We start from the raw sequence: 98260 nt of genomic DNA on the forward strand, positions 1-98260 counted from the left end.
TTAAATTCCCGCACGACCATAACGATGCTGACTGATGCGGCTGCAAGGTCTGCAATCGGTGCAGTGTACATCACGCCGTCAATGCCGAAGAGATACGGAAAAATCAGCAGCAGCGGAAGCAGGAAAATAATCTGTCTCGTCAGCGAAAGAAAAATACCCTTCTTCGGTGCTCCGATTGAGGTAAAGAAGTTTGAGCTGACCGGCTGGATACCGTTCAGGAATGTGAAAAACAGGAAAATACGGAAGTACCGCTCTGCAAAATGCAGGTACTCTTCTGAACCGGAACCAAAAATGCCGATAATCTGGCGCGGAAAGAGCTGGAAGCAGAGGAAGGCGACGATGGAAATGGCAGTCGCCGCAAAAACTGCTTTTTTATAAGCGTCCTTCACGCGGTCATATTTCTGTGCACCGAAGTTGAAGCTGACAATCGGCTGAAGTCCCTGGGAAATGCCGATGACAAAGGAGAAGAACAGCATATTCACCTTTGAAATAATACCGGCGCATGCAAGCGGAATGTCGCTTCCATAGACGGAATTGGAGCCGTAGTAGGTCAGTGTGTTGTTCATAACGATCTGAACAACCATCATTGCCACCTGATTGAATGCCGGAGTTGCACCAAGCGCAGCGATCCGTGCCCAGCAGGCCATGTTCGGTTTCAGATCGGAAAGAGAGAGCGGCAGTGTCTTAAAACCGCGCAGATAGAAGACAACAAGCGCGAACGATAAAATCTGTCCGGTGATCGTGGCGAGCGCTGCACCTGCCATGCCCATGTGGAAAACGAAGATGAACAGCGGGTCGAGAATCGTGTTGACGATCGCGCCGACCAGGTTACACAGCATGGAAAATTTCGGGCTGCCATCCGCGCGGATCAGGTTGGAGCCGCCGATTGTGACGATCAGAAACGGGAAGCCGATGGAGGTGATTCGAGTGTAAGTACAGGCATAATCAATGACATCCGGTGTCGCACCAAAGAGAAGCATCATCGGGCGCAGAAAAAGCTGAACGGCAACGCAGAGAATCACACCGAGGATTGCCAGCATGGAGATGGCACTTCCAACATAAGATTTCGCGTGCTCCGGCTCTCGTCTGCCCATGCAGAGATTGAAGTTTGCAGCACCGCCGATGCCGCAGAGCAGACCGATGGATGTGCAGACCATACTGAGCGGAAACGCTACGTTGGTCGCTGCGTTTCCAAGTACGCCGATGCTGTGACCGATAAAGAGCTGGTCTACCATGTTATAGAGGGCGCTGACGAGCATCGCGATGACGCTCGGAATCGCAAAACGCCGCAAAAGAGAGCTGACCGGTTCCGAGCCGAGAGGATTTTCGGAAGGTTTCATAGAGGGTATCTCCTTTCAAATGGAATAAAAATTCATCGTTTGTATCGGGTGAACATTCCCGGAAAAACTCCGAGACTATATAGTATACCATAGAAAGAAAACAGAAAACAAGAGGGTGACCGCTATTTTCAGGAAGTGTAACAGAATCGTAGCAGAACTCTCTGCATTTTTAAAAAAGGGATTGACAAAAATGAAATATTAACCTATATTGAAACAAGGTTAACAATTCAAAAGCAGAAAGAATTGGATACAAGAACCTGCGAGGAGGATTTACATTCATGAAAAAATCAAAACTTACAACAAAACAGATTGTACTGACCGGCATGATGACGGCAGTGCTTGCGGTACTGTCCATTGTGACGATTCCGCTTCCGACCGGCGTTCCGGTGACGCTGCAGACCTTTGCAATGGCATTTTGCGGCTACGTGCTTGGCTGGAAATTGGGAGGTGCATCGTCCGCTCTTTATCTGATCCTCGGCGCGATCGGCGTTCCGGTTTATGCCGGCATGAGCGGTGGATTCGGCGCTCTTCTCGGACCGGCCGGCGGCTTTATTTTCGGATTTATTCCGATGGCAATGCTCTGCGGTGCCGGAATTAAAAAAGGCTTCCCGGGCAAACCATTCGTTCTTGGAATCGCAGGTCTTGCGGTATGTCACGCATTCGGTGTGGTACAGTTTTCTATTGTAACAGGAAACACGATCCCGGCTTCCTTCCTGGCAGTTTCCGTTCCGTACATCGTAAAAGATGTGATTTCCGTTGTAGTAGCTGAAATTCTCGGTGTAGCCGTTCGAAAAGCACTGTCAGCAGCTCATGTAATGAACTACGGAACCGCAGCATAATCACAGAGCGTTTCTGAAAAACCAAAAGATAAAAACAAGAGACAGGCATCCTGACAATCTGCCAGGTGTCTGTCTTTTTCTGTTTTGTCAAGCGGATATTCGCAATCCGCTTCGCTACTTGCCTGATTCGGTTAAAGTATTCCGCAGCAGCAGCGGTTATTTGAAAACGTGCAAAATGCATTTCATACAGTTTCAAAATTTTAATGAATTCCTAAGAAAGAGGCAAGAAGGCGTTAAGGGAGATATGGTAGGATAGAAAGCAGGAAAGAACAACAAAGGGGTTTGAAACCATGAGAAAAAGAACACGAAAACACCGGGGAACAGCGGGAAAAATGGTTGGAGGTTTTCTGGCATTTTTCTGCCTGATCCTGCTGACGGCCGGAATGTTCTGGGCAATCCAGGGATATGTTTCCTATCAGAAGGCAGTGAAGGAAAAGCCGCTCGCGCAGGCGGTAGAGGAAATCAGAAGCGAAGCACAGTGGGTTCCCCTGAAACAGGTGCCGGAGCTGTACAAAAAAGCGGTGCTTGCTGTCGAGGATCACCGGTATTACACACATCACGGGATAGACTGGATCAGCATGGCGCGCGCGGTTGTACATGATATCCGCGTGATGAAACCGGAGCAGGGAGGCAGTACTATCACACAGCAACTGGTAAAAAACATGTATTACGATCAGAATAAGACACTTGCCAGAAAAGCGGCAGAGGCGTGGACGGCACTCTATGTGGAACGGCAGCTCTCGAAAGAAGAAATTCTGGAATTGTACATCAATACCATCTATTTCGGGGATGGCTACTATGGACTGAAAGAAGCATCGCTTGGCTACTTCGGGAAAGAACCGCAGGAGCTGACCGACAGCGAAGCCATTCTCCTCGCCGGAATCCCGAATGCACCGTCCGCCTACGCACCGTCGCGCCACGCGGATCTGGCGCTGCAGCGGGAAAAGCAGGTGCTGGCGGCAATGGTAAAATATGGATACCTGGAACAAAGTGAGACGGACAGCCTGCTGTGGGATGCGGCAGCCGATCCGGTTCTGGCACGATAGAAAGAAAAGTGAGGAAAAAAGAATGGGAAAACTGATCAGACTGGGGGCAACAGCGCTGTCCATGATTGGAATTTTGGTGATGATTCTCTGTGTGCAGGCGGCGATTTTATTTGTGAGGCTGTGCATCCGAAGAAAGCAGAAAAAAATTGAGCTGAAATAAGAGAAGGAAAAATGTGAGCAGAATTGCTGGAAGAAAAACGGTGATTCTGCTCGCGTTTTTTTTCAGTGAGCAATCCGATTGCGTTTCCGCCGGGAAAAAGGTATAATGAAAAACAGGCAAAAAAATGGTAAAACAGACAGCTTTTGAGGAAAAATAAATGGAACAGAAAGACAGCGCAGAACGGATTTTAAAACAGATTCCCTATGAGATCGTGTATTCCGCCCGTAAAACGCTCGCCGTCCAGGTCAAAGCGGATGGAAGCGTGGTGGTGCGCGCACCGAAACGGATGGCAAAATACAAAATCGAAGCATTCTTAAAAGAAAAACAGGATTGGATTTACACACACCGGGAAAAAGCGTTGGCGGCCGCAGAGCAGAAAGCAGCGAACCGTCTGACGGAAGCAGAACGAAAAGCGGCGGTTAAACGTGCGGCGCAGATGCTGGCGGAAAAGACGGCACATTTTGCAAAAGAGATGGGCGTAACGTATGGCAGAATCACAATTCGTGAGCAGAAAACCCGCTGGGGCAGCTGCAGCAGCGCCGGAAACCTGAACTACAACTGGAAGCTGGTGCTGATGCCGGAGCACGTGATGGATTACGTCGTTATCCACGAGCTGGCGCACCGGAAAGAGATGAACCATTCCGCGCGGTTTTACGCGGTGGTGGCACAGCAGATGCCCGATTACAAAGTGTGGCAGAGCTGGCTGAAGGAGCATGGAAGAGAGTACTGAAAAAGAGAGGCAAAACAAATGATACTGACCGAAGAAAAAACATATATCATCAATGTGACGGAAGTCGATACCGACGCAGAGCTCGGTTTAAATAAGAAAGATATTATGATCAAATACACAAACCTGGAGCTGCTGCACGCGGTTCTTGCAAGCACGATGCCGTATGGCCGTCTGTCGGCGCGCTACCGCGGAAAACGGAAGGCGGAGCTGCAGTCACGGATTGCGATGGTGGAGAGTGTGCTCGAAACACGCGGCGACCAGCTGGCAAAAGCGGAGCAGATTATGTATCTCGACACGGCGGAGCGCAGTGCAATCTGTCATTATCTCGGCATCATCTACACGCGGCTGATTGCGCAGAAGCTGTACGGAATTGACTGTATGGTACCGCTGAACCTGATCGAGCAGCCGGGGGAGAAAAAATTTGTAAAATACAACGGTGCATACCGCCAGGATCTGATCGGATACGGAAAGCAGAACGCATGGAGCGTCTGGGAGCCGGTCGGCAGGAGCGAGAACAGCCAGGCGGCCTTTGGAAACGGATGCCGGGCGGCGTCGGAGATCGAGAAGATCAATGAAAATCCGCTGGCGAAGAGCGCGGCGTGCATGACGTATTACGAGAGAGGCTATCTGAATGCCGTTGTAAAAGAGCCGGAGCGGACCGGGGACGGGACACTTTGGTTTCCAGAGGAGAATTATTTCAAAGCATATTATCAGCCGTTTTTCGAGCTGTTTGCGGACGAACAGCCGGGTGAGCTGTACGGAAGCAGCGGCGGCTTTGAACTGGAGCTGACTCTGCCGTGGACGGAGGAAGGAAAACGCGGCTTCCGCCATCTGCAGATCGGAACGGATCAGGTGACGATTGCATTGATGCGGGAAGGGAAGTACGATCAGATCTTAAAGCGGATGGAAAACGTTTTGGATTTATCAAAAGAGTGCAGATTCTGCGGGGAAGACGGCATCTGGGTAGGCGCAGAGTAAAGGTCATCGGAAGTGCCGAAGCTGCCGGGGATGATGGTACACAGATTCTGTGTGGGAAAAGCGAAAAAGAAAGGACAAGAGCAATGGCAAAAGAAATGGAAACTCTAAAGGACGAAGGGCTGCAGGGGAATGAAACGATAGAGGAAGCAATTCTGGGACTGCAAAAGGAGCCGACGCCGGAACTGCTGGCACATGTGCTGACGGTAATCCGCCGCAGAATGAAAGAGGGCGGACAGGCGATTCTTTCCGTGGAACCGCCATCCGGCGACGATCAGATCCGGATCGGAACGGTAAAGAGCGCAGACGGAAAAGTCTGGTGGGCCGCGTTTACGAGCTTTGATGAGGAATTAAAGGGGAGCAGCAGCGTGAAATCTACGTTTCTCGTGAGTCTGGAACAGCTGATCCACATGGCATCCGAAACAAAGGAGATCAGCGGTGTGATTTTCAATCCGTGGAACCGCACGATCATGCTGGATCATACGCTGCTTTCGATCATCATCGGGGAAGAGAATGCGGGGCACTGAATTGCCGAAAGGAAAAAAGCAAGCACAGAAAGACTCCGAGGGTACATTATTATTTTAAGGAGGTTTTACATCATGGAGGGTTTTCAGGTAACAGAAATCGGGGAAAAAATTTACTGTATTTTGGACGCAGGAAATTCATCGTTCTATGTAGTAGAAGGTGAAGAAAAAGCGGCTGTCATTGATACCGGCATTACGGCAGGCACAAAGATTCTGCCGGTGATCCGTGAGCTGACGGACAAGCCGCTTCTGCTGGTCATCACGCATGCGCATCCGGATCACATGTATCACATGGATGAGTTTGATGAGGTGTACATGTGCCACGATGAAAAGAAGATGGATCCAGAGACGCTTGTGATGCTGACAGCGGGAAAATTAAAACCGTGGGAGGAGATTCATGACATCCGTACCGATTCCGTGATTCCGCTCGGCGGCACAGAGCTGGCCGTCTGTCAGACACCGGGCCATACGCCGGGCAGCGTTGTTGTGCTGGAGACGAAACAGAATTACCTGTTCACCGGAGATGCGATCGGAAGCGGCTGCGGTGTCTGGATGCAGGTGCCGGGCGGAACGAGCCTGGAAGAGTATTACGATGGTCTGGTTGGTCTGATGGCGTGGCTGGTGAAAAAGGGCGGCCGCATGAAATTCTTCGGCGGTCATCACACGCAGGTGTTTGAATCGACGGCGCATCCGGTTTACAATCCGCTCAGCCTCGGCGTTCTCGCAGATCTCATCGACCTTGTGGATCAGGTGATCCACGGCGAAAACCTGGGACGGCCAAGCAATGCGAAGCCGTTTTCGAAAGAACAGGTCCGCTACGCGTCGTACGGCCGCGCAGAAATGCAGTACTGTGCATCGCGGATTCACCGAAAATAAGCGCGTGAAATCTTAAAACTTCCATAAGAAGAAAGGTTTTTGCCCGCGGCGGCTTGACAAAATAAAAAAACGCGATTATGATAAATGCAGTTTCTATTCCAACAGAAAAAGAAAAGGTTATGAGGAAGAGGAGTACATGGCAGGCCCCAAAAGAGAGGACGGTTCACCGGCTGAAAGGCTGTCCGGGAAGGTGGTCATGGAAGGTAGCTTCTGAACCGGAGAGCTGAAAAGCACAGAAGATGTGATGATTAGGTTCTCACGCATGAGTCACGTTACAGACTCCGAAACGAGATACAAATTAAGGTGGTACCGCGGAATTTTCGCCCTTTGCATGCATGTTATGTGTATGTGAAGGGCGTTTTTGATTTAAGACAAGCCTCTGCGGGAATAAATACCACAATACACCAAACATAAAAGGAGGATCTCATGAGCAAAGAACTCGCAAAGACCTACGATCCGAAAGGACTCGAGGACAGACTGTATCAGAAATGGCTGGATAAAGGATATTTCCACGCCACTGTAAACCCGAACAAAAAACCGTTTACCATTATGATGCCGCCTCCGAACGTAACCGGACAGCTTCACATGGGCCATGCACTCGACAACACCATGCAGGATATTCTCTGCCGTTTCAAACGGATGGAGGGATATGAAGTCCTCTGGCAGCCGGGAACCGACCATGCGGCGATTGCAACCGAGGTAAAGGTTACCAATATGCTCAAAGAGCAGGGCATCGACAAAGATGAAATCGGACGCGAAAAATTCCTGGAGCACTGCTGGGAGTGGAAGAAAGAATACGGCGGACGCATCAACAGCCAGTTAAGAAAGATCGGCTCCTCCGCAGACTGGGAGAGAGAACGCTTCACCATGGACGAGGGATGCTCCAAAGCCGTAGAAGAAGTATTCTGCCGTCTGTATGAAAAAGGATGGATCTACAAAGGAAGCCGCATCATCAACTGGTGCCCGGTATGCCAGACTTCCATCTCCGATGCAGAGGTTGAATATCAGGAGCAGGCAGGCCACTTCTGGCACATCAACTACCCGGTAGTTGGAGAAGAAGGCCGCTTCGTAGAAATCGCAACGACCCGTCCGGAGACTCTGCTCGGCGATACTGCCGTAGCTGTCAATCCGGAGGATGAAAGATACACCGATATTGTAGGAAAAATGCTGAAACTGCCGCTGACCGACCGTGAAATCCCGGTTATCGCAGATGCTTACGTAGACAAAGAGTTCGGAACCGGATGCGTAAAAATCACACCGGCACACGACCCGAACGATTTTGAGGTAGGAAAACGCCACAACCTCGAAGAGATCAACATCTTAAACGATGACGGAACCATGAACAACAAGTGCGGCAAATACGCCGGCATGGACCGCTACGAGGCAAGAAAAGCCATGGTAGAGGATCTCGAGAAGCTTGGCCTTCTTGTAAAAGTAGTGGATCACGTTCACAACGTAGGAACCCACGACAGATGTAAGACAACCGTAGAGCCGATGATTAAACCGCAGTGGTTTGTAAAAATGGCGGATATGGCTGCCGCTGCCAGCGAAGCAGAGAAGAACGGGAAAGTAAACTTCATCCCGGATCGTTTCAGCAAGATTTATCAGAACTGGCTGAACAATATCCACGACTGGTGTATTTCCCGTCAGCTCTGGTGGGGTCATCGTATCCCGGCCTATACCTGTGATGACTGTGGCGAGATCACGGTTGTAAGAGGTGGAATGCCGGAAAAATGCCCGAAATGCGGCAGCACCCATCTCATCCAGGACCCGGATACCCTGGACACCTGGTTCAGTTCTGCGCTGTGGCCGTTCTCCACGTTAGGATGGCCGGAGAAAACACCGGAATTTGATTATTTTTATCCGACAGATGTACTCGTAACCGGATACGACATCATCTTCTTCTGGGTTATCCGTATGGTATTCTCCGCACTGGAGCAGACTAAACAGGTTCCGTTCCACCACGTACTGATCCACGGACTCGTTCGTGATTCCCAGGGACGCAAGATGAGTAAATCCCTCGGAAACGGTATCGATCCGCTCGAAGTCATTGACAAATACGGTGCAGATGCTCTCCGTCTGACTTTGATGACCGGTAATGCACCTGGAAACGATATGCGTTTCTACTGGGAGCGTGTAGAAGCCAGCCGTAACTTCGCAAACAAAGTATGGAACGCTTCCCGTTTCATCATGATGAACCTGGAAAAAGCAGAGGTTCCGTCCAAGATGCCAAAAGACAAACTGACACTGGCAGACAAATGGATTCTCTCCAAAGTCAATACCCTGGCAACCGAAGTAACGGACAACATGGACCGCTACGAGCTCGGTATCGCCGTACAGAAGGTTTACGACTTTATCTGGGAGGAATTCTGCGACTGGTACATCGAGATGGTAAAACCGCGTCTGTACAGCGAGACCGACGAGACGAAGGGCGCTGCACTGTGGACCTTAAAAACCGTTCTTGGCAATGCATTAAAGCTGCTGCATCCGTTTATGCCGTTCATCACAGAGGAAATCTACTGCACACTGAATCCGGACGAGGATTCCATCATGATCGCCGCATGGCCGAAAGAGACCGAAGACTTTGCATACGCAGAGGATGAGGCAGCCGTTGAGATGATGAAAGAGGCGGTAAGAAGCATCCGTGGTGTCCGCACCAGTATGAACGTACCGCCGTCAAAGAAAGCAAGCGTATTCGTTGTAACGGAAGATGCTGCTGTACAGGAAACCTTCAAAAACGGTGCTGTATTCTTCGGAACTCTGGCAGGAGCAAGCGAAGTTCACGTACAGGCAGACAAAGCCGGCATCGCAGACGATGCGGTATCCGCAGTGATCCCGCAGGCAACGATCTACATTCCGTTTGCCGAGCTGGTTGACCTGGAAAAAGAGATCGCCCGCCTTACGAAAGAGGAAGAGCGTCTGACAAAAGAGATCGCACGTTCCAACGGCATGCTTGGCAACCCGAACTTTATCAACAAAGCTCCGGAAGCAAAAGTTCAGGCAGAGAAAGAAAAACTGGCGAACTATCAGCAGATGATGGAGCAGGTTCAGACAAGATTGGAGCAGCTGAAAAAATAAATGAAAAAAGGAAAAAAACTGCATGGAAACAAGGAAACCGTAGTGAAAGTCTGCAACTGGCTCTCTTTGCCGCTGCAGGCCCTGGGATGCTGTATTCTGTATCTGGTGATTGAAGCATTTTCCCGCCATTCGCTGGCATCTGCATGGAGCTACATGGTGGAAAGCCCATGGGTCTTTTTGTACAATGCATTTTTGATCTTCACTACTTTTATGGTAGTTTATCTGTTCCGCAGACGTGTGCTGGTACGGCTGGTGATGAGCTGTTTCTGGCTGCTGCTCGGCATCATTAACGGTGTGATTCTGGCAAACCGCGTCACGCCGTTTACCGGACCGGACTTGCGGAATTTAAGCGACGGCGCAAAGGTCGTGACGAAGTATCTGTCGAAAGGTACCATGATCCTCGTCGTAGCAGCCCTTGTGGCATTATTGGCATTTTTTGTATGGGTCTGGATCAAAGGACCGAAATTTCAGGGGAAAATCCGCTGGTATCTGAATGTGCCGTTGATTGCTCTGGTAATTGTACTCTTTACGGGAGCAACAAATCTGGCGCTTGCAAAGCGTGTGCTTTCCAGCTATTTCGTCAACATCGCATTTGCCTACCAGGATTACGGCTATCCGTACTGTCTGGCAGTCACCCTGTTTGATACGGGAATTTCAGAGCCGAACGGCTATTCCGAACAGCTCGTGAAACAGATTGAGACGAGTGAAGGCGAACAAAAAGAGGATGATACGGTAAAACCGAATATTATCTTTTTGCAGCTGGAGTCCTTTTTCGATCCGGAGCTGGTTAATTTCCTCAACATTTCCGAGGATCCGATCCCGTATTACCGGCAGCTGATGAAGGATTATTCTTCCGGTTATCTCCGCGTGCCGGTGGTGGGAGCCGGAACAGCAAACACAGAGTTTGAAACTATTTCCGGCATGAGCCTCCGGTATTTCGGAGCGGGTGAGTATCCGTACAAATCGGTGCTTTCAGAGGAGACGTGTGAGAGTGCGCCGTATGTTTTAAAGAATCTTGGCTATGCGACCCATGCGATCCACAACAATGAAGCAAACTTCTATTCCAGAAGAAGTGTATTCTCACGTCTTGGTTTTGATACCTTTACCTCGGAGGAATATATGCCGGATATCTCGGATGTGACGGCGACAGGATGGGTAAAAGACCATATTCTGACAAAAGAGATCATAAAAACGCTCGATGCGACAGACGAACCGGATTATATCTATACGATTTCGGTACAGGGCCACGGTGATTATCCGACAGAGCCGGTGCTTGACGATCCGGAGATTACAGTGACAGGCGCGGAAGACCGGGAAAAAAATAATTACTCCTGGGAATATTATGTAAATCAGATTCATGAGATGGACAAATTTGTCAAAGAGCTGACGACAAAGCTTGCGGATTATCCGGAGCCGGTGGTACTTGTGATGTACGGGGACCATCTGCCAACGATGGGACTGAAAGTAGAAGATCTGGAGAACCGCTATCTGTATCAGACCGAATACGTGATCTGGGATAATATGGGACTGAAAAGAAAACAGGAAAACATTGCTTCCTACCAGATTGCAGCAGAGGTTATGAACCGTGTGGGAATTCATGACGGAACCATTTTCCGGTATCATCAGACGAGACGGAATACGAAGAATTATCAGGTGGATCTCGAGGTGCTGCAGTATGATATGCTGTATGGAAAACGGTACGTTTACGGAGAAGACGGAGAGACACCGTATGAGCGTGTGAAGCTGCAGATGGGTGCTTTGCCGGTAACACTGGAACGAATCGAAAAATCCGGAGAAGATACCTGGTATTTTTACGGAGAAAACTTTACGGCATCGAGCCGTGTGGAAGTCAACGAGGAGATACAGGATACCGTTTATGTCAGCCCGTCGATTCTGATGGTGCATAGTCTGACCCTGGAAGACGGTGATCAGATTACAATCGCGCAGCAGAGCAACAGCTCGACGAAGAAGGTGCTGACAAGGACAGAGCCGATGATGTATGAAGAGCCAAAAACGGTATCTACACCGACACCGACGCCGAACCCGGACAGCACGAAAACAGATGTGACGCAGGAAAATGCCAATACGAGCACTGCGCCGCAGGATGAACTGACGGCAGCGCCGTCCGGTGCGCCGGAGGGCGAAGGCGACAAGATTGAGCCGTCAAAAACAGAAAACAGCGATAAACCGGCCGAAGACGGCGGTCTGCAGAATTAAAAAGAGTGTCCGAAAGATCATACAGTGGGGCGGATTTTGACGTCCCACTGTATCTTTTTACGGGGAAAGTCGAAAAGTCGGGACAAAATTTTGAAAATTGCTATGGACATATCCGGTCACTCGATTATAATGATACTAGGGTTTGAAAGCAGCCCTAAAATACTGAAGAATGGTGAAATAAAGTGAATTATACAGAAGCAGTTGATTATATCGAAACAATACCGAAATTTACGGTGAAGCATCCGCCGGAACATACGAGGGAGCTTCTTTCGCGCCTTGGGAATCCGCAGGAAGGGATCAAAATTATCCATGTGGCGGGCACGAACGGAAAGGGAAGCGTCTGCGCGTACTTGAATGCGATGCTGCTTGCAGGCGGCAAAAAGACAGGACTTTTTACCTCCCCGCACCTTGTATGCATCAACGAGCGGTTCCAGATCAACGGGGAAGATGTGTCGGATGAGCAGTTTCTCGACGCATTTCTCAAAGTGGAAAAAGCAGCCAAAGAATACGAGGCGGAGGGCGAAGGCCATCCGAGCTATTTTGAGACGCTGTTCCTGATGGGAATGCTGATTTTCAAAGAAGCCGGCGTGGAATACCTGGTCATGGAGACCGGCCTTGGCGGACGGCTGGATGCGACAAATGTGGTCGAAAAGCCGCTGGCATGCATCATCACGTCCATCAGCCGCGACCACACCGAGTATCTCGGCGACACCCTCGAGGCGATTGCGGGAGAGAAAGCCGGCATCATCAAAGCCGGTGTCCCGGTAATCTACGACGCCAGCCAGCCAGGTCCGGCTTCTGTCATTGCTGCAAAGGCGAAAGAGATGGGAAGCCCGGCATGGCCGATGGAGCCGTCGTTCTATGAGATGAAAACACAGAGCCGCGAGGGCATCACCTTTACCTTTGCATACCCAGGCGGCGAAAAAGCAGAGCTTGCGATTCCGTACGTGGCAAAATACCAGATGATGAATGCAAGCCTTGCGTTCTACACGATGCATATTCTGCAGGACGTGCACGACATTCCTAAGAACGTGCTTGCGGAAGGCCTTTCGAAGATCAAATGGCCGTGCCGTATGGAAATGGCTGCGCCGGGCGTCATCATCGACGGCGCGCACAACGAGGACGGCATTGCACAGTTTGTCAGCACGGCAGGCTATTTTGCGAAAGAAAACGAGATCACGATTCTGTTCACGGCAGTTGCAGACAAGCACTATCATGAGATGATCGGTGAAATCTGCGAGGGCATCCATCCGTCCCATGTTGTTGCAACGCAGATCGACGGAAGCCGCGTCGTACCGGCGGAAGTGCTTGCAGAGGACTTCAGAAAAGCAGGATGCACGGATGTCTGCGCGGAACCGGAGATCGGGGCAGCGTATGAGAAGGCACTGGGCAAAAAGGGCAGCGGCATGCTGTTCTGCGTGGGTTCTCTGTATCTGGCGGGCGAACTGAAAGCATATCTTGCAAAGCGGAATGGTTAGTGAATACAGGAAGGAATTTTTTGTTTATGTTAAATTACGAAGAAGAACTGAAGAAGTTTAAACCGTGTCTCGATGTGGATGAGGTGGAGGATGCGATTTACAGCCGTGATCTGACGGATGTGATCGACATTTTGAAAGAAATGATGAAAAACGACAAGCCGGAACAGGAAAACGAGACAGAAGCGGAAAAGGAAGAGTAAGGTGCCGGAATGAACTGTATGAATTGTAAATCGGTTGTGGACGTCGGAATGGAGATCTGTCCCAACTGTGGTTTTAACCTGAGAGTACAGAGAAAATGTTTTTCTCTTTCGAATATGTACTACAATCTGGGCCTCGACAAGGCGGAGATCCGGGATCTTTCCGGAGCGATCGATATGCTGCGGCGGAGCCTGAAGTTTAACAAATACAATATCCATGCGCGGAACTTGTTAGGCCTTGTCTATTTTGAGACGGGTGAAGCGGTTGCGGCGTTAAGTGAGTGGATCATCAGCAAGAATATTATGCCGGAGAATAATGTGGCGACGGAGTATATTGCGACGCTGCAGGCGGAGCAGGCGAAGCTGGATATGATCAATCAGACGATCAAGAAATACAACAGTGCGCTGAAATGCTGCCGCGAGAACAATGAGGATGTGGCTGCGATCCAGCTGCGCAAGATTCTGAACCAGAATCCGAAGCTGATCAAGGGATATCATCTGCTGGCGCTGATTTATATTCACAAGGGTGAGTATGAGAAAGCGCGGAAGATTCTGAAAAAGGCGGCGAAAATTGACAAGACGAACTCGACGACGCTTCGTTTCCTGAAGGAGGTTGATTTCCAGACGGGTACGCAGACGTCGCTGGAGCCGCGGCGGTTCGGCCGCAGGGAGCGCACGGAGGAGCAGCGCGAGGACGAGCGTGAGCGTGTGGTAAGCGGGGATACGGTGATTATTCCGCCGACGTTCCGCGAGACGTCTACAGCGGCAACGATGCTGAATATCGGTATTGGGCTGGTGCTTGGCGCACTGGTTGTGTGGTTCCTGATCGGGCCTGCGAATACGCAGCGAATTAACCGGCAGGCGGACGAGAAGGTTGTGGAATACAGCGGCAAGATGGCGAGCCAGGAGGCCCAGCTGAACCAGCTCCAGAGCCAGGTGGATTCTCTGAACGAAACGACGGCTTCTGCGCAGCAGCAGATCCAGACGGCACAGGATACGGCGGCTTCCTACGAGAACCTTTTAAAGGCTGTGGAAGCGCAGCAGCAGGGCAACACGAGCAACGCAACAAACGCACTGACCGAGGTCAACCCGGAGGTGCTTTCTGTGGACGCAAAGGCTGTGTATGACACTATTTACAAGAGCATGCAGTCGTCTATGTTCCAGGAGCTTTCGCAGTCGGGTGTGAATGCATTTGACGATGCGAATTACACTGAGGCGATTGATAAGCTTTCGAAGGCTAAGAATATCAACGACAGTGACTATACGGTGCTTAACTATCTGGCGCATGCGTATCGGCTGAGTGGGGATACCGATAATGCGATTTCGGTGTTCCAGGAGATCATCGATAAGTTCCCGGGAACCCAGAAGGCTACTAAGGCCGAGCAGCAGATTGAGGCGCTGGGGGGGACTGTGAAGACGGAGGAATAGTGAGGACGGATGCCCACGGGGCAGAATGCCGCAGGAGATGCGGCGCTGTTTCGTCGGGCTGATACCACTGACTACGCGGAGGTTGCGTGGGACGAAGGGCAAAAAAGTATAAAAGTGAGAAGATAAAACACAAAAGATGAAATTCGCTTTACGGCGAAAAATCTTTTGTGTTTTTTATTTTATGACAGGAAAGAGGGAGGATAGGAAATGGATAATCGTGTTTGGGTGAAGGATGCGGTGATGACGATTCGGCTTCCGGAAGAGGTGGATCATTTTGTGGCTGACCGGCTTCGGGAGGAGGCGGGGGAGATTTTGGTGGAGAGGAATGTGAGGGAGGTGGTGTTTGATTTTCGGAAGACGGTGTTTATGGACAGTTCGGGGATTGGACTGGTGATGGGGAGGTTTCGGGAGATGGAGCTGATTGGCGGGAAGGTGAGAGCGGTGCATGTGGGAGAGCGGATGCGGAGGATTCTGGTGATGTCGGGGGTGACGCGGGTGATTGAGGTGGAAGAGGAGAAGACGTGGAAGTAGGTTTTGGACGGGGAGTGGGCAGAAAGGGGAATGGGATGATGCGAGAAAGGATGAAAACAGAAGAGAAGATGCGGTGGAATACGATGACGCTGGAATTTGAGAGCCGTCCCTGCAATGAGAGTTTTGCGCGGGTGTCTGCGGCGGCGTTTCTGGCGCAGCTGAATCCGACGGTGGAGGAAGTGGCGGATGTCAAGACGGCGATTTCGGAGGCGGTTACGAATGCGATGATTCACGGATACCGGCAGGAAAAAGGGAAAATTCAGATGAAGTGTGTGCTGGATCTGGAGGAGAAGGTGTTTCAGGTGACGGTAAAAGATACCGGCGTCGGGATCGAAAATGTGGAGAAGGCGATGGAGCCGATGTTTACGACCTGCCCGGAGCTGGAGCGGTCGGGGATGGGGTTTTCGTTTATGGAGGCGTTTATGGATGAGCTGGAAGTAAGGTCGCATCCGGGATGGGGGACGGAAGTGGTGATGAAACGGAAAATCGGTGTGCATCCGGAAATGTAAGGGCCGGATCGGAAGTCATAGGAGTCAGAATGCATGGAACATACGCTTGCCCTGATCGAAAAGGCACACGAAGGGGATAAAGCGGCAAGGGATACACTGGCAGAGGAAAATATGGGACTGGTCTGGAGCATGGTGAGGCGGTTTGCAAACCGCGGGGTGGAGATGGAGGATCTGTGCCAGATCGGGAGCATTGGGCTGTTGAAGGCGATTGATAAATTTGATCCTTCGTTTGAAGTCTGTTTTTCGACGTATGCGGTTCCGATGATTGCGGGGGAGATCCGGCGGTTTCTGCGGTCGGAAGGGATGGTGAAGGTGAGCCGCCCGATCCGGGAACTGGCGTGGAAAGCGTATGCGGTGCGGGAGCGGCTGGAGCGGGAGAACGGGCGCGATCCGACGCTGGCGGAGATAGCGGGGGAGCTTGATGTTACCGTGGAAGAAATCGTGGAGGCGATGGAGTCCGGCGCGGAGGTGGAATCGCTGCAGAAGACCATCTATCAGGGGGAAAACCACGATATTTCTCTGATGGACCGCATTCCGGAAAAAGAGAACGGGCAGGAAAAGCTGCTGAACCGGATTTTCTTGGAAGAGCTGTTGGGACGACTGCCCGCGAAGGAGCGGCAGCTCATCTACATGCGCTATTTTCAGGACATGACGCAGGCGCAGATCGCCGGAAAACTGGGGATTTCGCAGGTGCAGGTGTCGCGGATGGAAAAGAAGATTCTGCGGCAGATGCGGATGGAAAAGGTCTGACAAAAATACAAATCCGGCGGAAGGGCGCTTTTCCTGGGAAAGGCAGAGAAAAGTGCCTGAAACCCGGGCGGATAAAGGAAGAAAAGAAAGGCGAAGCGGGGAAAGGCGGCAGAAAGTTTAAAAATATTCACTGGAATATCGGAGGAAGGTGTGCTACAATGAGCGAAATACGAAGAAAGGCAGGTGGAAGAACATGGATTATCTGACAGAAAATGTGGCGGTCAATCTGAAACGGATCCGGCAGTCGAAAGGGATGAGTCTCGACCAGGTCTCAGAGCAGACCGGGGTCAGCAAGAGTATGCTCTCGCAGATCGAAAAGGGAACGGCGAACCCGTCGCTTGGCGTGCTCGGGAAGATTACGAGCGGCCTGCGGATTGAATTTCAGGAGCTGATTGCAACGCCGCTGGTGGATAGTTATCTTGTGACACCGGAGAATCTGGTTCCGACGAAAGAGCTGGAGGGGCAGTACACTGTGTGGACGTTCTTTCCGTATGAGGACACGCGGCTTGTGGAAATCTACCGCATCGACATCGAACCGGGCGGAACGTATGTGAGCGGCGGCCACGGAGAGAAAACAAGAGAGTACCTGGTGGTGACAGACGGCGTGATGACCGTGGAGTGCAATGGAAAAGAGCATGAGATCCACTTGAAGCAGGCATTCCGTTTCGAGACAGACCAGACCCACATCTACCGCAACAGAGGGACGGAGAAGACGAGCTGCATGTGTTTCTTTCTCGACTATCACTAAAAGCCGCAGAATAACAGGCTTTCTTTTTTTGAATGAACTGTTCAATATAATGGACAGAAGTCCACTGGAACATCAGAATAAAAAACAACGGATATGAAAAAAAATACGGTGGAAGACGAAAAAACATCAAAAAAGAATAGAAAAAGCGGGTGTTAAAGAAAAAACAAAAATAAAAAACTTTTTAAAAAAAGTAATTGACAAATATAGGGAGTGGTGCTATTGTATGGTTGTACAAAATAATAAACGAAAAACAAAGCAAAGACGCTTACCAACGAGTAGTCTTTGCTTTTTTGTTTTTTATTTAAAAAATCTTTTCAACGCTATGGGAGGATAACACTATGAGATTAAAAGACACAGGATTAACGGTTCAGGACATCAAAGACAAAGTAAACAAGTACATGATCGAGACCTACGAGCGTTTCGATTTCCTTGCAGAAACCGCAGAGGGGATGTACATGTACGACGAAAACGGAACGCCGTATCTTGACTTTTACGCAGGCATCGCCGTAAACAACGCCGGAAACAGAAACCCGAAAGTTGTTGCTGCAGCAAAAGAGCAGCTCGACGATATCATGCATACCTTCAACTATCCATACACCATCCCGCAGGCACTGCTTGCTGAGAAAGTCTGCGAGACCATCGGCATGGACAAGATTTTCTATCAGAACTCCGGTACCGAGGCGAACGAGGCCATGATCAAAATGGCAAGAAAGTACGGCATCGAGAAATACGGCCCGAACCGTTACCACATCGTAACCGCAAAGATGGGCTTCCATGGAAGAACCTTCGGTGCCATGTCTGCAACCGGTCAGCCGGGCAACGGATGCCAGGTTGGATTCGGACCGATGACCTACGGATTCTCCTACGCACCGTACAATGATCTGCAGGCCTTCAAAGATGCATGTACCGAAAACACCATCGCCATCATGGTTGAGCCGGTACAGGGCGAAGGCGGTGTTCATCCGGCAACGAAAGAGTTCATGCAGGGACTCCGGAAGTTCTGTGATGAGAACGACATGCTGCTTCTGATCGATGAAGTACAGACCGGCTGGTGCAGAACCGGTGCGGTAATGTCTTACATGAACTACGGCATCAAACCGGATATCGTATCCATGGCAAAAGGTCTTGGCGGCGGAATGCCGATTGGCGCAATCTGCGCAACAGCTGAAGTAGCAAAAGCCTTTACCCCGGGATCTCACGGAACTACCTTCGGCGGCCATCCAGTCAGCTGTGCAGCAGCACTGGCAGAAGTCAACGAACTGATCGACCGCGACCTTGCCGGAAATGCAAAGAAAGTCGGTGATTACTTCACAGAAAAATTAGCAAAACTGCCGCATGTCAAAGAAGTCAGACATCAGGGACTGCTGGTCGGCGTAGAGTTTGATGATACCATCAGCGGCGTAGAAGTCAAACATGGCTGCCTTGACCGCCATCTGCTGATCACCGCCATCGGAGCGCACATCATTCGTCTGATCCCTCCGCTTATCGTAACCGAGGAGGACTGCGACAAGGCAGTTGCTATCATCGAAGAAACCGTAAAAGCTCTGGAAAAATAAAGAATTCTTATAGAAACAAAGAAAATCTCATAGCGTGAAAAGAACAGGACAAGGACGTCAAAAAGCAAAGAACCATGCTTCGCCCCTGTCCTGTTTTTCTTTTCATTCTGTGAATCGGAAACAACAGGTAAAACAGAGAAATTAAATGTGAGAGGAAAACGGTATGGGACATCTGGTTATCACAATCGGCTGCGAGTACGGAGCCAAAGGAAATGCCATCGGCAGGAAAATTGCGGAGGATCTCGGAATTAAGTTCTACGATCGCGATCTGGTGGATCAGATTATTGAAGAAGTCGGAATTCCGAAAGACATCATGAACCGTGTAGAAGAGGGCGGTACGATTGCCGGAAAAGGAGCCGAGGGCGATGTCCGTGGATCCTTCTCCAAATATGCGGACCTGACCGAGCGTGCGATTCATGTACAGAAGCAGATCATCCGGAAACTGGCAGAAAAAGAGGCCTGCGTCATCATCGGACGATCCGCGGATTACATCTTAAAGGACAGCAAAGATATCAAGCTCCTCCGGGCTTTTATCTATGCACCGGATGAGATCCGCATTCAGAATATCATGAAGAGCCACAGCCTTTCCGAGAGCGATGCAAAAATTCTGCTGCTCGAGAAGGACAAACGGTATCACAAGCGTCATCTGGCGCTGACCGGCAGCAACCGCGGAGACCGGCACAACCGAGACATTCTGATCAACAGTGCATTCCTTGGTGTGGAGGGCACAGCGGAATATCTCGAGGAACTGATTCAGAAGAAATACGGAAGCGGGGAGGAATAAGCCATGGAACAGAAAAAATCAGAATTTGACAAAGTATTAGGTGCATGGGATATTCTCGTCATCGCTTTCGGAGCCATGATCGGCTGGGGCTGGGTCGTATCCTCAGGAAGCTGGATTCAGAAGGGCGGCGTTGTCGGAGCTTCAATTGCGTTTGCGATCGGCGGTGTCATGATCTTCTTCATCGGACTGACTTACGCAGAACTGACTGCAGCGATGCCGCAGTGCGGCGGCGAGCACGTCTTCAGCTACAAGGCGATGGGCCCGAACGGTTCGTTCATCTGTACCTGGGCGATTATTTTAGGATATGTCAGTGTTACGTGTTTCGAGGCGTGCGCCTTCCCAACCATCATCACGTATCTGTGGCCGGGATTCCTGAAAGGCTATATGTACAGCGTGGCAGGATTTGATATCTATGCTTCCTGGGTAGCCGTAGCCGTTATTGTAGCGTTCCTCATCACACTGATCAATGTGCTGGGCGCAAAAACAGCAGCCGTTCTGCAGACGGTCCTTACCTGTATCATCGGCGGCGCTGGTATCCTTCTGATTGTGGCATCCGTGATCAACGGAGATTCCAGCAATCTGCAGGGACAGATGTTCGTCGGCGAGAGCACCGGAACGATGTTCCAGAACATCATCAAAGTTGCTGTTGTTACCCCGTTCTTCTTCATCGGCTTTGACGTTATCCCGCAGGCAGCAGAGGAAATCAACGTTCCGTTAAAGAAAATCGGTAAAATGATGATTCTCTCCGTTGTACTCGCTGTTGTTTTCTATTCCTGTGTTATCCTGGCTGTCGGCTATGTGCTGAACCCGTCCGAAATCCTGAGCTCGGAAGCAGGAACTGGACTTGTCACAGCAGATGCGATGGCGAAAGCGTTCGGTACAGCGGTTATGGCAAAAGTCATCATCGTCGGCGGTATGTGCGGTATCATCACATCCTGGAACTCCTTTATGATCGGCGGTTCCCGTGCCCTGTACTCTATGGCTGAATCCTACATGATTCCGCCGATGTTCGCAAAGCTTCATCCGCAGCACAAAACTCCGATCAACGCCCTGTTCCTGATCGGCGCGCTGACTATGCTGGCTCCGTTTGCAGGACGAGGCATGATGGTGTGGATCTGTGATGCAGGTAACTTTGGATGCTGTCTTACCTACTGTATGGTATCTCTTTCCTTCCTGATCCTGCGGAAGAAAGAGCCGGATATGCCGCGTCCGTACCGTGTTCCGGCATACAAATTTGTTGGAACGATGGCAGTTCTGATGTCCGGATGCATGGTGCTTGTTTACTGCATTCCTGGTTCCGGCGGAACGCTGGTATGGCAGGAGTGGCTGATGGTAGGCGGCTGGAGCCTCCTCGGTGTTGTATTCTTTGCAGTCTGCAAGTTCAAATATAAAGAGAAGTTCGGCAGCCTGATCGAGCTGATCTCCGACGAGGAAGCAGCGTCCCTGATGCCGGAGGCAGACGATGCGGAACTCGACGTTGTTATCGATGCAGCAATCGACCGTGTTCTTGCCAAAATGGCTGGCTGAAGCTGAGATAGGATAAAACAAAGCGTGTCGGAAAGAAAAATTTTCGGCACGCTTTCTGAAAGAAAGGGGAAAAATAAGATGAATCCATTCGAATTTTCGATTCCACAGAATATTATTGTCGGAGCAGGAACGCTTGCCAAACTGCCGGAGTGTGCCAAGAAGATGGGCGGAACCCATGCGATGATTCTTTCCGGTCCTACCCTGAAAAAAATGGGCGTTGTGGACAAAGCAGCGGACAGCCTGAAAGCGGCAGGCATCGCAGCCGATATTTTCACAGATATTGAGGCGAATCCGTCTGTGACGACAGTAGAAAAAGCAACCGAGAGCTATCTTGCTTCCGGCGCAGACTTTCTCGTAGCACTCGGCGGCGGTTCTCCGATGGATGTAGCAAAGGCCGTCGGTGTGACGGCAAAATACGGCGGAAGCATCACGGAATACGAAGGCGCACACAAAGTGTCGGGAAAAATTGTCCCGCTGATTGCCATTCCGACGACTGCGGGAACCGGCTCCGAGGTGACCGCATTTTCCGTGATCACCGACCACAGCAGAGATTACAAGCTGACCGTATTTAGCTATGAACTTCTTCCAGAGTACGCGATTCTCGATCCGGAACTTTTAACTTCCGCTCCGGCATCCGTTGCGGCAGCGTGCGGTATTGATGCTTTTATCCATGCGGAGGAGGCTTATATTTCTACAGCTGCATCTCCGTTCTCCGATGCCATGGCAGAAAAAGCGATGGAATTGATCGGTAAAAATATCCGCCGTTTCGTGGCGCGCAGAACCGATCTCGAAGCCGCAGAGGCGATGCTGACCGGTTCGCTGTTCGCGGGTATTGCATTTTCCTACGCAAGACTTGGAAATGTCCATGCAATGAGTCATCCTGTGAGCGCCTTCTTCGATGTGCCGCACGGCGTGGCAAATGCCGTTCTACTTCCGGTCATCGCAGAGTACAATGCACTGGCAGACCATGGAAGATATTTGAAGATCTACAACTACATCAGCGAAATCCCGGCATACGCCGATGAATTTGAGCCGATGATGCTGGTCGGCGCGATCCGCGAGCTGACCGCAGCCATCGGAATCCCGGCCAGCCTGACCGATGCGATCCGCCAGGCGGCAAAGGGAAAAGAAGTGACAGCAGAGGAGATCGAGAGCAAAATCGTGCCGATGGCGGTAGATGCGATGAAGAGCGGAAACATCGCCGTCAACCCGAGAGCGTCCCGTCAGCAGGACATCGAGGCGCTGTACCGGAAAGCACTGTAAGAGACAAGCTAATTTATAGAAGAAACCGTAAAGGGCGATGCTGTGAAAAGTATGTACAGCATCGTCCTTTTTCTGCTTGTATTCCGAAAATATGTGCTGTAAAATAAATTTATCGTGCTGTTCTCACAAAACAGAGCAGCGAGGGGTGGATTTTTTTATTAAATCTTACTATTGGAGGAAGCAAAACATGGAAAATAATGTATTGCAGCAATTAAAAGAAAATATCGCAAAGGTCATGATCGGAAACGAGCGCACGATCGAGCTTGTCCTGACCTGCCTTGTTGCCAAAGGTCATATCCTGCTCGAGGATGTCCCGGGGACAGGAAAAACGGTCATGGCGAAATCCCTTGCGAAATCCGTCGAGGCAGAGTTCGGCCGCATCCAGTTCACACCGGACTTACTGCCGTCCGATGTCACCGGTCTCAATTATTTTGATGCCAAAAGCGGAGAGTTTGTCTTCTCGAAAGGCCCTGCCTTCTGCAACATTCTGCTTGCCGATGAGATCAACCGTGCAACGCCGAAGACGCAGAGCAGCCTTCTCGAGTGCATGGCTGAGCGCCAGATCACCGTGGACGGTGTGACACGGCCGCTCGAGGAGCCGTTCCTCGTCATCGCCACGCAGAACCCGCTCGAGACGCTCGGAACCTTCCCGCTGCCGGAGGCGCAGATGGACCGTTTTTTAATGAAACTTTCGATGGAAGCATTAAGCCCGGCGGAAGAGACGCAGATGATCGCCCGTTTCCTGACCGAGGAGCCGCTCGCCGAGCTGTCGTCTGTCTGCCAAAAAGAAGAAATCCGTACCCTGCAGGAGGCGTGTAAAGAAGTCTACCTGCATCCGGAACTGGTACAGTATCTCGTCCGCATCGTACAGGAGACGAGAGTCAACAGCAAAATTGCAAGCGGTGTGAGCCCGCGTGGAACACTCGCATTTTTACGTGCCGTACAGGGCCACGCGCTGGTGCAGGGACGAAACTACGTTGTGCCGGAGGACTTCAAGACCGTGGCTGTTCCGGTACTCGCACACCGTCTCACCATGCAGATCGGCGCAGACGACGGAAGAGCCGCAGAATCGGTGATCGAGGAAATTTTAAACCGCATCGATCTGCCGACCGAAAACTGGTCAGGAAGGTAACGGACTATGCTTCTTTTATTACTATTTGGAATGGCGCTCGCCTGGTTTCTGCAGAAAAAGCTGTACCAGAAAAACTGGCAGAAAAATCTGAAAATCCAGGTCAGCTTCCAGGATTCCGCGATCTATGAGGGCGAGGAGAGTACGTTAAAAGAGGTCGTCGTAAACGACAAACTGCTGCCGATTCCGGCACTCGAGCTTGGCATTTCGATGAGCCGCAATCTGGAATTCGACCGCGAGGCAAAAGCAAACGCGAGCATCACCGACCAGAGCTACAAACGCGATGTCTTTTCGTTCCTGTTTCATCAGCAGATCACGAGAACACTGTCGTTTCAGGCGAAAAAACGAGGATTCTACGAGATCACCGGTGCGCATGCCGTAGCGTACGATCTTTTTTTCCGGGAGGGTCTTTACAGCGATTACCCGCAGCAGACACAGATGTACGTTTACCCGCGCCAGGTCGATACTGCACGGATTCAGATGATCTGCCGTGCCGTGTCGGGCATGGTTCTGTCACGGAATCGCCTGTACGAGGACCCGTTTGAATTTTCCGGTATCCGCGATTACCGGAAAGAAGATCCGATGAACCGCATCAACTGGAAATCGTCGGCACGGATGGGAGATCTGATGGTCAACCAGTTTGACGCGACGACGAGCGTGGAAGTTACGGTGCTTCTCGATATCGAGGACGCCAACATTCTGCGTGAGGAAGCGCAGGTCGAGGAGAGCATCCGCATCACGTCTTCGCTTGCGGCGCGGATGGTGAAAAACAAGATGAATCTGTGGGTGAAGAGCAATGCGAAAGATGAGGAGACCGGCGAGGAGCTGCGTGTCCATCTGGCAGCGGGCGCCGGAAAAACAGCGGAGCTGAACCGGAAACTGGCGTGCGTGCAGCTTGGGGGCAATCTCACAGGCAGCGCGGAGTTTCTGCACAAAGAGGCGGAAAAAGAGCTCACCGGCCACACCTACGTTGTCGTATCCAAAAACAGAACCGATGAGGTCCGTGAGGCGCTTCATCTGCTCTCCGGTGCGCAGAACCAGGTGCTGTGGGTGATTCCGTATCTGCCGGGCGAAGAAGTTCCGTCAGAGCAGAACCGTGCGTACACCGCAATCGGCTGGGAGGTGAAACCATGGAAATAAAAAAGACACCGGTACAGATCCCGCTGACCTGGCTTCATGTCTGGCTTTTATTCGCCGGCATCTATGGCTTTGCCGCCGGTTTTCTGGAGCTGACGGGAAGGGAGGCGCTGTATTTCTGCGCCATATCCTTATTGCTGCTGATTCCGGCCGCTGCAAGCTGGATTCTGATCCGGAAAACGAAAGCACTCTGGCAGTTTCTGCTTGGCGGAATTGCGGTCTGCGCGGTGACGTATCTGGCAGCGAAATTTTTCTGTTCCCTGTTCAGTGTGCAGGCGGCAGCGGTAATTGAAGCGGCTGCGGCGGCAAACGATGGAAAAAACAAGTTTGAGAACGGTATTTCTCCTGCATTTCTGGAGAGCCTTTCCGGCGTGATGACGGGTCTTATGGCCGCTGTGATTTTCCTGATCCGCGGCTATGTCAGAATCCGCAAAGGCCAGTTAAAGAAAGCAGCGCAGGAACTGCCGGCCGGCTCAATGCCGCTGGCGGATATGGAAGCGTGGGAGATCCCGACGCTCCTCGATGAGCCAAAGCCCCTTCATTTTCTCTGGTTTATGATACAGTATGTGATCGGTGTGCTGATGAAAATGCCGTTCTACTGGCATCTGATCTACTGGTTTTTCTTTGCAGATGTATTCCTGTGCTTCTTCTGCCAGTACCTCGACGGCATGCACGGGTTCATCCGTGACCATCAGAAAATCGCCAATCTCCCGGTGGAGACGATGCAGCGGACGGGAAAACTGATCCTGAAAATTGCAGTACTCCTTCTGGTACTGTTCGTGCTCCCATCGGCGCTCTACGGAAAGGATCCGATTGCGGAGGCGATCGCAGGATATGAGCCGAAAGAGCTGGAAAGCGATCTTACGATCGAAACACCGGAGGCCGAGGCGCCGCAGGGCATGGAGCAGGCCGATCTGTCCGATATGCTGGGGGACAAAGAGTACAAACCGATGCCGCAGTGGATCCAGAATCTTTTTACGGCGGTCATGTATCTTGTGATGGTTGCCGTCGGAATCGCGGTTCTGCGGGCGATTTACCAGAGCGTAAAAAATGCGGGAAAAGCCTTCTCAGAGGATGAGGAGGACGAAGTTCTCTTCCTGCATCAGGGAAACGACGAACGGGAAAATTTGCCGTGGCGGCGGGAAAAGAAAGAGGGCTATCTCTCCCCGAATATGCGTATCCGCCGGCAGTATAAAAAAACGATCAAAAAAGCCGGAAAATACCAGCCGACCGGAGCCGAAACCCCGGCGGAGCTGGAAGAGAGAAACGAGCTTTCCGGCGACAGCATGAGACGGCTGCACGACGGCTATGAAAAAGCCCGTTACAGCCGCGAGGGCTGCACAAAAGAAGAGGCGGAAGCGCTGCGGAACTGATTTAAAACCAGTTCCCGGCAGCGGTCCACAGCCAATAGAGAAAGCCGAGCAGCCAGCTTGCAAAGACACCGTACAGAATGACAGGTCCGGCGATGGTGAAAATTTTCGCACCGATGCCGAAGACCTGTCCTTCTTTTTTATATTCAATCGCAGGAGCTGCAACCGAGTTGGCAAAGCCGGTGATCGGGACGAGCGCACCGCAGCCGGCAAAGGTGACGATTTTCTGATAGATGTTGAGGCCGGTTAAAATCACACTGCTAAGGATCAGAATCAGCGAGCACCAGGAGCCGGCGTCATCTTTGCTGAGTGAGAACTGCGTTTTGCCGATATGGAGCAGAATCTGCCCCACGACACAGATCAGACCGCCGACGATAAAGGCTTTTGCCATATTGCAGAAGAGATTCTGCTTTGGCGTCACCTCTTTGACAAACTGTTCGTATTCTTTTTTTGCCCGTTCACTTTTTAAACTCTGCATCACATCTTACCTCCAGTTCTTATTGAAATCCACTTGCAAAATAATAGAGAGAGCCCGCGATTTTCCCTGCCGCCATGCAGAGAATTACAAACGGCAGTCCGCGCGTCAGTCCGATCCGGCGGCAGAGGATCGAAAACAGGTTGACGACTTCGCCGAGCGCGATGATCCAGCTTCCCAGATAAATGCCCGCAAAAAGCCAGAACACACCGGCCGTCCAGGAGGGCAGGGAAAACGAGAAGGTGCCAAGCGAGAAAAGATCGCCGAACAGCGCCCCGGCCATACAGCAGCATTCGTAAAAACGCAGGCTCCCTGCTGTCTTTGTGATGCCGGCGTACCGTGTCACGATGCCAAGGCCGATCACAAGCGCGACAAGGCCGCTCGCGATGAAAAAGCCAAGGCTAAGACCGGCTGTGATCAGCAGGATCTCTGGCAGGATTCGCATGAAAAGCCTCCTTTCCTTTACCGGAGCGGTCGTTCTGTTCGATAATGGTCGTATCGATATCATCCTCGTAGACCCGCATTTCCACCTCGAGCGGCGTCGGGTCCTGCGTGAATTTCCGCCGTCCGAAATGGTTGAAATAGAGCACGACGCCAAGGCCGATGCCGATGGAATATGAAATTTCCAGCACCGAAAATCCGGGCGTCATCTGCGGGAGAAAACGGGTGTAAACATCCAAAAACAGCTCGCGGACGCCGATGTCGGTGTGGAAGGTCATAATGGAAAACGCAGTTCCGATAAACGTAAGGATGCCGACCAGAATCGTTTTGCACCAGCTGATCCAGGTGTTTTTCTGACGCGGATCCTCGTACGTTAAAATAAAATTCGGCTCGCCGATGTGGGTGACATCGACATGCTCCTCGGCCTCCGTGACGAGGCGGACGAGGGTGGAGGCGGAGCAGACGTAGCGCCCGTATCCGTCATCGGGAAGATGCGCCACGCGGCGGACCTGATTGCGGGCGAGGACAGCGCCGTCTGAACAGGAAAGCTGCGCCACATCGCCGAGCGTCACGACGGGACTGGTGATTTTGATATTCCGCTCCGTCTGAAGATACAGCATTTCACTCATGAAAAACATTCCTCTAAAAGTTTCTGAAACAGGATTTTTGTGCTACAGCGTACAGAGTTCCCTAAAACAGGAAAATCATGCGTAAGAATGGAAAAAACGGAAATACTGAAGGTCAGAAATGGTAAGACGCAAAATAAGAAAACGGAGGAATTTGCCGATGAGACAGATGACAGGAAAGCAGAGCATCTCGTTTGCCAAAGCCGTCTATATCGAGGGCAGCGCGGCGATTGTAGGAGAAAAGGAAAAGGATGGACCGCTGGGCGAATACTTTTCGCACACGCTTTCGGACCCGATGTGCGGGCAGGAGAGCTGGGAGGAGGGCGAGAGTGAACTGCAGCTTGCCACCGCGAAGCTGGCAATGCAGAAAGCCAATGTGAGGCCAGAGCAGATCCGCATGATTTTTGCGGGCGATCTTCTGGCACAGTCAATCGCATCATCGTTCGGCCTGGTGGATCTGAACTGCCCGCTCTACGGCCTGTTCGGTGCCTGCTCGACGATGGGAGAGGCGCTTTCGCTTGGCGCGATGGCAGTCGCAGGAGGATACGGTGACCGGGTGCTGGCGGTGACATCGAGCCATTTTGGAACGGCGGAGAAGGAGTTCCGTTTTCCGCTCGCCTACGGAAACCAGCGCCCGCCGTCCGCGAGCTGGACGGTGACGGGAAGCGGCGCGTGTGTGCTTGGAAAAACGAAGAGCAGAGTGAAAATCACGGGCGCTACGACGGGAAAAATCATTGATTACGGGCTGAAAGACAACCAGAACATGGGCGCCTGCATGGCCCCCGCTGCGTGCGATACGATTGCACAGAACCTCGTCGATTTCAACCGGGAACCGGCCGATTACGACCGCATTGTGACGGGAGATCTCGGCGTTGTGGGGCGGGAAATTCTGCTGGAGCTGCTGAAGAAAAAAGGATACGATATCTCGGAACAGCACAGTGACTGCGGCATGCTGATCTTCGATCCGGCAAAACAGGACACCGGTGCGGGCGGAAGCGGCTGCGGCTGTGCGGCATCGGTGCTGGCGGAGTATCTGCTGCCGAAGCTGGAAAACGGAGAGTGGAAGAGGATTCTGTTTGTACCGACTGGTGCGCTGATGTCGAAGGTCAGCTTTCAGGAGGGCAGCAGCGTGCCTGGTATTGCACAGGCGGTTGTAATCGAGAGGGAGGAGGATGTGTAAAATGGGAACGTTCATGGAATATTTCAATGCCTTCTGGGTCGGCGGCCTCATTTGTGCCCTGTGCCAGATTCTGCTCGACCGCACGAAAATGCTGCCGGGAAGAATTATGGTAACGCTTGTGTGCACGGGCGCGGTGTTGAGCTTTCTGGGACTCTACGATCCATTTGCAGAATACGCCGGGGCAGGCGCGTCGGTGCCGCTGCTCGGGTTCGGGCATCTTTTGTTTCAGGGAGTAAAAGATGCCGTAAAAGAAAGCGGATTTTTAGGATTGTTCCAGGGCGGATTAAAGGCGGGGGCTGTCGGAACATCAGCGGCGTTGATTTTCGCGTATCTTGCAAGCTGGATTTTCCAGCCGAAGATGAAAAAATAGCAGGTGAAAAATTGCGCAGAAGCAGGCGGACTGATATAATAAAGAAAAATGCCGCAGAAAAAAGCAGAATCGCAGCGGCAGGACGAATACAGAAAAAAGCGGGTGTTTTGCGGAAAAAACATCAAAACACCCGCGACAGGAAGAAAGGAAGTCTGCAATGAAGACAAGAGAAGAAGCGCTATCCTATGGCCTTTCCTTCCCGGACACATATCAGGAAGCACCGTTCCACGATGACAACTGGCAGCTCATCCGCGTGAAAGGAAGCAAAAAGGCATTTCTGTGGGTCTATGAAAAGGACGGAATCATTCAGCTGAATGTAAAAGCAAACCCGGAATGGCGGGACTACTGGCGCGATGCATTCGCGTCAGTTATCCCGGGATATCATCAGAACAAAGAACATTGGAACACGATTCTCCTCGACGGAACCGTACCCGATGACGCTGTGCGTACCATGATCGCCGAGAGCTACGACATCATCACGGACAGCCCGACCAAAAGAATCTATGAGGCGGTAAAGCAGATTCCGCGCGGAAAAGTGGCGACATACGGCCAGATAGCAGCGCTTGCAGGCGAGCCGAAGATGGCGCGTGCCGTGGGAAACGCCTTACATAAAAACACAGATCCGGAGCACATTCCATGCTACCGTGTGGTAAACTCCAAAGGCGAACTGGCCGCGGAATTTGTCTTCGGCGGCGCCGGGAAACAGGCGGATATGCTGGAGGCAGACGGCATTGTGCTGGAAAACGGCCGCGTCAATTTAAAGAAGTACGGCATCAACGTGGAAGAGATGCTGGCACAGCGGGAGCTGGAGCAAAACTGAAAAAACAGGATGCACAAAACAGCGAAAGACCGGAACGGCAGAGGAAAATGTCCGTTTCGGTCTTTCATTATGTTTGGCTTATAAAATTAGAAAATACAATTATTTCGCATTGAATACATACTTATCCATACGGTCAAATGCCTCTTTCACAAGCATATGCGGCAGTGCCAGATTCAGGCGGATCGCATACGGTCTGTGGAACGGCCGTCCGTCCTGCCAGATCACGCCGACAGCAACACCGGCTTTCAGCAGTGTATCCATATCGGTATCATGCTCCTTGCACCACTCCTCGCAGTCGAGGTACAGCATGTACGTTCCTTCTGGTTTGGAAAGCTTCACGCCCTTGAAATGCTCGAGAATGTAGTTGTACGCATAATCCGCATTCGATTTCAGCACTTCGCGCAGTTCATCCACCCACTGGTATCCCTCCGGACGGTAAGCGCCGATCAGCGCATGAACAGAGAGTACGTTCGGAGAATTGTAGTGAGAAAGGGACGAAGCCTTCTCCACACGGTCGCGCAGCATGCGGTTGTAGATGATGTGGTAGGAGCCTACAAGGCCAGCCAGGTTAAAGGTCTTGGACGGTGCATAAAGTGCGATGGTGCGCTCGCGTGCATCCTTCGAAACGGACTGCGTTGGGATATGTTTGAAGCCCGGCAGTGTCAGGTCAGACCAGATCTCATCGGAGATGACAACGCATTCATTTGCTTTGTAAATTTCCATCGCCTTTTCAATTTCCTCGCGCTCCCAGACACGGCCTGTCGGGTTGTGCGGAGAGCAGAAAATCGCGAAATGAATGTTATGTTCTTTTAACTTGCGGTCCATATCGGCGTAGTCCATACGCCATACGCCGTTCTCATCCTGAACAAGATCGGAGAGAACGATATTGCGTCCGCAGTTCTCAAGAACACCGGTAAAACCGATGTATGTCGGGGAATGCAGAAGAATGGATTCGCCCGGGGATGTAAAAGCGGTAGCAGCCGAAGCAACACAGCCGAGCACGCCGTTCTCATAGCCGATCGCCTCACGCGGCAGATCTTCCACACCGTTGCGCTCTTTCTGCCAGCGGATGATGCTGTCAAAATATGCATCCGGCAGATTAAAGTAGCCAAAATGCGGTTCGTTGACTCTCGCGTGAATTGCTTCCTGAATGGTCGGAAGAGACGGGAAGTTCATGTCGGCCACCCACATCGGGATGCGGGAGAAGCCCTCTTTGACTTCCGCACCCGGAATCGGGATCTGATCGACAGCGATCGAATCGTGGCCGCTGCGGTTCATCAGAGATGTAAAATCGTATTTCATTGGTAAAAACCCTCCTTTGTGTTTGCTGTGCTCTCGAAGTAAAACCAAAAGCACATGGAAAACCGGATGCAGCTTCCTTTCCTCGCTGAAAGAAAAACCTGCAGCCGGCTGAATACAAATATTATAACACGGAGGGGAATTTTCGTAAACAAAAGAATGCTTTATTCGGCACCATTTATTCCGCGCCGATCCAGTTATCGCGGTTGATTGCTTCCGTGTGGCTGGTGCTTTCGTTCATGATTTTCTGCAGATCCGGCCGGTTATAGTTGACAATGCCCTTTCCGAGATATTCATGGCTGCCGCGCCGGAAGACGCTGACGACATCGCCTTTCTTAAAATCGCCTTCGACTGCCACGATGCCTTTGGGAAGCAGGCTCTTTGCCTGAACAGCAAGTGCTTCTGCGGCACCCTCATCGACGTAGAGGTTGCCCGCACTCGGCGCATAGAATGCCATCCACTGCAGACGCGTTTTCATGTTGTGGCCGCTGGCGGTAAAGTACGTTCCTTTTGCGGTTCCTTTCACCGCACGCACAATGTTGTTTTCCTCCGCCGAGGAGCAGATCAGAACCGGCACACCGGCTCTTGTGGCAAGCGAAGCGGCGGAGAGCTTCGTTGTCATGCCTCCCGTTCCGTTGCCCGATCCCGCACCGCCTGCCGCAGCAGTGAGCTCCGGCGTGATCTCATTTACCACGTCGATATGGCGCGCATTCGGGTCACTCTTTGGATTGGCAGTGTAGAGCCCGTCGATATCGGTCAGCAGAATCAGAAGCGATGCATGCAGCATCGCAGCCACCTGGGCGGAGAGCGTGTCGTTGTCGCCGACCTTCAGCTCCTCAATCGCGATCGTATCGTTCTCATTGATGATCGGAATCGCACCGCGCCCGAGCAGGACGGAGAGGGAGCCGAAGATGTTTTTATAGCGGCGGCGGTCCTCAAAGTCACTGCGGTTCAAAAGAATCTGCGCACACGGAATCTGGTACGCCATCAGATTTTTCGTGTATTCCTCCATCAGAAGGCCCTGGCCGACAGCAGCGGCAGCCTGTTTATCGGCAATTTTCGTCGGCCGTTTTTTAAAGCCGAGACGGGAAAAGCCTGCGGCGATCGCACCGGAGGAAACGAGAATCACATGGTGGCCTGCCGTCTGCAGCGCGGCAAGCTGGGTCGTAATGTTCCGTATTTTTTCAGCATCCATGGTTCCGTCTGAGAGTGTCAGGGAGCTGGTGCCGACTTTCACAACTATCGTCTGTTTTTCCATCATGAAAACCTCAAATGTAAGAAATGATAAGAAACGTTGTTTACGGGTGACAAAACATCAATTACAGACACTTTAACACAGTACTGTGTGAGAGTCAAGAAGATGCGGAATGGTCGTTACATTTTTCGTGAAAGATCTGCAAAAAGATAGAAATTTGTTGCTGGAATTCTGAAAAAGTATGGTAGAATAGAAAACGAGAAAAAGGTGTGTGCAGAAATACATTTTTCCTGAAAAACAAAAGAAGCGGAAAGAAGTCCGGCACACGACGGAGGGAGTCAAAGATGGAGGAAAAAACAGAAGAAAGAGGCAGAGGCTGCATGACAACGCTGTGCTACATCGAAAAGGATGACAGCTATCTGATGATGCACCGCACGGTGAAAAAGAACGATGTCAACAAGGACAAGTGGATCGGCGTCGGCGGCCATGCGGAACTTGGCGAAAGCCCGGAGGAATGCCTGCTGCGTGGAGTAAAAGAGGAAACCGGCTACACGCTGACGAGCTGGCGTTTCCGCGGTCTCGTTACCTTTGTGACAGAGGCAGAAAACAGCAAAACGGTGGAGTACATGGAGTATATGTGTCTCTACACGGCAGACGGATTCACGGGAGAACCGACTGCATGTGATGAGGGCGAACTCGCCTGGGTGAAAAAAGAGGACGTCCTGCACCTGAATCTGTGGGAGGGAGACAAAATCTTTTTCCGCCTTCTGAATGAAGACGAGCCGTTTTTCTCCCTGAAGCTGCGGTATGTGGGCGACACGCTCGCAGAAGCGGTGCTGAACGGAAAACAGATGGAACTTTTTGAGGAGCGCTCAGGCGACGGCACGCCGACCGGAACCATCGTAGAACGCGGCGTGGCGCACAGTGAGGGACGGTGTCACGGAACGGCACATATCTGGATTGCACGGGCGAATGAGAAGAGCGGCTGTGAGGTACTGCTGCAGAAAAGGAGTGCCTGGAAAGATTCGAATCCGGGCTGCTACGATATTTCAAGCGCCGGCCATCTTTCGGCGGGCGATACATATTTGGAAGGGGCTCTGCGGGAAATCGGCGAGGAGCTCGGCATCCACGCAGAGGCAGAGGAGCTGAGGGATCTTGGCCTGCTGGAAAAAGTATCACACGGTGTTTTTTACGGAAAACCGTTCCACGATCATGAGGTCAGCGCCGTGTATCTTTACACGAAGCCGGTCGAGGCGGAAAAACTGCATCTACAGGAGTCGGAAGTAGAAGCAGTCCGCTGGATGGATCTCAAAGAGTGCCAGAAGGCGGTAAGAGAAGGAAGCATTCCCAACTGTATTGATATCCGGGAACTGGAAATGATTGAAAAAGCGTGGTTCGCCGGAGAAAAAACAAAAAATGAGGAGTAAGAGAAGATGAAAGAAAATGGATTCATCAACGAGAAGCTGACCCCGAAGCACGAGGAAGAAGAGGCAGCAGCCACCGCTGAAAAATAAAAAGAAATGCATGAAAAAAGTCACCGGTTCGAAATAGAACATGGTGACTTTTTTTGATATCGCGTAAATGAAATTTGTTTTTTTATTTCGCTGCTGCCTTTACCTGGCTAAACAGTCCGGATTTCTGAAGAGCCGGACGCAGTGCCATGTAGATGACAACGGAAGCGATGGTGGAAAGTACGGCGTTGATGGAAGTTGCCGCTACGTTCCAGCTTAAGGTAACCTCTGCTGCCGGTTTTCCAAGAAGAACCAGTTTGTAGAAGTAACCGATGAGCGGATCGAAGATCACATTGAACAGAAGTCCGCCGATGGCTGCAAGCAGTGCCCATTTGAAGATCTGTTTCTGATCGGTCTGTTCGTTGATTTTACCGATTTTGTGTGCGATCAGTCCTGCGATGAGGCCGATGCAGAATTTTAAGATGAAGGTCTTTGGTGCGTATACCACATAGACCGGATCGAGAAGATCTCCGATGGTCATGCCGATCGCACCGCCGATTCCGCCGTAAACACCGCCGAGAATCAGTGCACCGAGCACACAGACAGCGTTTCCGAAATGGATTGAGGTGGCATCTCCGCCTGGCAGCCAGATTTTGAACTGCAGGAAGGTGAAGACAACGTAGGAAAGGGCTGCAAAGACACCTGTCATTGCGATTTTCCAGACTTTTTCATTTTTCATAACAACTCACTCCTTTGGTATCTGGAACTTTCGTTCCTTGATTGCACCCTATTATAGGGAGTGGTGGCATGAAGAAAAAGTTCCAATTCCGGATTTTTTGACCAGACCAGTTATTTCCGGTACGATTTCATTTTTTCGTGTTCTTCTTTTAATTCTCTGTAGAGTTGCAGCGAATTCCACGCCTGGTTCTGCGTTGTGACGATGGCTTTGAGGGCGATCGGCGGCACTTTTTTCCGGCGCATTTCGGTGAGAAAAAGATCGAGTTTCCGCTCGGAAAAGCCGGCCATGACCATCATTGGTTCATCAAATCCGGCGCCGTCATAGGCTTCGGGGGATTCTGCAAATGCTTTATTTCCGGCAAGAAATCCGATCGACTGGAGATACTGTTCCGGTTCCACAATGCGCACGCGGATACCGAGCTTTAAGAGAACCGGCTTTAAAAGCACAGCTGTTTTCGTTCCTTTGATCTGATATAAGAGTACGGTTTCCATGAGAAAAATCCTTTCCACGGGCAGATTTCCGGATCAAATGCGCGGATGCCCAGAACTATGATATAAGAAATGTTTTGGAAAAACAATACTTTTATGGTATCATAGGAACGTACAATTCAGAACACGATAAATTTTGAGATAAAAGAGAAAGGAAACCAATAAAATGTGGATAGCAGATGGATGGAAAGATTATGAAGTGCTGGATACGTCCGGCGGAGAAAAACTGGAGCGGTGGGGAGATTACCTTCTGGTAAGACCAGACCCGCAGGTCATCTGGAACACGAAAAAAGAAAATCCGGGCTGGAAAAAGAAAAACGGTCATTATCACAGAAGCAGCAAGGGCGGCGGAGAATGGGAGTTTTTCCATCTGCCGGAGCAGTGGGAGATCAACTATAAAGACCTGACCTTCCGCCTGAAACCGTTCAGCTTCAAACACACCGGCCTTTTCCCGGAGCAGGCAACGAACTGGGACTGGTTCGGCGATCTGATCCGCCGTGCCAACCGCCCGATTAAAGTGCTGAACCTGTTCGCCTACACGGGAGGCGCAACGCTCGCAGCGGCCGCAGCAGGCGCAAGCGTCACACATGTCGATGCATCCAAAGGCATGGTCAACTGGGCAAAAGAGAACGCTGCCGTGTCCGGCCTTTCGGACAAGCCGATCCGCTGGCTTGTGGATGACTGCACCAAATTTGTCGAGCGCGAGATCCGCAGAGGCAACCACTACGACGCGATCATCATGGACCCGCCGTCCTACGGAAGAGGACCAAAGGGCGAGATCTGGAAAATCGAGGAGTCGATTCATCCGTTCATCAGGCTCTGCACGCAGCTCTTAAGCGATGACCCGCTGTTCTTCCTTGTGAATTCTTACACGACAGGACTTGCACCGGCTGTCCTGACGTACATGATTTCCCTGGAATTAAAACAGTACAAAGGCCACGTAGAAGCACAGGAAATCGGCCTTCCGGTCAAGTCGACCGGCCTTGTTCTGCCGTGCGGTGCATCGGGAAGATGGCAGTCTGACAACGTTTAAAACATCTTTTGGCAGCGGACGTATGTCCGTCATACGAAAAACATTTGGCTGAAATTGCAGGAAATGAAGTATAAAACTGCAAAAAGTGGGATAAAATGCTGAAAAGTGTATAAAACATGCAAGTTCTCCTTGACAGAAACTCATGATCTGGTAAAATGGTCTTTAGTTGAGCAAGAAACCTGAAAAACGGGTAAGGAAAGTACAAGGGAGGACGTTTCATGAAACCGTATATCGAATGGACCAAAGAAGAATTAGTTGCCGAGAAAGCCAGACTGGAGCAGGAATTTGCAGAGGTAAAAGCAAAAGGCCTCAATCTGAATATTTCCAGAGGAAAACCTGCAGCAGCCCAGTTAGATCTCACGGAAGGAATGCTTACCGTTCTCTCGAAAAATGAAGACACCTTCGCAGAAGATGGAACCGACTGCCGGAACTACGGTGTACTGACCGGTATTCCGGAAGCAAGAAAACTGATCGGAGATATTTGTGAGGTTCCGGCGAAAAACGTCATCGTTTACGGAAACGCCAGCCTTACCATTATGTTTGATACCGTAGCACGTTCGTTCCTGAAGGGCGTTGCAGGCTGCACTCCGTGGAACAAGCTGGACAAAGTAAAATTCCTCTGTCCGGTACCGGGCTATGACCGTCACTTCGGTGTAACCGAGTACTTCGGCGTTGAGATGATCAATGTTCCGATGACGCCGGAAGGACCGGACATGGACATGGTAGAAAAACTCGTTGCAGAAGATGACGCCATCAAGGGAATCTGGTGTGTACCGAAATACTCCAACCCGCAGGGCTACACCTACTCCGATGAGACCGTCAGAAGATTTGCAAACCTGAAACCGGCAGCCAAAGACTTCCGTATTTTCTGGGATAATGCATACATTATCCATCACCTGTATGATGACAGACAGGATCACCTGCTGAACATCATCGAGGAGTGCGAGAAAGCCGGAAATCCGGATATGGTCTATGAGTTCGTATCCACTTCGAAAGTAAGCTATCCGGGAGCCGGAATTGCAGCTCTCATTTCTTCTGAGGCAAACCTCAAAGAGGCACAGGAGTACATGAACTTCCAGATCATCGGTCATGATAAACTGAATCAGCTGCGCCATGTAAAATTCTTCCAGAACCTGGACGGCGTGATGAATCAGATGAAAAAGCATGCTGAGATCTTAAGACCGAAATTCGAGGCAATTCTGCAGGTAATGGATCAGGAGCTGAGCGGCCTTGGCATCGCTTCCTGGACAAAACCGAACGGTGGATACTTCATCTCCTTCGATGCGATGGAGGGATGCGCAAAGAAGATCGTTGCAAAGGCAAAAGAGGCCGGTCTTACCATGACAGGCGCGGGCGCAACGTATCCATATCACAACGATCCGCAGGATTCCAACATCCGTATTGCACCGTCCTTCCCGACACCGGAAGAGCTGGAAATCGCAGGTCAGGTATTCGTGCTGAGTGTCAAACTGGTCAGCGTGGATAAGATTCTGGAAAGCAAATAACAGATAAGTAAAAATACAAAAGCCGGATTCTCCCGGGGGACACAGTTTTTGTGAACTCTGGTGTGGGAGTTCCGGCTTTTTTCTATCAGAAAGTTAAAAAGAAATTTTCTATGGGACAGAAAGGAAAAACATGAAAAAGAAAGTAATAGGAATTGCCGCAGGAATCATACTCCTTGCGGCCGCAGGCGGTTACGCGGGCGTGGGGCATTACTATGCATCCCACTTTTTCCCGAAAACCGCGATCAACGGACTGAACTGCGCAGGGCTGACCGCAGAGCAGGTCAAAGAGGAAATTCAGAAGCACATTGTGGATTATACACTCAGCATTACCGAGCGCGGTGGAAAAACAGAGACATTAAGCGGCACGGAGATCGGCCTCACGTATGTGGACGACCACGCGGTGGAAAAACTGCTGGAGTCCCAGAATACTCTTGCATGGCCTGCATTCTATTGGAAAGAGAAAGAAAACCAGGTGGCGGCGGACTCTGTCTATGACAAAGAAATGGTGCAGGAAAAACTGCAGACGATGGAAGGGTTTCAGGAAGAACAGCAGGAAGCGCCGACGGATGCGTATCTGACGGATGACGGAACCTCGTACGTCATTGTGCCGGAAACAGAGGGCGAGCAGGTGGACTATGAGAAGGCGGAGCAGGCTGTCATCGAGGCGCTGGATGCCGGAGCGGCGAGCGTGGATCTGGAAGAAAAAGATGTTTACCGGAAACCGGACATTACGCAGGATGATGAAGCACTGAATGGGAAAATGGCGGAACTGAACCACCTGACAGCGGCGCGGATCACGTATGCAATCGGTGAAAACAGCTATGCCATAGACCGGGCGACCTTACAGAGCTGGCTCGTACAGGGGGAGGATGGAACCTACACGATTTCGCAGGACGAAGCGGCAGCTTTTGTGCGCCATATGGCGTATGAGACGGACACCTTCGGGCTGGCGCATACCTTCAAAACGAGTCTTGGCGCGACCATTAACCTGAATGCGGGCGGCGATTACGGCTGGTGCATCGACAAGGAGGAGACGACGCAGGCACTTCTGCAGGCGATCGAGGACGAAACACAGGGAAATCTCGACCCGGTTTACCTCTATACGGCCAATGACCGCTCGGCCAATGATATCGGAAATACATACGTCGAGGTGTGCATTTCCCAGCAGAAAATGTGGTGCTACAAGGATGGCGTTCTGGTGACGGAAACACCGGTCACAACGGGCAATCATGCGACGGGCTATGACACTCCGGCAGGCAGTGTCTGGGCGGTGGATGCGAAAAAAAGTGACTGTGATTTCAAGCTCTATCCGAGCCATGTCATGTTCTGGCTTCCGTTTAACGGCGACGTCGGAATCCACGATGCGAGCTGGCGTACCGAGTACGGCGGGGACATCTATCTGACGAACGGATCCCACGGATGTGTGAATACCCCATACACAGAAGCAGAAAAAGTGTTCAATGCTATTGAAATTGGTGACCCGGTTATCGTATACTATAGCCTGGATGATGTAACCGGGCCGCAGCCTACACAGAAAAACAGCCTGTAGGAAAAACGCTTAAGCATCACAGCAGAAGCACATCAAATAAAGGAGATTTTGATAGATGAAAATAGTAGTATTAGCTGGAGGAACCAGCACGGAACGTTCGGTATCCATTACATCGGGAACTATGGTCTGCAAGGCACTCCGCGAGAAAAACCATCAGGCAGTTCTGGTAGACGTTTTCTGCGGTATCGATGTGAAGGGGAACCTGGAAGATGTATTTGCAGAGGAGGCGTACGATATAGACAAAGCAGCAGAATATATGCACAGCTTTGATGCAGGATTAAACGAAATGATCGAATCCCGCCGCAGATTTTTCGGACCGAACGTACTGGAACTCTGCGAGGCAGCGGATGTTGTTTTCCTTGCCCTGCATGGCGCAAACGGAGAGGACGGAAAGGTACAGGCTACGTTCGATCTGCTCGGCATTCCGTATACCGGAACGGGCTATTTAAGCAGCGCCCTCGCAATGGACAAATCCATCACAAAACAGTTCTTCCGTGCACACCATGTGCCGACCCCGAACGGCGTGACCCTGAAAAAAGGCCAGGAGAGCGAGCCTTTGTCCGGCTTTGGCCTGGAGCTTCCGGTTGTCGTAAAACCGTGCTGCGGCGGTTCCAGTGTCGGTGTCTATATTGCACACACGAACGAAGAATACTGGCAGGCTATGAAGGATGCTTTCTCCTACGAACCGGAGGTTGTCGTTGAGGAGTATATCGAGGGAAGAGAGTTCTCCGTTGGCGTGGTAGACGGAAAGGCTTACCCGATCATCGAGATTGCACCGATCGAAGGCTTCTATGATTACACGAACAAATACAAAGCCGGAGCTACTGTTGATACCTGCCCGGCCGTACTGACGGAGGAGCAGACGAAAGAAATGCAGAAGCACGCAGAGGACGGCGCTGCCGCTCTCGGTATCGAAAACTACTGCCGTCTCGACTTTATGATGCGCAAGGACGGAAGAATGTACTGCCTCGAGGCAAACACCCTTCCGGGCATGACCCCGACCAGCCTTCTGCCGCAGGAGGCACAGGTACTCGGCATTTCCTATCCGGAACTCTGCGAGCTGCTGATCCAGCTTTCTCTCAGAAAAAGAGGTAACAACGCATGAAAAATATGACACTTGCGCACATCACAGAGGTGTGCGGCGGAATCTACTTCGGATCGGAAGAAAAGAAAACAGCGGAAGTCACGGATATCGTGACGGACAGCCGGAAAGCGGGAGAGGGAAGCCTCTTCGTTGCAATTCCGGGTGAGCGTGTGGACGGCCATAAATTTATCCCGAACGTGGCTTCCCAGGGCGCACTTGCTGTCATTTCCGAGCAGAAACTTGAAACACCGCCATGCCCGTATATCCTCGTGAAGGATTCCATGGAGGCCATTAAAGCAATGGCAGAATACTATATGCAGCAGCTCAATATTCCGGTTGTCGGCATTACGGGAAGCGTTGGAAAGACCAGTACGAAAGAGACGATCGCGTCGGTGCTGGCGCAGAAATACCGTGTGCTGAAAACGGATGCGAACTTCAACAATGAGCTGGGCTTGTCGCTCACTGTTTTCCGTCTGCGTGAGGAAGATGAGATGGCGGTTCTCGAGATGGGAATCGACGATTTCGGCCAGATGCACCGTCTGGCGAAGATCGCACGCCCGGAGACCGCAGTCATTACGAATATCGGCTGGTGCCATCTGGAAAATCTGAAGACGCGAGACGGTATTTTACAGGCAAAAACCGAGATCTTTGATCATCTGCGTGAGAACGGGCACATTATCATCAATGGGGACGATGATAAGCTGTCTACTGTTGGAACGGTTCACGGCATCAAGCCGGTTCATTTCGGATTGGATGAAAAAAACGAATATTATGCCGATGAGATCGAGAGCCAGGGCTTCCGCGGCATTTCCTGCCGGATTCATACCCCGCATGGGAGCTTTTCTGCACTGATTCCGATTCCGGGACGCCATATGGTTTACAATGCGCTGGCCGGAACCGCAGTCGGATGCATGTACGGGCTGACGCTGGAGCAGATCAAACAGGGAATCGAGACACTGCAGTCGGTGAGCGGAAGATTCCACATCATCGAGACAGGAAAATACACCGTTGTCGATGACTGCTACAACGCAAACCCGGTTTCGATGAAGGCATCTCTCGATGTTCTGAAAGAGGCGAAGGGAAGAAAAGTGGCTGTACTCGGCGATATGGGCGAGCTTGGAACCGATGAGGCAGCACTTCACGCCGAAGTCGGCACACACGCCGGAACCTGCGGCATTGACGCCCTCTACTGTGCGGGACCGCTCTGCGAGCATCTTGCAAAAGCGGCAAAAGAGGCTGATTCGAAGCTTGAGGTACGCCACTTTGCAGAGCGCGAGAGCCTGATGGCAGAACTGCCGAAGCTCTTACAGGACGGCGATCAGATTCTGGTAAAGGCATCGCATTTTATGGAATATGGAAAGATTGTGGAGATGCTTGAAACAGCACAGAAATTATGATAAAATTTTAAACTGGAAAGTACCCATGACAGGGTGGTAGCCTCCCGAGCTAATGAATACATAGGAAGGGAGGTGGCGTAAATGACAGCATACGAAATTATTATGGTTTTTCTGGGAATCTTAGCTTTACTGATTTCCTTCGGAGGCTTCATCATTGCGTTGCTTACCTTTCTCGATAAGAGAAATAAGCGAAAATAAAAATGCCTACCCCGTCGGCAAACGGGATAGGCGGTGTTCGTAAGAACATTTAACCCTTTTCTCGAGAGCATCCACTTTGGAGTGGGTGCTTTCTTTTTATATATTTATTATATCGCAGGGGTCTGGCATTTTCAAGCATTTTCTTTCAATTGTTCTAATAGAATGTTTTTCGTATAATTTCCAATCTCTTTTTTCTCTTCCTTCGTAAGCTCGCCCGGAATGATCGGCTTGCCGTACGTTACGGTAACGTGGGTACCGCGGATCTTCGGGAAATGTGCTTCCAGAATTTCTCTGGATCCGGAAATCGAAAGCGGAATGATCGGGCAGCCGGTTTTCGTTGCCATCTTGAATGAACCGTTGTGGAACTCGCCGAGCTCCAGCTCGCTCTCCGTCTTGCCGCGGGTACCCTCCGGGAAGATACAGATGGAAGTGCCGCTCTTGATCTCCTCACATCCGGAGAGAATCATCTGCAGACCCTGCTTGATGTCGGAACGGTCGAGAAACAGGCAGTGGATGAGTTCCATCCAGTTCTTTAACAGCGGAATGCGTGAAAGTTCTTTTTTGGCGACAAATCCGCAGGAACCCGGAACCGTTGTATAGGTTACAAGGATATCGAAATAGCTGCGGTGATTGCCGATGTATAGAACAGCCCGGTCCTTCGGAATATTTTCCTGACCTTTTACGGTGATCTTCGTGCCGGAAAAAAACAGAATTACGCGAAAAATCCAGCGGATCAGGGAGCGGCTTACCTTGTCACAGACCTCCGGCTTTTTCTTCCGGATCAGAAGCAGAACAAGAAGCACCGGGATCGACAGAATCAGATACAGAAAAGCGGTCAGAATGACCAGAATAAAACGAATCATGAATCTTTTTCTCCTCTTGGTAAAAATAGTGATATTCAATTATTGCGTACTTTTCAGTATACGTCATATATGGGGCGGGTTGCAATAACTTTCGTCTTTTTCGGAAAAAGATTTTGCGTCATAGAAGACTGTGGCCCGTCATACAATGGATAGAAAGAGCGGGAAGCGGCGTTTGGAATGATGAAGAAAAAGAGACGGGGAAGAGTTCTTCTGGCGGCGGTGATCCTGATGCTCCTAGCATCGTGCCGGATCACAGATGTGAGCGAGGGCGAGCGGAAAGAACTGTCGTATGCGATTGTAAAGCCGGGCGATTTTCCGCCGGAAATCGATCAGATTTTGCGTAAGAAAAAAGAATCCGCGTTCCAGATGGCGTACGAGAGCGGGGACGATCTCTACATACTGCGCGGCTACGGAAAGCAGAAAAGCGGAGGCTTTTCCATACAGATCGAAGAAGTATCGAAATCGGAAAACGCCGTTTTCGTGCGGACAAAACTCGTCGGACCTGCCGCAAAGGAGGAGCAGAAAGGCGCCGCCTCCTGCCCTTACGTCGTGCTGAAAACGAAAGCGGCGGCGGGAATCTCAGTCGTATTTGAGGATTAGAGTGGGAGGAGCCTTATGGATTTTGTAAAAAAGATTCTGCATCAGATCAGCAGAAAAAGCGAAGCGGTGTCACAGATTACGTTTGACGAGGACTACAATGTGCCGGACGCAAGGCCCGATGTGGGGCGGATGATTCAGAAAAAAGGCGAGGTGACGATCGGGGATGTGCAGATTTCGGAAGGAAAAGCGCGTGTATTCGGCGGCCTCACCTTTCATCTGCTGTACGTCTCCGACGGCGAACGGCGCCGGATCTGCCAGCTCTCCGGCGAGCTTCCGATCGACGAGACGATCCATCTCGATGGTCTGACAGGGGGCGACAAGGTCTGCATCACCTGGGAAGTGGAAGATCTGAACCTGCATCTCATCAACTCGCGGAAGCTGGGCGTGCGCGCGATCGTCACGCTGCACGCGTGGATCGAGGAACTGTGCGACCTTGCCGTGCCGATGGAAATCCGCGGGGAGAGCGACGTCGCGGTGAAGCGGAAAGAATACCGCGTGGTTGAGCTTGCAGTGCAGAAAAAAGATGTGCTGCGTGTCAAAAAGGAGCTTACGATTCCGTCCGGCAAGCCGGAATTGCACGAGATTCTCTGGCAGGATCTGGAAGTGCGCGGTCTCGATCTCCGCTCTGAAGAGGGGCGGGTCAGTGCGCAGGGAGAACTCTTTGTCTTCTGTCTGTACAGCGACGGCGAGGAGGATCACCCGCTGCAGTGGGTGGAGCAGGCGCTCCCGTTCCAGGCAGAAGTGGAATGCCAGGGCTGCATCTCCGAGATGATCCCGCGGATCGAAAGCACACTCGGCCAGACCACACTCGAAATCCAGCCCGATTCCGACGGCGAGGAGCGGGTCCTGCAGGCGGAGGCCGTACTCGAACTTGACATCTGTCTGTATCAGGAAGAAACCGTATCACTTCTGCAGGACGTTTACCATCCGCACCGAGAATGCATTCCAAAAGTGCAGGAGGAGACTTTGGAGAGCCTTCTGATCCGCAATTCCTCCAAATGCCGCCTGACCGACAAACTGCAGATGCGCGTGCCGAAAAATAAAATTCTGCAGATCTGCCACAGCGACGGCAAAATCAAGATCGACGAGGAAAGAAACGTAGAAAACGGCATCGAAGTAACCGGTGTGGTGGAACTCAGGGCGCTCTACGTGGTCAGTGACGACGAAATGCCGTTCTACGCCGCCGAAACCGCCCTCCCTTTCCGCCACACCATCGAAGTCCCGGGAATCGGACCGGACTGCCGCTACGAACTCCAGTCCTCCATTGACCAGCTCTCCACAACCATGCCGGACAGCAGCGACATCGAAGCCAAAGTCGTACTGAACCTGAACGCCCTCGTCTTCCGCCGCAGAAAAGAGATGGTAATGCAGTACGTCGAAGAAAAAGACCGAGATCCGGAAGAACTGCAGAGCCTCCCGGGCATCACCTGCTACTTCGTCAAGCCGGGGGATACCCTGTGGGATATCGCAAAGAAATTCTATACGACGACAGATAAGATCAGGGAATTAAATGAACTGAAAACCGAAACACTCACACCGATGCAGCAGCTATTAGTGGAGCGGGTATAGCGGAAAAGACAGCCTACTGCCTTAAGAATGGAGTCAATCCATCAGGCAGCAGGCTGTCTTTTTGCGAGTTCCATGCCGATCTGCATTGCAGAAAGAACAGGTACACTTTTGTGCCGGGAAGAAAAGCAGGAATTACAACCTTGCTTCTCAAAGAAATCAACAATAACGGAAAGAAACTGTCCTTTACTTATGACGCAGTAGGAAATATTGTTACGATTTCCGAGAATGGTGTTCAGAAAGTAAAATATATGTATAATGCTTTGAGTGAACTGACCCGTGTGGATTCTGCATGGGAAAATAAGAGTATTACGTATACCTACGATGCCGGAATGAATATGACGTCCAGAAAAGAGTATTCCTATACAACGGGAACACTGGGCAATGCGGTAAAGACAGATCTGCTTACCTACCGTGCTTCAGGATGGAAAGATCAGCTTATTTCCTATAATGGCAGCAGCATTTCCTATGATGCGGTCGGCAACATTACAGCTTATCAGGGAAGAACACTGACCTGGTACAGAGGAAGCCTGCTGCAGAGTCTGACCTTAAACGGAAAGAAAGCAGTTTACCATTACGACAGCGAAGGACACAGAGTCCAGTGGAAAGACCTGAACGGAATCAGCCATAAGAACTACTGGTGCGGAAACAAACTGATGGGAACGAAGTATGGAGATGTACTGGTTCAGTTTGTTTACGGTGCGGATAAATCCCCGCTGATGCTGAAAAAGGGAGAAAAAGAGTATTATTACTTGTACAACAGCCAGAATGATGTCATAGGACTGATTGACAGCGATGGAAAACAGGTAGTAAACTATTCTTACGATGCATGGGGAAAACAGACTGGTCTGACCGATATCAGCGGAGAAAATATCGGAAAACTAAACCCATTCCGTTATCGTGCTTACTGCTACGATGACGATACCAAACTCTATGTCACCGCCAGCCGTTATTATGATCCGGAATTGTGCAGATTCCTTTGTGCGGACAACTTTGATGCTGTAAAAGCGAAAATGTTTAGCATGAATGGAAAGAACCTTTATGTGTACTGTTGCAACAATCCGGTGAATGCGGTAGATGATGATGGTGATTTTGGAATTTTAATGCTGGCATTCCCAGGAATCGATCCCAGAAAAGTAGCATGGAATATCTTAAAAGATGTATTTGTATATGCGGTACAGTGCGGAATGGCGAATGAGAAAGTAACCTTAGAAGGAATTGCAGAGGTGGCCATAGAAAGTGCAATCAGTAGTGTTTTGGGAGATAGCCAAGGAATTATCTTTTCAGTAGTAGTAAGTGGTTTGAAAGGAGGATATTTAGAGTATCAGGAATCAGGAGATATGGCAAGAGCAATGGGGGCAGGATTTTACGATGCTATAATGACCTTGTTAGAACCTAAAACGTATAACGCATATGTAAAAAATGAAACTATTGAGAATGCATTGGGTGCTTTTACAGACTTTTTTCAGTCTCCATTACTGAGCTATCCCAAAAGCGGTGTTTTGGATGGAGTGTTTGGAAAACCCAAGAAACAGGCAAATAAAAATGGATCAACACTTAAGAAAAACAGCAACATCAACTTTAGTACAAAAAAAGTTGGGGGGAAAAAGAAGAACTGGCAGAGTAATAAGCCTGCAATTTCCAGAAAAATGCAAAATATAGGACTTCCAGCGCTTAGATAGAAAAGTTTTAAGATGCCTTTGCGCGAAGAAAAATAGTTTTGTACAAAGGCAAAGCGTAAGAAATAACGAGGAGAAGATTGTATGAAAGTAGTATGGGGAAAATTTGGTACCGGCGTAGACCTGATTGTGTGTGCTATTAGTAGTTATTGGTGGGTGAGCCTGTGGGTAAATGAAAAAGATGCGTTCCACGCCTATTCATTAAAAACAAGTATCATAGTGTTTCTAGGAATAATGTTCTTTTTAAGCATAGCAGCTTATGGAACTGTGACATTTCTACTAAAACGAATTTATATTTATGAATGGGGAATAATGTTATCTTTTTGGGGCTATGAAAAAAAGATAGAATGGGAAGATTTTACTGTGATACAAAGATACAATGATCATTTTTTCTTCAACATATCGAAACAGAAAGATGACAGTTTGTTCTGGTGTACCTATCACCCATTTACCAGTATCATGATATTCGACAAGTTCCGCGGACCGGGCTGGGGAATCATACCGCTCAGCGCCGACGAATTTTGTGAACTCCTCACTTCATACGGTGTCAAGTATACGGAAAGTAAATAACATACAAAAAGAGTGGAAGTGGCCGTAAGATCCACGAATTACCAGCCACTTCCCTTTTTATATGCAAATTTAGAAAAAGAAAGAAGGAAATGCCAATGAAATCAATTTATCGCACGATCCTTGCCGTAGCAGGCAGCTTCCTTGCGGCACAGTTTGGAGGCTGGGATGCTGCGCTGGAAACGCTGGTCTGCTTCATGGCAATTGACTGGATCACAGGAGGTGTTCTGCTTCCTGTTGTTTTTAAAAAGAGTCCGAAATCTGAAAACGGAACGTTGGAGAGCCGTGCGGGATGGAAAGGGCTTTGCAGAAAAGGGATGATGCTGTTCTTTGTGCTGGTCGCGGAAAAACTGGATCAGCTCACACAGACGAATTACCTGCGGGATGCCGTCTGCATTGGATTTATTTTAAATGAAGCGGTTTCGATCTTGGAAAATGCAGGGCTGATGGGTGTGAAAATCCCTGAGGTTCTGCGGTCAAGGATTGATGTGCTGAGAAAGGAGGAGCAGAGTAAATGAGGGTTGACAGAAGCTATTGTAGCAACCAGAATACATGGTCGGAAAATCATCCGCAGTGTATTGTGGTACACAATACAGACAATTTTGCCGCCGGAGCCGATGCCCGCGCGCATGCAAGAGCGCAGTACCAGGGAAATTTTCAGATTATGTCGGCGCATTATTACGTAGATGACGGGGAGATCGCTTATCAGGCTGCGCCGCACAGCAGAGGATGCTGGCATGTCGGGAGAAATTATGGAAGTAAAAATCTATTCGGCAGATATGGAAACCGGAACAGCATCGCGGTTGAGATGTGCGTGCAGAAAGGATATGATTACGAAACCGCATTTTTACATACGGTGGAGCTGGTGAAAAACCTGATGAACGAGACGGGGATTCCATCAGATGCAGTTTACCGGCATTACGACATCTGCAGCAAAAACTGCCCGTCCCAGATTCAGAAGCGGGGAGACTGGGAGCGGTTCCAGCGTCTGATTCGGGAAACAGAAGACGGCAGTGAGAAAAGTGAATACAATCCCGGCATCTACCGTGTAACAGACCCGGCGCTCAACATCCGCACAGGTCCCGGAGTAGAATACCCGGTGGTGGGAGTCATCAAAGACCAGGGAAGCTATACGATCACAGAAATCAGAAACAAAAGCTGGGGCAGACTGCTGTCGGGAGCGGGATGGATCAACTGCCATAAAGCATATTGTTTTTACGGGGGAAGAGTATAAAATCCCATCTTTGCAAAACGATGTCATCGGACGGATTGACAGCGATGGAAAGCAGGGAGTAAACTATTCTTACGATGCAGGGGGAGAACTGGTAAATACCATGGATACAAGTGGTGCGAATATTGCACAGTCGAAAGAAATAACGAGGAGAAAATTGTATGAAAGTAATATGGGGAAAATTTGGTACAGGTGTAGATTTGATTCTGTGTGTTATTATTAATTACTATGTGGTGAGTATATGGGTAAATGGAAAAGATGAGTTCCATGCATATTCATTAAAAACAAGTATTATATTTCTAATAGAGGTAATGCTCGTTTTAAATATGGGGAAAACAGACCGGTCTGACCGATACCAGCGGAGAAAATATCGGAAAGCTCAATCCATTCCGCTATCGTGCTTACTGCTACGATGACGACACCAAGCTCTATGTCACCGCCAGCCGCTATTACGATCTGGAATTGTGCAGATTCCTTTGCGCAGACAACTTTGATGTTGTAAAAGCGGAAATGTTCAAAAAGTTAAATTAGTAGGTGGCAAATATGAAGGCAGGATATCGTAAATTTTATAAATATTTTAGTATATTGGTATTTATGGGCTGCGGATACCTTATGCTGAATTTTTGGGAAGAGGGAAAAGGTCAAATTAGTTCTTATAACATGCAAGATAAAGCACTTATGATATTGTGGTTTATGATTTATACTTTTGGTACGGCTGCTGGAATTATAAATACTTTAACCAGTATTTACATTTATGAATGGGGAATGCAGATCTCATTTTTGAAATATAAGAAAAAAATCGAATGGGAAGAATTTTCTGTTATACGAAGATATCATAATCATTTTTTCTTCAATATGTCAAAACAAAAAGATGCAGGTCCGTATTGGGCAATGTTTCATCCCTTTACCAGTTTTGTAATATTCGATAATTCGCGAAATCGTTCTGTTCATACCATGCCGCTTAACGCCGACGAATTTTGTGAACTGCTCACTTCATATGGTGTTCAGTACACGGAAAGAAAATAAAGATCGAAGGAATTAAAGAGAAAATATGAGAGCAGGATATCGTAAGTTTTTTATGTTTGCACAAGTTGCTACATTAATAGGCATCGGGTATCTTATGACAAGATTTTGGGAAGATGCAAAAAAACAATGTGAATTATATAATTTGCCTCAAAAGCTTTGGGTAATATTTGGAATAATGTTTATTTGTGGGATAGTGTCATGGGGAAGTGTAGATGCTTTAACACGTATTTACATCCATAAGTGGGGAATGGAACTTGCCTTTTTGGGATATAAGAAAAAAATTGTATGGGAGGATTTTTCCGTTATACAAAGATATAAAAATCATTTTTTCTTTAACGTATCAAAACAAAAAGATAGTGGTCTGTTTTTTTCAACATATCATCCATTTACTAGCTTTGTGATATTTGATAAGTCACAATTTAGTTGTGTCCGTACTATGCCAATCAGTGCCGACGAATTTTGTGATCTCCTCACTTCATACGGTGTCAAGTATAAGGAAAATAAAGCATGAGAAGAGTGGAAGTGATCGGATTTCTGTTGTTTTTACGGGGGAAAGAGAGTAGTATAATACATGTATAATTACAGCTTTGGAGGAAAAACAGTTGCTTGACTGGATCAATGTTTTTAAAGTAAACCGGAAAATTAAATCCCGTCTCTGGCCGTGGATTAAGATTATTTTGAGTATTATTCTTTTCTTTGCGGTATTTTACGGAGATATCTATGTTCACATTTTGGATAAAACAAAGACGGGGCGAATCGTGGAAGCGCTGATTCTGGTTGTGTTTTCGTTTCTGGACTATCTGATCTGCTTTATTTCTGTAGCCGAAATGGACTGCCTGAAGGACAGGCGGTATGCGGCGGCGAAAGAGAGTGGTGAATTTTATACGGTTTCTGAAATAGAAAGTTCCCTGTTCAACTATGTGCCGCGTACCTATACAATTTATTACCGGAGAGGAAGCAGAAGACTTACTTTCGGTGTGCGCACAAGAACGACAGGAAATCCGCTGGAAATGGGCGGCAGAGAATATTTCATAGGACCGACAGGAAAGCGCGAGCAGATTGTGAAAGACCTCGATACGCTGATGAAAGAAGTAAAAAAATACGCAAGATTTGACAAAGTCCTGGTACAGACAATCAATGGAGAACCGGTAAAGAGATAATGCCGGTTCTTCTTGCTTTTACGTAAAAATGCAGGTAAGATAAAAACAGCATAAGTGTAATACACATGCGTAAAAACTCATCAACGGAGAAGGTATGAAAATGGAGGAAACAAAAGATGAATTATCTGAAGGAACGGGATGGTGACCTGTTCTCCAATGCGGATCTGAAACAGCTGATTGTGCCGCTTCTGATTGAACAGCTTCTTGCCATCGCAGTCGGCATGGCGGATTCAATTATGGTATCCAGTGTCGGCGAGGCGGCGGTGTCGAGTGTGTCGCTGATTGATACGATCTTTATTCTGCTGATCAACATGTTCACCGCGATTGCAACCGGCGGAGCCGTCGTGTGCGGCCAGTATATCGGAAAGAAGCGGCCGCATAAAGCATGTGAGGCAGCTGACCAGCTTCTGCTGGTGACAACGGCGCTGTCAGTTGTGATCATGGCGGCGGTCTATCTTTTAAAGCCGTTTATTCTACATGTTGTGTTTGGAAACATTACGGCAGAGGTAGAAAGAAACTGCAATATTTATCTGATGATCGTAGCGGCTTCCATTCCGTTTCTGGCGGTTTACAACGGTTGTGCGGCCATTTTCCGCGCGCAGGGTGATTCGAAAACGCCGATGAAAATATCCATCGTCATGAACCTGATCAATATTTCGGGAAATGCGCTTCTGGTCTATGCGCTGAAATTCGGCGTGGACGGCGTTGCGATTCCAACGCTGCTTTCACGTATGTATGCAGCTGTGGCAGCATTTGTTCTCGTACATAATAAGCGGTATCTGGTGCGGTGCTCTTATCCGGTGAAAGTAAAACCGGATTTCCATATGCTGAAAAAAATCCTTGGCATCGGCATTCCGAACGGCCTCGAGAACAGTATGTTCCAGCTCGGCAAAATTATGGTCTTAAGTATGATCACACAGTTCGGAACAGCGTCGATCGCGGCAAATGCGGTGTCCAACACGATTGCTGTCTTCCAGACACTGCCCGGTATGGCGATCGGAAATGCAGTGCTGACCGTAAGCGCACAGTGCGCGGGAGCGGGAGACTATGAGCAGGTAAAATACTATGCGAAAAAGCTGCACATCATCATTTATGGCCTGATGATCGTCTGCTGTCTCGGTGTCATCGCGGCACTTCCGGCGGTGCTTCACGTTTACAGTCTGTCTGCGGAGGCAACAGCCATGACGGAAGATATCATCGTTTACCACGGCATCTGCTGTATGATAATCTGGCCAATTGCCTTCAATCTGCCGAATGTACTCCGCGCGTCCAATGATGTGGCATTTTGCATGATTCTCTCGATTCTTTCCATGTGGATCTGCAGAATCGGCATGAGCTATGTGCTCGGTGTGCGTATGGGATTCGGCGTCTTCGGTGTCTGGGTCGCCATGACGATGGACTGGGTTGTTCGTGCCATTTTCTTTGTCCTTCGCTATCGAAGCGGGAAGTGGCAGCATCAGACGTGATGAAAAATACGGAATGTTTTGGGGAGAGAGAAAGAAAAAACGATACATCTGGAGGAAGTTATTATTATGAAAAACGCAAAGAAACTGATTCCCGGAGCGGCGATTGCGCTGGTGATTGCCGCTGCGGCGAAATTCCTGGAAAGCCTGGAGGAGAGCGCCGGACTGCACTTTATCGGGGCATCGGTCATCGCCATGTTTATCGGTATGATTGTGAATGCCTTTTACAAGCCGAACAGCGTGACAGCGCCGGGAATTAAATTTACATCGAAGAAGATCCTGAAATTTGCGATTATTCTGCTCGGTGCGAGCCTGAATATCCGCACGGTGCTGACGGTCGGAAGATTTTCCCTGACGGTTATGGTATTTACCCTGGCAACGTGCTTTGGCCTCGGCGCACTGATCGGAAAAGCACTTGGACTGAACTGGAAGACGAGCAGCCTCATCAACGCCGGCACGGGTATCTGCGGCGGTTCCGCGATCGCGGCAATCGCGCCGGTCATCGAGGCAACCGATATGGACATTGCCTATGGCCTCTCCGCAACGTTTTTATTTGATACGGTCATGATTGTCGTATTCCCGATCCTCGGTCACTGGATGGGCCTTTCAGATGCCGCGTTTGGCCTCTGGGCCGGAACTGCGGTCAACGATACCTCAAGCGTCGTTGCCACCGGTTACGCATTCAGCGAGGCTGCCGGTGATTTCGCAACCATGGTAAAACTGACACGGACCCTCGCCATCATTCCGGCTGTTCTGGCATTCGCCGCCATCAACGTACATCTGAAACGGAAGGCGCAGGCAGCAGAAGGAACCGCCGTAAAGGTAAGCATCAAATCCATTTTTCCATGGTTTATCTTAGGTTTTCTCGCCATGTCAGCACTGACCTCCTTAGGTCTTATCCCGGCAGGCACAGCAGCCGCATTAAAAACCATCAGCAAATTTCTGATGGTGGCCGCCCTTGCGGCCATCGGCCTGAACACCGATTTCAAATCCCTCTGCCGCTCCGGCGCAAAGCCGATGCTGCACGGATTCATCATTTCGCTGCTGGTAGTCCTGGTAGCGATTGCAGTCGAATTTGCGATCGGCATTGCGCCGCATGGGGTACTGTAAAGAAACAGAGAATTAAAAATCCAGGCATCCGTATAGGATGCCTGGATTTTTTGATTCAAAACGGGTTTGTCGTTTCCTTCAAAAACGTTTTCAAAACCTGCAGCACCCCGTTCTCCCAGTACGGCGGGCAGGTGTGTTTTGCTGAGGCGATGACTTCCGCTCGGGCGTTGGAGACGGCGTAGCTTTCGCCAGCGTTCTGAAGCATCTCGATGTCGTTCAGGTTGTCGCCGAAGCAGCAGACTTCGTCTGGGGTAAGGCCAAAGTAGTTCATCAGAAATGAGAGACCGGTCCATTTGCTGACGCCGCGGGCGTTGCAGTCCAACCATTCCTTACCGGCGACAGCGAGTTTTGCCTGATGATTCCACGCCGGGATGAAATTTGGGGAGCAAAGCTCTTCACAGGAGGTTGGATGGTAGATTGTGAATTTGATAATGTCCTCGTTTTCTACCTTCGATAGATCCGGTACTTCGCGGACATCGAAGCCGTAGGAGTCGCGGAGCCAGTGAAACATGCGGCTTCCGGCATCTTCGGCGAGGCAGTAGTCCGGGGTGGCGGCAAAGCAGTCGCAGGACGGAAGTTCGTCGTGTACCATGCGGCACATGGATTTCCAGAGTGCCGTTTCCATCGGATATGTTTTCAGAATCTTTTCCGGTGTGCGCACGACAGTTCCGCCATCGGAGATGTAGAGCAGGCGGTCCTTGATCGGAGCGAAAAGCTTCTGTTCACTGGAAAACTGGCGGCCGGAACAGACAACAAAATGGATGCCCTGGTCGACAAGCCTGGAAACAACAGTCATATATTCCGGGTCGATCAGAAGTGTGCCGTCTTTGACGAGCGTTCCATCGACATCGGTTGCAATCAACTTTATCATAATAGAAAATCTCCTTATCTTGTCACAGAAAAAATTCAAACTATAGCAAGACCAGAAAATAACGCAAAAAAGGCAGTGCTGCAGGGCGCGAATTACAAGGAACGGATTTGAAGGCGTACCGGGGTACGACGAAAATCCGTGACGCAGTAATTCACGTTCTGCAGTGCTGAATTTTTTGCATTATTTTCTGGGATTGCTATAAACATGATTATATCGTGAATTGCTTCGGGGTGCAAGCCGGAACCGGAGGAACGCAAAACTCCACGTTGACGAAACGCAGAAATAAGGCGTAAAATAAAGAAAAATATATATCCACAGGGGGATTTTTATTATGGCATTTATTCAGGTAAGCTTCATGTCAAAAACTTTAATGCGCACCGTACCGCTGCAGGTTATTCTGCCGGTCGACAAATTTACCTTTGGGCAGCCGGAGCGCGAGGAAAAACCGTTTAAAACGCTGTATTTGCTGCATGGCATTTTTGGGAATGAGACAGACTGGGTTCATGGAACCAGAATCCAAAGATGGGCAGAGGAGAAAAACCTTGCCGTTGTCATGCCGGCCGGCGAGAATGCGTTTTATGTGGATCAGCCGTCCATCGGTGCCATGCACGGACAGTTTATCGGAGAAGAACTGGTTGAGATTACAAGAAAAATGTTTCCGCTGTCCAGAAAAAGAGAAGACACCTTTATCGGAGGCCTTTCCATGGGTGGTTTTGGCGCACTCAGAAATGGCCTGAAATATCACGATACCTTCGGGGCTGTGATCTGCCTGTCCGGTGCACTTCATGTGCTGGAAAATCCGGAAGAGAGCAGAGCGGACAGCTTTGCACATGAAGAAGGTTATTTCGGAAATCTGGTCGAAGCAGCAAAGAGTGACAAAAACCCGGCTGTTCTTATCGAGCAGTTAAAGGAAGCACGGAAAAAAGATCCGTCTGTCAATGTGCCGACCGTATTCCAGGCGTGCGGAACAGAGGACGGACTTCTGGAAGTAAACCGTCTCTACCATAAACGGATGGAAGAGAGCGGCATGGACATTGTCTACTATGAGAGCAAGGGTGGCCATGAATGGGATTTCTGGGATGAGTGGATCAAAAAGGCACTGGACTGGCTGCCACTTGAGGAAAAGACGGAAGGTCTGAACAGCGGAAACGTAAATGTTTAAAGGAAAAAGGGAGACAGGCAATGCCAGAAACGAGAAATGACGAATTGTACCGTGCGTTAAAACACAACGGTTACCCGGACGACTTCTGCCGGGAAATTGCATACCGCCAGATGAACACCGATTTTACCGCCACGCGGATGCTCGGCTATCTCTACCGCGTCACAAGCCCGCGCGCCGAGGACGTTGTCGATGAGATGCTGGCTATCCTGAGTGACCGCAAAGCATGGATTGAGAAAAAACAGTCTGAGGAAGCCCAGGCGGCAATCAGCAGAATGTATCGGGAAGGCCTGTAACCTGGGCGGGCGTTTATGCAGAAAAAGCAGAAGGAACGGGCTTGCATTCTTTTCCGGTTTCTGCTACAATCAGTGCAGTGAAAAAGCGACGAAAAGAAACAGTAGCGACAGAGCGCATTCAGAGAGAAAGCGGCAGGTGAAAGCTTTTTGCAGAATCTATCGTGAACCGGTCTTGGAGCTGTGCACCGAAGAGAAGAAAATCCATCAGGGAAAATTTATTTCGTAGGCTGCACCGGGATCTCCCGTTACAGAGAAGGTACAGAGAGCAGAGATCACGCGTATTACAAAATACAAAAATCGTGGGGTACAAATGCTCTGTGTCAGAGTGCAGGAGTTTTCCTGAATTTAGGTGGTACCGCGGATAAAAAAATTCGCCCTAAACTGCAGCTTGCGGTTTAGGGCTTTTTTCTGTTTGAAAATGAAGCATCGCATTCTCGTTACTTCAGTGATGAGTTAGATGCGTAAAATGTTGACTAAAAGCTTAAAATCGGACAGGCTGGAATGTTCTCGCGTCTGGAAGACTTCAGATGTTGAAAACCCAAAGAATAAGGAGGAAATCAGAAAATGAAACTTGAAAAATTAGTAGGAGAGCGCTTCAAAGAAAGACCTGCTGACTGTGTCATCGACAGCCATGCTATTATGGTAAAAGGCGGATACATCAAATATATGGCAAACGGAATCTATTCTTCCTATCTGCCGCTGCGCCGCATTGTGCGCAAAATCGAGCAGATCCTGCGCGAGGAAATGGACAAAATCGACGGCCAGGAAGTGCAGTTCCCGGTTGTCATGCCGGCTTCTCTGTGGGATGAGTCCGGCCGTTACGATAGCATCGGCGATGAACTGCTGCGTTTCACCGACCGCAACAATGCCAAAATGGTACTCGGCATGACCCACGAGGAGGCAGCCGTACACCTTGTACGCGAGTATGCACAGAGCTACACCAAATATCCGTTTATGATCTATCAGATCCAGACAAAATTCCGTGATGAGGCCCGTCCGAGAGCCGGACTGATCCGTGTGCGTGAGTTTACGATGAAGGATGCTTACTCCTTCCATACCAGCCAGGAAGATCTGGAGCAGTATTACGAGAAATGCCACGCAGCATACGAGCGCATCTTCGAGCGTGTCGGCGTGCCGGAGGTGGTATCTGTCAAATCCGATTCCGGTATGATGGGCGGAAATATCTCCCACGAGTTCATGCTTCTGACTCCGGTCGGAGAGGATTCCATCGTTCTGTGTGATTCCTGCGATTACAGAGCCAACATGGAAGCAGCTGAGAACATTTCCGACATCGCAAGAGACGCAGAATCCGCTGCACTCGAAAAGGTTTACACACCGAACGTCCACACCATTGAAGACGTCTGCAATTTCTTCGGAGACGAGACAAAGAACTCCTGCAAAGCCGTTGTTTATCAGCAGAATGTTGATGATAAATACGTTGTCCTTTTCATCCGCGGTGATCTCGAAGTCAACGAGACGAAGCTGGTCAACTTCCTCGGCGAGCAGGTTCACGCAGCCGTGATCACCGAAGAATGCGGACTGAACGCAGGCTATATCGGACCGGTGAACCTGAAGGTGAACGGAGATGCCGTTGTTCTCTATGATAAATCCCTCGAGGGAAGAAACAACCTTTCCTGCGGAGCCAACGAGGCAGAGCATCATTACAAAGGACTCGACATGGAGCGCGACGTTCCGAATGCCGAGTATCACGATTTTGCAAAAATCCAGGAGGGCGGCATCTGCCCGAAATGCGGCAAAAAGACCGTGAAGATCTCCAGAGGTATCGAGGTCGGAAATATCTTCCAGCTTGGAACCAAATATACAAAATCCATGAATATGACCTATGTCGATGCAAACGGCGAGAGCAAGACCCCGATCATGGGATGCTACGGTATCGGTGTCGGCCGTCTGGCAGCATCGGTCTGCGAGGCACATCACGATGAGTACGGCCCGATCTGGCCGAAAGCTATCGCTCCGTGGCAGGTACACCTCTGTGCGGTCCGCGTCGATGACGAGGAAGTAAGAGCATACGCGGACAAGCTGTACGAGGATCTGCAGAACGCAGGCATCGAAGTGATCTACGACGACAGAAGCGTCAGAGCCGGCGTAATGTTTGCCGATGCCGACCTGCTCGGTATTCCGCTTCGCATCATCGTAAGCCCGAAAAATATGAAACAGGGCGTTGTCGAGGTTGCATCCCGCGATAAGACTCTGAAAACACAGATTCCGCTGGAAAATGTGATGGAAGAGATTAAACAGTATCTGTAATGATTCAGAACCATGCGAAAGGGAAGAAAAATCGCGATGGGGTTCGGAAGAAGTTCGACAGGAGAAAACACGATATGGAACTCTGGGATATCTATGATGAAAACAAACAGCCGACCGGCCGCACGATGAAGCGGAATGACTGGCATATGAAGCCGGACGAGTTTCACCTGACGGTGCTCGGCGTAATCGCAAGACCGGACGGAACCTTCCTTATCACAAAACGTGTCATGACGAAAGCCTGGGCACCGGGCTGGTGGGAGGTTTCCGGCGGCGCGGCACAGGCAGGAGAGAGCTCCTGGGAGGCCGTGCGCCGTGAGGTCAGAGAGGAAACCGGACTCGATGTGAGCAAGGCTGACGGCGGTTATCTCTTTACCTACCGGCGCATCAACCCGGATGAGGGAGACAATTACTTTGTCGATGTCTATCGCTTCGTGATGGATGTCAAAGACGAAGATCTCCATCTTCAGGAGGAAGAAACAGACGGCTACCGTTTTGCTACGCCGGACGAAATCAAAGAGTACGCCGCAGAAGGTAAATTCCTGCATTACGACAGCATCCGCCAGGCATTTGAACTGTAACAGAAAAATAAGATAAGAAAAACGCGTTCCCGCCGGAAACCACAGGGGTTTCCGAAAACGGGAACGCGTTTTCTTAGCCTTAGAGCGTGTCTGAAAAAGGCTTTTCGCAAGCAGTTTATTGCAGTTAATTGCGATTGAATACTTCGCGGTTGAGCGCCTTTTCCTGATGGCTGACAATCGTTGTGCAGACAGCATCGCCTGTGATGTTGACGGCGGTACGCAGCATATCGAGAATACGGTCGATACCCATGATAAGAGCGATACCCTCCGTTGGCAGTCCGACGGAATTCAGTACCATAGCCAGGGTAACAAGCCCGACGCTTGGGATACCGGCGGTACCGATGGAAGCCAGTGTTGCGGTAACAACAACCGTTGCGAGGTTTGCCGGAGTCAGATGAATACCGTATGCCTCTGCGATGAAGATGACAGCGACACCCTGCATAATGGAGGTACCATCCATGTTGATGGTTGCGCCGAGCGGAATGGTGAACGAAGAGATCTGTTTCGAGACACCCATTTTTTTGTTCAGTGTATCAATCGACATCGGGATTGTTGCGTTGGAGGTTGCGGTGGAAAATGCAAATCCCATAACCGGAAGGAATTTCTTCACGAATTTAATCGGATTCAGCCGTGTGAATACGAACAGAAGAACCTGATAAATGACGAAGCACTGCAGTGCCAGCGCCAGTGTTACATTTCCCATGTATTTCAGCATCGGTGCGAACGCAGAAAAGCCGACCGTTGCAAAGGTACGTGCAATCAGACAGAAAACGCCGACCGGGGCCACCTTCATGACCGTCATGGTCATTTCCATCATGACATCGTTAAACTGGCTGATAAAGTTGGAAACGACCGAAGCGCGGTTTCCGAGCTTTGCCAGCATTACGCCGACAAACAGGGCGAATACGATGATGGGAAGCATATCGCCGTTTGCCATGGAACCAATCGGGTTCTTCGGGATGATGTTGAGCAGTGTATCCACCAGGCTGACGCTGGAATCTGCTGCTGTCGAGGACAGGTCGGCTTTCTGAACCGCACTCATGTTAAGTCCGAGCCCCGGGTGAATGAGCAGGGCGGTTCCAAGTGCGATGCAGACGGCAAGTGCTGTGGTAACAAGGTAAAAGCCGATCGTTTTTACGCCGACCTTTCCGAGGGTTTTGCTGTCTCCGATGGACATACTTCCGCAGACGAGGGAGCAGAAGACAAGCGGTACGACAAGCATCTGCATCAGGCGGATAAAGCCCTGTCCGATGACATAAAGCACACCTTCTACGATGACGGTGTCCTTGATATAGCTGGACGGGATCCAATAGTGAATCACCACGCCGAGCAGCGCACCGGCCAGCAGGGCAATAAAAATCTGGGTGGAAAGCCCGAGCTTCTTTTTTGACTTTTCCGTTGTTTCTTTTCTGTTTCGGACCATTATTCGATTCCTCCGGTTTCTTCGAGATATTCTTTCAGTGCCGTTTTCCAGTCGAGCGGCTCAGGAATACCGGTCAGGCGGAGCATCATGTTGTCCAGAACAGAATAGGTCGGGCGGACATCATCGCGTGCGACAACCGGGTAGAGATCAAGGTCACCGGTTTTTCCGGTATACTCGAGGATGGTTCTTGCAAACTCATAGCGGCTGCAGCTTCCGGGGCAGACAACGTGGTACAGACCATACTCCTCGCTGTCGATAAAGTGGCAGATCACGCGTGCAAGCTCAAAAGCACTGGTCGGAGCCGCATACTGGTTATTTGGAACCTCCATCGTGCCGCCCTTTGCCGCATTGCGGAGTACTTCATCCACAAAATCGCGGCCGATCCCGTAAATCCAGGAGCTTCGGATGATGACAAAGCGGTTCAAAAGCTGTGTCAGGATTTTCTCTCCGGCCTCTTTTGATTTTCCGTAGATCGTACGCGGATGCACGGTATCAAACTCGTTGTACGGGATGCGGGATTCCTTGTCGAAAACGTCATCCGTTGAGATCTGAATAACCTTTGCGTCGATATCATTGGCGGCAAGCGCTACGTTGCGCACACCGATGGCATTGACACGATAGGCTTCGTCGATGTTTTTTTCACACTCGGCAACGTCGGTCATACCGGCGCAGTTGATGATAACGTCGGGACGGTTGACATAAACAAACTGTGTGACTTCATCGATTTTGGTAATATCAACCTCGTGAATATCCGTTGGAAGAAGCTGATATTCCACACCCTCCAGCAGTTCCAGAAGGGCAGTACCGATGTGGCCTTCGGCACCTGTAATCCATATTTTTTTCATAGGTTCTCTCCTGTCCTTGATTTATATACAGAAAAACTGTAATTGTATTTATTTTACCTGTGGACTTTACAGAAGTCAATAAATTATGGAAAGTCTCTGTGCAGAACCGGAAAAAAGTGGTATCATTTCTGTATATGTCTGCGGTGTAAGACTGCATATCTGCTACAAAAGAAGGAGGAGTATTTTTGAAAAAGAACAAATATGAAATCGACATGTGCAACGGCACGATTATGGACAAGCTGATTTCCTTTTCGCTGCCGCTGATGGTGTCCGGCATTCTGCAGCTGATGTTCAACGCGGTGGATATCATCGTCGTCGGACGGTTCAGCGGAAGCCAGGCGCTTGCGGCTGTCGGATCGACAACGGCACTCATCAACGTGTTCATCAATCTGTTTATGGGAATCTCGCTCGGTGCGAATGTGCTTGCGGCGCGGTATTATGCAGCGGGGCGCGACCGGGAGATGTCGGAAACGGTACATACATCGATCATGCTGGCGCTGATCAGCGGCGTTGTGATGGCGTTTGTGGGCGTATTTTTTGCAAAAGGCGCGCTGGAGCTGATGGATACACCGGCGGATGTCATTGATCAGTCGGCATTGTATATGAGAATTTACTTTATGGGAATGCCGTTTTTCATGCTGTACAACTACGGTGCGGCGATTCTGCGTGCCGTCGGCGACACGAAGCGGCCGCTGTATTTCCTGATTGTATCGGGTGTGATCAACGCTGGTCTGAATATGTTCCTCGTGATCGTGTTCAGTCTCGGCGTGGCAGGTGTGGCGATTGCAACGGTGGTTTCGCAGGCGATCTCCTGCGTGCTGGTTCTGCGGTGCCTCTATAAGAGCGAGGGAAGTTATCAGCTCCGGTTCTCGAAGCTGTGCATGAAAAAGGATTACATCATCCCGATTTTCCAGGTCGGCATCCCGGCGGGTATTCAGAGTACCGTTATCAACTTCTCGAACGTGCTGCTGCAGTCATCCGTCAATTCCTTCGGTTCGATTGCAATGGCAGGCTACACGGCGTCCAACAATGTGCTGGGATTTTTATACACCTCAGTCAACTCCGTCACCCAGGCGTGCATGAGCTTCACAAGCCAGAACTACGGTGTCGGAAAATACAAACGAATGGATAAGGTGCTGATCGACTGCCTGATTCTCTCCAGCGGCATCGCACTGGTGATGGGTGGCGGCGCGTATCTGTTCGGTACGGAAATCCTGCAGATTTACACCGGGGACCCGGAGGTTATCCGCTGCGGTATGGAAATTCTGTCGATCACGACGGTTCCGTATTTCCTCTGCGGCATCATGGACCTCTTCCCGGGAGCCCTGCGCGGTATGGGATGCTCGGCGGTGCCGATGATTCTGTCCGTCATCGGAACGGTCGGAACGCGAATCGTGTGGATCTTCGGCATTTTCCCGCAGCACCGCTCGCTGTATGTGCTGTTCATTTCGTATCCGGGATCGTGGATCATCACGATTATCATGCAGGTGATCTGCTATCTGATTGTGCGGAAGAAAGTCCACAGCCGGGCAGCAGCCGTATAAAAAGAGAAAAAAGACAAAAAGCCAGAAAAACCGCGGATAAATCCATTTTTAGGTGGAATTATCCGCGGTTGTGTGATAAGATGGCCGTATGCGAAGAGGCAGGTAGAAGATACAGGGACACCTGCCTCTTACTCTGTGAAAAAGGAGAGAAGAGAGAACATATGAAAAAGTTTTATGCATGGTATCAGAAGCATATTACAGGTGCGATCTTTACCGGACTGATTCTCGGTATCTTAACCGGACTTCTTCTGGCGGACCGCTTTACGCCGATTCTGACCGTAACCGGCGTCATCGGCGGCATCTACATGAACGCCTTGAATATGATGATTTTCCCGATGGTATTCTGCTCAATTGTCATGGGCATCTGCAGCATCGGAAATGCAAAAACGACAGGTAAGATCACCGGCTACTCGATGATTTTCTTCCTGTGCACCACCGCGATTGCAAGTGCAGTCGGCATTATCATTCCAAGACTGATCCGCCTCGGAAAGGGAGTCCATTTTGAGATGGCAACTTCCGATATCCAGGCGACCGAGATGACCAGCATCCTCGACACGATCAAAAACCTGATCCCGTCCAACCCGGTGAAAGCATTTGCGGAGGGCAACATGCTCCAGGTACTCGTGTTCGCTGTCGTTGTCGGCTTTACGCTGATTGCGGTCGGAGAGAAGGGACAGCCGCTCTTAAACGTGATCGACTCCCTGAATGAGGTCTGTTTAAAAGTCATCAGCACTGTTATGTACTTCACCCCGATCGGTGTCTTCTGTACGATCGTGCCGGTTGTCGAGGCAAACGGAACCAAAACCATCGTTTCCCTGGCAACCCAGCTCATCATTCTGTATGTGGCATTCTATGGATTTGCGATCGTCGTCTACGGCGGCGCTGTAAAACTCATCGGAAAGACGAGTCCGGTCAAGTTCTTTAAGGCGATCATGCCGGCAGCCCTGAATGCATTCGGAACATGTTCCAGTTCCGCGACGATCCCAATCAGCAAGCGCTGTGTCGAGAAAGAACTCGGCGTTTCGAACCAGATCAGCAGTATCGCAATCCCGCTCGGTGCCACCGTCAACATGGATGCGGTATCGATCCTGATGTCGTTTATGATCATGTTCTTCGCAAATGCCTGCGGCATCAACGTCAGCATTTCGATGATGGTGATCATTCTGCTTGCCAACGTCCTGCTTTCTGTCGGAACACCGGGTATCCCGGGCGGCGCGATCGCATCATTCGCGGCACTCGCCACGATGGCAGGCCTTCCGGCCGGCGTCATGGGTGTTTACATCAGTATCAACACACTGTGTGACATGGGTGCCACATGCGTCAACGTCATCGGCGATATGGCAGGCTGCGTTGTGCTGCAGGAGAAAATTAAACTGGAAGAAAACTAAAAAATGTTACATAGAAAAAGAGGGATTCCTTTCACGGGAGTCCCTCTTTTGCAATGCGTAAAATAAATTAAATATAGTCCGAAACATATGGAATATGGTGGAAGAGCAGGTCGTCCAGGCATTCCACAGTCTGCGGCGTTGTTTCGATGCGCGCCATCTCATACAGCTTGGAAGCCGTCTTGTAGCCGAGCAGCAGTGTCGTGAGCGATGCGATCGTCATTTTCATCACATGGTCCGGCTCGCGGTCGGTCGGCACACAGTGTCCTTTTTCAAAGAAGAATGTGAAGCTGTCATTGTTCCACGGAAGCAGCTCATCCTCGATCTCAAAACGGATACACACATCCGGCTCGTCCGGGTCGCAGGCGTAATGTTCCATAAACTGCACGACATCGATGATACGCCCCATCGAGTACGGGCGAATCGTTTCTTTGATATCGCTGTCCTCAAGCTCGAACGCGATGGGTTCACTGTAGTAGTTATTTCCTTTGACCTCATCGATCATGGAATCGTGTGCATGAATATACTCCCAGAGTCCCAGCTGCGCCTCACGGTTCAGATAGATCATCTCTTTGATATGCATGATATCGGAGCTGATCAGATAGACCATGTAGCCGTACGGCACATCATCAGCGGAATAGTAGATCGCAACGACGGTATCATCCTCATCCCAGCGGAAATATTCTTCCCACGCCAGATTGTTGCGGTAGAGGCAGCCGTGCGTCTTCGAAGCAAATTTGGTATGTAGTTCCTTAAAATCCTTGTCATCCCATGCCACGCGGCGCACATAGCCAGGGGCTTTGAGTTTCCGCGGCACCTGCGTGTCCTTGATGGTGTACGTCATCTTATTGGAAATGATTTCCCATCCGAGATTCCGGTAGAGCGGAATAGAGTAGGGATAGAGAAGCGCAAAGGAACGGTGGTTTTCCCGCATGCGCGTGAGACTCCGGATCATCAGCTTTTTCATGATGCCCTGGCCGGTGTATTCCGGGTAGGTGCAGACGCTGGTGACAAAACCGACGGGATAGCGGACACCGTAGATATTCATGTCCAGCGGATAAACCGCGAACTGTGATACCAGATCCTCCTCGCAGAAACAGCCGAGCACATCGGCACGGACGAGAACCGGGAATTTGGACTGCTTGATTTCATCGTCTTTCCATCCGCTTTCGGAAAGCTCCTGCTCTGTAACCTGAAAGGCGTAGCGCAGAAGTGCATTGTACTGCTCTGCGTCGTCGATGGTCAGCGGGCGGAAGGTTAAGTTCGAATCTTTCGTTTGAATCATGGATTACTCCCTCATTTTATTGTGAATCAAAGTATAGTGAATCAGATACTTTATTTTTTCGTAAATATTCTATCATAAGAAATGGAATTTGTGCAGTTAAAAATAAAGCCCATTCCGCAAATTTGGTAAAAAGATCAAAATAGTGTTAGAAATCGGATAAAAACTTCAAGAAACAGACAAAAAAATCTAATAAAATGAAAAACATACAGGGATAGTCTGCGCGAAAAAGTAGACATACGATTTCCAGGGTGACTGCGTTGAGATCGACGTGTTCAATCCGGAGACAAGAAAATATGTCTGGGACGTATGCAAGAAGAACTACTACGATTACGGCATCAATGCTTTCTGGCTGGATAACTCCGAGCCGGATTACGGTGTTTACGATTTCGATCATTACCGCTATATTGAAGGACCGGCGCTCTCCTGCAGCAACATCTATCCGCAGTTATACAGCCGTGTCTTCCATGATAAGAAGAAAAAACCGACCGCGTAAAACCGGTCGGTTTTTTTGAATAAATTTCCATTACAGGACGGTTTTTGTACACTTTTTTCTTGACGAAACGGGAAACAATCGTTACACTATTATGTATAACTGTAATTAAAATGGGAAAATGTAGCAAAACGCGGAAGCACACAAAGGGGTAATGAAGTTTTGTGTGTACCGGGGAGAAGAGAGGGAAACAGATGAATCAGACCGAATTGCCGGAATGTGAAAAAATAAATAAGAAAGAGCCTTCTAAGGATGTTCAGATGACACAGAAACAGGCAGAACGTCTGGTGGAACATCTGAAGAATATTTTCATGTATGTGCGGGTTCTCCGTCCGGATGAGATCGGAGATTTTATTATCGATGAAGAGAATGGCAAGCTGTGTGAATGCTACGCAGTATGGAACAAAGCGATGCCGTGCCTTAACTGTATTTCCGAAAAAGCCCTGCGGGAGAAATCGCAGAAATCAAAACTGGAATGCATTGCGTCGAATGTGTATCAGGTCATTGCAAGATACGTGGAGATCGAAGGAGAACCATGCGTGATCGAGATGATCAACCGTCTCGACGATGAAACACTGATGGACTCCGAAGGACGCCAGAATCTGGTAAGCAAGCTGAACAGCTACAGCGAAGAGCTGTATCGTGACGCGCTGACCGGAGTATTCAACCGCCGCTACTTCGAAGACCAGATCCGGGACGCCAGCTTTTGCTGCGGCGTAGCCATGATCGATCTCGATGATTTCAAATTATACAACGATACATACGGCCACAATGCCGGAGATATGGCGCTTGACACCATTGTAAAGACCGTCAACCGCTGCACCCGACGTACCGACCGTCTGATCCGCTTAGGAGGAGACGAATTTCTGCTGGTTCTGCCGGAGATGGATGAGGAAAACTTTGTACAGAAATTAAAACAGATTCAGTCACAGATCCATGAGGCACAGGTGCCGGGCTACTCGAAGATGCGTCTTTCCGTCAGCGTAGGAGGTGTTCTGACAAGAGATGAGACGATCGGCGAAGCTGCGATGCGTGCCGACCAGCTGATGTATCTTGCGAAACAACGGAAAAACATGGTTGTCACCGAGAAAGACCAGATCCTGGGTTGTCAGGACGATGTTGTCCGTCAGGAAAACCGCAGAGAAAAACAGCGCATCCTGATCGTGGATGATTCCGAGATGAACCGTATCATCCTCTCGGAGATTCTGCAGGATGAATACGATATCATCGAGGCTTCCACCGGCGAAGAGTGCCTGCGTCTGCTGGAAGAATACGGAACAGGCCTTGCGCTGATCCTTCTGGATATCGTCATGCCGGGCATGGACGGTTTCGGAGTGCTTGACTACATGAACCGCAACCACTGGATCGAAGAGGTTCCGGTCATCATGATATCGAGCGAGGATTCCACCGCATTTGTGCGCCGTGCGTATGAGCAGGGCGTATCCGATTATATCAGTCGTCCGTTTGATGCAAAAGTTGTTTACCAGCGTGTCTTCAACACGATCAAATTATATGCAAAACAGCGCCGTCTCGTGACGCTCGTCACCGAGCAGATTTACGAAAAAGAGAAAAACAATCAGATGATGATCAGTATCCTGAGCCATATCATGGAATTCCGGAATGGCGAGAGCGGACTTCATGTCCACCACATCAACGTTCTGACCAGTATGCTCCTCGAGCGTCTGGTACAGAAGACAGACCGCTACCACTTAAGCTGGTCCGATCAGCTGATGATCACAACGGCATCCGCGCTGCACGATATCGGAAAGCTGGGCATTGACGAGAACATTTTAAATAAGCCGGGAAGGCTGACGAAAGAAGAGTTCGAGGAGATGAAGAAACATACCCTGATCGGAGCGTCCATGCTGAAGAGCCTGGAACTGTATCAGGACGAGAAGCTGGTACAGATTGCGTACCAGATCTGTCGCTGGCATCATGAGCGGTACGACGGAAAGGGTTACCCGGACGGCTTAAAAGGTGAGGAGATCCCGATTGCAGCCCAGGTTGTATCGATTGCCGATGTTTACGATGCGCTGACAAGCGAGCGTGTCTACAAACCGGCATACACGCACGAGAAAGCCATCGAGATGATCCTGAACGGCGAGTGCGGTACCTTCAGCCCGCTGATGCTCGAGTGTCTGCTCGATATCAAAGATGCCATCTGCGAGGAGCTGAACACCATATCCGAAGAAAAACAGACTTCGATTCAGATTGAAAAGCTGAAAAAGAATCTGAAATCGGGGGGGGGGCAGAGCTGAGTTTTCTGAACTCTGATGAAAAGTTATCCACAGAAGATGCCCGGGAGAACAGGTATCATGCGGATTCGAAAGACGATCTTAAATAAAAATATACCAAAACCCATGGATTTCTGAAAAGATTCCATGGGCTTTTCGCACTTTTGTGCAAATTTTTGTTGTGATTCCGGAGGACAACTGCTATAATAACAGAAAATGTCAAAAAATACGACAAAAATACCGGAAGAGGGCTGTGCGAACAAGTACACACAAGTCTGGAAAGGATAAATATCATGAATCAGTTGGAAGTATTACGAGAGAGCCTTGGACAGTGCGATGAGATTATTCTGGATGCACTGCTGATGAGAAACCGTATTGTCGAGGACATTATGGTATATAAAGAAGCAAATAACGTGCCGATTCTCCAGCCGGAGCAGGAAGCAAAACAGAAGGAATGGCTGGAACGCCGGATGCAGGAAAAACGCCATAAAAACGAAGTGGCGGATGTTTTCGAGAGCATCACAAGAAACAGTAAAAAGATTCAGGCAAGAAAGCTGTTCAATTATAATATTGTACTGATTGGCTTCATGGGAGCCGGAAAGAGTACCATTTCCGATTATCTCAAAACCGTGTTTGCCATGGATATCATCGAGATGGATCAGATCATCGCAGAGCGTGCCGGTATGAGCATCTCCGATATTTTTGAGACTTACGGCGAACAGTATTTCCGTGACTGCGAGACGAATCTTCTGATTGAAATGCAGTCGAGAACAAACGTTGTCATTTCGTGCGGCGGCGGAACTCCGATGCGTGAGTGCAACGTTGCGGAGATGAAAAAGAACGGCCGCGTTGTTCTTCTGACTGCAAAGCCGGAGACGATTTTAGACCGTGTCAAAGACAGCCACGACAGACCGCTGATCGAGAACAACAAAACCGTTCCGTTTATCGCAGATCTGATGAGCAAGCGCCGTGAGAAATATGAGGCCGCAGCCGACATTATCATCGAGACGGACGGAAAGAGCGAGCTGGAGATCTGTGAGGAGCTGATCCACAGCCTGCGGCAGATGGATGCAAAAGCGGAATAAAAGAGAAAAAGCAAAGAAAAAGAAGAAGCAAGAAAAAGCAAGAAAAAGAAAGAAAAAGAAGAAGGAGAATGCTGTGTGCGACGGCAGCCTCCTTCTTTTCCTTTTGATACCGAATTGTTGCGCACTTAAAAAATACAAAATGTGTAGGAAAAAAGATTGACAAAAAAGATATTTTTCGATATTCTGATAAAAGTTGGGCTAAAATCACGTGAAAAGATTGAAAAAACAAGGTATTATTTCGTGCTATTGTCCGAATAAGAGAAAAAATTCAGGATAATTATATGAAAAACAATGGCCCGTGTGCAGACATAGCCGGATCAGCCGGGGAGGGTCTGCGGAAAACAAAGGAGGAACACCAATGAGAAAAAGAAACAAAGTCGTTTCTCTGCTTTTGGCAGGATGCATGGCAGCCGGTCTTCTGGCCGGATGCGGAAGCAGCGGAGAGGCACAGGTAGCAACTGCTGACAATGCTACAGCGGCATCAACCAGTACTGGAGCAGCGGATTCAGCAGCACCGGAGACTGCAGGTGAAGTGGACGGACAGATCAATCTTCGCGCGGTATCCTTTGGAAACAATTTCGATGTGCAGGATATGGGATGGCGCTGGATGATGGCGGAGTGCTATGAAGGACTGATGCGTGACGTGGCAGATGAAAACGGAGACCGTTTCGAGTATGCCGGTGCAGAATCCATGGACGTATCCGATGACGGACTGGTTTATACCTTCCATCTGAGAAAGGATGCAAAATGGTCCGACGGACAGCCGGTTACCGCAGCAGATTATGAGTACGGCTGGAAACGTCTGTTAAATCCGGAATACGGATATTCCTATTCTTTCTTCCTGTTCAACGTAGTAGGAGCAGAGGAGTATTATAACGGACAGGGTTCTGCCGATGAGATCGGAATCAAAGCAGTTGACGATTACACCTTCGAGGTTACCTTAAAGGTAGCGGATCCGACCTTCCAGTCCAAGCTGGTAGCAACTCCGCTTTACCCGACCCGTCAGGATGTCGCAGAGGCAGCCGGAGACCAGTGGGGAAAAGACTGGACAAAATGTGTCTACAACGGACCGTTTGCCATGACAAACCTGGTAGAAGATAACTCCATGACATGGGTGAAGAATGACCAGTACTGGGATAAGGACAACGTAAAACTGAATCAGGTAAACTGGTACTGTGTAGCAGAGAACGCAACAGCAGCAACCATGTTCGATAACGGACAGCTGGACGTTTTCGATGCAGCAGGCGATTACATTGCAAAATATGACAAAGAAGTAGAAGCAGGCAATATGCAGACCATGACCACCGAGTACCCGGGAACTATGGTTCTGTGCTACGAGCAGTCTGAGGGCGGAAAATCCGGTCTGATGAAAAACGTAAACATCCGCAAGGCAATTTCCTACTCCATCAACCGTGAGGAGATGGTATCAGCTGTTTACGGAAGATACACCGCAGCTTACGGCTTCGTTTCCCCGGCGATCACGCTCGACGGAACTTCCTACCGCAAGCAGGCGTCGGAGACCATGAAAGAGGAATATGAGCAGTATGCAGGAGATGCAGACAAGTTAAAAGCACTGTTCCAGAAAGGCCTTGATGAGCTTGGTATCACCGACAAACCGGAAGACATCACCATTACACTGCTGTCCCAGGGTTCTGCTACCGAGAATCAGCTCGAGAGAGAGTACCTGCAGCAGTCCATTTCCCAGAATCTGGGCGTAAAGGTAGAGCTGAACACCGTTGGCGATTACCAGATGTTTGCAAACGAGCGCGATAACAAGAACTACGATATCTTTGTAGGCGGATGGTTCAGCGATTACAACGATCCGCTGGATTTCCTGAACGTCATGAAGACAGGCGTTTATGATTCCTACGGCCTCTATAGCAACAGCGAGTACGACAGCCTGATCGATTCTCTGACCGGAGAGAACGACAACGCAAAACGCCTTGAGATTTACCAGAAGCTGGAAGATCTGCTGGTTGCACAGGATTGTGGTGTTGCACCGCTGTACTACTCTGATAAACATTACTATTATCAGAACTGGGTAAAAGATTTCTACACATCCTCCTTCGGCGCAAGCCAGGAGCTTTACAGAGCATCTGTACAGAAATAAAAAAGCAGCAAAACAGAAGAAATGAGGGAAGAAGGGCTTATGAAACAATAGGCTCTTCTTTCGCTATCATAATAAAAATTCCGGTCGGAAAAGACCGGACAGGGAGAGGATTTTTATGCCAAAATATTTACTGCGCCGTTTTGCAGAAATGCTGATCACACTGTTTCTGATTGCAACGGCCACGTTTTTCCTTCTGGAAGCGGTTCCGGGAGATCCGCTGACGGAGCGTGCGAGCAAGCTCTCGCCGACCGTAAAGGAAAACCTCTATAAGCGCTACGGCCTCGACAAGCCGATGATGGAGCGCTATGTGATCACAATGAAGGGAATCTGCAAGGGAGAGTTCGGGGAATCTGTTGTCTATGCGGGACAGACGGTACAGAAGCTGATTCATGACCGTCTTCCGGTATCCGCCCGCCTTGGTATCCAGCAGGTGCTGGTCGGTATCACGATCGGTCTGCTGCTTGGAATTCTTGCGGCAATGAGGAGGGGAAGCTTCTGGGACTATATGGTGATCGCCCTGTCGGTCCTCTTGATTTCCATTCCGAACCTGATCTTTGGTCTGATGCTTCAGAAAATTTTCGCAGGTAACCTGAAGGTTCTGCCGACGATCGGCTGGCCTGCGGGAAAGGATCTGTGGTTCGGAGGATGGGAATACACGATTCTTCCGACCCTGACAGGATGCTTTTCTTATATTGCAACGTATGCGCGTCTGCTGAAAACCTCGATGCTCGATGTGATCAATCAGGATTACGTGCTGACTGCTGAATCGAAGGGCTTAAGCCGCGGACAGATTATCCGCCGCCATATCCTTCGGAACTCGTTTATCCCGGTTATCACACAGCTTCCGATGTCGGTTGCCATGTGTATCACAGGCTCCTTCTTCATCGAGAGCATCTTTTCCATCCCGGGAATCGGACAGTATTATGTGACGGCGGTCAATAACCAGGATCTTTCCATTATCATGGGAGAGACGGTTATTATCGCAGCACTTTACATCGGTGTTCTCTTTATCACGGACCTGCTGTACGTGGTCGTTGACCCGAGAATCAGTCTGACAGGAAAGAGCAGATAAGGAGGATATTATGGCAGCATTAACACCGGAAAAATTTAAAGTAATAGGATACACCGAGGAAGATGCGAACCGGATTGACCGCCCGACCATTTCCTACTGGCAGGACGCCTGGAGACGGCTCCGCAAAAATCCGATCGCAATGGGATCTCTTGTTGTGCTCGGCATTCTGCTTGTCATGGTCATCATCGGACCGCATATCAAAGGATATGATTATGTATCCATGAATATCGCCGAGAAAAACCAGGGCGTATCGTCAAAATACTGGTTTGGAACCGACAACCTGGGACGTGACCTCTTCTCAAGAGTCTGGGTCGGCGCGCGGGCATCACTGATCATCGCGATCGTTGCAACGGCAATCAAACTCATCATCGGAACGGTATATGGCGCGCTGATGGCACATTTCGGCGGCTGGGTCGATGAGGTTCTGATGCGGATCATCGAGGTTATCAACTCGATTCCGTCTCTGCTTCTTACGATTCTGATCATGATGATTCTTGGAAATAACCTGTTTGCACTTCTGGTCGCGCTTAGTGTCACCGCATGGTGTAACACGGCACGTCAGGTGCGCGGTATGATCAAACAGCTCCGTGAGACGGAATACGTTTACGCGGCGGAGGTGCTCGGTGCAAAACCGCTCCGCATCATCTTAAAACACTATGTACCGAATATGCTGGGTATCCTGATTCTGGATACGGCGACGGCAATCCCGATGTTTATTTTTACGGAGGCAGGTCTTAGCTTCCTCGGCATCGGCCTCAAGGCACCATCGATCAGCCTTGGTGTCCTGATTTCGATGGGACAGCAGAACATGGATTTCTATCCGTCACAGCTTCTGTTCCCATGTCTCGTGCTCTGTATCATCGTTATGGCATTCAACCTTCTGGGAGACGGCCTGCGCGATGCCCTGGATCCGAGACTTCGCCAGTAATAAGTGGGAGATAACGATATGAACGAACAAAACAATCCGATTCTGGAAGTAAAAAACTTAAGAGTCTCTTATCACACCTATGCCGGTGAAGTAAAGGCAGTCCGCGGTGTACAGTTTTCTCTCGAGAAAGGTCAGGCGCTCGCAATTGTGGGCGAATCCGGCTGCGGAAAATCTGTAACGGCGAAATCCATCATGGGCCTCATCAAGGCCCCGCAGGGTGAGATTAAAGAGAACAGTGAAATTCTCTATCATGGAGAGAATATTCTGAAATACAACAAAAAACAGTGGCAGCATTACAAAGGCGGCGAGTGTGCAATCATTTTCCAGGATGCGCTGGCTTCCTTAAATCCGACGATGCGTGTCGGAAAACAGATTATGGAAAATCTGATGGGCCATAAAAACATGACAAAACAGGAAGCGGCAAAGGAGGCTGTCGAGATGCTGCGCATGGTCGGCATCCCGGAGCCGGAAAAACGTGTCAGACAGTATCCGCACGAATTTTCCGGCGGTATGCGTCAGCGTGTTATGATCGCGATTGCATTTGCCTGTGATCCGAAAATTCTGATCTGTGACGAGCCGACGACCGCGCTCGATGTGACAATTCAGGGACAGATTCTCGATATTATCAAAAATCTGCAAAAGAAAAATCAGACGTCCGTCATCATGATCACACATGATCTCGGTGTTGTGGCAAATATCGCACAGAAGATTGCTGTTATGTATTCCGGTATTATCGTGGAAAGCGGAACGTGTGAGGATATTTTCTATCGTCCGCGTCACCCGTATACCTGGGCGCTGATCCGTTCCGTACCGCGTCTGGATCTGAAAAACAAGCAGGAACTCGCGACAATTCCGGGAACTCCGCCGGATCTTTTAAACCCGCCGGTCGGATGTCCGTTCTGCACGCGGTGCAGCTACTGTATGCCGATCTGTAAGGAAGAGATGCCGGAGGCAACGGAATTCGGCGGCGAGCATAAGGCTGCCTGCTGGCTCCATCACCCGATGGCACCAAAAGTAGAAATGCCAGATCTGGAAGGAGGAGAACTGTAATGGAAAATAACGAAAAAGAAGTGCTTTTTTCCGTTTCCCATCTGAAAAAATATTTTCAGGTCGGAAACCATGCGACCTTAAAGGCCGTGGATGATGTCTCCTTCGAAATTTACAAGGGTGAGACACTTGGAATGGTTGGCGAGTCCGGATGTGGAAAGACAACGTGCGGCCGTACCTGCATCGGCCTGTATGACAAGACCGACGGACAGGTGCTCTACAAGGGAACCGATGTCCATGCATTAAACGGAAAAGAGCGGTTTGCCTTCAAAAAACAGGTGCAGATGGTCTTCCAGGATCCGTATGGATCGCTCGACCCGCGTATGACCGTTGCCGACATCATCGGCGAGGGCATCGACATTCACCATCTGGCAAAGAATAAGAAAGAGCGCCAGGAGATGATCTACAAATATCTGGAGCTGGTCGGACTGAACCGCGAGCATGCGAACCGTTTTGTGCACGAGTTTTCCGGCGGACAGCGCCAGCGAATCGGTATCGCGCGTGCGCTTGCCGTGCAGCCGGAATTCATCGTTCTCGATGAGCCGATCTCCGCACTCGACGTTTCGATTCAGGCGCAGATCGTCAACCTGCTTGTGGACTTACAGAAGAAGATGGGTCTGACCTATCTTTTCGTTGCGCATGATCTGTCGATGGTTAAACATATTTCCGACCGTGTGGCGGTTCTGTATCTGGGAACGCTCGTCGAGCTGACGACATCCGAGGAGCTGTACGCCAACCCGCGCCACCCGTACACACAGGCACTGCTCTCCGCGATTCCGATTCCGGACCCGAAAGTAGAGGCAGAGCGCGACCGCAAAAAAATCCGCCTCGAAGGCGAGGTGCCGAGCCCGATCAACACGAAGCCGGGCTGCAAATTCCAGGGAAGATGCAAGTACGCAAAAGACATCTGCCGACAGCAGATGCCGGAATTAAAAGACGTGGGCAACAATCACTTTGTGGCATGTCATTTCTGCGATGCGTTAGAAGAAAATAAGGAATTATAAAACATGGAAAAGATAAAGAACATCTGCCGTGATCTCGGCAAAGCATTTACAATCGGCCTGCTCTCCGGCGGCGCTGCGGCAGCTGTGCTGCTGCTGGGAGGATTCCTCTTTGGGGGATTCACGTTCCGCGCTGCCCTTGAGGCGGCGAAAGACGGCCTGCTGCTGATCGCGGCCCTCGGCATGTTCGTGATCGCCGGAATGCTGATGGTAAAAGGCAAAAACCCGGAGAAATTCACGCAGAAGGAAAAATGGCGCGTCCACTTTGCCGTGCTCGGATATAAGAGTGTGTTCGCAGTTCTCTGCGTTTCCTGGGTGCTGTGGGCGGCAGCGGCGGATTATCTTTTGTATCGGATGTGAAAATAGTTTCTATAAATAAAAAGAGAATTTTGCAGACTGTAAAAATGAGGTCCGGCAAAATTCTCTTTTTTCGTTTAGTCGTTATTCGTCTTCGAGACGGGAGATAACCATCTCCATGGATTTCTGATATTCTTCATCCGAAGAATTGTAGAACAGCATCAGATCGAGGCAGCTGCTCATTTTCTTCAGTGCTTCCGGGATGGAGTAGTCGATCGTTTTCACATATTCATCCCAGTGCTCCAGCTTCCACGTATCGCGCACGGAGTTGCGGTCGATCATGCGCTGGTGGCAGATCTCCGGTTTTGTGACAACCCAGATCACAACAAGCTTTGCCCCATGGTCAGCGAGCTTTTTGGAGAAGTTTTTCAGGAACTTCTCATCATGCACTTCGCGTGTGAATGGTGCGTTGATCAGCACAATATCGTCATACTCGAGTGCTTCCAGTCCGAAATTGACCGTTACTTCATATTCATAATCGCGGATATTCTCCTCGAAGAAATCAGAACTGCGGTTGATTTCCTGTCCGCCCGCTTTGAAAACGCGGTTCGACAGCGGAATGACTGTGTCCTTGTCGAGATAAACAACGTGTTTCAGCTCCTTGGCGAGCTGTTTTGAAATGTATGTCTTTCCGCACGCCGGCGGCGAGGTTACGAGGATCATCTTTTTCATCGTTTGTATGTCTTCCTTTCCAGTTGAATCAAAAAAAATCACTCCTAGCATTATAGAAAATTTGGGAAAAAATTGCAAGAGAAAAGACGGTTGTGCCAGAGAAAAAATTGTCTTATAATAAAATAAGATTTTTATGCCATCACGGAGAAAATAAATGGAGGAAAGACAATGAGCAGAGCAAATACACGAGTTGTGAAAATCGGCGACCGGGTCATCGGAGGCGGAAATCCGATTCTGATCCAGTCCATGACGAATACCAAAACAGAAGATGTGGAGGCAACCGTAAAGCAGATCCAGGCGCTCACGGAAGCCGGATGTGACATTATCCGATGCGCCGTCCCGACCATGGAGGCAGCCAGGGCGCTGTCCGAGATCAAAAAGCAGATCTCGATTCCGCTTGTAGCAGATATTCATTTTGACTATCGATTGGCGATCGCCGCGATCGAAAACGGAGCCGATAAAATCCGCATCAACCCGGGCAACATCGGCAGCCGCGACCGGATCCAGGCGGTTGTAGATGCAGCAAAAGAACGCCAGATTCCGATCCGCGTCGGCGTCAACAGCGGTTCACTCGAAAAAGAGCTGGTGGAAAAATACAACGGCGTAACGGCAGAGGGCCTGGTGGAGAGCGCGCTCGACAAAGTGCGGATCATTGAGGAGATGGGCTATGACAATCTCGTCATCAGTATCAAATCGTCTGATGTGATGATGTGTGCAAAAGCGCATGAGCTGATCACGAACCAGACGGATCATCCGCTTCATGTCGGCATTACGGAGGCAGGAACGCTGTATTCCGGCAACATCAAATCGGCAGTGGGGCTCGGTATTATTTTATATCAGGGCATCGGAGATACGATCCGTGTTTCCCTGACCGGCGATCCGCTCGAGGAAATCAAATCCGCAAAACGGATCTTAAAGACCCTGGGACTTCGAAAAGGCGGCATTGAGGTCGTATCGTGTCCGACCTGCGGACGGACCCAGATTGACCTGATCGGACTGGCAAACCAGGTGGAAACACTGGTGCAGGGCTACGATCTTGATATCAAGGTTGCCGTCATGGGCTGCGTGGTCAACGGACCGGGCGAGGCAAAAGAGGCGGATCTTGGTGTTGCAGGCGGAAAAGGCGTCGGCATTTTAATTAAAAAAGGTGAAATCGTGAAAAAAGTACCGGAGAGCGAGCTGCTGTCCGTCTTAAAGGACGAGCTGGATCACTGGGGCAAGTAAAAAAGAAAGCAGGAATAGGAATGGAAAAACAGTTTCAGGAAGTATTTCCGGATTTGAGAATCGAAGGGGGCATGGCAGAGCTTCTCGATACCGTGGAGGTTTCGCGGGTATCGATCAATAAGAAAAAAGATCTGCTGCGGATCTATGTGGTCAGCCATCAGTGGATTCACAAAAAATATATTTATCAGCTGGAGCGCCAGATCGAGGAGCAGCTCTTTTCCAACGTGCCGCTGCGCGTGAAGATTATTGAGCGGTTCTATCTGTCGCGCCAGTATACGCCGGAAAACTTTCTGGAGGTGTACCGTCCGAGTATCCTGCTCGAGCTGAAAAACCACAGTGTCTTTCTGAATCATCTGTTTTCGACTGCCGAGATTACCTTCCCGGAGACGAACAAAATGCACCTGGTGCTCGTGGATTCCGTTGTGGCAAAGGAGCGCGAGGAGGAGCTGGTCCACATTCTCGAGAAAATCTTCTGTGAGCGGTGCGGCTTCGACCTGATCGTGGAAACCGAGATGAGAAAGCCGGAGGGCGAGAGCCGCGCCATGAGAAATTCCGAGCTCCGCATCCGGGAGGAAGTGCGCCACGTTCTGGCGCATACCCATTACGGTGAGATGCTCGGCGAAAAAGAGCAGAACCGGATGGAAGAGCAGGCGGAAGCAGCAGGCGAACAGCCAAAAGCAGCCGCAGCAGCCAAGGGCGGCGAGGCGAAAAAAGAAAAAGCAGCAGACGGCGGAAGGGGAAAAGGTTTTTCCGGCGGCGGACGCGGTTCCTTCAAGAAAGGCAAGGGCAGTTTCAGCCGGAATGCGGACAATCAGCCGCGCAAATCCTCCAATCCGGATGTGCTGTACGGAAGAGATTTCGAGGATGAGAGCGTGGAGATTCTGAAAATCGGCGATGAGATCGGTGATGTTGTCATCCGAGGAAGAGTCCAGAGTGTGGATATGCGCGAGATCCGGAATGAGCGTACGATTTTCATGTTCACGATCACCGACTTTACGGATACCATCGGCGTCAAGATTTTCGTCCAGAACGCGGAAGTGCCGGAATTAAAGGATGCGATCAAAAAAGGCGCGTTCATTAAAGTAAAAGGAAAAACGACGGTTGATGCATTTGACCACGATCTGACGGTTATGTCTGTCTGGGGCATCAAGAAGATCACCGATTTCCGTACCGGCCGTCAGGATACGAGTCCGGTGAAGCGTGTGGAGCTGCACTGTCATACAAAGATGAGCGATATGGACGGTGTCACCGATGCTGCCCGTCTGGTACAGCGTGCCTACGAGTGGGGCCATCCGGCGATCGCGATCACTGACCACGGCGTGGTGCAGTCCTTCCCGGAGGCAAACCATGCGATCGAGGCGATCGACGGCGCTTACCGGAAAAAATACCAGGCAGAGCACCCGGATGCGACAAAAGATGAGCTGAAAAAAGTTTCGGCTCCGTTCAAGGTCATCTACGGCATGGAGGCTTATCTCGTCGACGACTTGAAAGATATCGTTGTCAACAGCAAAGGACAGGACATCCACGGAAGCTACGTTGTGTTTGATATCGAGACGACGGGATTTTCCCCGGTTGTCAACAAAATCATTGAGATCGGTGCCGTCCGTGTGGAAAACGGAGCGATTGTCGATAAGTTTTCCACCTTCGTCAACCCGAAAGTCCCGATCCCGTTCCGGATTGAGAACCTGACCGGCATCAACGACAACATGGTTCTTGACGCGCCGGACATCGAAACGGTGCTGCCGAAATTCCTGGAGTTCAGTGAGGGAGCCGTTATGGTTGCCCACAATGCTTCGTTCGATATGAGCTTTATCGAGCACAACTGCGTCCTGCAGGGGATCGAGCGGGAATTTACAACGGCGGACACCGTCGCCATGGCGCGTTTCCTGCTGCCGGGCCTGAACCGTTTCAAGCTGGATACCGTTGCGAAGGCGGTCGGCGTATCGTTGGAAAACCATCACCGTGCGGTGGACGATGCCGGCTGTACGGCGGAAATTTTCGTGAAATTCGTAAAAATGCTGGAGGAGCGCAATATTCTGACTCTGGATGACCTGAATGCGCAGGGAAAAGTATCGGAGGAGGCTGTGCGCAAGCTTCCATCGTACCATGCGATCATTCTGGCAAAGAACGAGACGGGACGTGTCAATCTGTACCGCCTCGTGTCGGAATCCCACCTGAAATACTACAACCGCCGGCCGAAGCTGCCAAAGAGCGTCTACCTGAAATATCAGGACGGTCTGATGATCGGATCTGCCTGCGAGGCGGGCGAACTCTACCAGGCAATCCTGCGCGGTGAACCGGATGCGGCGATTGCGCGTCTCGTGGACTTCTACGATTATCTGGAAATCCAGCCGATCGGCAACAACGCGTTCATGATCAAAAAAGAGGACGTTTCTGCCGTAGAGAGCGAGGAGGATTTAAAGGAGATCAACAGGCGCATTGTTAAACTCGGCGAGCAGTTCCATAAGCCTGTTGTGGCAACGTGCGACGTCCACTTCATGGATCCGCAGGACGAGATCTACCGCCGCATCATCATGACCGGAAAAGGTTTTGACGACGCGGATGAGCAGGCACCGCTGTTCCTGCGCACTACCGAGGAGATGCTTGAAGAGTTTTCGTATCTCGGAAGTGAGAAAGCGGAGGAGGTCGTCATCACCAATCCGCGCAAAATCTCCGACCTTGTCGAGAAAATCTCCCCGATCCGTGCCGGAAAATTTCCGCCGGTCATCGAGGATTCCGACAAGACACTGCGGAGAATCTGTTACGACCGCGCGCATGAAATCTACGGCGAGGAGCTGCCGGAGATCGTTTCCGCGCGCCTCGAACGGGAGCTGAACTCCATTATTTCCAACGGATATGCCGTTATGTACATCATCGCACAGAAACTAGTGTGGAAGTCGAACGAGGACGGCTACCTCGTAGGATCGCGTGGTTCCGTCGGTTCCTCGTTCGTTGCGACGATGGCGGGAATCACGGAGGTAAACCCGTTGAGCCCGCATTACTACTGCGAGTCGTGTCATTACAGCGAGTTCGATTCGCCGCGCGTCAAAGAGTATGTCGGCCGCGCCGGATGCGATATGCCGGACGCCGTCTGCCCGAACTGCGGCAAGCCGCTGAAAAAAGCGGGATTTGATATCCCGTTCGAGACGTTCCTTGGATTCAAGGGAAATAAAGAGCCGGATATCGACCTGAACTTCTCCGGTGATTACCAGAGTAAGGCGCACAAATACACAGAGGTTATTTTCGGCGCCGGTCAGACGTTCCGTGCGGGAACCATCGGTACGCTGGCGGATAAAACAGCGTTCGGTTACGTGAAGAACTATTACGAAGAGCGCGGCCAGCACAAACGGAACTGCGAGATCGACCGGATCGTGGAAGGATGCACCGGCATCCGCCGTACCACCGGCCAGCACCCGGGCGGTATCATCGTTCTGCCGTTCGGTGAGGATATCAACTCCTTCACCCCGGTGCAGCATCCGGCGAACGATATGACAACCGACATCATTACGACCCATTTCGATTACCACTCCATTGATGCCAACCTCTTAAAGCTCGACATTCTCGGACACGATGATCCGACCATGATCCGTATGCTCGAGGATATCACGCACCTTGATGCGCAGACGATTCCGCTCGATAACCCGGAGGTCATGTCGCTGTTCAAGAGCACCGAGGCGCTCGGCATCAAGCCGGAGGACATCGGCGGCTGCCCGCTTGGATGTCTTGGCGTGCCGGAGTTCGGTACCGATTTCGTTATCCAGATGCTTCTGGACACGAAGCCGCAGTCGTTCTCTGACCTGATCCGTATCTCCGGTCTGTCGCACGGAACCGACGTATGGCTCGGCAATGCGCAGACATTGATCGAGGAGGGCAAGGCGACGATTTCCACCGCCATCTGTACCCGGGACGATATCATGATCTACCTGATCGACAAGGGACTCGAAAGTGAGCTTTCCTTTACGATCATGGAGAGTGTGCGAAAAGGAAAGGGCTTAAAACCGGAGTGGGAAGAGGAGATGAAGGCACATGACGTGCCGGACTGGTACATCTGGTCATGTAAAAAGATCAAGTACATGTTCCCGAAAGCCCACGCGGCGGCGTACGTCATGATGGCGTACCGCATCGCTTACTATAAAATTTTCTATCCGCTGGCGTACTATGCGGCGTACTTCTCCATTCGTGCGTCCGCATTTTCCTACGAGCTCATGTGCATGGGACGCGACCGGCTGGAATATTATATGAAAGATTACGAAAAACGGAAAGACACGCTGACTCAGAAGGAGCAGGCAACCGTCAAGGATATGAAGATTGTCCAGGAAATGTACGCCCGCGGCTTCGATTTCGTGCCGGTGGACCTCTATAAGGCACAGGCGCACCGCTTCCAGGTCTACGATGACAAACATCTGATGCCGGCGCTCGACTCGATCGAGGGTCTGGGCGACAAGGCGGCCGACGCCGTTGTCCTTGCGGCACGAAACGGAAAATTCCTCTCGAAAGATGATTTCCGCGACCGCACCAAGGTCAGCAAGACGATTATCGACTTTATGGCGGACCTCGGTGTCTTCGGAGATCTGCCCGAAAGCAACCAGTTTTCGCTGTTCGACTATTAAAAGGAGCGTCCCCTTTCCGTTGCAATCCCGTGCGTCTTGGGGTATAATCAGACGTTGTGGAAAAGAACGAAAACGATTTAGATAAAATAAGGTGAAAAACATTGAGAAGAAGATTGGAACAACTGCTGAACGGCAGATTTGAATATGAGGTTCCCCATCTGCTGCTGTCCGAGACGGAGGTGGCCCTGACGCTGGACGAGGGGCAGAATTTCCGCGGAGAGCTGAATATCGGAGCGGAAGACGGGAGAAGAGTAAAAGGAATTGTGACCACAGATCATCAGAGAATCGTTCTGGCGAAAAATCAGTTCCAGGGAACGGCGAGTACGATTGAGTACGGCGTGGATACCAGCGGATTAAAAGCAGGCGATGAAATCTGTGGAAACATCACCGTCAGCAGCAATCTGGAGGAACGCTGCGTGCGGGTACACGTCTCGATTGCAGGAAAGACAATGAACATTTCCGGACAGGAGATTCATTCCCTGGCAGATTTTGTGCATCTGGCAAGCCATGATTTCGGCGCAGCGTACCGCTTCTTTGTAAAAAAAGAGTTTGCACGTCTTCTTCAGAAAGAGGCACCGGAGCAGATGGCACTTTATCAGGGACTGTCCCACAAGCCGGTGACATTTCAGCACCTGGAGGAATTTCTGGTTGCCCTCGGTCAGAAAGAGCCGGTGATGCTTTCGGCGGAACAGCCGGAGAAAACTGTGCTTACCGTGGACCAGCCGCGCAAGGAAACACTGTATCTGTATAAAAATACCTGGGGCTACGTCCGCATGGAAATCGAGGTGCAGGGAGACTTTCTGGAAGTGGAAAAGAAAGTCGTCACTTCAGAAGATTTCATCGGAAGCGTCTACGGTGTGGAATACATTATCCATCAGGAGAAAATCGGAAACGGCCGCCATTACGGCAGAATTACGGTGCGTCAGGGAAAACAGGAGCTTCGCTTTGAACTGGAAGTGACAAACAGCGAAAAACATGTGACCAGCAGGAAAAATACGGAGCGCGACCGTCAGATAACTGCCATCGCGCGCGGCTATCTCGATCTGGCAGTCCATAAACGCGACTACCGTACCTGGTATCAGGACACCTGGGAGGCCATCGAGCAGTTCGAAAAAGCCGGCGGAGACATGGCGTGGGTGACGCTGGGAAAAGCATGGCTGTACGAGAGCCATGAGGAAACCGGAAAAGCAAGAGAAACGCTTTCTTACGTAAAAGAGCATCAGGAACTGCTGGACACCGCGGAGAAAAAAGGAGCGTACCTGTATCTGGCATGGAAGCTGAAAATGGAAGTGGGCCATACCGAGCTGGTATCACGCCTTGGAACACTGATGCGGCAGGAGAGTGCAAGCTATTTTCTGTTAAAGCTTGCCATTGATGCCGACGATTCCTGGCAGCAGTCGCTGACCCGTCAGCTCTACGCGATGGAACTTTGCTATGAGTGCGGGTGCAAGAGCCCGCTTCTGTATCTGGATGCGGCACAGCTCTATCTCCGCCAGGAGGGACAGCTCCGCCGGATTTCGCCGTTCACCGTTCAGGTGCTGAAATTTGCGCAGAAAGAAGGCATTTTAAGCGGGGAACTGTTAAAACGGGCCGCTTATCTTACAGAGACGATGAAAACGTTCGATGAGAATGTCTATCAGATTCTGACTGCGGGCTATGAGCGTTTTCCATCCGATGAAGTGCTCGAAGCCATCTGCAAACTGGTGATGAAGGGCCGCCCGGTGCGGAAGGAATATTTCCCGTGGTATGCAAAAGCCGTGGAGCGGAACATCCGCATCACGCGCCTGTACGAGTACTATATCGAAACGATGGATGCGTCGTTCGACGAGGTCCTTCCGCAGGTCATCCGGATGTATTTCTCCTACAGCAACACACTGGCAGGCCAGAAGAAAGCGCTGATTTACGCCAACGTGATCAAAAACCGCGAAAAAGACCGCCATACATTCCAGAGCTACCGCCCGGCGATGGAGGTTTTCACGGCAAGACAGATCCAGAAAGGCCGCATGAACCGCGAATACGCCGCACTGTACCGGACTTTTCTGAAAAAACCGGAAGATCCCGACAGCGCAAAAGCGATCGCAAATGTGCTGTTTACCCATCATGTAACGTGTGAAAATCCGAAAATTACGCGTGTGATCGTCTGCCATCCGGCGATGGCGGGCGAAACATCCTATCCGATGACGGAACGGGGTGCTTATATCCGTCTGTACGGCAAAAAAGCGCGGATTCTTCTCGAAGATGAGCAGCGCAGAAGATATGCGGTGACAGAAACCTGCCGCGTAGAGCCATTGTTTATGGATAAAGAGCTTGCCCGTGCCTGCGGCGGTTTTGCCATTGAAAATCCGGGTCTGCTGCTACACCTGTGCGGGGAGCAGGAAGAGGAGATGCAGCTTACCGCAGAAAATCTTGCCTGGTATCAGCAGGCAGCGCGCACGAGCGCATTTTCCAGTGCTTACCGGAAAACAGTGCGTCAGAAATTGCTGGAATATTATCTTGCCCATCCGGATGAGCGCGAGACCGAGGCAGCTGTTGCAGAGCTGGAGGATAGCGCTTATGCAAAGGTGGACCGTATTTCTACGATTGAGCTTCTGGTGCGCTATGGCCGTTACAGCCGCGCCTTTGCCCTGACAGATCGTTACGGCTACGAGAAGATTCCGGTGTCGTGTCTCTTCCGTCTGGCGCATGCGATGATTCTGGAAAAAGAGTTTACAGAGGACGAGGAGCTTCTCTATCTGGCATCCTACGTGGTAAAACAGGGCATCTACGATGAAATTGTATTGTGCTACCTGAGAGATTATTTCACCGGTTCTATTGAGGATATGTGCAGTTTATGGGATAAAATCCGCGGCTTCCAGATGGAAAGCGACAAGCTGGAGGAGCGCATTCTGACATGGTCCGTCTTTGTGCGCAGCCACCCGAAGTGGGAGCAGGAAATGCTGGAGAGCTACATCCGCCAGAGCGGAAAAGAGCAAGTCATTCTGGCATACCTGACGTATCTTGCGATCGGCTATTTTATGGACGGAAAACCGCTTTCGGATCAGATGTTTGACTACTTGGACCGCGCTTGGAAGCAGGGCTGGGAGCTGGACGAGATCTGCCGTCTTGCGATGCTGAAACATCTTTCCACGAAGCCGCAGCTTTCTGAGGAGGAAGAAAAAGAGGCGCATACCCTGCTTCTGGCGTTTACGAAACAGGGACTCCGCTTTGCCTTCTACAAGGATCTGCCGGAGCACCTGACCGAAGGCTTCCAGATCGGCGACCGCATGTTCATCGAGGAGCGCCAGAGAGCGGAGGCAAAGGTGACGATTCATTACCGGACAAACGCCGAAGAAACATGGAAGAGCGAACCGATGCGCAATATGTATCAGGGCATTTTTGTGAAAGAGTTTCTGCTGTTCTACGGCGAGAAAATGGAGTATTACCTGACCTTTACGAACCGTCAGGGTGAGGGAAAAACAGAGGTGAAAACCGTCTCCATGACCGGCGAACCAAAAGTAGGAAAGACGCGGTACCAGCTTCTGAATCAGATGAAAGCAGCGCGCGCGGCAGGAGATTCGGAAAAAGCAGAAGAAGCATTCCAAAAGTATTTGCAGCAGGAGGCTCTGGTTCGGAACTGTTTTGCACTTGTGGAGGAAAAGAAGCAGCAGGAGGATACGACATGGAACAGAAAAATTTGATTTTAGGATTTGATTTTGGAGAGAAATATTCCCAGTTCTGCTGCTATGACAGGGGAACCCATACGGCTGTCTCCATCCCGGTAAAAGAAGGAGAAGAGGCGGTGGAATTTCCGACCGCCATTGCCAAAAAACGGAATGAGGAAACGTGGAAAACAGGACCGGATGCAGAAAAATCTGCTCACGCGGAAAACGGCATCTGGCTGGACAATCTGTACGAGATCTGCATGGGATCCCGCATCTGCCAGATCGAAAACCGGGATTACACGCCGGGAGAAGTCCTTGGCACGTTCCTTCGCGAAGCACTGAAGATGATCGGCATCGAGCGTCCGGACCAGCAGATCCAGGCGATGATGATCACCACGGGCCATCTGACCCGTCCATTTGTGGAAAATGTGCGTGAAGCATACAAGATAATCGGACTGCCGCGCGGCAGAGCCTACCTGCAGGAGCATGACGAGAGCTTTTACTGCCATGTGCTGAACCAGAAGCCGGAGCTCTGGAGCCGTAAAGTCGGTCTGTTTTTCCTGAAAGATGAGGAAGCATCGTTTTCTGAACTTTCCATCAGCCGTAAAACGAAGCCGGCAACTGTGACCGTAAAACGGGGGCCAAAAGCCGCACTTTCGATCGAGCCGATGGAGCGCGACCGCGATTTCTGCCATCTGATGGGAGAAGCGATGGGGAATGAAATTTATTCCAGCGTATTTCTGGTGAGCGAGGAGTTCGACCTTGCCTGGGCCGACAACTCTCTGCGTCAGTTAAAGAAAAACCAGAGAAGAATCTTTGGCGGAACGAACCTGTTTGCACAGGGCGCCTGCTTTTCCGCGCGCGAAAAAGTGGAGGAGCGCCGCTTAAAGGGCTATCTCTTCCTCGGAAATGACCTCGTGCGCTACAACATCGGCATGGAGATGACGATCAATGGTTCTCCGGCATACTATGCGCTGATTGCAGCCGGTGTGAACTGGTATGAAGCAGAAAAAGAATGTGAGCTGATCCTCGACGGAACGGAGGAGCTGGAATTTGTTGTAAGCTCCATGGAAAGCGGAAAACGAAACCGCTATACCATGAAGCTGGACGGGCTGCCCAAACGGCCGCCGAAGACAACACGGATCCGTCTGCGTCTGGAGTATGATTCTCCGGTTACGTGTCAGATCACCGCAGAGGATTTGGGTTTTGGCGATATGTTCCCGGCAAGCCACAAAACCTGGCACGAGACGATGGGGGAGGTGTAAACGATGAGCGGTTATATTTTATGTCAGGTCAAACGGGCGAAAAATCCGTATTATATTTCCAACATCAGCACAAATATTTATTCCATCGAGGAACTGTGCTATTACCTGTACCACAACATCTATCTGCTGGACGAGACCATCATTAACGAGCAGCTGCTGGTGTGGATGAAAGAAGAACTCCACTTAAGAAGACTGTACCAGCGTCTCTACGTCCTTCTGGAGGAGAAAAAGAACATCGGTGAGTTTATCCTGCCGATCTTCAAGGAGATCAATTATCTTTCCCACGATCAGTTCCGTGAGATGAATGAGCGCCTGAAACGGTTCGAGGAGCAGCCGGAGATTGTGCGGAAAAAAATCAAGGGAGATTACCTTGTCGACCACGAAAAATATATCAATGCGATCCAGGTTTACCAGGAAACGCTGAAAGATACCGAGGAAAACGAAACCAACATGGGAAGCCAGTTCACCGGAAGTATTTACAACAACATGGGCTGTGCCTACGCAAGTCTGTTCCAGATGAATGAAGCACTTACGTGCTTTCAGAAAGCAAATGAAGAGCTGCACACGAAAGCATCGTTAAAGAGCTGGCTGTTTGCGGTCTACATGAGCAAAGGACAGGACGCCTATGAGCAGATGTGCACCGAGCGGAAAGTGGATGCCGAGACGAAACGGGAGATGGACCGCCAGATCACCGAGGCAATGCAGGTCGAGCTCCCGCGCGATCTGGACGAAGCTCTTGCGGCGTGGACACGGGAATATCATAAAAATACCGGACTTTGAACAAAAAGAACAAAAAAATTACTTGACAGAAAAAAAGAATGGAACTATAATACAGCCCATAAGAAAAAAATAAATACTTCGAAACCGATGAAGTGGAGATAACGTTGGAAGCGCACTCACAGAGAGCCCGGGCAGGTGGAAGCCGGACAGAAAGCGGATCAGCAAATGGACCACGGAGGGTACAGGGAAAAGCGGGAAACCGTCTGAGTATTCTGTAACGTGCAGGCATACGTTAGTTGCCAGGAATATGATCGTATTCTGCAGAGCGTGTGAGCAATCGCAAAACAAGGTGGCACCACGAGTATAAAAATATACCCGCCCTTGGCAAAGAACAAAGTGATTCTTTGCCGGGGGCGGTTTTTTGTATATCAGAAATTGGTTCTGAGGACCAGTGTTGATGACAGCCTTTGCAGACACAAGGAGAGGAGATAACAAGATGAAACAGATGACGTTAGAAGAAATTTCAAAAGCAGCCGCATCGGGAGCTTTTCGGAAAATCCCGGTAAGCAGAGAAATTTATTCGGATATCCGTACACCAGTAGAAACACTGAAAGTCCTGCAGGGCGTCAGCAGCCACTGCTACATGCTCGAAAGCGTGGAGGATAAAAAACAGTGGGGAAGATACACCTTTCTCGGCTACGATCCGTCGCTGGAACTCACCTGTGTCAACGGAAACCTGACAATCACCGCCGATGCGGCAGAGATGAAAAAAGTAGAAGATATTCCGGAAAGCCGCAAAGAACAGCTTCCGACCGGACAGATCCGGCTGACCGCAAAGACAGCCCATCCGGGAGCCGTCATCAAAACCCTGATTGAGAAAAATAAAAGTCCGAAGATCGCGACACTGCCGACCTTCACCGGCGGCCTCGTCGGATACTTCTCTTACGATTACATCAAGTACAGCGAGCCGACCTTAAAGCTGGACGCAGAAGATCAGGAACATTTCAAAGATGTTGACCTGATGCTGTTCGATAAGGTCATCGCCTATGATAATTACCGTCAGAAAATCGTACTGATGATTAATATCGAAACCGAAAATCTCGAAGAAAATTACGAAAAAGCCATACAGGAACTCGAAAAAATGGAAGAGCTGATCCGCTTCGGAAAACCGGCCGAGACGAAAGCCGGCCACCTGAAATCCGAGTTCCGCCCGCTCTTCGATGAGAAAGCGTACTGTGAGAAAGTCGAGCAGGTCAAACATTATATCCACGAGGGAGACCTCTTCCAGCTCGTTCTCTCCAACCGGCTTGAAGTTGATTTTGAGGGAAGCCTCCTCGATACGTACCGCGTCCTCCGCACGACGAACCCGTCGCCGTACATGTTCTACTTCTCGAGTGATGATGTCGAGATCGCCGGTGCATCCCCGGAAACTCTCGTAAAAGTCGAGGACGGAGAGGTCCGGACCTTCCCGCTTGCCGGAACGCGGCCGAGAGGAAAGAGCTATGAAGAAGACAAGCGGCTGGAAAAAGAACTCCTCGCCGATGAAAAAGAGCGTGCCGAGCACAACATGCTGGTTGATCTGGGAAGAAACGATCTTGGAAAGATCTGTGATTTCGGAACCGTGGAAGTAGAAAAATACATGTCAATCGAACGTTACTCCCACGTCATGCACATCGGTTCCACTGTAAAAGGACAGCTTCGGAAAGACAAGACCGCAGTCGATGCCATCGATTCCGTTCTCCCGGCCGGAACCCTCTCCGGTGCACCAAAGCTCCGTGCCTGCCAGATCATCAACGAGCTGGAAAACAACAAGCGCGGCATTTACGGCGGTGCGATCGGCTATCTGGATTTCACCGGAAATATGGACACCTGCATTGCAATCCGGCTTGCGTTTAAGAAAAACGGAAAAGTGTTCGTCCGCTCCGGCGCCGGCATTGTAGCCGACAGCGTACCGGAAAAAGAGCATCAGGAATGCATCAACAAAGCAAAGGCCGTGATGGTCGCACTTGCGGAGGCAGAAGGAGGAAGCAACTTATGATACTGCTGGTAGATAATTATGACAGTTTTTCCTATAACCTGTATCAGCTCGCCGGTTCGATCAATCCGGACATGAAGGTCATCCGGAACGACGAGATGACGATCGACGAAATCTGCGCACTGGCACCGGCATCCATCATTTTATCTCCCGGACCGGGCCGTCCGGAGCAGGCAGGCCGATGCATGGAGATTGTAGAAAAATTAGGCGGCGAGATCCCGATCCTCGGTGTCTGCCTCGGCCATCAGGCAATCTGTGCCGCGTACGGCGCGACCGTCACCTATGCGAAACAGCTGATGCATGGCAAACAGTCCGAGACAACGCTGGATCTTACCTCGGAATTATTCCAGGGGCTGCCGGAAACCGTTCCGGTTGCAAGATACCATTCCCTCGCAGCTGATGAAGCGACACTGCCGGAAACCTTAAAGGTAACGGCAAGAACTGCAGACGGCGAGGTCATGGCAGTCGAGGACAGTGAGAAAAAGATCTACGGAGTCCAGTTTCATCCGGAATCCATTCTGACCCCGCAGGGCAGACAGATGGTAGAAAACTTCTTAAAAATTACAAGATAGATCACAGGACAGCAAAGAAAGAGAGGAACAGAATATGATTCGGGAAGCGATTGTAAAACTGGTAAATAAAGAGAACTTAACCTACGAGATGGCAGAGGGCGCCATGGATGAAATCATGGAAGGAAAAGCCGATCCGATCCAGATCAGCGCATTTTTAACTGCCATGACGATGAAAGGCGAGACAATCGAAGAGATCACCGCATGTGCCAACGGCATGAGAAAGCACGGTGTTCACATGGAACATGACAAGGATGTTCTGGAAATCGTCGGAACCGGCGGAGATAGATCCAATTCCTTCAACATCTCCACAACAGCATCCCTTGTGATCTCTGCAGGCGGCGTCGCAGTTGCAAAACACGGAAACCGCGCCGCATCGAGCAAATCCGGCGCAGCCGACTGTCTCGAAGCGCTCGGCGTCAAAATCGACCTGGAACCGGAGAAAAACAAAGAAGTTCTGGAAAAACTTGGAATCTGTTTCCTGTTCGCACAGAAATACCACATGTCCATGAAATACGTGGCACCGGTCCGCAAGATGCTCGGCATCCGGACCATTTTCAACATCCTCGGACCGCTGACCAACCCGGCAGCAGCCACGATGCAGGTGATGGGTGTCTACGAGGAAGCACTTGTCCGCCCGATGGCAGAAGTTCTCTTCAATCTTGGTGTCAAACGCGGCATGGTTGTCTACGGCCAGGACTGCCTCGATGAAATTTCCTTAAGCGCACCGACAAGCGTCTGCGAGATCAAGGACGGAACGTTTGAGGAATACGTCATCACACCGGAAGAGTTCGGCATGACCCGCTGCACCAAAGAAGAACTGGTCGGCGGAACTCCGCAGGAGAATGCTGAAATTACGAAAGAAATTCTTGCAGGAAAGAAAGGCCCGGCAAGAGACGCTGTTGTCCTGAATGCCGCCGCAGCCCTTCATGCAGTAAAAGAAATCCCGATGCAGGATGCTGTAAAACTGGCAGAGGAGCTGATCGACAGCGGAAAAGCACAGAAAAAACTCGAAGAGTTTGTGTCACTCACCAACAAATTGGCAGAAAAGGAATAAACATATGATACTGGAAACGATTGCAAAAGCCACAAGAAAACGTGTCGCTGCAGAAAAAGAGAAGTGTTCTCTTGCAGAAATGAAAGAAAAGGCAACGGCGATGAACCCGGACACCGGATTCCCGTTTGAACAGGCGCTGAAAAAGCCGGGCATGTCCTTTATCTGCGAGGTAAAAAAAGCCTCCCCATCGAAGGGCATCATCGCAGAAGATTTCCCCTATCTGGAGATCGCAAAGGAATATGAAGCGGCCGGTGCCTCCGCCATTTCCTGCCTGACCGAGCCGGAATACTTCAAAGGCGACAAGCGTTACTTAAAAAAAATTGCAGAAACCGTATCCATCCCGGTTCTGCGGAAAGATTTTACCGTGGATCCCTATATGATCTACGAGGCAAAGGTGCTCGGAGCCACCGCTGTCCTTCTGATCTGTGCGCTGCTGCCGGAGGAAACCTTAAAAGAATATCTGGAAACAGCGCATTCCCTCGGCCTTTCCGCTCTTGTGGAAGCCCACGATGAGGCGGAGGTTGCACAGGCCATGCGCGCCGGAGCAAGGATCATCGGCGTCAACAACCGCAACTTAAAAGATTTCACGGTCGATATCCACAACAGTGAGCGGCTGCGGGAGCTTGTCCCGGAAAACATTGTTTTCGTATCCGAGAGCGGCATCAAAACGCCGGAGGATGTCGGAAGACTGTATCAGAATAAAACCGATGCCGTTCTGATCGGCGAAACGCTGATGCGGAGCAGCAACAAAAGAGCAGAGCTTGAAAAACTCTCTTCAATGTGTTAAAGTGGTAACGTAAGTGCGCAAAACAAAACAGAGCGCACGGGGAGTCAAACGTTATGGAAGAACAGACCAGAATCAAAATCTGCGGGCTCACACGGCTGGAAGACATCGATGCGGTGAATGAACTGAAGCCCGAATATGTCGGCTTTGTCTTTGCAAAAAGCCGCAGACAGATTACAAAAGAACATGCCGTGACGCTGCGGCGCTATCTGGATCCCGAAATCCAGGCGGTCGGCGTCTTTGTGAACGAGCTTCCGGCGATTGTCGCAGGATACCTCGAAGAGGGCGTCATCGATCTGGCACAGCTCCACGGAAATGAGAGTGAAGAATATATCCATTCGCTCCGGTTCCGCACCGGCGGGGAACTGATCAAGGCATTTTCCATCAAAACCAGGGAGGACGTCGAAAAGGCGAAAAAAAGCAGCGCCGATTACATCCTTCTCGACCACGGAAAAGGCGGTACCGGCGAATCGTTCGACTGGTCACTGATCAGAAACATGGACCGCCCGTATTTCCTTGCGGGAGGCCTGAACGCCGAAAATGTGGAACAGGCGATTTTACAGACACATCCCTTCGCCGTCGACATCAGCAGCGGTGTCGAGACAGACGGCGTAAAGGATCCGAAAAAAATCACAGAATGCATAAGGAGGATAAGACATGTCTGACGGAAGATTTGGTATTCACGGAGGCCAGTACATACCGGAAACTCTGATGAATGAAATTATCAATTTGGAAAAACAGTACAATTATTATAAAAACGATCCGGAGTTCTGCCAGGAGCTCGATGACCTGCTGAAAAATTACGCGGGCCGCCCGTCCCTTCTCTACTACGCAGAGAAAATGACAAAGGATCTCGGCGGAGCAAAAATTTACCTCAAACGAGAGGATCTGAACCACACCGGAGCCCACAAAATCAACAACGTGCTCGGACAGTGCCTCCTCGCAAAAAGAATGGGAAAAACCCGTGTCATCGCAGAGACCGGAGCCGGCCAGCACGGTGTGGCAACCGCAACGGCAGCAGCACTGATGGGACTTGAGTGTGAGATCTTCATGGGAAAAGAAGACACCGACCGTCAGGCCCTCAATGTATACCGGATGGAGCTTCTCGGTGCAAAAGTAAATGCCGTTACTACCGGAACTATGACCTTAAAAGATGCCGTCAATGAGGCGATGCGCGAGTGGGTATCACGTGTCGATGACACCCACTACGTTCTCGGTTCCGTTATGGGCCCGCATCCGTTCCCGACCATCGTCCGCGATTTCCAGGCTGTCATCAGCAAAGAGGCAAGAGAGCAGATCCTCGAAAAAGAAGGAAAACTCCCGAAAGCCGTCATGGCATGCGTCGGCGGCGGAAGCAATGCGATGGGTATGTTCTATAACTTCATCAATGACAAAAATGTCCGCCTGATTGGATGCGAGGCAGCAGGACGCGGCGTCAACACCGCAGAGACTGCAGCAACCATTGCAACCGGAACACTCGGCGTCTTCCACGGTATGAAATCCTACTTCTGCCAGGATAAATACGGTCAGATCGCACCGGTTTACTCGATTTCTGCAGGCCTTGACTACCCGGGCATTGGACCGGAGCATGCATATCTGCATGACATCGGCCGCGCCGAATACGTTCCGGTAACGGACGATGAGGCAGTAGAAGCTTTTGAATACCTCGCAAGAACCGAGGGTATCATCTGTGCGATCGAGAGTGCCCATGCAGTAGCCCATGCGATGAAGATCGCAAAAGAATTTGATCCGGAAGACTCCATCATCATCTGCCTGTCCGGACGCGGAGACAAAGACGTAGCAGCCATTGCAAGATACAGAGGGAGGGACCTTCATGAGTAAAGTAACAGAAGCATTTTCAAACGGCAAAGCATTCATTCCGTTTCTGACAGCCGGAGACCCGAACATTGAAAAAACAGAGAATTATATTCTGGAGCTCGAAAAAGCAGGCGCAGACCTGATCGAGATCGGAATCCCGTTCTCGGATCCGATTGCCGAGGGCGTTGTCATCCAGGAGGCAGACCTCCGTTCCTTAAAAGCCGGAACTACCACCGATAAAATTTTCGATATGGTAGCCTCCGTGCGCAAAAAAACAGACATTCCGCTGGTGTTTATGACCTACTTAAACCCGGTGTTCCATTACGGATACGAGCCGTTCTTTACAAAATGCGAGGAAGTCGGCATCAATGGCATCATCATCCCGGATATGCCGTATGAGGAAAAAGGCGAATTAAACGATATTGCGCGCAGCCATCAGGTAGATGTCATTTCCCTGATTGCGCCGACGTCTGAGCAGCGCATCCAGAAAATTGCCGCAGACGCCGAAGGTTTTATCTACCTCGTATCGTCTCTGGGCGTTACCGGTGTCAGAAGCGAGATCAAGACAGACCTCGATTCCATGATCGCCGCAATCCGCAAAGTAACCGATATTCCGGTAGCCGTAGGCTTCGGCATCAACACGACCGATCAGGCGGCCAACATTGCAAAAATTGCGGACGGTGTCATCGTCGGAAGCGCTATCGTCAAAATGATTGCGAAGTACGGCACTCATGCGGAGCAGCACATCTATACGTATGTCCGCATGATGAAGGAAGCTGTCATGACAGCAAATAAATAAAACCCGCGTCATTGCGTGTTTGAAAAAACTGTGTTAAGATGAGAGCGTGTCTGAAACAAACCGTTTTGGACACGCTTTTTCAACGTAAAATACCTGACCGGCTTTCGAAAAAGCCGGATAGAATATGGAGGAAAAACGTGTTAGATGTATGTTTACTGGGAACAGGCGGTATGATGCCTCTGCCAGGCAGACGCCTGACCGCCCTGATGACCCGATACAACGGAAGCAGCCTTCTGATCGACTGCGGCGAGGGAACCCAGGTTGCCATCAAGGAAAAAGGCTGGACCTTTAAGCCGATTGATGCCATCTGCTTCACCCATTACCACGCAGACCACATCAGCGGCCTTCCAGGACTTCTCCTGACGATGGGAAACACTGACCGGAGAGAACCGCTGACCATGATCGGCCCAAAAGGCCTGGAGCGCGTCGTCAATTCGCTGCGCGTCATCTGCCCGGAGCTGCCGTTCCCGATTGTATTTCACGAGGTGACAGCGCCGGAGGAAGTGATCGAGATGAACGGCTACAAAATCACAGCCTTCCGCGTGCAGCACAATATCACCTGCTACGGCTATTCGCTGGAAATCTCCCGCAAGGGAAAATTCGATGTGGAGCGCGCTAAAGCACAGGAAATTCCGATTAAATGCTGGAATCCGCTGCAGAAAGGCGAGACTGTCACCCTGGATGGAAAGACGTATACGCCGGACATGGTCCTCGGCCCTGCCAGAAAGGGACTGAAGGTGACCTACTGCACCGATACCCGCCCGATTCCGTCGATCTCCGAACATGCGAAAGGCTCCGACCTTTTCATCTGCGAGGGAATGTACGGCGAGCCGGAAAAACAGGCAAAAGCAAAAGAATTTAAGCATATGACCTTCTACGAGGCGGCAAAACTGGCAAAAGATGCCGAGGTTGCCGAAATGTGGCTGACCCACTTTTCCCCGTCGCTCGTCGGCCCGCAGCGGTACATGGATGAGGTACAGAAGATTTTCCCGGCCGCAGAGCTTGGAAAAGACGGAAGATCAGTAGAACTGTTATTTGAAGAGGAAACGAAAAATGAGTGAAAAAGATACCCTGATTCTTGCAATTGAGAGCTCCTGCGATGAAACCGCAGCCTCCGTCGTGAAAAACGGAAGATGTGTGCTGTCTAACATTATTTCATCCCAGATCGCCATCCATACCCTGTATGGCGGTGTTGTGCCGGAAATTGCATCCAGAAAACATATCGAAAAAATCAACCAGGTTGTAGAAGCGGCCTTAAAAGAAGCCGATGTCACTCTGGATGATATCGATGCGATCGGTGTTACGTACGGCCCTGGTCTTGTCGGCGCACTTCTCGTCGGCGTGGCAGAGGCAAAAGCGATCGCCTATGCAAAAAAGAAACCGCTGGTCGGCGTTCACCATATTGAAGGCCACGTCTCGGCGAACTATATCGAACACCCGGATCTGGAGCCGCCGTTCCTGTGTGAAATCATCTCCGGAGGCCATACCCATCTTGTCATTGTAAAAGATTACGGTTCTTTCGAAATCCTCGGAAGAACGAGAGACGACGCAGCCGGAGAAGCCTTCGACAAGGTAGCCCGTGCCATCGGACTCGGCTATCCGGGCGGACCGAAGATCGACAAGCTGGCAAAAGAAGGAAACCCGCACGCCATCGACTTCCCGCGTGCCCACATGGAGGATGCGCCGTATGACTTCAGCTTCAGCGGCGTAAAATCTGCCGTTTTAAACCATCTGAACAAATGCCGGATGACAGGCGAACCAATTGTCGAAGCAGACATCGCTGCGTCCTTCCAGCAGGCCGTTGTGGACGTTCTGGTGGATAATGCCATCCGTGCGGCCAAAGATTACCATATGGACCGTCTGGCGATCGCCGGCGGCGTTGCATCGAACGGGGCACTCCGCGCGGCGATGGAAGCAGCATGTGAAAAAGAGGGCATCCGCTTTTACCGTCCGTCCCCGATCTTCTGTACCGACAATGCGGCCATGATCGGTGTGGCAGCTTACTACGAGTACCAGAAGGGAACCCGCCACGGCTGGGACCTGAATGCCGTACCGAACCTGAAGCTTGGAGAACGATAAGAAAAAGAAACTTCCGCAGCAGAACGGAGAAGAGAGATCTGCTGCGGAGTTTTTGCATTTGTAGAAAACGGAGGAAAAGATGAGCGAGAAGAAAGAAAAATACACTGTGGTTGTCCTGGCAGCCGGAAAGGGAACCCGGATGGGCGGAAGCGTAGCAAAACAGTTTCTGGAAATCGGAGGAAAACCAGTCGTGGTTTACGCGCTGGAGGTTTTTGAACATTCGCCGGAGATTGACCAGATCATTCTTGTGACAGGTGCGGATAAAATAGAATACTGTCAGAAAGAGATTATCGAAAAATATGGAATTAAGAAAACTGTTTCCGTATGCGCAGGCGGAAGGGAACGGTATGAATCTGTCTGGAAAGCATTGCAGACGCTGAAAAGCCTGGAAAGCGAACAGGAGCAGAAGACCGATTACGTTCTGATTCACGATGGCGCCCGCCCGTTTTTAAACCAGGAAATGCTGGAACGTCTCTGCGCATGTGTAAAAGAAGAAAAAGCCTGTGTCCTTGGCATGCCGGTCAAGGATACCATCAAGCTTACCGATGAAAACGGAAAAATCAGGGAAAGCCCGCGAAGAGATCTCGTATGGCAGGCACAGACCCCGCAGGCCTTTGCAGCAGAGCTTCTGTTTCCGGCATTCGAAAAACTGATGCAGCATTCCACAGAAGGAATCACCGACGATGCCATGGTTGTGGAGCAGGAGATGGGAATCGCATCAGTGATGGTAAAAGGCGGCTATGAAAATATAAAAATCACAACACCGGAGGATCTGCTCGTTGCAGAGAGCTTTCTGGCAGAAAAATAGAAAAAAGCAAAATACAGAAAGCAAACTATAAATAGATAAAAATAAATGTGTGAATTGCAAAACGGGGAAAAACAGCGAAAACGAAAAAGAAATTGAAAAAAATGTAAAAAAAATTCAAAAAAGTGGTTGACATTCTGAAACACTGCTGATATAATAACGAATGTCGCTGAGCGAGAGAGATAAAAACGCAAAGCTGACAAGCCAAAAACTGAGATGATTTCGGGAGTTACCGAGATTTGAATTCACACACGGAGAGGTATCGAAGCGGTCATAACGAGGCGGTCTTGAAAACCGTTTGTCCGAAAGGGCGCGTGGGTTCGAATCCCACCCTCTCCGCTCAAAACTCAGTTAATTGAATATCTGATTATGAATCAGGCAAACTATGGAGAAGTACCCAAGCTGGCTGAAGGGGCTCCCCTGGAAAGGGAGTAGGTCGTTAATAGCGGCGCGAGGGTTCAAATCCCTCCTTCTCCGCTCGACTTTGAAAAAAGTTGAAAAAAGTTCTTGACAAATGCAAATGAGTTTGATAAAATAAACGAGTTGCTGACCGAGAGAACAGTGAAGAACCTTGATAATTAAACAATGAAACACATCCTCGAAAGTTCTGACCTTGATAATTAAACAGTGAAACACATCCTCGAAAGTTCTGAATAAGTAATTCAAAACGATCGAAAGATCCTTTAAAACAGTAAAAGGGATAAATTAGCTAGTATGTTGATTTTGAACTTGGAACAAACATTTTATCAGAGAGTTTGATCCTGGCTCAGGATGAACGCTGGCGGCGTGCTTAACACATGCAAGTCGAGCGAAGCAGTTAAGAAGATTCTTCGGATGATTCTTAACTGACTGAGCGGCGGACGGGTGAGTAACGCGTGGGTGACCTGCCCCATACCG

General features: G+C 50.3%; 88 protein-coding genes, 2 tRNA genes, 1 rRNA gene, 1 pseudogene and 2 other annotated features (2 of these 94 only partly in view). Of the genes and pseudogenes, 78 read left to right on the plus strand and 14 right to left on the minus strand.

The annotated features are described in order from the left end of the window. Nucleotides 1-1340 carry the 5' portion of an MATE family efflux transporter gene (locus DWW13_RS07295; RefSeq protein ID WP_118719722.1) on the minus strand. The gene continues 34 nt to the left of window position 1, outside the view, so only the first 1340 of its 1374 coding nucleotides appear in the window; the start codon lies at nt 1338-1340; the stop codon falls past the left edge of the window. A 278-nt stretch (nt 1341-1618) separates the two neighbouring features. On the opposite strand from DWW13_RS07295, the gene DWW13_RS07300 reads away from it, so the two are divergent. The 23 genes from DWW13_RS07300 (at nt 1619) to DWW13_RS07400 (ending at nt 26195) form a co-directional block, all read left to right on the plus strand. Further along, a complete protein-coding gene (locus DWW13_RS07300) occupies nt 1619-2179 on the plus strand; it encodes a biotin transporter BioY (RefSeq protein ID WP_022461328.1) in 561 nt (186 codons plus the stop codon). Between the two features lie 290 nt (nt 2180-2469). After that, the gene (locus DWW13_RS07305) at nt 2470-3225 is read left to right on the plus strand and encodes a transglycosylase domain-containing protein (RefSeq protein WP_330425594.1); all 756 of its coding nucleotides are present in this window, start codon (nt 2470-2472) and stop codon (nt 3223-3225) included. A gap of 22 nt (nt 3226-3247) precedes the next feature. Next, nucleotides 3248-3385, plus strand: coding sequence for a hypothetical protein (locus tag DWW13_RS18815; RefSeq protein ID WP_156327580.1), 138 nt, complete (start codon nt 3248-3250; stop codon nt 3383-3385). A gap of 157 nt (nt 3386-3542) precedes the next feature. Beyond that, nucleotides 3543-4115: a M48 family metallopeptidase gene (locus tag DWW13_RS07310; protein WP_118666541.1), complete on the plus strand. Its 573-nt coding sequence runs from the start codon at nt 3543-3545 to the stop codon at nt 4113-4115. 18 nt (nt 4116-4133) lie between these two features. Then, a complete protein-coding gene (locus tag DWW13_RS07315; protein ID WP_118719724.1) occupies nt 4134-5093 on the plus strand; it encodes a hypothetical protein in 960 nt (319 codons plus the stop codon). Nucleotides 5094-5176: 83 nt separating this feature from the next. Beyond that, nucleotides 5177-5617: an SseB family protein gene (locus DWW13_RS07320; RefSeq protein ID WP_226906325.1), complete on the plus strand. Its 441-nt coding sequence runs from the start codon at nt 5177-5179 to the stop codon at nt 5615-5617. 72 nt (nt 5618-5689) lie between these two features. Then, nucleotides 5690-6490, plus strand: a complete 801-nt coding sequence (locus tag DWW13_RS07325) for an MBL fold metallo-hydrolase (RefSeq protein ID WP_055266294.1) — start codon at nt 5690-5692, stop codon at nt 6488-6490. Nucleotides 6491-6600: 110 nt separating this feature from the next. Continuing rightward, nucleotides 6601-6821 (plus strand) — a binding site (T-box leader). Nucleotides 6822-6916: 95 nt separating this feature from the next. Next, nucleotides 6917-9568 carry a valine--tRNA ligase gene (locus tag DWW13_RS07330; protein ID WP_118719726.1) on the plus strand — a complete coding sequence of 884 codons (2652 nt, stop codon included), beginning with the start codon at nt 6917-6919 and terminating at the stop codon, nt 9566-9568. After that, the gene (locus DWW13_RS07335; RefSeq protein ID WP_070100823.1) at nt 9569-11785 is read left to right on the plus strand and encodes an LTA synthase family protein; all 2217 of its coding nucleotides are present in this window, start codon (nt 9569-9571) and stop codon (nt 11783-11785) included. It begins immediately after the preceding gene. A gap of 182 nt (nt 11786-11967) precedes the next feature. Next, nucleotides 11968-13263 carry a bifunctional folylpolyglutamate synthase/dihydrofolate synthase gene (locus tag DWW13_RS07340; protein ID WP_118719728.1) on the plus strand — a complete coding sequence of 432 codons (1296 nt, stop codon included), beginning with the start codon at nt 11968-11970 and terminating at the stop codon, nt 13261-13263. Between the two features lie 26 nt (nt 13264-13289). Beyond that, nucleotides 13290-13463, plus strand: coding sequence for a hypothetical protein (locus tag DWW13_RS18970; protein WP_022461761.1), 174 nt, complete (start codon nt 13290-13292; stop codon nt 13461-13463). A 9-nt stretch (nt 13464-13472) separates the two neighbouring features. Then, nucleotides 13473-14888, plus strand: a complete 1416-nt coding sequence (locus DWW13_RS07345) for a tetratricopeptide repeat protein (RefSeq protein WP_022461762.1) — start codon at nt 13473-13475, stop codon at nt 14886-14888. A 207-nt stretch (nt 14889-15095) separates the two neighbouring features. Next, on the plus strand, nt 15096-15419 hold the full coding sequence (locus DWW13_RS07350; RefSeq protein ID WP_022461763.1) for an anti-sigma factor antagonist: 324 nt from the start codon (nt 15096-15098) through the stop codon (nt 15417-15419). A 38-nt stretch (nt 15420-15457) separates the two neighbouring features. After that, complete coding sequence (spoIIAB, locus tag DWW13_RS07355) at nt 15458-15928, plus strand: anti-sigma F factor (protein ID WP_270423031.1); 471 nt, start codon at nt 15458-15460, stop codon at nt 15926-15928. Between the two features lie 33 nt (nt 15929-15961). Further along, nucleotides 15962-16678, plus strand: coding sequence for a SigB/SigF/SigG family RNA polymerase sigma factor (locus DWW13_RS07360; protein ID WP_055220004.1), 717 nt, complete (start codon nt 15962-15964; stop codon nt 16676-16678). A 193-nt stretch (nt 16679-16871) separates the two neighbouring features. Next, nucleotides 16872-17426: a helix-turn-helix domain-containing protein gene (locus DWW13_RS07365; protein WP_117814115.1), complete on the plus strand. Its 555-nt coding sequence runs from the start codon at nt 16872-16874 to the stop codon at nt 17424-17426. Nucleotides 17427-17764: 338 nt separating this feature from the next. Then, a complete protein-coding gene (locus DWW13_RS07370; protein WP_118719730.1) occupies nt 17765-18982 on the plus strand; it encodes an aspartate aminotransferase family protein in 1218 nt (405 codons plus the stop codon). Nucleotides 18983-19145: 163 nt separating this feature from the next. Beyond that, nucleotides 19146-19766, plus strand: a complete 621-nt coding sequence (locus tag DWW13_RS07375) for a cytidylate kinase-like family protein (protein WP_117509835.1) — start codon at nt 19146-19148, stop codon at nt 19764-19766. 3 nt (nt 19767-19769) lie between these two features. Next, a complete protein-coding gene (locus DWW13_RS07380; RefSeq protein ID WP_118719732.1) occupies nt 19770-21293 on the plus strand; it encodes an APC family permease in 1524 nt (507 codons plus the stop codon). Between the two features lie 78 nt (nt 21294-21371). Next, the gene (locus DWW13_RS07385) at nt 21372-22556 is read left to right on the plus strand and encodes an iron-containing alcohol dehydrogenase family protein (RefSeq protein WP_118719770.1); all 1185 of its coding nucleotides are present in this window, start codon (nt 21372-21374) and stop codon (nt 22554-22556) included. A 187-nt stretch (nt 22557-22743) separates the two neighbouring features. Continuing rightward, on the plus strand, nt 22744-23688 hold the full coding sequence (locus DWW13_RS07390; protein WP_055219993.1) for an AAA family ATPase: 945 nt from the start codon (nt 22744-22746) through the stop codon (nt 23686-23688). 6 nt (nt 23689-23694) lie between these two features. Continuing rightward, nucleotides 23695-24825: a DUF58 domain-containing protein gene (locus DWW13_RS07395; protein ID WP_118719734.1), complete on the plus strand. Its 1131-nt coding sequence runs from the start codon at nt 23695-23697 to the stop codon at nt 24823-24825. Continuing rightward, complete coding sequence (locus tag DWW13_RS07400) at nt 24816-26195, plus strand: DUF4129 domain-containing protein (RefSeq protein WP_118719736.1); 1380 nt, start codon at nt 24816-24818, stop codon at nt 26193-26195. The genes DWW13_RS07395 and DWW13_RS07400 overlap by 10 nt, the downstream gene beginning before the upstream one ends. Before the next feature lies 1 nt (nt 26196). Here the strand turns inward: DWW13_RS07400 and spoVAC are convergent, their stop codons facing one another. From spoVAC to DWW13_RS07415, 3 genes are read right to left on the minus strand one after another with little or no spacing between them, the layout of a single operon-like run. Then, complete coding sequence (gene spoVAC, locus DWW13_RS07405) at nt 26197-26670, minus strand: stage V sporulation protein AC (protein WP_022461770.1); 474 nt, start codon at nt 26668-26670, stop codon at nt 26197-26199. Nucleotides 26671-26689: 19 nt separating this feature from the next. After that, nucleotides 26690-27112 carry a stage V sporulation protein AB gene (locus DWW13_RS07410; protein WP_191901198.1) on the minus strand — a complete coding sequence of 141 codons (423 nt, stop codon included), beginning with the start codon at nt 27110-27112 and terminating at the stop codon, nt 26690-26692. Then, on the minus strand, nt 27069-27737 hold the full coding sequence (locus tag DWW13_RS07415) for a stage V sporulation protein AA (RefSeq protein WP_055219984.1): 669 nt from the start codon (nt 27735-27737) through the stop codon (nt 27069-27071). The genes DWW13_RS07410 and DWW13_RS07415 overlap by 44 nt, the downstream gene beginning before the upstream one ends. A 157-nt stretch (nt 27738-27894) precedes the next feature. Between DWW13_RS07415 and spoVAD the strand changes: the two genes are divergently transcribed. The 3 genes from spoVAD to DWW13_RS07430 all read left to right on the plus strand — a co-directional run bounded on the left by spoVAD (nt 27895) and on the right by DWW13_RS07430 (nt 30104). Continuing rightward, nucleotides 27895-28914, plus strand: coding sequence for a stage V sporulation protein AD (gene spoVAD, locus DWW13_RS07420; protein ID WP_055219982.1), 1020 nt, complete (start codon nt 27895-27897; stop codon nt 28912-28914). Between the two features lie 13 nt (nt 28915-28927). After that, on the plus strand, nt 28928-29284 hold the full coding sequence (locus tag DWW13_RS07425; protein ID WP_055220161.1) for a SpoVA/SpoVAEb family sporulation membrane protein: 357 nt from the start codon (nt 28928-28930) through the stop codon (nt 29282-29284). A 157-nt stretch (nt 29285-29441) separates the two neighbouring features. Continuing rightward, on the plus strand, nt 29442-30104 hold the full coding sequence (locus tag DWW13_RS07430) for a methylated-DNA--[protein]-cysteine S-methyltransferase (RefSeq protein WP_055220159.1): 663 nt from the start codon (nt 29442-29444) through the stop codon (nt 30102-30104). Nucleotides 30105-30203: 99 nt separating this feature from the next. Here the strand turns inward: DWW13_RS07430 and DWW13_RS07435 are convergent, their stop codons facing one another. Continuing rightward, nucleotides 30204-31406, minus strand: coding sequence for a MalY/PatB family protein (locus DWW13_RS07435; RefSeq protein WP_118719738.1), 1203 nt, complete (start codon nt 31404-31406; stop codon nt 30204-30206). 175 nt (nt 31407-31581) lie between these two features. Continuing rightward, nucleotides 31582-32664 carry a glutamate 5-kinase gene (proB, locus tag DWW13_RS07440; RefSeq protein WP_238032864.1) on the minus strand — a complete coding sequence of 361 codons (1083 nt, stop codon included), beginning with the start codon at nt 32662-32664 and terminating at the stop codon, nt 31582-31584. Between the two features lie 278 nt (nt 32665-32942). Here proB and DWW13_RS07445 point away from each other — a divergent pair, with 278 nt between their 5' ends. Beyond that, on the plus strand, nt 32943-34025 hold the full coding sequence (locus DWW13_RS07445; protein WP_118719742.1) for an NUDIX domain-containing protein: 1083 nt from the start codon (nt 32943-32945) through the stop codon (nt 34023-34025). 169 nt (nt 34026-34194) lie between these two features. Here the strand turns inward: DWW13_RS07445 and DWW13_RS07450 are convergent, their stop codons facing one another. Together DWW13_RS07450 and DWW13_RS07455 are read right to left on the minus strand one after the other, a co-directional pair. Next, nucleotides 34195-34788 (minus strand): ECF transporter S component, encoded by a 594-nt coding sequence (locus tag DWW13_RS07450; RefSeq protein WP_022461779.1) that lies wholly within the window; start codon nt 34786-34788, stop codon nt 34195-34197. A gap of 110 nt (nt 34789-34898) precedes the next feature. Continuing rightward, on the minus strand, nt 34899-35279 hold the full coding sequence (locus tag DWW13_RS07455; RefSeq protein ID WP_055219975.1) for a DUF3783 domain-containing protein: 381 nt from the start codon (nt 35277-35279) through the stop codon (nt 34899-34901). Between the two features lie 163 nt (nt 35280-35442). On the opposite strand from DWW13_RS07455, the gene DWW13_RS07460 reads away from it, so the two are divergent. From DWW13_RS07460 to DWW13_RS19330, 6 genes are all read left to right on the plus strand, one after another. Beyond that, entirely contained in the window at nt 35443-36309 is an 867-nt protein-coding gene (locus DWW13_RS07460; protein WP_118594863.1) for a class I SAM-dependent methyltransferase, read from the plus strand. A 218-nt stretch (nt 36310-36527) separates the two neighbouring features. After that, nucleotides 36528-37814, plus strand: a complete 1287-nt coding sequence (locus tag DWW13_RS07465; RefSeq protein ID WP_118719744.1) for an aminotransferase — start codon at nt 36528-36530, stop codon at nt 37812-37814. Between the two features lie 130 nt (nt 37815-37944). Next, nucleotides 37945-39363, plus strand: coding sequence for a L,D-transpeptidase family protein (locus tag DWW13_RS07470; protein ID WP_117802359.1), 1419 nt, complete (start codon nt 37945-37947; stop codon nt 39361-39363). A gap of 55 nt (nt 39364-39418) precedes the next feature. Beyond that, the gene (locus DWW13_RS07475) at nt 39419-40468 is read left to right on the plus strand and encodes a D-alanine--D-alanine ligase family protein (RefSeq protein WP_055228033.1); all 1050 of its coding nucleotides are present in this window, start codon (nt 39419-39421) and stop codon (nt 40466-40468) included. Next, a complete protein-coding gene (locus DWW13_RS07480; protein ID WP_118719746.1) occupies nt 40465-41844 on the plus strand; it encodes a UDP-N-acetylmuramoyl-tripeptide--D-alanyl-D-alanine ligase in 1380 nt (459 codons plus the stop codon). Before DWW13_RS07475 ends, DWW13_RS07480 begins: the two co-directional genes overlap by 4 nt. Nucleotides 41845-41925: 81 nt before the next feature. Continuing rightward, the gene (locus tag DWW13_RS19330) at nt 41926-42042 is read left to right on the plus strand and encodes a putative holin-like toxin (protein ID WP_226906323.1); all 117 of its coding nucleotides are present in this window, start codon (nt 41926-41928) and stop codon (nt 42040-42042) included. A gap of 131 nt (nt 42043-42173) precedes the next feature. On the opposite strand, the gene DWW13_RS07485 is transcribed toward DWW13_RS19330, so the two are convergent. Next, entirely contained in the window at nt 42174-42905 is a 732-nt protein-coding gene (locus tag DWW13_RS07485) for a lysophospholipid acyltransferase family protein (protein WP_055228029.1), read from the minus strand. A 177-nt stretch (nt 42906-43082) separates the two neighbouring features. Between DWW13_RS07485 and DWW13_RS07490 the strand changes: the two genes are divergently transcribed. The 12 genes from DWW13_RS07490 (at nt 43083) to DWW13_RS07545 (ending at nt 53307) form a co-directional block, all read left to right on the plus strand. After that, on the plus strand, nt 43083-43505 hold the full coding sequence (locus DWW13_RS07490) for a protease complex subunit PrcB family protein (protein WP_117509843.1): 423 nt from the start codon (nt 43083-43085) through the stop codon (nt 43503-43505). Nucleotides 43506-43520: 15 nt separating this feature from the next. Next, nucleotides 43521-45074 carry a DUF3794 and LysM peptidoglycan-binding domain-containing protein gene (locus DWW13_RS07495; RefSeq protein ID WP_118719748.1) on the plus strand — a complete coding sequence of 518 codons (1554 nt, stop codon included), beginning with the start codon at nt 43521-43523 and terminating at the stop codon, nt 45072-45074. A gap of 110 nt (nt 45075-45184) precedes the next feature. Next, a complete protein-coding gene (locus tag DWW13_RS07500; RefSeq protein WP_118719750.1) occupies nt 45185-46753 on the plus strand; it encodes an RHS repeat domain-containing protein in 1569 nt (522 codons plus the stop codon). Nucleotides 46754-46834: 81 nt separating this feature from the next. Then, entirely contained in the window at nt 46835-47320 is a 486-nt protein-coding gene (locus tag DWW13_RS07505) for a hypothetical protein (RefSeq protein ID WP_055219954.1), read from the plus strand. A 95-nt stretch (nt 47321-47415) separates the two neighbouring features. Next, entirely contained in the window at nt 47416-47835 is a 420-nt protein-coding gene (locus DWW13_RS07510) for a phage holin family protein (RefSeq protein ID WP_118640481.1), read from the plus strand. Beyond that, nucleotides 47832-48551 carry an N-acetylmuramoyl-L-alanine amidase gene (locus tag DWW13_RS07515; RefSeq protein WP_055219951.1) on the plus strand — a complete coding sequence of 240 codons (720 nt, stop codon included), beginning with the start codon at nt 47832-47834 and terminating at the stop codon, nt 48549-48551. The genes DWW13_RS07510 and DWW13_RS07515 overlap by 4 nt, the downstream gene beginning before the upstream one ends. Nucleotides 48552-48709: 158 nt before the next feature. Continuing rightward, nucleotides 48710-48964, plus strand: coding sequence for a hypothetical protein (locus DWW13_RS18820; protein ID WP_055219949.1), 255 nt, complete (start codon nt 48710-48712; stop codon nt 48962-48964). A gap of 127 nt (nt 48965-49091) precedes the next feature. After that, on the plus strand, nt 49092-49574 hold the full coding sequence (locus tag DWW13_RS07525) for a hypothetical protein (RefSeq protein WP_117761627.1): 483 nt from the start codon (nt 49092-49094) through the stop codon (nt 49572-49574). A gap of 25 nt (nt 49575-49599) precedes the next feature. Beyond that, the gene (locus DWW13_RS07530; protein WP_117804928.1) at nt 49600-50085 is read left to right on the plus strand and encodes a hypothetical protein; all 486 of its coding nucleotides are present in this window, start codon (nt 49600-49602) and stop codon (nt 50083-50085) included. A 91-nt stretch (nt 50086-50176) separates the two neighbouring features. Continuing rightward, the gene (locus DWW13_RS07535) at nt 50177-50734 is read left to right on the plus strand and encodes a hypothetical protein (protein ID WP_117804929.1); all 558 of its coding nucleotides are present in this window, start codon (nt 50177-50179) and stop codon (nt 50732-50734) included. 116 nt (nt 50735-50850) lie between these two features. After that, complete coding sequence (locus DWW13_RS07540) at nt 50851-52200, plus strand: MATE family efflux transporter (protein ID WP_118719752.1); 1350 nt, start codon at nt 50851-50853, stop codon at nt 52198-52200. 66 nt (nt 52201-52266) lie between these two features. Next, nucleotides 52267-53307: a YeiH family protein gene (locus DWW13_RS07545; protein WP_117802372.1), complete on the plus strand. Its 1041-nt coding sequence runs from the start codon at nt 52267-52269 to the stop codon at nt 53305-53307. Nucleotides 53308-53362: 55 nt separating this feature from the next. Here the strand turns inward: DWW13_RS07545 and DWW13_RS07550 are convergent, their stop codons facing one another. Beyond that, nucleotides 53363-54178 carry a Cof-type HAD-IIB family hydrolase gene (locus tag DWW13_RS07550; protein WP_117509860.1) on the minus strand — a complete coding sequence of 272 codons (816 nt, stop codon included), beginning with the start codon at nt 54176-54178 and terminating at the stop codon, nt 53363-53365. A gap of 331 nt (nt 54179-54509) precedes the next feature. On the opposite strand from DWW13_RS07550, the gene DWW13_RS07555 reads away from it, so the two are divergent. From DWW13_RS07555 to DWW13_RS07570, 4 genes are all read left to right on the plus strand, one after another. After that, entirely contained in the window at nt 54510-55340 is an 831-nt protein-coding gene (locus DWW13_RS07555) for an alpha/beta hydrolase (RefSeq protein ID WP_055219937.1), read from the plus strand. A gap of 20 nt (nt 55341-55360) precedes the next feature. Further along, nucleotides 55361-55633 carry a hypothetical protein gene (locus DWW13_RS07560; protein WP_022461797.1) on the plus strand — a complete coding sequence of 91 codons (273 nt, stop codon included), beginning with the start codon at nt 55361-55363 and terminating at the stop codon, nt 55631-55633. Between the two features lie 79 nt (nt 55634-55712). Beyond that, nucleotides 55713-56015, plus strand: a binding site (T-box leader). A 182-nt stretch (nt 56016-56197) separates the two neighbouring features. Beyond that, complete coding sequence (locus tag DWW13_RS07565) at nt 56198-57901, plus strand: proline--tRNA ligase (RefSeq protein WP_022462387.1); 1704 nt, start codon at nt 56198-56200, stop codon at nt 57899-57901. A gap of 74 nt (nt 57902-57975) precedes the next feature. Continuing rightward, nucleotides 57976-58479: an NUDIX hydrolase gene (locus DWW13_RS07570; protein WP_118719754.1), complete on the plus strand. Its 504-nt coding sequence runs from the start codon at nt 57976-57978 to the stop codon at nt 58477-58479. 124 nt (nt 58480-58603) lie between these two features. Here DWW13_RS07570 and DWW13_RS07575 read toward each other — a convergent pair whose 3' ends face one another. After that, nucleotides 58604-59902, minus strand: coding sequence for a dicarboxylate/amino acid:cation symporter (locus DWW13_RS07575; protein ID WP_117509863.1), 1299 nt, complete (start codon nt 59900-59902; stop codon nt 58604-58606). Further along, nucleotides 59902-60747: a dTDP-4-dehydrorhamnose reductase gene (gene rfbD, locus DWW13_RS07580; protein WP_117509864.1), complete on the minus strand. Its 846-nt coding sequence runs from the start codon at nt 60745-60747 to the stop codon at nt 59902-59904. The genes DWW13_RS07575 and rfbD overlap by 1 nt, the downstream gene beginning before the upstream one ends. Nucleotides 60748-60959: 212 nt before the next feature. On the opposite strand from rfbD, the gene DWW13_RS07585 reads away from it, so the two are divergent. Further along, nucleotides 60960-62291 carry an MATE family efflux transporter gene (locus tag DWW13_RS07585; RefSeq protein WP_118719772.1) on the plus strand — a complete coding sequence of 444 codons (1332 nt, stop codon included), beginning with the start codon at nt 60960-60962 and terminating at the stop codon, nt 62289-62291. A gap of 161 nt (nt 62292-62452) precedes the next feature. Next, complete coding sequence (locus tag DWW13_RS07590; RefSeq protein ID WP_055219933.1) at nt 62453-63679, plus strand: dicarboxylate/amino acid:cation symporter; 1227 nt, start codon at nt 62453-62455, stop codon at nt 63677-63679. Nucleotides 63680-63746: 67 nt separating this feature from the next. Here the strand turns inward: DWW13_RS07590 and DWW13_RS07595 are convergent, their stop codons facing one another. After that, on the minus strand, nt 63747-64961 hold the full coding sequence (locus DWW13_RS07595; protein WP_022462381.1) for a GNAT family N-acetyltransferase: 1215 nt from the start codon (nt 64959-64961) through the stop codon (nt 63747-63749). Between the two features lie 256 nt (nt 64962-65217). On the opposite strand from DWW13_RS07595, the pseudogene DWW13_RS07600 reads away from it, so the two are divergent. The 9 genes and pseudogenes from DWW13_RS07600 to DWW13_RS07640 form a co-directional block, all read left to right on the plus strand. Continuing rightward, a pseudogene (locus DWW13_RS07600) lies at nt 65218-65454 on the plus strand (TIM-barrel domain-containing protein); the annotation flags it as partial. Between the two features lie 191 nt (nt 65455-65645). After that, nucleotides 65646-67709: a diguanylate cyclase gene (locus DWW13_RS07605; protein ID WP_330425596.1), complete on the plus strand. Its 2064-nt coding sequence runs from the start codon at nt 65646-65648 to the stop codon at nt 67707-67709. A 269-nt stretch (nt 67710-67978) separates the two neighbouring features. Then, complete coding sequence (locus DWW13_RS07610) at nt 67979-68770, plus strand: shikimate kinase (RefSeq protein WP_117761637.1); 792 nt, start codon at nt 67979-67981, stop codon at nt 68768-68770. Between the two features lie 358 nt (nt 68771-69128). Beyond that, nucleotides 69129-70880 (plus strand): peptide ABC transporter substrate-binding protein, encoded by a 1752-nt coding sequence (locus DWW13_RS07615; RefSeq protein WP_117802379.1) that lies wholly within the window; start codon nt 69129-69131, stop codon nt 70878-70880. A gap of 115 nt (nt 70881-70995) precedes the next feature. Then, on the plus strand, nt 70996-71952 hold the full coding sequence (locus DWW13_RS07620) for an ABC transporter permease (RefSeq protein WP_022462669.1): 957 nt from the start codon (nt 70996-70998) through the stop codon (nt 71950-71952). Nucleotides 71953-71962: 10 nt separating this feature from the next. Next, nucleotides 71963-72880, plus strand: coding sequence for an ABC transporter permease (locus DWW13_RS07625; protein WP_022462668.1), 918 nt, complete (start codon nt 71963-71965; stop codon nt 72878-72880). 18 nt (nt 72881-72898) lie between these two features. Next, nucleotides 72899-73930 carry an ABC transporter ATP-binding protein gene (locus tag DWW13_RS07630; protein ID WP_118719756.1) on the plus strand — a complete coding sequence of 344 codons (1032 nt, stop codon included), beginning with the start codon at nt 72899-72901 and terminating at the stop codon, nt 73928-73930. Beyond that, nucleotides 73930-74931, plus strand: a complete 1002-nt coding sequence (locus tag DWW13_RS07635; protein WP_022462666.1) for an ABC transporter ATP-binding protein — start codon at nt 73930-73932, stop codon at nt 74929-74931. The genes DWW13_RS07630 and DWW13_RS07635 overlap by 1 nt, the downstream gene beginning before the upstream one ends. Before the next feature lie 3 nt (nt 74932-74934). Further along, nucleotides 74935-75288 carry a hypothetical protein gene (locus tag DWW13_RS07640; RefSeq protein WP_055219923.1) on the plus strand — a complete coding sequence of 118 codons (354 nt, stop codon included), beginning with the start codon at nt 74935-74937 and terminating at the stop codon, nt 75286-75288. 81 nt (nt 75289-75369) lie between these two features. Here the strand turns inward: DWW13_RS07640 and DWW13_RS07645 are convergent, their stop codons facing one another. Further along, nucleotides 75370-75957 (minus strand): AAA family ATPase, encoded by a 588-nt coding sequence (locus DWW13_RS07645; protein ID WP_117802383.1) that lies wholly within the window; start codon nt 75955-75957, stop codon nt 75370-75372. A 168-nt stretch (nt 75958-76125) separates the two neighbouring features. Between DWW13_RS07645 and ispG the strand changes: the two genes are divergently transcribed. The 18 genes from ispG to DWW13_RS07735 form a co-directional block, all read left to right on the plus strand. Then, complete coding sequence (gene ispG / locus DWW13_RS07650; RefSeq protein WP_117509872.1) at nt 76126-77181, plus strand: flavodoxin-dependent (E)-4-hydroxy-3-methylbut-2-enyl-diphosphate synthase; 1056 nt, start codon at nt 76126-76128, stop codon at nt 77179-77181. A 20-nt stretch (nt 77182-77201) separates the two neighbouring features. After that, nucleotides 77202-81791 (plus strand): PolC-type DNA polymerase III, encoded by a 4590-nt coding sequence (locus DWW13_RS07655; RefSeq protein WP_022462662.1) that lies wholly within the window; start codon nt 77202-77204, stop codon nt 81789-81791. Between the two features lie 101 nt (nt 81792-81892). After that, a complete protein-coding gene (locus DWW13_RS07660; RefSeq protein ID WP_147398318.1) occupies nt 81893-85468 on the plus strand; it encodes a DUF5717 family protein in 3576 nt (1191 codons plus the stop codon). Then, complete coding sequence (locus tag DWW13_RS07665; RefSeq protein WP_118666559.1) at nt 85450-86697, plus strand: DUF5716 family protein; 1248 nt, start codon at nt 85450-85452, stop codon at nt 86695-86697. Before DWW13_RS07660 ends, DWW13_RS07665 begins: the two co-directional genes overlap by 19 nt. A gap of 3 nt (nt 86698-86700) precedes the next feature. Beyond that, nucleotides 86701-87477 carry a hypothetical protein gene (locus tag DWW13_RS07670; protein ID WP_022462659.1) on the plus strand — a complete coding sequence of 259 codons (777 nt, stop codon included), beginning with the start codon at nt 86701-86703 and terminating at the stop codon, nt 87475-87477. A gap of 436 nt (nt 87478-87913) precedes the next feature. Then, a complete protein-coding gene (gene trpE / locus DWW13_RS07675; protein WP_118719758.1) occupies nt 87914-89455 on the plus strand; it encodes an anthranilate synthase component I in 1542 nt (513 codons plus the stop codon). Then, nucleotides 89452-90024, plus strand: coding sequence for an anthranilate synthase component II (locus DWW13_RS07680; RefSeq protein ID WP_022462657.1), 573 nt, complete (start codon nt 89452-89454; stop codon nt 90022-90024). The genes trpE and DWW13_RS07680 overlap by 4 nt, the downstream gene beginning before the upstream one ends. Nucleotides 90025-90058: 34 nt before the next feature. Continuing rightward, on the plus strand, nt 90059-91078 hold the full coding sequence (gene trpD / locus DWW13_RS07685) for an anthranilate phosphoribosyltransferase (protein ID WP_118719760.1): 1020 nt from the start codon (nt 90059-90061) through the stop codon (nt 91076-91078). Nucleotides 91079-91082: 4 nt separating this feature from the next. Further along, nucleotides 91083-91865 carry an indole-3-glycerol phosphate synthase TrpC gene (gene trpC / locus DWW13_RS07690; protein ID WP_118719762.1) on the plus strand — a complete coding sequence of 261 codons (783 nt, stop codon included), beginning with the start codon at nt 91083-91085 and terminating at the stop codon, nt 91863-91865. Nucleotides 91866-91918: 53 nt separating this feature from the next. Next, nucleotides 91919-92527, plus strand: coding sequence for a phosphoribosylanthranilate isomerase (locus tag DWW13_RS07695; protein WP_055228636.1), 609 nt, complete (start codon nt 91919-91921; stop codon nt 92525-92527). Beyond that, on the plus strand, nt 92520-93704 hold the full coding sequence (trpB, locus tag DWW13_RS07700; protein WP_022462653.1) for a tryptophan synthase subunit beta: 1185 nt from the start codon (nt 92520-92522) through the stop codon (nt 93702-93704). Before DWW13_RS07695 ends, trpB begins: the two co-directional genes overlap by 8 nt. Further along, nucleotides 93697-94479, plus strand: coding sequence for a tryptophan synthase subunit alpha (gene trpA, locus DWW13_RS07705; protein WP_117804941.1), 783 nt, complete (start codon nt 93697-93699; stop codon nt 94477-94479). The genes trpB and trpA overlap by 8 nt, the downstream gene beginning before the upstream one ends. Before the next feature lie 137 nt (nt 94480-94616). Continuing rightward, on the plus strand, nt 94617-95540 hold the full coding sequence (locus tag DWW13_RS07710; RefSeq protein ID WP_117761647.1) for a ribonuclease Z: 924 nt from the start codon (nt 94617-94619) through the stop codon (nt 95538-95540). Beyond that, nucleotides 95533-96558 (plus strand): tRNA (adenosine(37)-N6)-threonylcarbamoyltransferase complex transferase subunit TsaD, encoded by a 1026-nt coding sequence (tsaD, locus tag DWW13_RS07715; RefSeq protein WP_022462650.1) that lies wholly within the window; start codon nt 95533-95535, stop codon nt 96556-96558. The genes DWW13_RS07710 and tsaD overlap by 8 nt, the downstream gene beginning before the upstream one ends. A 79-nt stretch (nt 96559-96637) precedes the next feature. Further along, entirely contained in the window at nt 96638-97366 is a 729-nt protein-coding gene (ispD, locus tag DWW13_RS07720; RefSeq protein WP_117761648.1) for a 2-C-methyl-D-erythritol 4-phosphate cytidylyltransferase, read from the plus strand. Between the two features lie 250 nt (nt 97367-97616). Then, a tRNA-Ser gene (locus tag DWW13_RS07725) sits at nt 97617-97702 on the plus strand. A 48-nt stretch (nt 97703-97750) separates the two neighbouring features. Further along, nucleotides 97751-97840: transfer RNA gene (locus tag DWW13_RS07730), tRNA-Ser, on the plus strand. A gap of 266 nt (nt 97841-98106) precedes the next feature. Beyond that, nucleotides 98107-98260: ribosomal RNA gene (locus DWW13_RS07735) — 16S ribosomal RNA — on the plus strand; it runs 1419 nt beyond the window's last position.

Source organism: Blautia sp. AF14-40 (genome assembly GCF_003479665.1).
Lineage (GTDB): Bacteria > Bacillota > Clostridia > Lachnospirales > Lachnospiraceae > Fusicatenibacter > Fusicatenibacter saccharivorans.

Coding starts and splice junctions, on each gene's coding strand:
- DWW13_RS07415 (WP_055219984.1), bottom strand. CDS start 27,737: ATGAGTGAAATGCTGTATCTTCAGACGGAGCGGAATATCAAAATCACC.
- DWW13_RS18820 (WP_055219949.1), top strand. CDS start 48,710: ATGAAAGTAATATGGGGAAAATTTGGTACAGGTGTAGATTTGATTCTG.
- DWW13_RS07590 (WP_055219933.1), top strand. CDS start 62,453: ATGAAAAAGTTTTATGCATGGTATCAGAAGCATATTACAGGTGCGATC.
- DWW13_RS07625 (WP_022462668.1), top strand. CDS start 71,963: ATGGCAGCATTAACACCGGAAAAATTTAAAGTAATAGGATACACCGAG.
- DWW13_RS07575 (WP_117509863.1), bottom strand. CDS start 59,902: ATGGTCCGAAACAGAAAAGAAACAACGGAAAAGTCAAAAAAGAAGCTC.
- DWW13_RS07645 (WP_117802383.1), bottom strand. CDS start 75,957: ATGAAAAAGATGATCCTCGTAACCTCGCCGCCGGCGTGCGGAAAGACA.
- trpD (WP_118719760.1), top strand. CDS start 90,059: ATGATTCGGGAAGCGATTGTAAAACTGGTAAATAAAGAGAACTTAACC.
- rfbD (WP_117509864.1), bottom strand. CDS start 60,747: ATGAAAAAAATATGGATTACAGGTGCCGAAGGCCACATCGGTACTGCC.
- DWW13_RS07550 (WP_117509860.1), bottom strand. CDS start 54,178: ATGATAAAGTTGATTGCAACCGATGTCGATGGAACGCTCGTCAAAGAC.
- DWW13_RS07670 (WP_022462659.1), top strand. CDS start 86,701: ATGAGCGGTTATATTTTATGTCAGGTCAAACGGGCGAAAAATCCGTAT.
- DWW13_RS07530 (WP_117804928.1), top strand. CDS start 49,600: ATGAGAGCAGGATATCGTAAGTTTTTTATGTTTGCACAAGTTGCTACA.
- DWW13_RS07480 (WP_118719746.1), top strand. CDS start 40,465: ATGAAAAATATGACACTTGCGCACATCACAGAGGTGTGCGGCGGAATC.
- DWW13_RS07460 (WP_118594863.1), top strand. CDS start 35,443: ATGTGGATAGCAGATGGATGGAAAGATTATGAAGTGCTGGATACGTCC.
- DWW13_RS07515 (WP_055219951.1), top strand. CDS start 47,832: ATGAGGGTTGACAGAAGCTATTGTAGCAACCAGAATACATGGTCGGAA.
- DWW13_RS07315 (WP_118719724.1), top strand. CDS start 4,134: ATGATACTGACCGAAGAAAAAACATATATCATCAATGTGACGGAAGTC.
- DWW13_RS07305 (WP_330425594.1), top strand. CDS start 2,470: ATGAGAAAAAGAACACGAAAACACCGGGGAACAGCGGGAAAAATGGTT.
- DWW13_RS07505 (WP_055219954.1), top strand. CDS start 46,835: ATGAAAGTAGTATGGGGAAAATTTGGTACCGGCGTAGACCTGATTGTG.
- DWW13_RS07310 (WP_118666541.1), top strand. CDS start 3,543: ATGGAACAGAAAGACAGCGCAGAACGGATTTTAAAACAGATTCCCTAT.
- DWW13_RS07370 (WP_118719730.1), top strand. CDS start 17,765: ATGAGATTAAAAGACACAGGATTAACGGTTCAGGACATCAAAGACAAA.
- DWW13_RS07435 (WP_118719738.1), bottom strand. CDS start 31,406: ATGAAATACGATTTTACATCTCTGATGAACCGCAGCGGCCACGATTCG.
- DWW13_RS18815 (WP_156327580.1), top strand. CDS start 3,248: ATGGGAAAACTGATCAGACTGGGGGCAACAGCGCTGTCCATGATTGGA.
- spoVAC (WP_022461770.1), bottom strand. CDS start 26,670: ATGCAGAGTTTAAAAAGTGAACGGGCAAAAAAAGAATACGAACAGTTT.
- DWW13_RS07400 (WP_118719736.1), top strand. CDS start 24,816: ATGGAAATAAAAAAGACACCGGTACAGATCCCGCTGACCTGGCTTCAT.
- DWW13_RS07555 (WP_055219937.1), top strand. CDS start 54,510: ATGGCATTTATTCAGGTAAGCTTCATGTCAAAAACTTTAATGCGCACC.
- ispD (WP_117761648.1), top strand. CDS start 96,638: ATGAGCGAGAAGAAAGAAAAATACACTGTGGTTGTCCTGGCAGCCGGA.
- DWW13_RS07300 (WP_022461328.1), top strand. CDS start 1,619: ATGAAAAAATCAAAACTTACAACAAAACAGATTGTACTGACCGGCATG.
- DWW13_RS07320 (WP_226906325.1), top strand. CDS start 5,177: ATGGCAAAAGAAATGGAAACTCTAAAGGACGAAGGGCTGCAGGGGAAT.
- DWW13_RS07540 (WP_118719752.1), top strand. CDS start 50,851: ATGAATTATCTGAAGGAACGGGATGGTGACCTGTTCTCCAATGCGGAT.
- DWW13_RS07615 (WP_117802379.1), top strand. CDS start 69,129: ATGAGAAAAAGAAACAAAGTCGTTTCTCTGCTTTTGGCAGGATGCATG.
- DWW13_RS07545 (WP_117802372.1), top strand. CDS start 52,267: ATGAAAAACGCAAAGAAACTGATTCCCGGAGCGGCGATTGCGCTGGTG.
- ispG (WP_117509872.1), top strand. CDS start 76,126: ATGAGCAGAGCAAATACACGAGTTGTGAAAATCGGCGACCGGGTCATC.
- DWW13_RS07565 (WP_022462387.1), top strand. CDS start 56,198: ATGAAACTTGAAAAATTAGTAGGAGAGCGCTTCAAAGAAAGACCTGCT.
- DWW13_RS07510 (WP_118640481.1), top strand. CDS start 47,416: ATGAAATCAATTTATCGCACGATCCTTGCCGTAGCAGGCAGCTTCCTT.
- DWW13_RS07475 (WP_055228033.1), top strand. CDS start 39,419: ATGAAAATAGTAGTATTAGCTGGAGGAACCAGCACGGAACGTTCGGTA.
- proB (WP_238032864.1), bottom strand. CDS start 32,664: ATGATGGAAAAACAGACGATAGTTGTGAAAGTCGGCACCAGCTCCCTG.
- DWW13_RS07525 (WP_117761627.1), top strand. CDS start 49,092: ATGAAGGCAGGATATCGTAAATTTTATAAATATTTTAGTATATTGGTA.
- DWW13_RS07390 (WP_055219993.1), top strand. CDS start 22,744: ATGGAAAATAATGTATTGCAGCAATTAAAAGAAAATATCGCAAAGGTC.
- DWW13_RS07570 (WP_118719754.1), top strand. CDS start 57,976: ATGGAACTCTGGGATATCTATGATGAAAACAAACAGCCGACCGGCCGC.
- DWW13_RS07455 (WP_055219975.1), bottom strand. CDS start 35,279: ATGGAAACCGTACTCTTATATCAGATCAAAGGAACGAAAACAGCTGTG.
- DWW13_RS07585 (WP_118719772.1), top strand. CDS start 60,960: ATGTGCAACGGCACGATTATGGACAAGCTGATTTCCTTTTCGCTGCCG.
- DWW13_RS07330 (WP_118719726.1), top strand. CDS start 6,917: ATGAGCAAAGAACTCGCAAAGACCTACGATCCGAAAGGACTCGAGGAC.
- DWW13_RS07495 (WP_118719748.1), top strand. CDS start 43,521: ATGGATTTTGTAAAAAAGATTCTGCATCAGATCAGCAGAAAAAGCGAA.
- DWW13_RS07635 (WP_022462666.1), top strand. CDS start 73,930: ATGGAAAATAACGAAAAAGAAGTGCTTTTTTCCGTTTCCCATCTGAAA.
- DWW13_RS07375 (WP_117509835.1), top strand. CDS start 19,146: ATGGGACATCTGGTTATCACAATCGGCTGCGAGTACGGAGCCAAAGGA.
- tsaD (WP_022462650.1), top strand. CDS start 95,533: ATGAGTGAAAAAGATACCCTGATTCTTGCAATTGAGAGCTCCTGCGAT.
- DWW13_RS07395 (WP_118719734.1), top strand. CDS start 23,695: ATGCTTCTTTTATTACTATTTGGAATGGCGCTCGCCTGGTTTCTGCAG.
- DWW13_RS07655 (WP_022462662.1), top strand. CDS start 77,202: ATGGAAAAACAGTTTCAGGAAGTATTTCCGGATTTGAGAATCGAAGGG.
- DWW13_RS07335 (WP_070100823.1), top strand. CDS start 9,569: ATGAAAAAAGGAAAAAAACTGCATGGAAACAAGGAAACCGTAGTGAAA.
- trpA (WP_117804941.1), top strand. CDS start 93,697: ATGAGTAAAGTAACAGAAGCATTTTCAAACGGCAAAGCATTCATTCCG.
- DWW13_RS07595 (WP_022462381.1), bottom strand. CDS start 64,961: ATGATTCAAACGAAAGATTCGAACTTAACCTTCCGCCCGCTGACCATC.
- DWW13_RS07365 (WP_117814115.1), top strand. CDS start 16,872: ATGGATTATCTGACAGAAAATGTGGCGGTCAATCTGAAACGGATCCGG.
- DWW13_RS07430 (WP_055220159.1), top strand. CDS start 29,442: ATGAAGACAAGAGAAGAAGCGCTATCCTATGGCCTTTCCTTCCCGGAC.
- DWW13_RS07680 (WP_022462657.1), top strand. CDS start 89,452: ATGATACTGCTGGTAGATAATTATGACAGTTTTTCCTATAACCTGTAT.
- DWW13_RS07385 (WP_118719770.1), top strand. CDS start 21,372: ATGAATCCATTCGAATTTTCGATTCCACAGAATATTATTGTCGGAGCA.
- DWW13_RS07360 (WP_055220004.1), top strand. CDS start 15,962: ATGGAACATACGCTTGCCCTGATCGAAAAGGCACACGAAGGGGATAAA.
- DWW13_RS07620 (WP_022462669.1), top strand. CDS start 70,996: ATGCCAAAATATTTACTGCGCCGTTTTGCAGAAATGCTGATCACACTG.
- DWW13_RS07345 (WP_022461762.1), top strand. CDS start 13,473: ATGAACTGTATGAATTGTAAATCGGTTGTGGACGTCGGAATGGAGATC.
- DWW13_RS07445 (WP_118719742.1), top strand. CDS start 32,943: ATGGAGGAAAAAACAGAAGAAAGAGGCAGAGGCTGCATGACAACGCTG.
- DWW13_RS07380 (WP_118719732.1), top strand. CDS start 19,770: ATGGAACAGAAAAAATCAGAATTTGACAAAGTATTAGGTGCATGGGAT.
- DWW13_RS07560 (WP_022461797.1), top strand. CDS start 55,361: ATGCCAGAAACGAGAAATGACGAATTGTACCGTGCGTTAAAACACAAC.
- spoIIAB (WP_270423031.1), top strand. CDS start 15,458: ATGCGAGAAAGGATGAAAACAGAAGAGAAGATGCGGTGGAATACGATG.
- DWW13_RS07450 (WP_022461779.1), bottom strand. CDS start 34,788: ATGAAAAATGAAAAAGTCTGGAAAATCGCAATGACAGGTGTCTTTGCA.
- trpB (WP_022462653.1), top strand. CDS start 92,520: ATGTCTGACGGAAGATTTGGTATTCACGGAGGCCAGTACATACCGGAA.
- DWW13_RS07410 (WP_191901198.1), bottom strand. CDS start 27,112: ATGCGAATCCTGCCAGAGATCCTGCTGATCACAGCCGGTCTTAGCCTT.
- DWW13_RS07630 (WP_118719756.1), top strand. CDS start 72,899: ATGAACGAACAAAACAATCCGATTCTGGAAGTAAAAAACTTAAGAGTC.
- DWW13_RS19330 (WP_226906323.1), top strand. CDS start 41,926: ATGACAGCATACGAAATTATTATGGTTTTTCTGGGAATCTTAGCTTTA.
- DWW13_RS07490 (WP_117509843.1), top strand. CDS start 43,083: ATGATGAAGAAAAAGAGACGGGGAAGAGTTCTTCTGGCGGCGGTGATC.
- DWW13_RS07640 (WP_055219923.1), top strand. CDS start 74,935: ATGGAAAAGATAAAGAACATCTGCCGTGATCTCGGCAAAGCATTTACA.
- DWW13_RS07425 (WP_055220161.1), top strand. CDS start 28,928: ATGGAATATTTCAATGCCTTCTGGGTCGGCGGCCTCATTTGTGCCCTG.
- DWW13_RS07470 (WP_117802359.1), top strand. CDS start 37,945: ATGAAAAAGAAAGTAATAGGAATTGCCGCAGGAATCATACTCCTTGCG.
- DWW13_RS07465 (WP_118719744.1), top strand. CDS start 36,528: ATGAAACCGTATATCGAATGGACCAAAGAAGAATTAGTTGCCGAGAAA.
- DWW13_RS07610 (WP_117761637.1), top strand. CDS start 67,979: ATGAATCAGTTGGAAGTATTACGAGAGAGCCTTGGACAGTGCGATGAG.
- DWW13_RS07485 (WP_055228029.1), bottom strand. CDS start 42,905: ATGATTCGTTTTATTCTGGTCATTCTGACCGCTTTTCTGTATCTGATT.
- DWW13_RS07605 (WP_330425596.1), top strand. CDS start 65,646: ATGAATCAGACCGAATTGCCGGAATGTGAAAAAATAAATAAGAAAGAG.
- trpC (WP_118719762.1), top strand. CDS start 91,083: ATGATACTGGAAACGATTGCAAAAGCCACAAGAAAACGTGTCGCTGCA.
- DWW13_RS07325 (WP_055266294.1), top strand. CDS start 5,690: ATGGAGGGTTTTCAGGTAACAGAAATCGGGGAAAAAATTTACTGTATT.
- DWW13_RS18970 (WP_022461761.1), top strand. CDS start 13,290: ATGTTAAATTACGAAGAAGAACTGAAGAAGTTTAAACCGTGTCTCGAT.
- DWW13_RS07665 (WP_118666559.1), top strand. CDS start 85,450: ATGGAACAGAAAAATTTGATTTTAGGATTTGATTTTGGAGAGAAATAT.
- DWW13_RS07695 (WP_055228636.1), top strand. CDS start 91,919: ATGGAAGAACAGACCAGAATCAAAATCTGCGGGCTCACACGGCTGGAA.
- trpE (WP_118719758.1), top strand. CDS start 87,914: ATGAAACAGATGACGTTAGAAGAAATTTCAAAAGCAGCCGCATCGGGA.
- DWW13_RS07350 (WP_022461763.1), top strand. CDS start 15,096: ATGGATAATCGTGTTTGGGTGAAGGATGCGGTGATGACGATTCGGCTT.
- spoVAD (WP_055219982.1), top strand. CDS start 27,895: ATGAGACAGATGACAGGAAAGCAGAGCATCTCGTTTGCCAAAGCCGTC.